Origin of the sequence: Stenotrophomonas sp. SAM-B, assembly GCF_013387485.1 — a bacterium.
GTDB classification, from domain to species: domain Bacteria; phylum Pseudomonadota; class Gammaproteobacteria; order Xanthomonadales; family Xanthomonadaceae; genus Stenotrophomonas; species Stenotrophomonas maltophilia_AA.
This window is the reverse complement of sequence record NZ_JABBXB010000005.1, coordinates 228,733-318,576: the sequence shown is the minus strand read 5'-3', so window position 1 is coordinate 318,576 and position 89,844 is coordinate 228,733. Positions and strand designations below refer to the sequence as shown.

The 89,844-nt window shown below is 66.2% G+C and carries 70 protein-coding genes (1 of these 70 only partly in view); 39 read left to right on the top strand and 31 right to left on the bottom strand.

The annotated features are described in order from the left end of the window. Positions 1–230: 230 nt before the first annotated feature. Together HH110_RS13495 and HH110_RS13490 are read right to left on the bottom strand one after the other, a co-directional pair. The gene (locus HH110_RS13495; RefSeq protein WP_176990125.1) at positions 231–2,990 is read right to left on the bottom strand and encodes a TonB-dependent receptor; all 2,760 of its coding nucleotides are present in this window, start codon (positions 2,988–2,990) and stop codon (positions 231–233) included. A gap of 314 nt (positions 2,991–3,304) precedes the next feature. Then, complete coding sequence (locus HH110_RS13490; protein WP_176990124.1) at positions 3,305–5,371, bottom strand: glycoside hydrolase family 97 protein; 2,067 nt, start codon at positions 5,369–5,371, stop codon at positions 3,305–3,307. Between the two features lie 233 nt (positions 5,372–5,604). On the opposite strand from HH110_RS13490, the gene HH110_RS13485 reads away from it, so the two are divergent. From HH110_RS13485 to HH110_RS13465, 5 genes are all read left to right on the top strand, one after another. After that, positions 5,605–7,806, top strand: coding sequence for a Six-hairpin glycosidase-like protein (locus tag HH110_RS13485; protein WP_176990123.1), 2,202 nt, complete (start codon positions 5,605–5,607; stop codon positions 7,804–7,806). Further along, positions 7,803–9,290 carry an MFS transporter gene (locus HH110_RS13480; RefSeq protein WP_176990122.1) on the top strand — a complete coding sequence of 496 codons (1,488 nt, stop codon included), beginning with the start codon at positions 7,803–7,805 and terminating at the stop codon, positions 9,288–9,290. The genes HH110_RS13485 and HH110_RS13480 overlap by 4 nt, the downstream gene beginning before the upstream one ends. Then, positions 9,290–11,011, top strand: a complete 1,722-nt coding sequence (locus HH110_RS13475) for an alpha-amylase family glycosyl hydrolase (protein ID WP_176990121.1) — start codon at positions 9,290–9,292, stop codon at positions 11,009–11,011. The genes HH110_RS13480 and HH110_RS13475 overlap by 1 nt, the downstream gene beginning before the upstream one ends. Positions 11,012–11,103: 92 nt before the next feature. Next, positions 11,104–11,601: a GNAT family N-acetyltransferase gene (locus tag HH110_RS13470; RefSeq protein WP_176990120.1), complete on the top strand. Its 498-nt coding sequence runs from the start codon at positions 11,104–11,106 to the stop codon at positions 11,599–11,601. Between the two features lie 69 nt (positions 11,602–11,670). Beyond that, positions 11,671–12,063: an SseB family protein gene (locus tag HH110_RS13465; protein ID WP_121043258.1), complete on the top strand. Its 393-nt coding sequence runs from the start codon at positions 11,671–11,673 to the stop codon at positions 12,061–12,063. Positions 12,064–12,072: 9 nt separating this feature from the next. Here the strand turns inward: HH110_RS13465 and HH110_RS13460 are convergent, their stop codons facing one another. The 4 genes from HH110_RS13460 to HH110_RS13445 all read right to left on the bottom strand — a co-directional run bounded on the left by HH110_RS13460 (position 12,073) and on the right by HH110_RS13445 (position 17,642). Further along, positions 12,073–15,657, bottom strand: a complete 3,585-nt coding sequence (locus HH110_RS13460) for a M1 family aminopeptidase (protein WP_176990119.1) — start codon at positions 15,655–15,657, stop codon at positions 12,073–12,075. 13 nt (positions 15,658–15,670) lie between these two features. Beyond that, complete coding sequence (locus tag HH110_RS13455) at positions 15,671–16,564, bottom strand: ABC transporter ATP-binding protein (RefSeq protein ID WP_176990118.1); 894 nt, start codon at positions 16,562–16,564, stop codon at positions 15,671–15,673. Between the two features lie 68 nt (positions 16,565–16,632). Continuing rightward, positions 16,633–17,049: a hypothetical protein gene (locus HH110_RS13450; protein ID WP_176990117.1), complete on the bottom strand. Its 417-nt coding sequence runs from the start codon at positions 17,047–17,049 to the stop codon at positions 16,633–16,635. Beyond that, positions 17,046–17,642 carry an RNA polymerase sigma factor gene (locus tag HH110_RS13445; RefSeq protein ID WP_176990116.1) on the bottom strand — a complete coding sequence of 199 codons (597 nt, stop codon included), beginning with the start codon at positions 17,640–17,642 and terminating at the stop codon, positions 17,046–17,048. The genes HH110_RS13450 and HH110_RS13445 overlap by 4 nt, the downstream gene beginning before the upstream one ends. Positions 17,643–17,755: 113 nt before the next feature. Here HH110_RS13445 and HH110_RS13440 point away from each other — a divergent pair, with 113 nt between their 5' ends. Next, positions 17,756–18,082, top strand: a complete 327-nt coding sequence (locus tag HH110_RS13440) for a hypothetical protein (protein WP_176990115.1) — start codon at positions 17,756–17,758, stop codon at positions 18,080–18,082. 18 nt (positions 18,083–18,100) lie between these two features. On the opposite strand, the gene HH110_RS13435 is transcribed toward HH110_RS13440, so the two are convergent. Then, positions 18,101–19,132, bottom strand: a complete 1,032-nt coding sequence (locus HH110_RS13435; RefSeq protein ID WP_176990114.1) for a LacI family DNA-binding transcriptional regulator — start codon at positions 19,130–19,132, stop codon at positions 18,101–18,103. Between the two features lie 222 nt (positions 19,133–19,354). Here HH110_RS13435 and HH110_RS13430 point away from each other — a divergent pair, with 222 nt between their 5' ends. The 11 genes from HH110_RS13430 to HH110_RS13335 all read left to right on the top strand — a co-directional run bounded on the left by HH110_RS13430 (position 19,355) and on the right by HH110_RS13335 (position 42,002). Further along, entirely contained in the window at positions 19,355–21,538 is a 2,184-nt protein-coding gene (locus tag HH110_RS13430; RefSeq protein WP_244880130.1) for a type I secretion system permease/ATPase, read from the top strand. Between the two features lie 39 nt (positions 21,539–21,577). Next, positions 21,578–22,972 (top strand): HlyD family type I secretion periplasmic adaptor subunit, encoded by a 1,395-nt coding sequence (locus HH110_RS13425; protein ID WP_176990113.1) that lies wholly within the window; start codon positions 21,578–21,580, stop codon positions 22,970–22,972. Further along, complete coding sequence (locus tag HH110_RS13420; protein WP_176990112.1) at positions 22,969–23,541, top strand: hypothetical protein; 573 nt, start codon at positions 22,969–22,971, stop codon at positions 23,539–23,541. The genes HH110_RS13425 and HH110_RS13420 overlap by 4 nt, the downstream gene beginning before the upstream one ends. Before the next feature lie 2 nt (positions 23,542–23,543). Next, positions 23,544–36,059 (top strand): cadherin domain-containing protein, encoded by a 12,516-nt coding sequence (locus tag HH110_RS19455; RefSeq protein ID WP_241696568.1) that lies wholly within the window; start codon positions 23,544–23,546, stop codon positions 36,057–36,059. Beyond that, positions 36,056–36,607, top strand: a complete 552-nt coding sequence (locus tag HH110_RS13365) for a toxin-activating lysine-acyltransferase (protein ID WP_176990111.1) — start codon at positions 36,056–36,058, stop codon at positions 36,605–36,607. The genes HH110_RS19455 and HH110_RS13365 overlap by 4 nt, the downstream gene beginning before the upstream one ends. A 222-nt stretch (positions 36,608–36,829) precedes the next feature. Further along, positions 36,830–37,363, top strand: coding sequence for a single-stranded DNA-binding protein (locus HH110_RS13360; RefSeq protein ID WP_176990110.1), 534 nt, complete (start codon positions 36,830–36,832; stop codon positions 37,361–37,363). Positions 37,364–37,522: 159 nt separating this feature from the next. Then, entirely contained in the window at positions 37,523–37,816 is a 294-nt protein-coding gene (locus HH110_RS13355; RefSeq protein WP_176990109.1) for a hypothetical protein, read from the top strand. A 235-nt stretch (positions 37,817–38,051) separates the two neighbouring features. Continuing rightward, entirely contained in the window at positions 38,052–38,954 is a 903-nt protein-coding gene (locus HH110_RS13350) for a hydroxypyruvate isomerase family protein (RefSeq protein WP_176990108.1), read from the top strand. A 29-nt stretch (positions 38,955–38,983) separates the two neighbouring features. Next, entirely contained in the window at positions 38,984–40,669 is a 1,686-nt protein-coding gene (locus HH110_RS13345) for a GMC oxidoreductase (RefSeq protein ID WP_176990107.1), read from the top strand. Beyond that, positions 40,669–41,244, top strand: a complete 576-nt coding sequence (locus HH110_RS13340; protein ID WP_176990106.1) for a gluconate 2-dehydrogenase subunit 3 family protein — start codon at positions 40,669–40,671, stop codon at positions 41,242–41,244. Before HH110_RS13345 ends, HH110_RS13340 begins: the two co-directional genes overlap by 1 nt. Continuing rightward, on the top strand, positions 41,244–42,002 hold the full coding sequence (locus HH110_RS13335) for a DUF1080 domain-containing protein (RefSeq protein WP_176990105.1): 759 nt from the start codon (positions 41,244–41,246) through the stop codon (positions 42,000–42,002). Before HH110_RS13340 ends, HH110_RS13335 begins: the two co-directional genes overlap by 1 nt. A gap of 39 nt (positions 42,003–42,041) precedes the next feature. Here the strand turns inward: HH110_RS13335 and HH110_RS13330 are convergent, their stop codons facing one another. The 5 genes from HH110_RS13330 to HH110_RS13310 are packed head-to-tail and all read right to left on the bottom strand — an operon-like array spanning position 42,042 to position 46,685. Beyond that, on the bottom strand, positions 42,042–42,320 hold the full coding sequence (locus HH110_RS13330) for a c-type cytochrome (RefSeq protein ID WP_176990144.1): 279 nt from the start codon (positions 42,318–42,320) through the stop codon (positions 42,042–42,044). Between the two features lie 33 nt (positions 42,321–42,353). Continuing rightward, a complete protein-coding gene (locus HH110_RS13325; RefSeq protein ID WP_176990104.1) occupies positions 42,354–43,232 on the bottom strand; it encodes a sugar phosphate isomerase/epimerase in 879 nt (292 codons plus the stop codon). Between the two features lie 19 nt (positions 43,233–43,251). Continuing rightward, positions 43,252–44,376, bottom strand: coding sequence for a Gfo/Idh/MocA family protein (locus HH110_RS13320; RefSeq protein WP_176990103.1), 1,125 nt, complete (start codon positions 44,374–44,376; stop codon positions 43,252–43,254). Between the two features lie 12 nt (positions 44,377–44,388). Beyond that, entirely contained in the window at positions 44,389–45,606 is a 1,218-nt protein-coding gene (locus HH110_RS13315) for a nucleoside permease (RefSeq protein WP_176990102.1), read from the bottom strand. A gap of 26 nt (positions 45,607–45,632) precedes the next feature. Next, positions 45,633–46,685, bottom strand: coding sequence for a sugar phosphate isomerase/epimerase (locus HH110_RS13310; RefSeq protein WP_176990101.1), 1,053 nt, complete (start codon positions 46,683–46,685; stop codon positions 45,633–45,635). A gap of 95 nt (positions 46,686–46,780) precedes the next feature. Between HH110_RS13310 and HH110_RS13305 the strand changes: the two genes are divergently transcribed. From HH110_RS13305 to HH110_RS13295, 3 genes are read left to right on the top strand one after another with little or no spacing between them, the layout of a single operon-like run. After that, complete coding sequence (locus HH110_RS13305) at positions 46,781–47,830, top strand: LacI family DNA-binding transcriptional regulator (protein WP_176990100.1); 1,050 nt, start codon at positions 46,781–46,783, stop codon at positions 47,828–47,830. After that, positions 47,821–48,846, top strand: coding sequence for an AI-2E family transporter (locus HH110_RS13300; RefSeq protein WP_176990099.1), 1,026 nt, complete (start codon positions 47,821–47,823; stop codon positions 48,844–48,846). The genes HH110_RS13305 and HH110_RS13300 overlap by 10 nt, the downstream gene beginning before the upstream one ends. Positions 48,847–48,861: 15 nt before the next feature. Then, positions 48,862–49,380: a GNAT family N-acetyltransferase gene (locus HH110_RS13295; protein ID WP_176990098.1), complete on the top strand. Its 519-nt coding sequence runs from the start codon at positions 48,862–48,864 to the stop codon at positions 49,378–49,380. A gap of 114 nt (positions 49,381–49,494) precedes the next feature. Here HH110_RS13295 and HH110_RS13285 read toward each other — a convergent pair whose 3' ends face one another. Beyond that, the gene (locus HH110_RS13285) at positions 49,495–51,540 is read right to left on the bottom strand and encodes a TonB-dependent receptor (RefSeq protein ID WP_176990097.1); all 2,046 of its coding nucleotides are present in this window, start codon (positions 51,538–51,540) and stop codon (positions 49,495–49,497) included. Positions 51,541–51,767: 227 nt separating this feature from the next. Here HH110_RS13285 and HH110_RS13280 point away from each other — a divergent pair, with 227 nt between their 5' ends. The 3 genes from HH110_RS13280 to HH110_RS13270 all read left to right on the top strand — a co-directional run bounded on the left by HH110_RS13280 (position 51,768) and on the right by HH110_RS13270 (position 54,500). Next, positions 51,768–52,229 (top strand): DUF1801 domain-containing protein, encoded by a 462-nt coding sequence (locus HH110_RS13280; RefSeq protein WP_176990096.1) that lies wholly within the window; start codon positions 51,768–51,770, stop codon positions 52,227–52,229. Between the two features lie 117 nt (positions 52,230–52,346). Further along, positions 52,347–53,540, top strand: coding sequence for a metallophosphoesterase (locus HH110_RS13275; RefSeq protein WP_342589243.1), 1,194 nt, complete (start codon positions 52,347–52,349; stop codon positions 53,538–53,540). Positions 53,541–53,591: 51 nt separating this feature from the next. Next, complete coding sequence (locus HH110_RS13270; protein WP_342589244.1) at positions 53,592–54,500, top strand: alpha/beta hydrolase-fold protein; 909 nt, start codon at positions 53,592–53,594, stop codon at positions 54,498–54,500. A gap of 117 nt (positions 54,501–54,617) precedes the next feature. On the opposite strand, the gene HH110_RS13265 is transcribed toward HH110_RS13270, so the two are convergent. Continuing rightward, positions 54,618–56,009 carry a DUF2867 domain-containing protein gene (locus HH110_RS13265; RefSeq protein ID WP_342589242.1) on the bottom strand — a complete coding sequence of 464 codons (1,392 nt, stop codon included), beginning with the start codon at positions 56,007–56,009 and terminating at the stop codon, positions 54,618–54,620. Positions 56,010–56,057: 48 nt separating this feature from the next. Then, positions 56,058–56,372, bottom strand: a complete 315-nt coding sequence (locus tag HH110_RS13260; RefSeq protein ID WP_176990093.1) for a metalloregulator ArsR/SmtB family transcription factor — start codon at positions 56,370–56,372, stop codon at positions 56,058–56,060. Positions 56,373–56,547: 175 nt separating this feature from the next. On the opposite strand from HH110_RS13260, the gene HH110_RS13255 reads away from it, so the two are divergent. The 5 genes from HH110_RS13255 to HH110_RS13235 all read left to right on the top strand — a co-directional run bounded on the left by HH110_RS13255 (position 56,548) and on the right by HH110_RS13235 (position 60,800). Continuing rightward, a complete protein-coding gene (locus tag HH110_RS13255) occupies positions 56,548–56,982 on the top strand; it encodes a pyridoxamine 5'-phosphate oxidase family protein (protein ID WP_176990092.1) in 435 nt (144 codons plus the stop codon). Between the two features lie 11 nt (positions 56,983–56,993). After that, positions 56,994–57,734 (top strand): DUF72 domain-containing protein, encoded by a 741-nt coding sequence (locus tag HH110_RS13250; protein WP_176990091.1) that lies wholly within the window; start codon positions 56,994–56,996, stop codon positions 57,732–57,734. Beyond that, positions 57,727–58,560 carry a DNA-formamidopyrimidine glycosylase family protein gene (locus HH110_RS13245; protein ID WP_176990090.1) on the top strand — a complete coding sequence of 278 codons (834 nt, stop codon included), beginning with the start codon at positions 57,727–57,729 and terminating at the stop codon, positions 58,558–58,560. The genes HH110_RS13250 and HH110_RS13245 overlap by 8 nt, the downstream gene beginning before the upstream one ends. Positions 58,561–58,680: 120 nt before the next feature. Further along, positions 58,681–59,358, top strand: coding sequence for a methyltransferase (locus HH110_RS13240; RefSeq protein WP_176990089.1), 678 nt, complete (start codon positions 58,681–58,683; stop codon positions 59,356–59,358). Between the two features lie 215 nt (positions 59,359–59,573). After that, entirely contained in the window at positions 59,574–60,800 is a 1,227-nt protein-coding gene (locus tag HH110_RS13235; protein WP_176990143.1) for an MFS transporter, read from the top strand. Between the two features lie 185 nt (positions 60,801–60,985). Here the strand turns inward: HH110_RS13235 and HH110_RS13230 are convergent, their stop codons facing one another. The 4 genes from HH110_RS13230 to HH110_RS13215 all read right to left on the bottom strand — a co-directional run bounded on the left by HH110_RS13230 (position 60,986) and on the right by HH110_RS13215 (position 66,940). Further along, positions 60,986–63,184, bottom strand: coding sequence for a TonB-dependent siderophore receptor (locus tag HH110_RS13230; protein WP_176990088.1), 2,199 nt, complete (start codon positions 63,182–63,184; stop codon positions 60,986–60,988). Between the two features lie 334 nt (positions 63,185–63,518). Continuing rightward, entirely contained in the window at positions 63,519–65,216 is a 1,698-nt protein-coding gene (mqo, locus tag HH110_RS13225) for a malate dehydrogenase (quinone) (RefSeq protein WP_176990087.1), read from the bottom strand. Between the two features lie 152 nt (positions 65,217–65,368). Further along, the gene (locus tag HH110_RS13220) at positions 65,369–65,953 is read right to left on the bottom strand and encodes a hypothetical protein (RefSeq protein ID WP_176990086.1); all 585 of its coding nucleotides are present in this window, start codon (positions 65,951–65,953) and stop codon (positions 65,369–65,371) included. Positions 65,954–66,034: 81 nt separating this feature from the next. Next, the gene (locus HH110_RS13215; protein ID WP_176990085.1) at positions 66,035–66,940 is read right to left on the bottom strand and encodes a LysR family transcriptional regulator ArgP; all 906 of its coding nucleotides are present in this window, start codon (positions 66,938–66,940) and stop codon (positions 66,035–66,037) included. 134 nt (positions 66,941–67,074) lie between these two features. On the opposite strand from HH110_RS13215, the gene HH110_RS13210 reads away from it, so the two are divergent. Then, a complete protein-coding gene (locus tag HH110_RS13210) occupies positions 67,075–67,710 on the top strand; it encodes a LysE/ArgO family amino acid transporter (protein WP_176990084.1) in 636 nt (211 codons plus the stop codon). Between the two features lie 139 nt (positions 67,711–67,849). Next, positions 67,850–69,823, top strand: coding sequence for a S9 family peptidase (locus HH110_RS13205; protein WP_241696566.1), 1,974 nt, complete (start codon positions 67,850–67,852; stop codon positions 69,821–69,823). A gap of 77 nt (positions 69,824–69,900) precedes the next feature. On the opposite strand, the gene HH110_RS13200 is transcribed toward HH110_RS13205, so the two are convergent. Both HH110_RS13200 and HH110_RS13195 read right to left on the bottom strand, forming a co-directional pair. Beyond that, complete coding sequence (locus tag HH110_RS13200) at positions 69,901–71,676, bottom strand: peptide MFS transporter (RefSeq protein ID WP_176990141.1); 1,776 nt, start codon at positions 71,674–71,676, stop codon at positions 69,901–69,903. 79 nt (positions 71,677–71,755) lie between these two features. Beyond that, positions 71,756–72,907 (bottom strand): heparan-alpha-glucosaminide N-acetyltransferase domain-containing protein, encoded by a 1,152-nt coding sequence (locus HH110_RS13195; RefSeq protein ID WP_176990083.1) that lies wholly within the window; start codon positions 72,905–72,907, stop codon positions 71,756–71,758. Positions 72,908–73,130: 223 nt separating this feature from the next. On the opposite strand from HH110_RS13195, the gene HH110_RS13190 reads away from it, so the two are divergent. From HH110_RS13190 to HH110_RS13180, 3 genes are all read left to right on the top strand, one after another. Then, entirely contained in the window at positions 73,131–75,101 is a 1,971-nt protein-coding gene (locus HH110_RS13190) for an OPT family oligopeptide transporter (protein WP_176990082.1), read from the top strand. 148 nt (positions 75,102–75,249) lie between these two features. Beyond that, positions 75,250–77,313, top strand: coding sequence for a S9 family peptidase (locus HH110_RS13185; protein ID WP_176990081.1), 2,064 nt, complete (start codon positions 75,250–75,252; stop codon positions 77,311–77,313). Between the two features lie 135 nt (positions 77,314–77,448). Beyond that, positions 77,449–78,687 (top strand): DUF819 family protein, encoded by a 1,239-nt coding sequence (locus HH110_RS13180; RefSeq protein WP_176990080.1) that lies wholly within the window; start codon positions 77,449–77,451, stop codon positions 78,685–78,687. Positions 78,688–78,786: 99 nt separating this feature from the next. Here HH110_RS13180 and HH110_RS13175 read toward each other — a convergent pair whose 3' ends face one another. The 5 genes from HH110_RS13175 to HH110_RS13155 are packed head-to-tail and all read right to left on the bottom strand — an operon-like array spanning position 78,787 to position 81,837. Next, positions 78,787–79,272 (bottom strand): hypothetical protein, encoded by a 486-nt coding sequence (locus HH110_RS13175; RefSeq protein ID WP_176990079.1) that lies wholly within the window; start codon positions 79,270–79,272, stop codon positions 78,787–78,789. Between the two features lie 47 nt (positions 79,273–79,319). Then, on the bottom strand, positions 79,320–79,580 hold the full coding sequence (gene minE, locus HH110_RS13170; protein ID WP_017355894.1) for a cell division topological specificity factor MinE: 261 nt from the start codon (positions 79,578–79,580) through the stop codon (positions 79,320–79,322). A 2-nt stretch (positions 79,581–79,582) separates the two neighbouring features. Then, positions 79,583–80,392: a septum site-determining protein MinD gene (gene minD / locus HH110_RS13165; RefSeq protein ID WP_088432112.1), complete on the bottom strand. Its 810-nt coding sequence runs from the start codon at positions 80,390–80,392 to the stop codon at positions 79,583–79,585. Between the two features lie 35 nt (positions 80,393–80,427). Then, a complete protein-coding gene (minC, locus tag HH110_RS13160; RefSeq protein ID WP_176990078.1) occupies positions 80,428–81,225 on the bottom strand; it encodes a septum site-determining protein MinC in 798 nt (265 codons plus the stop codon). Between the two features lie 15 nt (positions 81,226–81,240). Then, entirely contained in the window at positions 81,241–81,837 is a 597-nt protein-coding gene (locus HH110_RS13155) for a GNAT family N-acetyltransferase (RefSeq protein ID WP_176990077.1), read from the bottom strand. 138 nt (positions 81,838–81,975) lie between these two features. Between HH110_RS13155 and HH110_RS13150 the strand changes: the two genes are divergently transcribed. The 5 genes from HH110_RS13150 to HH110_RS13130 all read left to right on the top strand — a co-directional run bounded on the left by HH110_RS13150 (position 81,976) and on the right by HH110_RS13130 (position 86,353). Then, positions 81,976–83,172 (top strand): sensor histidine kinase, encoded by a 1,197-nt coding sequence (locus tag HH110_RS13150; RefSeq protein WP_176990076.1) that lies wholly within the window; start codon positions 81,976–81,978, stop codon positions 83,170–83,172. Then, entirely contained in the window at positions 83,172–83,813 is a 642-nt protein-coding gene (locus HH110_RS13145; protein WP_019184539.1) for a response regulator transcription factor, read from the top strand. The genes HH110_RS13150 and HH110_RS13145 overlap by 1 nt, the downstream gene beginning before the upstream one ends. A gap of 312 nt (positions 83,814–84,125) precedes the next feature. Continuing rightward, positions 84,126–85,205: an SRPBCC family protein gene (locus HH110_RS13140; RefSeq protein ID WP_176990075.1), complete on the top strand. Its 1,080-nt coding sequence runs from the start codon at positions 84,126–84,128 to the stop codon at positions 85,203–85,205. A 103-nt stretch (positions 85,206–85,308) separates the two neighbouring features. Then, on the top strand, positions 85,309–85,680 hold the full coding sequence (locus HH110_RS13135) for a DUF423 domain-containing protein (RefSeq protein WP_088432118.1): 372 nt from the start codon (positions 85,309–85,311) through the stop codon (positions 85,678–85,680). Position 85,681: 1 nt separating this feature from the next. Continuing rightward, positions 85,682–86,353, top strand: a complete 672-nt coding sequence (locus HH110_RS13130; RefSeq protein WP_176990074.1) for a DNA-3-methyladenine glycosylase — start codon at positions 85,682–85,684, stop codon at positions 86,351–86,353. Between the two features lie 12 nt (positions 86,354–86,365). On the opposite strand, the gene HH110_RS13125 is transcribed toward HH110_RS13130, so the two are convergent. Genes HH110_RS13125 through HH110_RS13105 form a run of 5 tightly spaced genes read right to left on the bottom strand, consistent with a single transcriptional unit; the run spans position 86,366 to position 89,014 of the window. Continuing rightward, on the bottom strand, positions 86,366–87,175 hold the full coding sequence (locus tag HH110_RS13125) for a M15 family metallopeptidase (RefSeq protein WP_176990073.1): 810 nt from the start codon (positions 87,173–87,175) through the stop codon (positions 86,366–86,368). A gap of 9 nt (positions 87,176–87,184) precedes the next feature. Continuing rightward, on the bottom strand, positions 87,185–87,727 hold the full coding sequence (locus HH110_RS13120; RefSeq protein WP_176990072.1) for a PH domain-containing protein: 543 nt from the start codon (positions 87,725–87,727) through the stop codon (positions 87,185–87,187). A 1-nt stretch (position 87,728) separates the two neighbouring features. Beyond that, on the bottom strand, positions 87,729–87,917 hold the full coding sequence (locus HH110_RS13115; protein ID WP_176990071.1) for a DUF4177 domain-containing protein: 189 nt from the start codon (positions 87,915–87,917) through the stop codon (positions 87,729–87,731). After that, the gene (locus HH110_RS13110; RefSeq protein ID WP_176990070.1) at positions 87,914–88,093 is read right to left on the bottom strand and encodes an Arc family DNA binding domain-containing protein; all 180 of its coding nucleotides are present in this window, start codon (positions 88,091–88,093) and stop codon (positions 87,914–87,916) included. Before HH110_RS13110 ends, HH110_RS13115 begins: the two co-directional genes overlap by 4 nt. Before the next feature lie 51 nt (positions 88,094–88,144). Beyond that, positions 88,145–89,014: an SPFH domain-containing protein gene (locus HH110_RS13105; protein WP_088432124.1), complete on the bottom strand. Its 870-nt coding sequence runs from the start codon at positions 89,012–89,014 to the stop codon at positions 88,145–88,147. A gap of 131 nt (positions 89,015–89,145) precedes the next feature. Here HH110_RS13105 and purT point away from each other — a divergent pair, with 131 nt between their 5' ends. Next, positions 89,146–89,844 carry the 5' portion of a formate-dependent phosphoribosylglycinamide formyltransferase gene (purT, locus tag HH110_RS13100; protein WP_176990069.1) on the top strand. 492 nt of this gene lie beyond the right edge of the window, so 699 of the gene's 1,191 nt are visible here — the first part of the coding sequence; it begins with the start codon at positions 89,146–89,148; its stop codon lies off the right edge, out of view.

Genomic DNA, 89,844 nt, shown 5'->3' with positions numbered 1-89,844 from the left:
GCGGGACCGTTGTGCCGCATGGATGCGGCTCACGAGCCCCCATGGATGGGTTTACGGCGCGTCCCGCGAACCCCCACACCCCCGACCAGCCCACGGACGGCCAGCGCTGCTGCTTCTGCACCCGCACTACAGCTTCTACACTGAGAGAAAAGCCAACAAAAAACCCGCTGCACGCGCAGCGGGTTCCTTGGGTTCTCGATGTTGCCACCAGGCCGCTGATGCGGGCCTAATCAGAACTTGTAGTTCACGCCCAGCATGTACGTGCGGCCCCATTCCACGTATTCCAGCGGGCGGTCCTTCGTGCCGGCGTACGTGCGGTACGGCTCGTTGGTCAGGTTGCTTCCCTGCAGCAACAGCGTCAGCCCATGCAGGCTGCTGCTGTCGGCGAAGGTGTAGCTGACCTGCGCGTCGGTCACGTTCTCACCGACCACATAACGCAGCGTCCGGTTGCCGTTGAAATTGCCGATCTCACCGATGAAGTCCGAACGACGACGCTGGCTCACGCGTGCCTCGAACCCACTGCGCTCGTAGTAGGCCGTGAAGTTGTACACGCGCTCGGACAGGCCCGGCAGGCTGATCGGCTCGCTGCCCACGCTGGACGCGCTCTCCGGGTCGAGGATCTTGATGTCGCTGTCGTTGAAGGTCGCGCTCGCCTGCACGCCGAAACCACGCAGGCTGTCGGTCAGCATGTCCAGCGGGAACGAGGCGGTCAGCTCCAGGCCCTTCAGCTTGCCACCCTGGCCGTTCTGCGGGGCCGAGAAGGTGCCGGTCGGCAGGACCGGGAGGATCATGCCCGGCGGCGGCACGTAGCTGGCCAGCAGGTCGCTGAAATCGTAGTCATCGCGCGACTGCGTGTAGACGTAGGACTTCAGGTCCTTGAAGAACACCGCGGCGGCCACGTAGGCCTTCTCGCCGAAGTACTTCTCGTACGACAGGTCGATCGCGTTGGCGCGCCACGGATCCAGCAGCGGGTTGCCGCCGCTGCCGCCCGGCTTGCCGGTGGCGGTGTCCACGCCGAACTCCAGGCCGGCACGCATCTGGTCCACGCGCGGGCGTGCGACCTGCTTGGCCACGGCGAAGCGCAGCGTCTGCTGGTGCGGGAACATGAAGGCCAGGTTCAAGCTCGGCAGCCAATCGGTGTAGGTCTTGCCGTCATCGATCGGCAGGATGTTCTGGCCCTCGGGACGCGAGCGATCGAAGTAGTTGGACTGCGAACTCTGGTCGGTGCGCACCATCTGCACACCGATGTTGCCGCGCAGGCCGACTTCGCCCAGATCGGTGTTGATGTTGGCGCGGATCCAGGCGGTGCTGGTCTTTTCCTGCACCGTCCACGCCTTGGGAATCAGGTAGGCCAGGTTGGTGACCGGATTGAAGACCATGTAGCGGTCCACCGCGGCCGGGACGTTCCAGGCGGGGATGTAGCCGATGCCGGCGAAGCCGAGGTTGACCGGTGCGTACTGCAGGTCACCGGCGATGTTGGCATCGCCCTGGTCGCCGAGCAGGATGTTGCCCTCGGCCTGGGTCTTGTCCTTGCGGCGGTCGGCGTAGTTCACGCCCACGTCCACGTCGGAGAACCACGGCAGCGAATCCGGCATCGCGAAGGTGGCCTGCAGGCGGGCACCCTTCAGGCGGTCTTCGACCATCGGCACTTTGCCGTAGCCGGAGCCGTAGATGGTGTTGGTCAGGAACAGCGCGTCCGGGTTGGCGTAGTCCAGGCCCGGGCGGATCTGCGAGAACCCGTCCGGCTTGACCACCACGCCGACCGAATCCAGCTGCGGCATCGGGGTGAGCTGCAGGTTGTTCTCCAGATTCAGTTCGTTGCGCGTGGCCTTGGAGTAGTTCACGTCGGCGACGACCTTGACCCGCTCGAAGTTGAACTCGTTGTTCCAGCCGAACGCGTCGATCTTGTCCTTGCGCTTGTTGTACATGCCGCGCACCAGCGGATACACGCCGGTCGCCACGCCGCCGGCGAAGGTGCCATCGGCATTGATCTGCGGGTTGGTGATCAGCAGGCCCGGGGTGTAGCCGCCGTTGTAGTTGCTGAGGTTGACCTCGAACTGGTTGGCGGTGTCGATCTGCTCGGCTTCGGTATGGAACGCATCCAGCGTGCTGGTCCACACATTCGACGGGCGGAACTGCACGGTCGCCATCACGCCGTCGCGCTCGTTGTTGCCGGTGCGGCGCAATGCCTTGATGCCGTCGGAGAACACGGTGCCCGGGGCCAGGCCGGGGCGGTTGCCCTGGTCGGTCTGCTCGGTGGTCCACGGTTCGTACAGGCCGACCTGGTTTTCCTGGATGGGCATGTCGCTGTGCGCGTAGCCGATCGAGATGCCCAGCGTGTTGTCGAGGAACTGGTCGATGTAGCTGGCGCTGAAGCGGTTGCCGTACGGGTCGACATTGGCGGCCTTGCCCAGCGAACTCTTCTGGTAGCGGCCGCTGATCGCGATCACGCGCTCGGCGAAGCTCAGCGGACGCACGGTCTGCATGTCGATGGTGCCGGACAGGCCCTGGCCGACCAGGGCCGCGTCGGGGGTCTTGTACACGGTCACGCCGTTGACCAGTTCCGACGGGTACTGATCGAACTCGACGCTGCGGTTGTCACCGGTGCTGACCACTTCGCGCCCGTTGAGCAGGGTGGTGGCGAAGTCCGGGGACAGGCCGCGCACGCTGATCACCTGGGCACGGCCGGCCACACGCTGGGCGGCCAGGCCGGGCAGGCGGCCCAGCGATTCGGCGATGCTCACGTCGGGCAGTTTGCCGATGTCTTCGGCCGAGATCGCTTCGACCACCGAGGTGGCGTCCTGCTTGATGGCGATCGCGTTCTCGATGCCGCGGCGGATGCCGGTGACCTGGACGGTGTCCAGATTGGTCGCCGTGGTGCCGGTCGGTGCGGTGGTGGTACTGGATTCGGCGGTCTGCGCCGACGCCATCAACGGCGTCAGGGCGACGGCCAGCGCGAGACTCAGCGCGCTGCGCTTGCGGTTCAACATTTTCCCCTCCCAGGCAATGTTGCCAATCGATTTTTTGGTTGCCCGGAGGACCCGGGAGCGTCATGGCGCGGTGGCCGTTGACTGCGTGGCTATGGTAGGCAGCGCGCCCGCCGCGGGAATCACCCTGCATACGTATTCAATGACGTTTGCAGCGTTGGAAGCGATTACAGGTGCGTTATCGCAGCCGCACCGACGCACGCGCGCCCGGTAGGTGCCGACCGTTGGTCGGCATGCCGCATCCACGCACGGATGCGCCGGCGCCGGGTGCGTCGCCCGACCAACGGTCGGGCGCTACCCGGCGCTGGCTGAGCGACTTACAACGGGGTAAAGCGGATCGCCTGCCCGCCACCCGGCGCCAGGGTGAGCACCAGCGCATCGGCGCTGGTGACCTCGCGCGTCTCGCGCACGAAGGCGAACGGGTTGCTGCGGAAATCGGCGCCGTCTCCATCGCGGTAAATCTCCGCGCGGTAACGTACGCCCGGTTCCAGGAAGCCCAGTGACACCGGCAACACGCGGCCATGTTCGTCGGTGATGCTGCCCAGGAACCAGTCGCGGCTGTGGCGGTCCTTGCGCACGATGGTCACGTAGTCGCCCACCTCGCCATTGAGCACGCGGGTATCGTCCCAGTCCACCGCGACGTCCTCGATGAAGCGGAACGCCTCACGGTGTTGTTCGTAATGCTCGGGCAGGTCGGCCGCCATCTGGATCGGGCTGTAGATCGTCACGTACAGGGCGAGTTGGCGGGCCAGCGTGCTGGGAATCGCCTGGCCGCCACGGCCCTTCAGGCTCAGGATGCCGGGGGTGTAGTCCATCGGCCCGGACAGCATCCGGGTGAAGACGAGATTGACCTCGTGCTCGGGCGGATTCGGTGGCTGGCCCCAGGCGTTGTACTCCATGCCACGCGCGCCTTCGCGGCTGATCCAGTTCGGGTAGGTGCGGCGCAGGCCGGTGTCTTTGATCGGCTCGTGCGGGTTCACCGCGATGTGCCGTCTGGCCGCCTCCTGCACGACCTTGAGATGGTGGCGGGCCATGAACTGGCCATCATGCCACTCGCGCCACAACGGCCCACCGGCGGGGTTGCGGCGGTCAACCTGGCCGTCATCGCAGACGTAGCCGCTCTTGAACGAATCCACGCCCAGCCGCGCATACAGGTCCAGCGCCGCGCCAAGCTGATCTTCGTAGTGCTCGATCGCACATCCTGTTTCGTGGTGGCCGATCAGGTGCACGCCCTTCTTCGCGCCGTAGGCGGACAGCGCTTCGATGTCGAAATCGGGCGTGGGCCGGGTGAAGTCGAACGCATAGCCATTGCCCACCCAGTCGCCATCCCAGCCCGGATTCCAGCCTTCCACCAGCACGCCGCGGAATCCATGCCTGGCGGCGTAATCGATCACGCGTTTGGTTTTCGCCGTGGTCGCGGCATGTCGCGGGCCGGTCGCCCAGCTCTCCTCGTCCAGGTGCATCGACCACCACACGCCCAGGTACTTCGAAGGCTTCACCCAGCTGACGTCGCCGAGCAGGTTGGGCTCGTTGAGGTTGAGGATCAGGCTGGATTCGACCAGTCCGCCGGCGGTGTCGCTGATCTGCAGCGTGCGCCACGGGGTGTCGAACGGCAGCCTCCGTCGCACTTTCCAGCCCTCGGCCGAGGGCGACAGCTGCGCGCGCAGGCGCTGGCCCTCGGTGCGACGCAGCCACATGCCGGCGTAGTCCACCAGTGCGGCTTCATGGATGGAAACATGCAGGCCATCATGGCTGCGCAGCGTCATCGGCGTGTGTGCGAGCGGCACCTGGTCCAGCGGCGTGCGCTGGTAGAGATACTCGTAGTGAATCGGCTCGCCGGCCGGAATCCACCACGCGGTGGAAGCCGGGGCGATCGCGAACTCGGTCAGCTCATCGTCGATGATCGCCTCGCGCATGCCCGGCTGTTGCGGGAAGTGGTAACGAAAGCCCAGGCCGTCGTCATAGACCCGGAACACCACATCGATGCGACGCTTGGCGCCGCTGCGTTCGGCCAGCTGCACGACCACTTCGTTGAAATGATTGCGGGTCAGCCGGCGCTCGCCCCACGGCTGCTCCCAGGTCTCATCGACGCGGCGCGACTGCTGGCTGACGATGGCAAGATCACGGTCCAGCCGGCCATCACGCAACTGGAAGCCAAGCCTGGAGGTGTCCACCACGGCCTCGCCGAAGCGTTCGACGCGGTAGCTGGGGGTGCCGCCGTCCAGTTGCAGCGATACGCGCAGCACCTTGCCGGGTGACTCGACGCTGGCCACGGTGACCGGCTCGGCAACCGCGGTGGCGCTGAACGCGCAGAGGATCCAGCCCAGCAGGGACAGGCGACGACGTGCGCAAGGCCCGTCCGTTGGATACGACAGTGACGGCATTTCCCCTCCCAAGGTGGCCGAAAACACACCGGGACTATAGCGACGCCCTCACGCCTGCCGACCGCCGTGCCGATGAATACGTATGCAGGTCGATGCAGGCTGCGGTGCGCCGTCTACCATGGGGCCAAGGCACCCTGGGAGGGGGCCGCGAGCGCATTGCCGCGAGGCGGTGCGGACCTACAACGCGAGCAAAGGGGAGGGAGGCAACAGGCGCGAGCCGGTTCGCCACTTCGATGCTGAAGACGATCTGCCTGACCGCTGCCCTCGGGGCAGCGATGGGGTCCACCGCGGGCGCGGCGGACCTGGAGTTTGATGGCCGCCATGCGCGCGCCGAAACCGCCGCCGCGGGCGGCTATCGTCTGCATGCGCCGCAGGGCGAGGTGCGCGTCAGTGCGCAGCCGATGCGCAGCGAGACCGCGAGCGTGCTGTTCGATGCGCTGTTCGGGCTGGCCCAGCAGGAGATGGCCGACGACCGCGTGGATGCGATCCGCGACCCGGCCTTCAATCACGGCAAGCCGGTTCCCTGCGCGTGTTTCCAGACCGGCGAGCGCTGGCCCTATGTGTGGACGCGCGATGTCAGCTTCGCCGCCGATCTGGCGCTGTCGCGTCTGGATCCCATACGGACGCGGCAGTCGCTGCAGTTCAAGCTGTCCACGGCGCGCGATGGGCACACGCCGGGTCTGTTCGTGGCGCAGGACACCGGCTCCGGTGGCAGCTGGCCGATCAGCAGCGACCGCGTGGTCTGGTTCCTGGCCGCACGTGGGCTGTTGGATGACGCGGCATTCGCCGACCAGGTCTGGCAGGCGCTGCAGGCGACCCTGGCGCAGGATCGCGAGGCGGTGTTCGATGCACGGATCGGCCTGTATCGCGGCGAAACCTCGTTCCTGGATTGGCGCGAGCAGACCTATCCGGACTGGACCCGCGAGGACGTGCGCTTCATCGGCGAATCCTTCGCGCTGTCCACCAATGTGCTGCATTACGAAGCGCTGCGCCTGGCCGAGCGGTTGGCCCGCCAGCACGGCGATGCACGCGCTGCCACGTACGGCCAATGGGCGGATGCGCTGGCCCGCCAGATCGACGCGCGTTTCTGGCGCGAGGATGCGGGACAGTACATGAGCTACATCGGCGAGGCGGCACACCCTGTGCCGTACGCCAAGTACGACCTGCTCGCGCTTTCGTTGGGCGTGCTGGCCGATGTGTTCCCGGCCGATCGCGCACGGCGCGCGCTGGCGAACTACCCGGCCGTGGCCGGTGGCAGCCCGGTCGTCTGGCCGCAGGAAGCGCAGCAGCCCATCTACCACAACCGCGGCATCTGGCCCTTCGTCAGTGCGTACTCGCTGCGGGCAGCGCGGCGGTTGGATGATGCCCCGCGCATCGCCATGGAGATCGAGTCGCTGATGCGCGGCACCGCGCTGGCCGGCTCCAACATGGAGAATTACGAGATGCGCACGCTGGCCGTGCATGTCGATGAAGGCGTGCTCAGCGGTCCAGTGGTCAATTCGCCGCGTCAGCTGTGGTCGGTGGCCGGTTACCTCTCGATGGTGCTGGAAGGTGTGTTCGGCGTGGAAGACGATGGCCGCATCGCGCCGAAGCTGCCGGTGTCACTGGTGCCGAGGTTGTTCGGCGACCGTGACCGCATCCGCCTGGACGATGGCAAGCAGCGTTACGTGCTGGTGCGGCCGAAGCAGCTCGCCGGCGAACTGCTGGTGGCGGGCGCCATCCAGCGTGACGGCAGCACCACCACCGTGCAGCTGGTGCCGTTGGCGGGTCGTGTGGCGATGCCGTCGCCGGCGATTGTCCGCCCGGCAGCCGTCTTCGCCCCGGCCACCCCCGCCGCACCCGTGCCTCGCGAGACCACGGCGGGCTGGCAGATTCCAGTGCCCGCCGATCATGTGCTATGGCGCGACGGCCAGCGGCTGTCACCCGCGCAGGGTATCGCCACGCTTGCAAGGGACGGTGCCAGTCACTGCCTGAGCCTGACCCGCCGTGAGGGCGCGCTGGAATCGCTGCACAGCCCGATGACCTGCGTCGGTCCGCAGCAGGTGCTGGCCGGTGCCACGCACTGGCAGTGGACCGCACCGAGCGCCGGCCGCTGGCGTGCGCGCCTGCGCTATGACAATCCGAACGGCCCGATCAACACCGGCGTCACCGCGGCAGTAAAGACCTTGGTGCTGCAGTGCGAGGGGAAGCCCGACCAGCGCCGTCCGATCGTGATGCCGCACAGCGTGGGCGAGCAGGACTCCACGGCGGTCGAGTTCGAGGCACCGGCGGGTAGCTGCCGCATCGCGCTGGAGGAGGGCTTCAACATGAGCGCGCTCACCCACTTCGCCAAGTACAACGGTGGCAAGGGGGGCAAGGACGGTGTGCTCAACGAGGCGCGCGTGTCCGCGCTGACCCTGATGCCGGTGTCTTTGTCGCTGGAGCCGCGCCGATGAGCCGTACGCCCAAACCGACCCTGTCGTTCTGGCAGATCTGGAACATGTGCTTCGGCTTCCTCGGTATCCAGTTCGGCTTCGCGCTGCAGAACGCCAATGCCAGCCGCATCTTCGAGACGCTTGGCGCACCGATGGACGCGGTGCCCGGGCTGTGGATCGCCGCCCCGCTGACCGGCCTGCTGGTGCAGCCGGTGATCGGCTACCTGTCCGACCGCACCTGGACGCGCTGGGGCCGCCGCCGTCCTTTCTTCATGATCGGTGCGGTGCTGACCACGCTCGCCCTGCTGGTGATGCCGAATTCGCCGACGCTGTGGATCGCCGCTGGCACGCTGTGGGTGCTGGATGCCTCGATCAACGTATCGATGGAGCCGTTCCGCGCGTTTGTCGGCGATCAGCTCGCTCCGCGCCAGCGGCCGACCGGCTTCGCCATGCAGAGCTTCTTCATCGGCATCGGTGCGATCGTCGCCAGCTTCCTGCCGTTCATCCTGGCCCACTTCGGCGTCGCCAACACGGCGGCCGCCGGGCAGGTGCCGGATACCGTGCGCTACGCGTTCTACTTCGGCGCGGCGGTGCTGCTCGCGGCGATCACCTGGACGGTGGTCAGCACCCGGGAATACTCGCCGGCCGAGCTGGCCCGCTTCGATGACGCCGAGCCGGCCGCCGTGCACCAGAGTGCGCGCGTGGCCGGGCCACCTCCGTGGGCGCAGATCGGCGGCTGGGTGGCGGCCGGTATCGCGCTGGCAGCGGCGATCACGTGGTACCAAGGCGACCGCATGCTGTACGTGCTGGCCGGCCTGTGCATCGCCTATGGCGTGCTGCTGGGCATCGCGCGCTGCGTGCCGGGGCCGCACATGCTGGCGACCATCGTCGACGACCTGCGTGCGATGCCACGCACCATGCGCCGCCTGGCCTGGGTGCAGTTCTTCTCCTGGTTCGCGCTGTTCGCGATGTGGATCTACACCACGGCCGCCGTCGCCGGCACCCACTTCGGCTCGACCGATACCGCCTCCGCCGCCTACAACGAAGGCGCCAACTGGGTCGGCGTGCTGTTCGGTGCCTACAACGGGTTCGCTGCGCTGGCGGCGTTGCTGATCCCGCTGATGGTGCGCGCACTGGGCCTGCGCTGGAGCCACCTCGTCAACCTGTGGCTGGGTGGACTGGGCCTGATCTCGATGCTGTTCATCCGCGACCCGCATTGGCTGCTGCTGTCGATGGTCGGCGTCGGCTTCGCCTGGGCCTCCATCCTGTCGCTGCCATATGCGCTGCTGTCCGACAGCGTGCCGGCGGCGAAGATGGGCATCTACATGGGCCTGTTCAATTTCTTCATCGTGATTCCGCAGCTGGTCGCGGCCAGTGCGCTCGGCTTCCTGCTGCGCGCGTGGCTGGGGGGCGATCCGATGCACGTGCTCGCACTCGGGGGCGGCAGCCTGCTGCTGGCCGGCCTGTGCGTGCTGTTCGTGCCATCCCAACAGGAGAGTGTCTGATGTCCCGGTATTCGTCGTTGTCGCTGGCCCTGTCGTTCGCGCTGTCGGCCAGCCCCGCCCTGGCCGTCGAGCGCCCGGACTATGTCGGCACGCGCGAGCCCTTCGCCAGCCAGGCGGTCTACTTCGTGGTGACCGACCGCTTCGTCAACGGTGATCCGTCCAACGACCACCGCGACCAGGGCGGCGCGCATCCCACGTTCGATATCCCGGTGCCGTGCCCGGACAAGGTGGACGGCAACATCGGCTACCTGGGCGGTGACTTCAAGGGCGTGCTGGACAACGCCGCGTACATCCGCAACCTCGGCTTCGGTGCGGTGTGGATCACCCCGATCATCGACAACCCGGACCAGGCCTTCACCGGCAGCAAGCCGATCAGCTGCACCAGCACGCTGACCGACCGCGGCAAGACCGGCTACCACGGTTACTGGGGCGTCAACTTCTACACGCTCGACGAGCATCTGCCGAGCAAGGGCCTGGACTTCGCCGCCTTCACCCGTGGCCTGCACGCCGCCGACCTGAAGGTGGTGCTGGATATCGTCGGCAACCATGGTTCGCCCGCGTGGACGATGCCGGTGGGGCAGCCGCAGTTCGGCCAGATCTTCGACAAGGAGGGCCGGTTGATCGCCGATCACCAGAACCTGCCGCCGCAGCAGCTGGATCCGGCGCATAACCCGCTGCATGCCTTCTACAACAGCATCGGTCCGGTCGACGGCAAGAACGGCTCGATCTTCGATGGCAACCTTGCCGAACTCTCCGACTTCAACGAGCACAACCCGGCGGTGATGGATTACCTGGTCGGCGCGTACCTGCAGTGGACCGCGCAGGGCGTGGATGCGTTGCGCATCGACACCATCGGCTGGCTGCCGCACCCCTGGTGGCATACCTTCGTCAATCGCATCCGCACCGAGCATCCCGGCATGTTCATGTTCGGCGAGGCATTCGACTACGACGCGGGCAAGATCGCCGAGCACACCTGGCCGGCCAACGCGAACGTCAGCGTGCTGGATTTCCCATTGCGCGGCGCATTGTCGTCGGTGTTCGGCAAGGAGCAGAAGGGCTTTGAAACCCTGGCCGAGCCGCTGCACCTGCTCGACGGTCCGTATGCCAATCCGTACGAGCTGATGAGTTTCTACGACAACCACGACATGGCGCGGCTGGATGCCAGCGATGCCGGGTTCATCGATGCCCACAACTGGCTGTTCACCGCGCGCGGCATCCCGGTGATCTACTACGGCTCGGAAACCGGCTTCATGCGCAGCCGCGCCGAGCACGCCGGCAACCGCGCCTACTTCGGGCAGGAGCGCGTCAACGACGCGCCGAAGAGCCCGATCTTCGCGCCGCTGCAGCGTATCGCCAGACTGCGTGAGGCCACGCCGGCCCTGCAGCGCGGCCTGCAGGTCAACGAGCGCCTGCAGGGCGATGAAGCGGTGTTCTTCCGCGTGCTGCAGCAGGGCGATACCGCGCAGACCGCACTGGTGCTGCTCAACAAGGGTGATACGCCGCGCTCCATCGAGGTCCGCCGCTACCTGCAGGCCGGTACCTGGCGCGACGCGCTGGGCGGTGCCAGCCAGACGGTGACGGGATCGCTGAACGCCGAGGTGCCCGCACACGGCGTGCGCGTGTTCGTGCTGGATGCGCAGGTCGAGCAGACGGCGCTGCAGCAGCAGTTGAAGGCGGCGGTGGACGACCAGCGTGCGCGCACCAGGCGCCTGGCGAAGTAGCCCGGGAGCGTGCCCGGCCCGCCGCACTGCGGTGGCCCGGGCACTACAATCGGGTCCGCGACCGCAGTGCGGTCCTTCCGAGTCCGCTGTCCATGTCACGCCTGTCCCTGAACCACGCAACGCCCGATGATGCCGAGCGCCTGTTCCACCTGATGCAGTTCTACTACTTCGAGGCCTCGGCCTGGAGTGGAGAAGCGGTGCGTCCGGACGGCCTCTTCGATTGTGACCGCAGCGATGTCGAGTCGTCCCTGCGCGATGACCCGCAGTGGGCACGGTTGCTGTTCGTCGACGACGCGCTGTCCGGGTTCGTGCTGGTGGATCAGGTGGAGCGGGAAGGGCGCCACTATCCCGAGCTGGCCGACCTCTTCGTGCTGCCCACGTACCGGCGGCAAGGCCTGGCCGCGCATGTGGTCAAGGAACTGGTCCGCCCCGGCGACGGGCAATGGCTGCTCGCGGTGTTCCGCGGCGACGTGACCGCGCATGCCTACTGGCTGCGGACGCTGCCACGGCTCGCGGTGCCGTTCGTCGCCCTCGACGACGAGGACGCCACCTTCCACCTGTTCCTGATCGGCGCCCCCGCGCGCGGGTAGTGCCGGCCGCTGGCCGGCTCCCGGTCACCCCGCGGGTACAATGAGGGATCCCCCGTATCCCTGCATTCCATGAACGACGCCGCCCCCCAGACCCCGATCGAAACGCTGCTCAAGACCGCGATGGACGGTCAGTTGCCGATCGGCCTGTTCATGAAGGCCTTCGTCGCCTCCGAGGTGGTGCTGCTCACCGGCAGCCTGGTGACCCCGGACGGCAGCGGTTTCGATCCGCTGTTGTTCGACAAGCAGGGTGTCCTGCACGTGTCGGTGTTCACCGATATGAGCCGCGTCGGTTTCCACAGCCAGCAGGCCCCGCACACGATCCGCATGCTGATGCTGGAAGTGCTCAAGCGCGTGCCCGGCGGCTACGGTGTGGTGATCAATCCGGGTACCTCGCTGGGCTTTGAGATCTCGCCGTCGGGCGTCGGCGAAATCCTCAAGGACTTCGCCGACGGCCCGCGCTGACGCTGCGTCCTACTGCAGCGTCACCTTGCGCCGGTTGTCCGAGGAGACCCGGTCGATCAGCTTGTTGTACGGATCGAAGCCCGCCTCGTCGGGCTTTCCCTCCACCGTGACGGTGATCGACGGGTTGGCCGCGGTGACGTGGTGGCGCTGCAGGTACAGCACCTTCTGGTCGCGCTCCTTGCCCGAGGGGCCGTTGGCGAACACGCCGATCTCGATCCAGTCGTCCATCCTGCCCGCGGTCTCCTTGCCATCGCCATCGGCGTAGCGCTTCTCGGCGTGCAGCGTCAGGGTGACGTCGTACTTGCCATCGGCCCGCTTGTGCGCGGTCGCGGCCAGCACGCGGTTGTCGTAGAAGCTGATCTTTTCGAACAGGTCGGTCACCAGCTGCTGGCGGTCGGCCGGCGTCTCGCCGCGGATGTACTCCAGCAGTTCGGTGGAGGTGGTGTAGGGCGGCTGCTGGAAACCCTTGTCCTGCAGGAAGCGTTTGAGCGCACGGTTGAGTGCGGCCTCGCCGATCTCCTCGCGCAGGCGGTAGAACGCCAGTGCGCCCTTCTCGTAGTGGATGTACTGCTGGTTCTCCACCCGCGCCAGCGGCAGCTCTTCGATGCCTTCGCTGCCGCGTCCGGACAGGTAGCCATCCAGTTCGGTCTTGAGGAACTGGCGCATCTGCTGCCGCCCGTATTCCTTCTCCATCACCATCAGTGCCGAGTACTGCGACAACGATTCGGAGAGCATCGTCGCGCCCTGCACGTTGGCGCCGATCACCTGGTGTGCCCACCACTGGTGCGCCACCTCGTGGGCGGTCACGTAGAACACGTAGTCCACCTTGTCGCGGTCGCGCAGGTCGGCGATGAAGCCGATCCCTTCGGAGTAGGGAATGGTATTGGCGAAGGACTGGGCGAACCGCGCGTAGCCCGGGAACTCGATGATGCGTACCTGGCGGTGCTGGTAGGGCGTGAAGTTGGCTTCGTAGTAGGCCAGCGACTTCTGCACCGCTTCGATCATGCGGTCCACGTTGTAGCCATGGCGCGCATCGTAGTACACCTCGATCGGGATGCCCTTGTATGCCGCGCGCTTCACGTCCCAGCGGGCCGAGAGGTACGCATAGAAGTTGAGCATCGGCCGGTCCATGGCATAGCTGAAGCAGCGCCGGCCGTTGACGGTGGCTTCGTGCTGCAGGTAGCCGGGCGCCAGCGCGATCTGGTCCGGTGCGGTGCAGATCGTGCTGCGGAACGCCAGCCAGTCGGCATCGTCGGTCACGTAGTTGTTCGCGCGGGCGGCCTGGTCTTCCAGCTTGGGCATGCGGCTCGGCTCGCCCAGGCCGCGCTTGCGGCGTTCGTTGCGGTCGGTGATCTGCACGCCCTGGTCGTAGCCGAAAGAGGGCAGCAGCCTGCTGTTGAAGAAGCTGCCGTTCTCCACCAGGTTGGTCGGTGCCTGATCGGCGGTGATGCCGGTCGGGTGCTGGTTCACGCGGAAGTGGATGCGGCGCTCCTCGCCCGGCTGCAGCGGGGTGGCCAGCTGGTAGATGCGGTAGCCCAGGTCGGCGTCATGCATGGCCAGGGTCTGGCCGCCAAGGTCGACCGCGGTCAGCTGCCGGTCGTCGTTCATCGCCACGTGGAGCTGGGCGATGGGCGCGGTGTAGGTGTTGCGCACGGTCCAGTACGCATCGATCACCACCGACTGGGTTTCCGGATGCAGGTCGATCCGGTTGTCCACGGAGACGATGCGCGGCTGTGGCAGGTCGCGGTAACGCGACAGTTCGCGCTCGTAACGGGCCTGCAGGTCCAGCTGCTGGTCCGGCGAGAGGAACGCATTGCGGATGTTGGTGCTCCAGTACAGCCAGCCACCCAATGCGATGAAGCCCAGCATCGCCACGGCGGCGCCGAGCCCGGCCGGGCCCCGCAGGCGACGGCCGGCCAGCACCAGGCGCTGGCGCAGGCTGGTGCCGACGCCACGCACCCAGAACGCCGAGGCGACGCATAGCAGCGCCAGCAGGAACAGCGCCCAGTAGCCCTGGAAGGCCAGCTGCCCCGGGAGGAAGTGGCCGTAGCCGTTCATGTCCGAGTACGGGGCGATCGGCCAGCTGCCGAAGTTGTAGAGGTTCTGGGTGTAATCGAGCATGCCCAGCACGGCCTGGCCGATCATCACCACGATCAGCAGCGCGTAGCCGACGAACTTGTTGTTGGTCAGTACCTGCAGGACCAGCGCCAGACCGCCCATCAACAGGTAGACCACCGAGTCCAGCGCCAGCGTCTTGAGGTACACCAGCGGCTCGATCTGCGTATAGCCTTTGGCCAGCTGCACCCCGATCGCGGCGAGTGCGCCGATCGCCTGGAAGCAGGCGATCACCGCCACCAGCGTGGCGAACTTGGCCAGCAGCGGCACCCAGTTGGGGACGGGCATCGCATCGGTCACTTCATTGATCCGCGCCGCGCGCTCTTTCCAGACCAGTTCGCCGGCGAAGAACAGCACGATGATGATCAGCAGCCAGCTGAAGGCACCCTGCAGGGCGGTCAGCATCTCCGAGGTGACCGGCCAGATCGGCGTGCCATACAGGGTCTGGCGGAACAGCGCACCGGGCAGGAAGTTGCACAGCCCCAGCACCAGCAGCACCAGGAAGGGCACGCTGCGCAGCACACCGCGGGTGTCGAAGCGCACCTGGTGCAGGAACTGCGCCCAGGCGGTAGCGGTGCTACGGCCTGGCACCACGCGGGGCACCACGACCTGGGCCGGACGCAGTGACGGCGCGGCCGCCGCGACGGTGGTTTTGCGGCCCCAGCGACGACCGCCGCTGCCGCTGCGCTCGGTGCGGAACAGGGCGAACGTCGCGGCATACAGGAGCGCGGCTACGCCCAGCCACAGCGCACGGTTGGCCAGCAGCTGCCCGGCCAGGGCAGGCAACCCGCTGTTGCGCTCGGCCACCGACCAGTAGCGGATGGTCCGCGACAGCGCGCGCAGGCCGAGCGGTTCGCTGAGTACGGCAATCCAGGTGTTGTCGATGTCGCTGAGCAGGGCCGCGCTGACCCCGTACAGCACGAAGTAGCCGATCACGCCGATGTAGACCCACAGGATCGATCGCGTGGCCGCCGCCAGCAACGCCAGCAGGGCCGTGGTGAAGATCAGGTTCGGGATCACGATCACCCCGAATGCCCAGACGTAGCTGTACAGCGAGCCCGGCCCCATGCGTGCAGGATCGACCCAGGGCATGAGCGGGCCGAGCGCGAGGCCGAGCGCGATGATCACGTACACCAGCAGTCCGCTGACCAGGGCCGCGCCGATGCGGCCGGCCAGATAGTCGCGGCGCTTGATCGGGCTGGCGAAGATCAGCTCGGCCGTGCCGAGATCGAAATCGCGCAGCAGCGCATTGCTGACGAACAGCGTGGACACCAGCATGCCGAGCAGGGTGAACACGCCCAGCATCGAGGCGATCACGGTCGGCGCATTGCTGTGCACGTTGCCGGCACCGCCGCCGATCTGTATCGCGTCGGACGACGCGGCACCGAAGGCCATCAGCGCGAACAGGCCCGCCAGCAGCCACAGCAGGGGGGAACGGAGCTGCTCGCGCAGCTCGAAGCGGAAGAAGGCAGCGATCATGGGCGGGCTCCGGTCAGGCGGCCCGCGACTGCAGGCGCAGTCGCTGGAAATAGACGTCTTCCAGATCGGGAGCAACGGCGGCGAAGCCGTCGCCGGGGTCGGTCGCGCTGTGCACGTGGATCACCGGCCGGCCACCGACCAGGCGCGTGGACAGCACCACATGGTTGGCTTCGTAGGCGGGCAGTTCGGCAACGTCCACCTGCTTGCGCCAGACCTGGTGCTGCAGCGCGTCGATCGCATCGCTGGGCTTGCCGGTCAGCAGCACCTGTCCCTTGTTCATGATCGCCATGCTGGGGCACAGGTCGGTGACATCCTCGACGATGTGCGTGGACAGGATCACCGCTACGTTTTCGCCGATCGCCGCGAGCAGGTTGAGGAAGCGGTTGCGCTCTTCCGGGTCGAGCCCGGCGGTGGGCTCATCGACGATCACCAGCCGCGGATCGCCGAGCAGGGCCTGCGCGATGCCGAAGCGCTGGCGCATGCCGCCGGAGTAGGTGCCGAGTTTGCGTTTGCGCGCATCCCACAGATTGACCTGCTGCAGCAGCGCCTCCACCACTTCGCGGCGCTGGGCCTTGTGGGTGAGCCCCTTGAGCACCGCGAAATGGTCGAGCAGGTCCAGTGCGCTGACCTTGGGATACACCCCGAAGTCCTGCGGCAGATAGCCCAACCGCCGACGCACCGCATCCTTGTCACGCAGCACATCGATGCTCGCCTCCCCGGGGATGGACAGGGTGGCGGTGCCGCTGTCCGCTTCCTGCAGCGTGGCCAGCGTCCGCATCAGCGAGGACTTGCCGGCGCCGTTGGGACCGAGCAGGCCGAACATGCCGCGGGGAATATCGAGCGTCACACCCGCAAGGGCATGCACACCATTGGCGTAGGTCTTGGACAGCGCGCGGATCTCAAGCATGCGGACAGCTTCCCCTGGGCGATACCTCGGTTATCCGCCCTATTCAGATAGGCTGCATCCGCCGTAAGTCATGGGTGCCTGCGGCCGCCCGTCCGCCAACGGGCCGCCAGCCACGAGACCGCGACGCATGCGGCGCCAGCGAGCAGCCACCCGGTCGCCGCGCGGCCCGCGGTCTGCTCGATCGCGCTCCACCATGCCGGGCCGAACAGGGTGCCCACTGCCAGGGCAGCGATGGCCAGCACGGCCAGCAGCACCCGCGACACCCAGCGCTCGATGCCGGCGTCATGGCGGGCGATGCGCAGGGCGACCTCGCGGGCGAAGCGCATTGGCGGCCCGCTCTGTGGTGCGGAGGCGATCGCCTCGGCGATGCGCAGGTAGTCGACGTCGTCCGGGCCGGCGCGCTGGCCGCCTAGGGCGGCGCGCAGGCCACGTTCCTGGGCCTGCCATTCCTCGGGGTTGATCCGGGGATCGTCTGCGGTGCTCATGCGGGCACTCCAATACGGGATTCCAGCAGCTCGCGTAGTCGCTTGCGGCTGCGGAACAGGTGGCTCTTGATGGTGCCTTCGGCCAGGTCGGTCAGGGTGGCGATCTCGGCGATGGAGATCTCTTCCAGATGATAGAGCGTGAGCAGGGTGCGCTGCAGCGGCGGCAACGCGTCGATCGCGGCGTGCAGATGGGCGTTGATGTCCTGCTCGCTGGTACGCGCCTCGAGGTCGTGGCCGTCGCCGATCTGGTCGATCAACGCGGCACCGTCTTCGGTCACGCTGTTGTCCACCAGCGGAATACGGCGTCGCTCCAGGTGGCGCTTGGCGATCGAATAGGCGACCTGCGCCACCCAGGATTTCAGTGCGCTCTCGCCGCGGTACTGATGCAGCGTCTGATGGATGCGAAGGAATGCTTCCTGGCACAGCTCGCGGGTGTCGTCCGGATGGCGGACCATGCGGTCGACCACGCGCCAGCACAGTCCTTGATACTCGCGCACCAGCTGCTCGAACGCCCCGGGCTGTCGCGACAGGATGGCGGCGACCAGGGCACGGTCGGCGTCGAGGCAGTCGGCAGGGGTGGGCGGCGTGCACATGTCCCATAGGGATACGTCGAGTGCGCCATCGGTTGCAACCGGGACCCGTGCAACCGATCCCGCCCCGGCCGTATCTCAGTGGACAAGCCCCTTCTCAACGGAACGTACGCACCATGGATTACAACCTGATTCTGCCCGTCGTCCTGATCCTCGGCATCGTGTATGCCATCAAGAGCGTGGTCGACGGCCACACCCGGCGGCGGATCGTCGAAGCCCGCGGCTCGGAAGAGCTGGTGCGCTCGCTGCTGGCCGGCGACACCACCAAGCGGCGGCTGGCCGCGCTGCACTGGGGCTGCGTGATGCTGGCCCTGGCGCTCGGTTTCGGGCTGGTGGATGTCCTCGGCATCGACCGGGTCACGCCCGGGGCGATCGCGCTGCTGCTCGGTGCGACCGGGCTGGGCAATGTCGTGTACTTCGTGCTGGATCGTCGTTTGAAATAAGCCGACAGCGGTGGATGCTCAGCCGCGCAGCGAGGATTCCCGCAGCACCTGCTTCACCGCGATGCTCTGGCCTTCCACCGGCTGGCCTTCGATCAGTGCCAGCAGCTTTTCCACCAGCAGGTGCCCGGCCTGCTTGGTGTCCTGCTGCACGGTGGACAGCGGCGGGGACACCGAGGCGGCCAGCGGGATGTCATCGAAACCGGTGACGGCCACATCCTCGGGGACGCGCAGTCCATGTTCGCGCAGGGCACGCATCGCGCCGATCGCGATCAGGTCGCTGGCCGCGCACAGCCCATCGATACGCTCGCCGCCTGCCAACAGCGCTTGGCAGGCATCGAAGCCGGACTGCTCGGTGGTGATCGCATCGTGCTGCAGTGACGGCTCGGCGGTCAGGCCGCGCACCCGCATCGCCTCGACGTGGCCGCGGTAGCGCTGCTCGAATTCGGGATAGTGGCTGGAGGCGTGGCCGACGAAGGCGATCCGGCGGCGGCCCTGGTCGAGCAGGTGGGCGGTGATGTCGAACCCGCCCTGGAAATTGTCGCTGCCGATCGAGACACCCGGCTGGTCGGGCAGGGACGCCCCCCAGCGCACGAAATGGGTGCCTTGCTCGACCAGCCGCTGCAGGCGCTCGCGCGACTCGTGGTAGTCGCCGTAGCCGAGCAGGATGATGCCGTCGGCCTTGTTGCTGTCCTCGTAATCGGCCTGCCAGTCGGTGGACAGCTGTTGGAAGGAGACCAGCAGGTCGTAGCCGCGCAGCGCGCAGGCGCGCGTGATCGAGCCCAGCATGGCGTGGAAGAACGGGTTGATCAGCGAGTCGTCGTTGGTCGGGTCCTCGAAGAACAGCAGGGCCAGCGTGCCGGCATTGCGCAGGCGCAGGCTGGAGGCGTTCTTGTCGACCTTGTAGTTCAGCTCCCGGGCGATGGCCAGGATCCGCTGCCGGGTCTCGGCATTGACCATCGGGCTGCCGCGCAGTGCCCGCGACACCGTCGGCTGGGAGACGCCGGCCAGGTGGGCGATATCGAGGGAGGTGGCTTTACCGCGGATGGTCATTGCTGGGAACGGCGGGAACGACGACCTGCATGATGCCATGTGGCACGGCACCCGGGCGCTGGCCGGGCGGGTGTCACCGGGCCAGGCAGGGCGGCAGTTGGCCCCGGGGAATGTGAAATCCATCACTCCCGGCGATCCCTCGCCATGAAAACGTTTTCTGCGATAGACAGAATGCACAAGCCGGCTATAGAGTCGCGCCACAGGGGCCAACAGGACAGGGCAGTGGCAAGTGACGGATCAAGGATTGATCTGCAGGATGAACCCTGCGCGGCTGACGAGAATGCGCTGGGGTGCTTTGTCGCGCTGTTGGGGTTTCTCGACCGACCGGCCGAGCCGGACCAGCTGCGTCACCAGCTGGGCAATCCCGGCGGTGCGATAACCCCACAGGATCTGCTCAAACTCGCCAAACGTCTGGACGTGAAGGCGCGCGTGGTCAATGCCGATGCATTCAGCCTGGGCGACTACCCGCTGCCGGCGATGGCCTGCCTGGCCGGGGGGCGGTACACCCTGGTGCTGAAAGCCGACGCTGAGCGCGTGCTGCGTTTCGACGCGGGCGACCACGAACGCCCGGTTACCCAGTCACTGGCCGATTTCGCCCTGGACTACGATGGCCGCCTGCTGCTGATGACCACCCGCGAGGGGGTGGCCGGCGCTGCGCGTGCCTTCGATATCAGCTGGTTCATTCCCGCGCTGGTGAAGTACCGCCGGTTGCTGCGCGATGTACTGCTGGCCTCGTTCTTCCTGCAGTTGATGGCGCTGATCACCCCGCTGTTCTTCCAAGTGGTGATCGACAAGGTGCTGGTCCACAAGGGCATCACCACGCTGGAAGTGCTGGCGATAGGCCTGATGGTGGTGTCGGTGTTTGAAGTCACCATGGGCGGTCTGCGCACCTATCTGTTCTCGCATACCACCAGCCGGGTCGACGCCGAACTGGGGTCGAAGCTGTTCGCGCACCTCACCCACCTGCCGCTGGCCTATTTCCAGGCCCGCCGGGTCGGCGATTCGGTGGCGCGGGTGCGAGAGCTGGAAACCATCCGCGACTTCCTGACCTCCTCGGCGCAGACCGTGGTGCTGGACCTGTTCTTCGCCATCGTCTTCCTGCTGGTGATGTGGCTGTACAGCCCCACGTTGCTGCTGATCGTGTTGATCACCCTGCCGTTGTATGCGGCCGTGGTGATGTTGGTTGGTCCGATGCTGCGCCGCCGGCTGGACGAGAAGTTCATCCGTGGTGCGGAGAACCAGTCGTTCCTGGTGGAAGCGGTGACCGGCGTGGAAACGCTGAAGGCGCTGGCGGTGGAGCCGCAGGCGCAGAATCGCTGGGACAAGCAGCTGGCCGGCTACATCCAGGCCAGTTTCCGCGCCAGCATGCTGGCCAACTGGGGCTCGCAGGCGATCCAGCTGATCCACAAGCTGGCCACCGTCGCGCTACTGTTCTTTGGCGCGCGCCTGGTGATCGATGGCAAGTTGACCGTTGGCGAGCTGGTGGCCTTCAACATGCTGGCCGGCCAGGTGTCCGGCCCGGTACTGCGGCTTGCGCAGCTGGCGCAGGATTTCCAGCAGGCCCGCATTGCCGTGGATCGGCTGGGCGACATCCTCAATTCTCCGACCGAGCCGGCCAGCTCGCCCTCACGCGCCAGTCTGCCCAGCGTGGAGGGACGCATTGCGCTGGAACATGTGGCCTTCCGCTACCGGCCTGACGGGCCGGAAGTGCTGTCGGAGTTGTCGCTGGACATCGCCCCCGGCGAGATCATCGGTGTGGTCGGTCCGTCCGGGTCCGGCAAGTCCACCCTGACCAAGCTCATCCAGCGGCTGCACACGCCCGAACGTGGGCGCATTCTGGTCGATGGCGTGGACCTGTCCATGGTCGACCCTACCTGGCTGCGCCGGCAGGTGGGCGTGGTGCTGCAGGAAAGCCTGCTGTTCAACCGCAGCGTGCGCGAGAACATCGCCATGGCCGACCCGGCGATGCCGATGAGCCGGGTGGTCGAAGTGGCCAAGCTTTCCGGGGCGCATGAGTTCATCCTGGAACTGCCCGAAGCGTATGACACCCGCATCGACGAGCGCGGTGGCAACCTGTCCGGCGGGCAGCGCCAACGTATCGCGATCGCGCGTGCGCTGGCGACCGATCCGAAGATCCTGATCTTCGACGAAGCGACGTCGGCGCTGGACGCCGAAAGCGAAGAGATCATCCAGGACAACCTCAAGCGGATGGCGGCCGACCGCACGGTCATCATCATTGCCCACCGGCTGTCGGCGGTACGCCAGGCCCACCGCATCATCACCCTGGAACGTGGCCGCATCACGGAAACCGGTACGCACGACACTCTGCTCCGCGCCGGTGGCCGCTACTCGATGCTCTACACCAAACAGATGGGGCTGCCTGCAATGGCCGCCCCGGTCAACTGACCCCGCCCCACACTCCCCACACGGCAAGGACGCATCGTGATGTTCAAGGGTCTTCGGCACCATCTTGCGATCCTGCGCGAGAGCCTGCGCGCGGAGCGTGCCGTGGGCGACCGTCCCGTATCGGCCGCCCCGGATTTTCTGCCTGCAGCGCTGGAAATCCTCGAAAAGCCGCCCAATCCACTCGGCCGTGCGGTGTTATGGGTGCTGATCGCGTTCCTGGCCATTGCGTTGGTCTGGTCATGCATTGGCCGCCTTGACATGGTTGCCGTGGCCGAAGGCAAGGTGATCCCGCGTGGCAACGTCAAGATCCTGCAGGCGGCCGATCAGGGCGTGGTACGCGCCATCCATGTAGTCGAAGGCCAGATGGTCAAGGCCGGCGCGCCCCTGCTTGACCTGGATCCCACCGTCAGCCGTGCCGAGGTGGAGCAGGCGCGCCAGGCGTTGTTGAGCGCGCAGATCGATGTGGCCCGTGCTCGTGCCGTCGTGGAGCATATCGAAGGGCGGGAAGGCCGCTTCATCGCGCCCGAAGGCGCTGAACCGTCGACAGTGGCCATCCAGCAATCGCTGCTGATCGCCAAGCACCGCGAATTCGACGCCACAGTGGCCGGGTTGCGCCAGGAGCGCAGTCAGCGCGATGGCGAGCGCGGGATGATCGATGCCGAAGTCGCCAAGCTCGAGGAACAGCTGCCACTTGCGACGGACCAGCTGGCCAAAATGGAAGCTCTCAGTCGTGACAACTACGTGCCGCGACTGCAGGTGGCGGAGATCAAGGAGCGGGTAGTGGGAATGCGCCAGGACCTGGCGATCCGTCGCGAAGAGCGTGGTAAGGCCGGTGCGGCACAGTTGGCGGCCAACCAGCAGTTGGCCAAGAGCCGCAGCGAGTTCGCGCGCGAAGCACTGGATGCACTCACCGAAGCCGAAGCCGCCCGCGCGCTGCGTGCCGAAGAACTCAAGAAGGCCGAGGACAAGGCCAGCCACACGATACTGCGCGCTCCGGTGACTGGCGTGGTGCAGCAGTTGCAGGTGCATACCCTGGGGGGAGTGGTGAAACCTGCCGATCCCCTGATGGTAGTGGTGCCGCATGACGGCGAACTGATGGTGGACGCGATGTTGCCCAACCGAGATGCCGGTTTCGTACGTGAAGGGCAAGCGGTTGAAGTGAAGCTGGAGGCATACCCCTTCACCCGCTACGGCGTGGTCGACGGCGTGATCGAAACCGTCGGCCGGGATGCGGTGCAGACCGAAAAGGAAGGCCTGCGCTATCCCGCGCGCGTGCGCTTGCTTCGTTCCTGGATCGAGATCGACGGCCGGCGCATGGCGCTTGCACCAGGACTGGCCGCCACCGCCGAGATCAAGACCGGGGATCGAAGGATCATCGAATACCTGCTGTCGCCGCTGTCGAGGCGGATGCAGGAAGCGGGGAGGGAACGATGAAAAGTGCCCTCTACATCGCAGGCGAATGCCGCGCTATACCGCTTGCTCTAATTCTTCTCGTTACGTTGACGCTTGTCTGCGGGCCCCTCTACGCGCAAGACGCAGCATCGCTGAGCTCCGCTGAGCTTGAGCGGCGCATCGCTTCAATGCTGTCCCGGCAGGGCGGGACAGGATGGAAGGGCATTCCGCCGCAGAGGGTGGCGCAAGAAATAGGGATCAGGATGGCCCGCGAAGATGACGCTTCTACCTTGAGAAAAGGCGGGGCAAGAACGGCAGAGGGATGGGATTTCTGGGTCTACTCCGAATTTCGAAATGGTGGATATCAAACGCGCTTCGATACGTACATTGACGATCCCGTAAGCGATTGCACATTTCCTGTCGAGCAATTTGCAAGAAAGCTAAAGCTGGTCGGGCTGACGGGCGTCCCCGTTCGGGGAGGCTTGCTACCTGAAACCTGGTACATCAGCGGAAGAAACGTGGAATTGGCGATCAGGACATACACGAGCACCGCCGACGGTCGCCGTCAGCAGTGCGTTGAAACGATAAGTATCGGCCCCCCGGAGTTTTGAAAATGGCATCGATCAATAGAGATCTTGACGCGATTCTGCAAAGCCTTCGCCGCAAAGGGGGGGACTATGCTCGTGCCGAGCAGACCATTCGGCGAACGATTGAAGGCTCTCCCGACCTCTTGCTGCGCCTTAACCTCTCCGCTATTGAAGGAACCTTAAAAGGGATCGATCTTCTTCCATCGGGCGCTAGTGAAGGTGGAAACTACAGTCCCGGTGATGGATTCATTCGCATCAGTCGCGAGCGCTTCGTCAACAGGGGCGAGGCCTCTCTTGATGCAATCGCCTTTGTACTGGGGCACGAAGTCGCACACAGTATATATTCGCGCCAATCCAAGATCGCACTTGAAACATTTCGTGATCAGATTTCAATCATCGCGCGGACGACAGGGGTCAGGGATTACACGCCCGCCTTGGCTGCCTATCTGAAAGCCACCCGTACAGATGAAGCGATCGGAATGATCGGCGGCTGGAATGCCGTGCGGAGCCGCATTGTTGGTGGCTCAGGAACGGTCAACATGCAAGCCGTCCTGGGCAGAATGTTTCAGGCCATGCCGCCGGGATGTGTCATCCAACAGCCCAATGGGCAATACGCACTTGCGCCGGGTATTGTACTGCGCGAGGACTATTCTGTTGATCCCAACCGTAACAAGGAAGCCTTCGGCGTTTGCTACTACGATGCTAGTAGCGGGGGTCTTGGCGCAAGCAGGGGCTTGGACTATCAGAACTACTACCTGCGTTCTCGGCTCGAAGACATCATCAGCGTAGAGCAGTGGATGCAGGAGCGGATACCTGGAGGCAACGAGCCAGGCAGCGTACGTATCGATCTTGAGGGTCTAGGTGGAGACGAGGCAAAGCTGGAGGCTGATGGACTTTACTTCAACGGCAGGGCAAGTGACTTCATCTTCGCTGATGGCAGTGGAAGACTGAGGACGTTCAATCGAAAGGGCACCGCCTCGGAACGACCCACGACGACTCCGTTGATGCCGGTCTACGTGGATGCCGCCACCCTTCAACGGATCGCGATGTCAGGTGGCTTGGGCGGCGCAATAGGAGGTGCAGTTGCCTCCGCACTCAAGATCAATGATCCGCTCTGGCAGGTGCTGGCTTCGGCAACGCTGAAGACTGTCGGCAGAAACCTCGGCGAAATCGCTGCTGCCGGTGGTACGAAGGTGATTACCAGGTCTGGAATCATGGACCTGCTGGCTGACATCCCGGAAGAGTTCCAGACAAGCCTGCGCGGTGCGGCCTCTGGCGCCATCTCTGCGTACCTGACCGCCGAGCTGATCAGTTCTCTGGGCATCAAAGGCACTTTGGCGGAGATCGGGCAGACCGTTGCGTCCACGGCGCTTGGACAGATCATCGAGAATGCAATCAAGATTGCCGATGGCGTGGACATCAGCATTGTGAACGGGTTAGAGCCGGCCCAGATATACACCGCTGTCGGCGGCTACATCGGCGCGCGCCTCGGTGCCAGTCTTGTCAAGTTCGATACGGTTGGCGGTCAGCTTGGCGCCCAGATCGGCTCTGCAGTGGGTGCGTACGTGGGTGCGACCATGGCTCAGACTTGGAGCGCGTTGCTGCAAGCCGTTGGAGCCACATACGCTGGACCAATCGGTGCGGCCATAGGCGCGTTGGTCGGATATGTGTTCGGCGGATTGATCGGAAGTCTGTTCTCCAGTGGGAAGCCCAGGTCTTGGGCGTCGGTCACATGGGACGAATCGAACTCTGCATTCACAGTGACCGGCGCGCACGCCAAATCGGGCGGAACGACCGTGGGTGCCGTTCTCCTGGCCAATCAGGTCGCCGGCACCATGAACGCCGTGCTGGAGGTCTCTGGAAGTCGTTTGGCAATCGGAACGTCGGTCGATGGCGGCACGTACGGCACCTACGGGAAAAACTATCGTTACTGGTCAAACCCATCTATCACAACGTCCAAAGCAGAGGATGTCATCTCTTACGGGACTGTTCGTGGTCTATCCAGCCTGCTCGCAAGGATGGTAGGGGGGGACGTCTATATCAAACGCGCCATCGGCAGGAACCTTGCCAGCTTGGACGTGCCGACCAGTTTCAGTGCGACCAGTCTTTTTGGCGATATCGCTGTTGCGACCGATTACGGCCGATACGTGGCATCCCCATGGGAGATCAACGCGCTGATCGCGGGCGCGCCGGAAAGTGGATTCGCGGCGCAGTGGGCCATCACATTGGTCCGCGTGGAAGAGCTTGGTCTGAATCGGCGTGCAGCGTCGGACTGGACTGGGGGGTTCGCCGCATGGCTTGACCAAGTGGCAGATGGCACGGTTGATGGTGCTGGTCTTGCCGCATCGAACATGATGTTCAAATTTGATATGGATGGCGGACGGGAGCGCGTACTGATTGATTGGGTCGGCAATGAGGTCTTCACTTTCAGTGACTCCATCATTGCCTCCGACAAGGACAAAATCCTAGGCAGCAATGGCAACGACAGCATTCACGTCAACGGTGCGGTACTGTCCAGCACGACCGGCCTGCTGATCAATGGCAACACTTCTCAGACCAGCCACCGCATCGAGATCGCAGCCGTCATCGACGCCGGCGCCGGAGACGACATCGTCCGTGGCGGCGACTTGGGCAATGATCTGCTGGGTGGAAGCGGAAATGACACTCTGGTGGGCGGCCTGCTCGATGACTGGTTGTTCGGCGGCGACGGCAATGACGTCCTGTTCGCGGGCAACGTCGCCAATGTGAACTTCGCCGTCGGCGACACGGCTGCCCAGGCGACAGCCATCGCCGGCAACGGTGGCAACGGCAACTACCTCGACGGTGGCGCTGGCGATGATCGCTTGTACGGCAGCATCGGCTCGGACTGGCTGGAAGGTGGCGCGGGTAACGACCTGCTGGTCGGTGGCGAAGGCGGCGATATTCTCGCCGGTGGTGCGGGCGACGATCGCGGTGCCGGTGGCGAAGCGCGCCTGTTCGGTGGAGGTGGTTCGGACCAGTACCTGTTCCGCCTCGGCGACGGCCGCGACGTGGTGTACGACGAGCAGGGCAGCGGCGGGATCCGTGGCAGCGGCGACAGCCTGAACGACCGCCTGGCGAAGATTGCCAACGGAGAGCTGGCGCGCAACTGGGCCGGCGGTGGTGACTATGAAGTCAACGGGTCGGTAAAGGGGGGCGAGGATGCCATCGTGTTTGGCAGCGGTTTGTCGCTGCAGAATGTCCAGATGCGTCGTTCAGCGGCCAGTGGCGCAGGCAATGATCTGGTCATCGCGCTGCTTGCCTACGATGCGGCGGGCAACGCGATCCTTACCGGCGACGAGCTGATCATCAAGGACTGGTTCGAGTCTTCACACCGCGTGGAGTGGCTGCGTTTTGCCGACGGCGAAGAGATCCGCATCGGGGACATGACCTCCTACATCATCGGCACCGGCGGCTCGGACGTTATTCTTGGCACCTATGGCGCTGACTTCCTGTACGGCGGCGCCGGCAACGACGAGATCCGCGGTCTGGCCGGCAACGACTTCGGCAATGGCGGGTCGGGTGACGACTTCGTCGCCGGTGACGGCGACCAGGACTGGGTGATGGGCGGGTCCGGTAACGACCAGGTGCTGGGCGGCGCGGGTAACGATACGGTATTCGGTGACGATGGCGACGACCGTGTGTACGGCGGCACTGGAGCGGATCTGGTCGTTGGTGGCCGTGGGAACGATGAAGTAGTCGGCGGCGCAGGTGATGATGTCTTCCGCTACCAGCGTGGCGATGGCGATGACACCCTCATGGACGACTATGTCGACAATTGGGATCTGGTCTGGCAGAACGGCGGGTACGTCAACGGCTATGTGCGCAATGCCGATGGAACCGTCAGCAAGGACGGTATCGTCTACTTCGACGGTTCCACCTGGACCAGCCATAACGACTGGAACGACGAGGCCCAGGTGCTGCGCCGCCACCAGGGCGCGATCAACGGCTTGATCGCGCGCGACGCTGGCGTGGATTCGCTGGAGTTCGGTGTCGGGGTCGACATCCAGGACGTGATGCTGCAGCGGGATGGCAATGATCTGCGGCTGGTGATCGGTCGTGATGGCGAGGTTGGCCAGCTGTCCGGTTCCGGTGATCGCATCACCATCAAGGACTGGTATGCCCTGGGTGGCTCCATCGAGAACATGGTCTTTGCCGCAACCGGGCGGCACGCCCTCACCGACATGACCCTCCTGGGTGGGGGCGATGGGAACGACACCATCAACGGAACAGCTGGCAAGGACTGGCTCACTGGTAATGGCGGCGATGACGTGATCGACGGCGGGCAGGGGGTCGACCTGCTGATGGGCAACGACGGCAACGACACGCTGCGTGGCGGCGCCGACAACGACGTTCTCTACGGCGGGCAGGGTGACGACCTGCTGCACGGTGGTGCGGGTGCCGACACGCTGTTTGGCGGTGGCGGTGTGGACATCGCGTCGTATGCGGGCAGCGTCGGCGTACGCGCATATCTGGAAGGTACCTTTGCCAACACGGGTGATGCCAAGGGCGATGTGTACAGCAGCATCGACGGACTGGAGGGTAGCAGCGGCGACGACCGGCTGGGCGGCAGTGTCGGCGCTGATGTCCTGCGTGGTGGCGGCGGCAGCGATGTTCTGTATGGCGGCGAGGGAGACGATACGTACGAATACAACGTGGGTGATGGAAACGACCAGATCTTCGAGGGCGCCTTCGCCCTGGAGGAAGTGGTCACCTCCGCTGGTGACGTAGCGGGCGGCTATTCGGCATCGTGGGAGTTGCTTGGTCAAGGGGCGGGCGGTCTGTATGCCCATCGTCTGACGATCACCAGCCGGGAGACCGGTCAGGTTGTCTACAAGAGCATTGACCGCGTTGACTTCCTGTTTGCCACCGCGCAGGCAACCATGCCGCCTGCGTCGGCATGGCCTTATGGGGTTGGGCGGCTGCTGGGCAATGCATGGCGTAACACCGAAAACGGTTCGCAGATCGCCCGTGAAGCGTTCCAGGATGTTGAGGGGGGCAACGATGTCCTGGCATTCGGCAGCGCCATCAGCCTGTCCAACCTGCGCATGCGGATCGTGAGCGGCGATACCCAGCTTGATGTCATTGCGGCACAGACCGGCTCGGTCAGACTCATTGATGGGGCCAACAGCCAGCGCCGCGTTGATAAGGTCCAGCTCAGCGATGGACTTGTGTTTGACCTTGAAAATCTGCGTCAGCTTGCGCAGGGGGGGACCACCGCTGATGACGTTGTTCTGGGAGGCGCTGCGGCCGACACCATCAACGGCGGCGCCGGGCATGACGTGATCTCTGGCGGGGATGGGGATGACAGGCTGTCCGGCGGCGAGGGTGACGATACCCTGGAAGGCGGTGCGGGTGCGGATGTGCTGGACGGTGGGAGCGACCGCATCAGTCTTGGTCTGCCGTTGGAGGCAGATCGTGGCTACGGGGACACGATCCGCTACGTAAGCTCCGACGCCGCGCTGGTCCTTGATCTGGCGGCTGGCACGCTGTCCGGCGGTCATGCAACGGGCGACACCATCGTGATGAGCGGGGGTGTGAGTTCCATTGAGAATGTGGTCGGAACAGATGGCTTTGCCGATACCTTCAGTGGCGATGCGCGGGCCAACCGCCTGATTGGCCTGGGCGGCAATGACTGGCTGGATGGCCGGGGGGGCGATGACGTCCTCATCGGCGGCGATGGCAACGACACCCTGATGGGCGGGGACGGCAACGACGCGATTTCTGGCGATGCCGGCGACGACCGTCTTGAAGGCGGCGCGGGCAATGACGTGCTCGCCGGTGGCTCGGGTGCCGATGACATCTACGGTGGCGTGGGCGACGACCAGATCAGCGGTGATGTCGGTGACGACAAGGCATGGGGCGGCGAGGGCAATGACACCCTTGGCGGTCAGGAGGGCGCCGACCAACTGTACGGCGACGCCGGCGACGATACCCTGGTGGGGGGCGCCGGTGATGACCTGCTCGATGGTGGTACCGGCAATGACACGCTGGTGGGCGAGGCGGGCAATGACCTGCTGCGCGGGGGCGATGGCAATGATACCTATCTGTTTGATCGCGACGGCGGCAGCGACCGGATCGAAGACGCACAGGGCGTGAACCGCATCGTGCTGCAGAACGCCGCGCCCAACGAAGTCTGGTTGCAGCGCGTTGGCAACGACCTGCTGGTAAGCGTGATCGGTGGCAGCACCCGCATCACCATTGCCGGCTACTACGCCGGAACCAGCCGCATCACCGAGATCACCACCGGCGGCGGGTCGCTGTTCCTGGCGCACGCCGAGCCGTTGCTGGCGGCGATGGCGGCCGATTCGGTCTTGGTACCGGGCAGTATGTCGTCCGCACTCCAGGAACAACTGGCCAGCTACTGGCAGAACTCCAACAAGCCTGCTCCGCTGGTGGCCACCCAGTATCTGGCCACCGACGAAGACCTGCCCCTCACTGGCAACGTCAACGCCGTGGACCATGATGACAACATCACCGGCTATACGCTGCTGACAGCGCCGGGCATGGGTAACTTGACCCTCAATGCAGTCACCGGCGCATGGGTCTATACCCCAGCGGCAGACCGCCACGGCAATGATCGCTTCGTGGTCCGCGTCACCGATGCCGATGGCAACACCGCCGACCAGGTGGTCGAGCTGGCGGTGCGGTCGGTCAACGACGTGCCAAGCGACATCCTTGCCCCGGGCCCGTTGGCCGTCGACGAGAACGCGGCAAACACCCTGTCGCTGGGTCGCTTTGGCCATGTGGACCGCGACGGCCCCGAAGACACCGCCACCTTCACCCTGGTTGACGATGGCGGTGGGCGCTTTGCGATCAGCGCCGATGGCGTGCTGAGCGTACGCGACGGTACCAGGCTCGACTACGAAACCGGCGTGGCACACACGGTCCGGATACGCGTCACCGATGGTGCGGGCGCCTGGTTCGAAAAGAACTTCGTCATCGACGTGCGCAACGTCAACGAAACCCCGTTCACGCCCAGCCGTCCACCCAACATGGCCCCGGTACTGGCGGGTGAGAAGACCGGCGCCGGCACAGTGGTCGGAAGCTTCGTGCTGAGCGATCCGGACAAGACCACGCCAACACTGCAACTGGTGACCAACCCGGGTGGACTGCTAGAGGTGGTGGGCAACCAAGTGCGTGTCCGCGCCGGGGTTGCGATCGATTTCGAGGCGCTGTCCAAAGCGCAGGGCGCCACGCTGGTTGATCTGGACGGCGATGGCGTCAAGGAGGTGTTATTGACTGCCAGCGTGCGCGCGCATGACGGCAGCCTGGCCTCGGACGGGACGCTGAGCTTCACCTATGCAATCGAAGACGAGAACGAGGCGCCGACGGCCGTTGCCTTCGCTGCGAGCACCACCAGCATTACCGAAACCGACCGCGTACCCACCGGGACCGCGCGGCCGGCGATCCTGCTTGGCACGTTGTCGGCGACCGATCCGGACACGACCCCGGGCAGTGATTTCGCCACGATGGCGTACAGCGTGTCCGACAGCCGCTTCGAGATCGTCAACGGCAATCAGCTGCGGTTGAAGGCCGGTGCGATCGTCGACTACGAGGCGGGCGCCACCATCACGGTGACCGTTGTTGCCACCGATCGTGGCGGTGCCGGGCTGAGCGTCAGCAAGCAGCTGGTGTTCACAGTGGTCAACCGCGATGACTACCTGTATGGCACCGCCGCAGGCGAGACCCTGGTGGGGCAGGCCAACCGGGACGTAATCCAAGGCTTGGGCGGCAACGACATCATCAACGGGGGCGGCGGCAACGATGATCTGTACGGTGGTGACGGCGACGACACCCTGCGCGGTGAAGCCGGCGATGACAAGCTGTGGGGCGATCTAGGCCGCGACACCTTGTATGGTGGGGCAGGCGTTGATGAGCTGCGTGGCGGTGACGGCGACGACACGCTCTATGGTGACGACGGTGATGACCGCCTGTACGGCGAAGCCGGCAACGACGTGCTCGACGGCGGTGCCGGTAGCGATCTGCTGGACGGTGGCCTTGGCAACGATACGCTGCTCGGCGGACTGGGCAACGACACGCTGCGTGGCGGTGAGGGCGATGACATCGCTGATGGCGGGGCCGGGGCCGATGTGCTGTCCGGTGGCGCAGGTGTCGATACGCTGACCTACGCCACGGCCACCGCTGGCGTTGTGCTGGACATGGCTACCGGAACGCACGGCGGGGCTGCGCAGGGCGATGTGCTGGAAGACGCGTTTGAGCGCGTGATCGGAAGCAGCTTCGCTGACACGATCACCGGCACCGCCGGTGATGACTACATTGAAGGTGGCGCAGGCAACGACAAGCTCTACGGTGGTGCCGGCAACGACACGCTGTACGGCGGCGATGGCGATGATCTGCTCGACGCGCAGGCCGGCAACGATACGCTCTATGGTGGTGCCGGCAACGACATCCTGATCGGCGGCGACGACAGTGATGTCTATCTGATCGACCGGAGTTCCGGGGCCGACGAGATCCGCAACTATGATTCGAGCGGTGACGACATCGACGTCATCGGCTACCGCGACATCAGCCGCAATGATCTGTGGTTCAGCCGCACCGGGGATGACCTGGTGATCTCGGTCATCGGGACCAGCGTGCAGACCACGATCAAGGGCTGGTACACCACCACCAATGCCAGCGATCGGGCGAGCTACAAGATCGATTTCTTCCTGGCCGGTGAGCACGCAACGAGCACGATCAACGCCGAGGCGCTGGTGGCGCTGATGGCCGGAAAAACCAAGCCTGCAACCTTGGCCGACTACCAGGCCCTGCACGCGGACGCGGCGTTCGAGAACCGGTGGCGCCACCACTGGGATGGCAACGGCCTGCCGACGGTCAGCGTGGTGGCCAACCAGCAGATCAATGAGGACGGCCAGGTGGCCGTGCAGTTCACCGTAGGCGATGACCTGACCCCGGCCAGCGGCGTGAGCGTGCGTGCCGTGGCCGTGGATGCCACAGACCTGAGCACCGTATTGGCGTGGATGAACCCACCGACCATCACCGTGGGCGCCAACGGCTCGCGCACGGTGACGCTGGTTCCCAAGGGCAACGCCAGTGGCCGGGTGGCCATCAAGCTGATCGCCACTGACGCCGGAGGCCTGGTGACCGAGCGTGTCTTCTTCCTGGACGTGGCGCCGGTGGTCGATGCGCCGCTGATCACCCGCGCGGTGCAGGTGGGCACCACGCTGGACGGTGGCACGCTGGCACTGGACGTGCAGGCGGCATTGTCCGACAAGGATGGGTCGGAAACGCTGGAAATCCGTATTTCGAACCTGCCGGCCGGATTGACGCTCAACAAGGGCACACACCTGGGCAATGGCGTCTGGTCGCTGACGCCCGCGCAGCTGGCGGGACTGGCACTGGTGGGGCCGGCGACGTGGTCGGCCGACCTTACCGGCACCGCTGCATTGACGGTGACGGCCATTGCCAAGGAGCTGGCGACCGGCCAGACCAGCAGCAAGACACAGACACTGACGGTGACCATCAACGCTCGCCCGACCGACATTACCGTGGACCGGGCGCTGAGCACTGCCGAGTCCACCAGCGAGGCACCGCTGGCCAACGGGACAGTGCTGGGCAACTTCGCGCGCGTGGATGCGGACAATGATGGGTTCACCTTCAGTCTTGCCGACAATGCAGGCGGTCGCTTCGCAATCTCGGCGGCGGGTGTCCTGACCATCGCCAACGCCAGCCTGCTCGACTACGAAACCAATGCCTCGCACCAGATCGTGGTGCGCGTGACCGACGCCGGCGGCCTGACCCGCGACAAAACCTTCACTGTCGCGGTCACCAACGTTGACGAAGCACCTGGCACGCCCTCGGTGTCCAGCCAGCCGGTCGCGATCGCGGCTGAGAATGCTGCGCTGGGGGGCGTGCTGATCGCCAACCTGTCCTCCAGTGGCGGCAATGGCACCTACAGCTATGTGCTGGAGGGCGATTCCAGGGGGTGGTTCACCCTGGTCGGCAACCAGCTGAAGTTCCGTGCTGGCTTGGTGCTGGACTTCGAGGCGCTGAAAGCTGCCGGCATGACGTTGAGCGATGCGGATGGCGATGGCCGCCAGGAAGCGGTGTACTCGGTGTCGGTGCGCGCCGTATCTGGGGGGCTGTCATCGGTAGGCGTACGCACCATCACGGTGCGGCTGGAAGACGTCAATGATGCGCCGCACGGCATTACCGCGGACCGGACACTGACCATCGCCGAAAACACCGCAAATGGCGCGGCAGTCGGTACGTTCAGCGGCCAGGACCAGGACACCACCGACGGCCTGACGTTCAGCCTTGTCAACAATGCCGGCGGGCGCTTCGCGATCTCGGCCGCCGGCGCATTGACGGTGGCCAATGGCAGCCTGCTCGATTATGAGTCCGCGACCACGCACGCCGTCACGGTACGGGTGACCGATAGCCATGGTGCCACTCGCGACCAGGTGTTCCAGGTCGGCGTATCCAACGTGAACGAGGCACCGCGGACCCCGGATGTCGTCCAGCACATCGTGCTCACCGGCGAGAACACCGGGGTGGCCGGGCAAGTGGTGGCAACCCTGTCGTCGTCCGACCCGGACGGCACCACGCCGTCCTATCAGATCATCAACGATCCCTTCGCCTGGTTCGTCATTTCCGGTAACCAGCTCAAGTACAACGTCAGTAGCTTCGATTTCGAAGCGATTGCACCGTATGTGCAGCTGATCGACGGTGATGGCGACGGCCAGCTGGAGGCGGTCTACAACGTGACCCTGCGGGCCACCGACGGCGCGCTGGTATCGGGCAACCGGGAAGTCACTGTCCGCATCGAAGACGTCAACGAAGCGCCGAGTACCTGGGGCCAGAGCGTTTCGCTGGCGGAGTCAGCGCCCGGCGCCGGTCAGACGGTGTTCCAGTTCACCAACTGGTCCGATCCGGACAGCCAGTGGTACAACCGCGACCACCGCTTTGCCATCACTGGCGGGGCCAGCAATCTGTTCGGGATCAACGCCACCACCGGGCAGATCGCGCTGCATGGCCAATTGGACTACGAGGCCGCGCAAAGCCATCAAATACTGGTCACGGTGACCGACCGGGGCGGCCTTTCGTCCAGTACCTGGGTGACGATCAACGTACAGAATGTCAACGATCGTCCCACCGTCGTACGGGTCGAAGACAATGGTATCCAGGTTATGTGGGGCAGTGACGCCGAAGATGGGATGGCTCTGCTGGTGGTGACAAGTGCAATCGAGTACGTGCATGTCACCGGGCAATACACCGATACCTATAGTGGTGAAGGTTATAGCTATGATCGCGGAATAACGACGCGCGCGGTATCCGGGGACGGCTTCCTCACCGGGTATTATCACAGCGCCAATTATCTTGCCATTCGCGTGAATGCGCGTGGCAGCTGGCGTCAGGAGACGTCTGGCAATTGGGGCGATCCGCGCGGAAGTGGTGCAGGCTACTTCGAAGAAACCAACTACGAAACCTGGTATGAAATTACAGTCGCGTCAGTCGACAGTGGCGGTCTTTGGAGCGACCCCATCAAGTTCGTCGTCAACATGCACGGCGCACGCCTCGGGCCGGTGGTGCTGGATATGGACGGCGACGGCGTTGAAACCGTTGGCTGGGCGCAGAGCGCAACCCGCTTCGACATGAATGGCGACGGCGTGCGCGACCTCACCGGTTGGGTGGGGCCGCATGATGGCCTGCTGGTCCTGGACCGCAATCGCAACGGCGTGATCGATTCCGGCGCCGAAATTTCGTTCACCGCTGACCTCGACGGTGCCCATTCGGACCTGGAGGGCCTGGCGGCCTACGACAGCAATGGCGATCGCCGCTTTGACGCCAACGATGCACGCTTCGGCGAGTTCCAGGTGTGGCGTGACGGCAACCGCGATGGCATCAGCCAGGCCGATGAATTGCTGACCCTCCAGCAGGCGGGCGTGGCGTCGATCAACCTCGATGCGCAGCGCACCGGGCAGATGCCAGGCCAGACGCGAGACAACACCACCTATGCCAACGGCCAGTTCACCCGCACCGATGGCAGCCAGGGGGCACTGGCGGACATGTTCTTCGCCTTCGGCGAACGCAACAATGACGAGGGCGGCAGCGGGCAGAACCTCAATGCCGGCAACGGCAACGGGGGGCGCGATCTGGGCAGTGGCGATGCCACTTCCGGCCGCGTCAACCGTCGCGGTGGGAATCTGAGGGTCGCGGCCAGTGCAGACCTGCCGCAGTCCGGAACACCTCCGGTAGTGGCCGGTGCGCGGGATCGCTTCGGCGGGGTCGAGCAGACAGCGGCCGAACGCAGGCAGGCCCCGTCTGGACAGGATCGTCGACCGGCTGTTGACGACAGCCTCCCGACCAGCCCCCGGACGTCACGCTCGGCCCTGCATGACAATCTGGCACTCGCCCAGAAGAAGCGGTTCCAGATGATCGAAGCGATGTCCACCTTCGATGCCCAACCCTATGCGCAGGGCATCAGCACGGCCGCGCGCAACCCTGCCACCATGGAACTGCTCACTGCCATTCCCGACTACAGGATTTCCCACTCATGATCACGTCCCCGACGTCCGCTTCACCGGCCAGCGATGGCGCCCCCCGCACCGTGGCCGAGGCATTGGGCCAGATCGTCTGGCTGCTTTCTCAGTCTGCGCTGCATCGTGAGCTGAAGTTGAAGGACTTGGAATGGTCCTTTATGCCGCCGGTGCTGAAGGAACAGTTCCGGGTGTTCCGCTTCGGCACCCTGCCGCCGTTGCCCGGGCTGCAGGATGCCTCGCCGGCCTTCAGCGGGCTCACCCAGAAGGCGCTGGAGCAGCTGCCGCTGGGCGTGGCCATCTGGGCGAACTTGTCCGAGGTGGCCGAGCAGAAGCTGGAGCAGGGCCAGCGCCTGGAACTGGAGGAGTGGAGTAGCGGAGACCGGCTGTGGCTGATCGAGTTCGTCACGCCCTTTGCGACCCCCGGCAACGGCCTGGCAGAAGCCATGCTCACCGACCTGCTGACCGGTCCGTTCGCGGGCAAGCTGGTCTCGATGCACCGGACCGACCCGCAGACCGGGCGGCGCGACAAGGTCACCCTGAATGCCCCGGGGGCCGAGGCGGCCTGAGGGCGGGCGCTGAGCCCCGTCGCAATTGACGCCCGCTTGCGTTCTGGTGGGTTTCATCGAACTTTCCGTGGTCGCCCCCAGCGGGCGGCCAGGGGCGGTTCCAGTGGTACCATGGCGGCCAAGTACCCCAACGAATCACCCCCCGCAGGGCCGCCGCATCCCGGCATCGATCCGCTTGTGCGATGACACCAGGCGGCCCTCGGACAACGGAAGAGCAACCCTATGGCGCGCGGCATCAATAAAGTCATCCTGGTCGGCAACCTCGGCAACGACCCGGACGTGAAGTACACCCAGGGCGGTATGGCGATCACCCGCATCAGCCTGGCCACTACCAGCGTCCGCAAGGACAAGGATGGCAACCAGCAGGAGCGCACCGAATGGCACCGCGTGGTGTTCTTCGGCAAGCTCGGCGAAATCGCCGGTGAATACCTGCGCAAGGGCAGCTCTGTCTACGTCGAAGGCAGCCTGCGTTACGACAAGTACACCGGCCAGGACGGCGTGGAGAAGTACTCCACCGACATCATCGCCGATGAGATGCAGATGCTCGGCGGCCGTGAAGGCGGCGGTGGCGGTGCTGGCGGCGAACGTCCGCAGCGCCAGCAGGCCCCGCGCCAGGAGTACGGTGGCGGTGGCGGTGGCGGTGGTCAGCGCGGCGGCGGTGGTGGTGGCTACGGCCAGCAGCGCCCACAGCAGCAGGCCCCGCAGCAGTCGGCGCCGCCGATGGACGACTTCGCTGATGACGACATTCCGTTCTGATTTCTGATTTTTACGGATGCAGATGAAACCCCGGCAAGCCCCTGTGCTTGCTGGGGTTTTTCTTTTCTGCACAGGACGTTCTGCTTCCTGCTGGTTTGACGCGGTCTTCTACTCGTAGGCGTGGCACGATGGGTCCTTGCTCAGGGAAGGAGTGACGGCATGCGACTGACCGACCAGGAACTCAAGCACGTTCTCAATGTCGACTGGGGAATGCGGTTCTGGCGCTGGTTCCGCTGGGTGCTGCTGGTGATCTTGGCAGTGGCCGCGACCGGTGGTTACACCGGCCTGATGAAGCAGGCACCGAATGCGTGGCTGATCGCCGGCGCGGTCTATCTGCTGGTCGCCTGGCCCGGGCTCTGCCGCGCGTATGTCTATCGCTCGCTGCGCCGCATGATCGAGGCTGACCCGGAGGCGCGGGAGCAGCTGCGCCAGGCGATGCATCGCCGGCGATGAGCGGAGGCCTGCTGCGCGGCGGCGCTGTCCTCCCGCAGCCCGGTGAACGCGATTACGTGGCACGCCGCTCTCCCATCGTACGCACGCGGCGAGAGGCCGCACGCGCGTTGTGCCCCGCAGCATGCGTTTTCGTGCACCGCGTCTTGCAAAAAAACGATGTCCTCCTCTATGGTGCAATCGATTGCATTGCAGCGGATCGTCAGCGTTTGATACCGGTTGGGAGGCCGGAAGACGGATGTCCATCCATTCGATCAGACCGGCACCGGCATCGGGGCCGGGGCTCACGCGGCGCGATGCACTGCGCCTGGCGGCCGCCGCGAGCCTGGGGCTGGGTGCTGCGGGCGTGCTGCCGGCGTTTGCCGCGGCCGCGCCGCTCAAGGGCAACCTGAAGCACGCCGTCGCCCGCTGGACCTTTCCGCAGCAGTCGGTCGCCCAGCTGTGCAGGACGGTGCAGGACATCGGGTTCGTCGCCATTGATCTGGTCGGCCCGGAGGACTGGCCCACGCTGAAGGCCCATGGCGTGTACAGCTCGATGTGCAACGGCGCGGAGCTCGGCCTCACCAAGGGCTTTGCCGGCCGCGAGTTCCACGACGCGCTGGTGGAACGCTACACGCGGCACATCGATCTGGTGGCCGATGCCGGCTACCGCAACCTCATCTGCTTCTCCGGCAATCGCAACGGCATGGACCCCGAGGAAGGCATGGCCCATGCCGAAGCGGGGCTCAAGCGCATCCTCCGGCACGCCGAGATACGCAACGTCGTGCTGGTGATGGAGTTGCTGAACTCCAGGGTCGATCATCCCGACTACCTCTGCGACACCTCCGCCTGGGGCGTCGAGCTGTGCCAACGGATCGGCTCGGATCATTTCGGCCTGCTCTACGACATCTACCACATGCAGATCATGGAGGGCGACATCATCGCCACCATCGGCAGGCATCACGCGTACTTCAAGCACTACCACACCGCGGGCGTGCCTGGCCGGCACGAGATCGGGGATCAGCAGGAACTGAACTATCCGGCCATCTGTCGCGCGATCCGCGACACCGGTTTCGATGGGTATCTGGCGCAGGAGTTCATGCCTGCGGCGCCAGATCCCGTCGGCTCGCTGCGCGAGGCGATCCGCCTCTGCGACGTCTGAAACGATATCCACCTAGGTGAAACAAACCCATGGCAGACAATCATTACGACGCCATCGTCGTCGGCTCGGGAATCAGTGGCGGTTGGGCGGCGAAGGAATTGACGGAGAAGGGCCTCAAGGTCCTGATGCTGGAACGAGGCCGCAACATCGAGCACGTGAAGGACTACGTCAACGCGATGAAGGAGCCGTGGGACTTCCCGCATCGTAACCGGCCAACCCAGGCAATGAAGGCCGCGTTCCCGGTACTGATGCGCGACTACGCGCTGGCCGAGAACCTCCAGGGCATGTGGGCCGACGAACAGGAATCGCCCTACATCGAGACCAAACGGTTCGACTGGTTCCGCGGCTACCACGTGGGCGGTCGCTCGCTGATGTGGGGGCGGCAGAGTTATCGCCTGGGCGACCTGGATTTCCAGGCGAACCTCAAGGATGGCATCGCCACTGACTGGCCCATCCGTTATGCCGACATCGCGCCCTGGTACGACTACGTGGAGAAGTTCGCCGGCATCGCCGGCACGCGCGAAGGGCTGGATGTGTTGCCGGACGGCGAGTTCCTGCCGCCGATCCCGTTGAACATCGTCGAGAAGGACGTGGCCGCGCGGATCAAAAAGGCCTTCGGCGGCACCCGGCACATGATCCACTCGCGCACGGCGAACATCACCCAGCCGATGCCCGAGCAGGGCCGCGTCAACTGCCAGTACCGCAACAAGTGCATCCTGGGCTGCCCCTTCGGCGCCTACTTCTCGACCCAGTCGGCGACGCTGCCGGCCGCCATGAAGACCGGCAACCTGACCCTGCGCCCCTTCTCGATCGTCAAGGAAGTGCTCTACGACAAGGACCGCAAGCGTGCGCGCGGCGTGGAAGTCATCGATGCCGAGACCGGGCAGACCTACCAGTACACGGCCAAGGTGATCTTCCTCAACGCATCCTCCTTCAACTCGACCTGGCTGTTGATGAACTCGGCCACCGATGTCTGGGAAGGCGGGTTGGGCTCTGCGTCGGGCGAGCTGGGGCACAACGTGATGGACCACCATTTCGGTGCGGGTGCCTCCGGCCGGGTCGAGGGCTTTGAGGACAAGTACTACTTCGGCCGGCGTCCCTGCGGCTTCTACATTCCCCGTTTCCGCAACGTCGCCGAGGAAAAGCGCGGCTACATGCGGGGATTCGGTTACCAGGGCGGCGCGAGCCGCAACGGGTGGTCGCGCGAGATCGCCGAGCTGAACATCGGTGCCGACCTGAAAGAGGCGCTGACCGTACCTGGCGACTGGCGCATCGGCATGACCGGGTTCGGCGAGATGCTGCCGCACCACGACAATACGATCCGCCTGGATCCGGACCGCAGGGACAAGTGGGGGTTGCCGGTGTTGGCGATGGACGTTTCCATGCGCGCCAACGAAATGGCCATGCGCAAGGACATGGCCGCCGATGCCGCCGAGATGCTGGAGGCCGCCGGGGTCAAGGACGTGGAGATGCACGACAACGACTATGCCCCGGGCAAGGGCATCCATGAAATGGGAACCGCGCGCATGGGGCGTGACCGCAAGAACTCCGTGCTGAACCAGCACAACCAGGTATGGGATGCGCCCAACGTCTATGTGACCGACGGTGCCTGCATGACCTCCAGCGGCTGCGTGAATCCTTCGCTGACCTACATGGCGCTGACGGCCCGGGCCGCCGACCATGCCGTGCGCGAACTGAAAGCGGGGAACCTCTGATGGATCGCCGCGAACTGCTGAAGATGATCGTCGCCGCCACCGGTGCGGCCATGATCGGCCTGCCCGCGCTCGGTCAGGCACAGGCTCCTGCCGCAGGGCCGAAGACGCTCTTCTCCGATGCGGATGTCGGCACGCTGGACGAGATCGCCGAGACCATCCTGCCGCGGACGAAAACGCCGGGGGCGAAAGACGCAGGCGCCGGTGCGTTCATGGCGACGTTCGTCACGGACTGCTACACGCAGAAACAGCAGGCGGCGTTCCGCGCCGGCCTGGCCGATATCGACAAACGCGCCGGGGGCCGCTTCGTTTCACTCGCGCCGCAGGACCGTACCGGACTCCTGCGCGCGCTGGATGCAGAAGCCAGGAAACACGCAGTCGAGGTCACCGAGACCGGCACCGCCGAAGCAGGCGAGGCGATGCCGCACTACTTCACGATGATCAAGCAGCTCGCCATCTTCGGCTTCTTCACGTCGAAGGTCGGCGCGACCGAGGTGCTGAAGTATGTCGCCGTGCCGGGCCGCTACGACGGCGACCTCGCCTATGTTCCCGGTACGCCCGCCTGGGGGACCAGCTGATGGACCGCAGCATCATGACCCGCCCGTTGCTGATGGCGGTGGGCCTGCTGGCCACCGCAGCTGTGTCTGCACAGGCCAACAGTGATCCCGCGCGCGATCCAGCGAAGACCGAGGTGTGGACCCCCGTGCCCGCGAGCGTGGCCACGCCGCCGGGCGGTGCGCCCTCCGACGCGGTCGTGCTGTTCGATGGCAGGGATGTTTCCGCCTGGGAGTCCGAGCAGGGGGGGCGCGTGCCCTGGAGCGTCGCCGACGGTGCGCTGACCGTGGTTCCCGGCAGGAAGGGCATCCGGACCCGGCAGCGCTTCTGCGACATCCAGCTGCACGTCGAATGGCGCTCGCCCATCGCGACAAAGGGCTTCAACGGCCAGGATCGGGGCAACAGCGGCATCTTCCTGCAGGAACTGTATGAGCTGCAGGTGCTCGACAGTTACAACAATCCGACCTATGCCAACGGCCAGGCGGCCTCGCTCTACAAACAGGCCATGCCGCTGGTGAACGCCTCGCGTGCGCCGGGTGAGTGGCAGGCCTACGACATCATCTGGAAGGCACCGCGCTTCTCGCCGGGCGGCGGGCTCACCTCGCCCGCCCGCATCACCGTGCTGCACAACGGCGTGCTGGTGCAGAACGACACTGTCCTGGCGGGAAAGACCGAGTACATCGGCGCGCCTTCGTACTCGCCGCATGCGTGTGCGCCGATCTACCTGCAGGAGCACGATTCCAGGGTCAGCTACCGCAACATCTGGGTGCGCGAGCTGTAGCGCCGACACGAAACGGCTGCCGGCGCCGGCGCGGGCAGCCTAGTGCGCCAGGTAACTGGCGATATCGTCGATCTCCTGGGGCGACAGCTGTGGAAACGGCGGCATCAATCCGCCGCCCTTGCTGATCTTCTCCTTGATCTGCGCCGGCTGCAGCCGCTTGGCGACGTCGGTGAGCGCGGGGAACGTTGGCGGAACACCGGCGCGCTCGGCACCGTGGCAGGCCGTGCAGTGGGTTGCGTAGAGGGTCGCGCCGGCCGCAGGGTCGTCTTTGGACCACGCCTCAGGGGCAAGCAGCGCACTCGATGCCAGTACGGCGATGATCGGGATCAGTCTGAAACGCGTATTCAAGCATTACTCCTTTGCTGGCTGGCGCGGTGCGCTGGCGGGCAGGCGGGCAGTCAGGTGTCTGCGCAGGTAGTCCGCCCCGGCCTGGATGACCTTGGCCGGATCACGCGGCTGGTCGTGCTCGATGATGTACCACCGCACCCCGGCATCGGCCGCGGCCGGCAGGATCGTGTTCCAGTCGAGGACACCCTGGCCGACGGCGGCAAAGCCGCCTTCGTCTTCGGCGTGACCCTTCGGCGCATTGTCCTTGGCGTGTACCGCGAACAGGCGGCCGCGGAATGTCTCCAGCATGGCCGCCGGGTCATGACCCGCACGCGCGACCCAGGCCAGGTCCAGCTCGGTCAGCAGATCGGGTCCGGCGGCCGCGAACAGCAGTTCCAGCCCTGTGCTGCCGTTGAAGTCGACCAGCTCGAAGTCGTGGTTGTGGTAGGCCAGCTGCATGCCCTTGGCCCGTGCCTGCCTCGCGATTCCGCCGAGTTCCCGGCCCAGTGCGGTCCAGCCTGCGGCATCGGTGGGTCGATCCTTTTCGTCCAGGTAGGGCACCACCAGCGTCGTGTTGCCGATCGACCGGTTGAAGGCCACCACGCCGTCCAGGTCCCTGCGCAGCTCGGCCAGTTGCACGTGGGACGAGATCGCCCTGATCGAATGCCTGTCCAGCAGCTGCTTGAGTTCGGCGGCGCTGACGCCCTGCGTGCCCACCGTTTCCACCGCACCCACGCCCGCGTCATGGACGATCTTCAACTGCTGGTCGAGCGAGCCGGCGTTGCGCAGTGTGTACATCTGCACGGCGATGGGCTTCTGCGGGGTGACCATGTCGTGCGCGAAGGCGGGCAGGGCAGCGAGCAGCAGAGCGAGGATTGCAGTTCCGCGAACAGAGGTGTTCATCAAGAGAGTCTCCCGGGATTCAGCCGATGGTGGTCCAGGCACGTGTCCTGGCCGATGCGATGACGCGGTCTACGATCCGCGCCGAGCGCAGTCCGTCTTCGAAGGTGGGCAGGCCCTGCGGCCGCTCGCCTTCGATGGCGCGATAGGTGTCGGCGACGAACGCCTCGAAGCAATGGCCGTACCCCTGCGCGTGCCCGGCTGGCAGGACAGACAGCCGGCGCTGTTCGGCACTGCCGGCCCCCGGCCCACGCACGAAAGTCTCCTCGCGCTGGTCGGGCAGGCCGATCCACAGCCGCTCGGCGTCCTCCTGGTTGAATGCCACGCTGGACCTGGCGCCATCGATCTCGAACCAGAGGCGATTGTGGCGTCCGGCCGAGACCTGGCTGACCGTCAATGACGCCAGCGTACCCGCACCGGTCCTGAACATCGCCGCCGCCACGTCTTCGCTCGCGACCACCTGCATCGCGCCACCGGACACCGGCGCGGTGAAGCTCTGCCCGGTGAGCGTGCCGCGCTCGGCGATCACGGTGGCGAAAGCCGCGCTGACGTCGACGAAACGCTCGCCGCTGACCCATTCCACCAGGTCGCACCAGTGCGAGCCGATGTCGGCGAACACGCGCGACGCGCCGCCCAGCGCCGGGTCCACGCGCCAGTTGTTGCTGGCGGGGTCCAGCAGCCAGTCCTGCAGGTAGCTGCCGTGGATCAGGTGCAGCGGCCCCAGCTCGCCCTGCGCGATGCGTGCGCGTGCCTCGCGGACCACCGGGTGGTAGCGGTAGACGAAGGGCACCGTGGCGACCAGCCCGGTCGAGGTGGCCAATGCCGCCAGGGCCTCGGCGTCTTCCAGCGTCGTCGCCAGCGGCTTCTCGCAGATCACGTGTTTGCCGGCCTCGAGTGCGGCCTGCGCCATCGGGCGGTGCAGGTGATTGGGGGTACAGATGTGCACGACCTGCACCTGGGGATCGGTGACCACCTCTTCGATGTCACGATAGCCGCGCGGAACATTCCACGCCTGCGCCACCTCCTCTGCGCGTTGCGGCGAAGAGGCGGCCACGCCGCGCACCTCGGCACCGGCCAGCAGTGCCGCGCGACGATGCACGGCGCCAATCATCCCCGTGCCCACAATGGCGATTCCAAGCTTGCGCATCGGGTGGGCTCCTCAGTGCGTGGTGGGCGCGGCGGCAAGCGCCGGCCGGTCGCGGAACAGCAGCAGGAAGGCGACCAGCACGACCAGCGCGACACCGGCCGGGAACAGCCAGATCCGTTGCCAGTCAGGGCCCGCGGCGGTGGTGTAGTGCTCCACCACCGCGCCGGACAGGAACGTGCCGATCAGCATGCCCACGCCGTAGGTGGCCAGGGTGATGAAGCCCTGCGCGCTGCTGCGCGCGGCGGGGCCGGCATGCGCATCGGTGTAGATCTGGCCGGTGACGAAGAAGAAGTCGTAGCAGATGCCGTGCAGCACGATGCCGATCACCAGCAGGGAGAAGCCGCCGCCCGCATCGCCAAAGGCGAACATGGCGTAGCGCACCACCCATGCGGCCATGCCGACCGCCAGCATTGTCTTGACCCCCAGCCGCACGAACAGGAACGGCATGGCCAGCATCAGCAGGACTTCGGAGACCTGCCCCAGGGATTGCAGGCCGGCCGCGCCGCGCACGCCCAGGTCGTTGAGGTACGGGTTGGTGAAGTTGTAGTAGAACGACAGCGGGATGCAGATGGCGATGGATGCCAGGAAGAACACCAGGTACGCGCGCGACTTCAGCAGCCGCAGCGAATCCAGGCCCAGGATCTGCCCCAGACCGGCGTCGCGCTGCTGCGCCAGCGGCGGCGTGTGCGGCAGCGTGAACGCATACAGGCCCAGCGCCAGGGACGCCATCGCCGCCATCCGGAACGTCAGCTCCAGCCGATGCGCCTGTTCCCAGCCCAGCCAGCCGATCAGCACGCCCGCCACGATCCAGCCGACGCTGCCGGCCACCCGCACCAGCGGGAAGTGTTTCTCAGGCGAGTGCATGTGCCGCATCGCCACGCTGTTGGCCAGCGCCAGCGTCGGCATGAACAGCAGCATGTACCCCATGACATAGGCGGAGAAGGTGCTGAAGTCCGTCGCCGTGGATGCCAGCCACATCAGCGCCGCGCCGGCGAGGTGCAGCACCGCGAGGATGCGCTGCGCCGCGAAGTAGCGATCCGCGATCAAGCCGACCAGGAAAGGCGCGACGATGGCACCGATCGATTGGCTGAGGAACGCCGTCGCTACCTGGCTCGCGCTGGCCTGCAACGGCCCCTGCACCAGGTACGTTCCCAGGGTGACGAACCATGCCCCCCAGATGAAGAACTGCAGAAACATCATCGCGCCCAAGCGCGACATGGTGTGCGTCATGGCTTGCCCTCCCAGGCAGTGATGGCTCAGATCCCCAGCATGCGGCGCAGGGATCCAGGATCGGTGCCGCTGTCGGCAAAGTCGTCGAAGGCGCGCCCGGTCACTTGGATGATGTGGTCGCGGATGAAGGCGGCGCCCTCCCGTGCGCCGTCTTCCGGGTGCTTCAGGCAGCACTCCCACTCCAGCACCGCCCAGCCGGGGAAGTCGTACTGCGCGAACTTCGAGAAGATCGCCTTGAAGTCGATCTGCCCATCGCCGAGCGAACGGAACCGCCCCGGACGATCGATCCAGTCCTGGTAGCCGCCATAGACGCCACTGCGCGCACTGGTGCGGTACTCCGCGTCCTTGACGTGGAAGATGCCGATACGGTCGTGATAGCGGTCGATGAAGCCCAGGTAGTCCATCTGCTGCAGCAGCAGGTGGCTGGGGTCGTACAGGATCTTGGCGCGGGGGTGGTGGTCCACCAGGTCGAGGAAGCGCTCGAAGGTCGCGCCGTCATGCAGGTCCTCACCCGGGTGGATCTCGAAGCACAGGTCCACGCCGCAGGCGTCGAAGGCATCCAGGATCGGGCGCCAGCGGCGGCCGAGTTCGGCGAAGGCTTCTTCCACCAGTCCCGGCGGACGTTGCGGCCACGGATAGAAATAGGGCCAGGCCAGCGCGCCGGAGAACGTGGCATGCGCTGTCAGTCCCAGGCGCTGGCTGGCCTTGGCGGCCAGCAGCAGCTGCTCCACCGCCCAGGCCTGGCGGGCGGCCGGATCGCCGCGCTTGTCGGGCGGCGCGAATCCATCGAACAGGCTGTCGTAGGCGGGGTGGACGGCGACCAGCTGCCCTTGCAGATGAGTGGACAGCTCGGTGATCTGCAGCCCCTGTCCGGTCAGCATGCCGGCGACGTCGTCGCAGTAGGCCTGGCTCCGGGCCGCCTCGGCCAGGTCGAACAGGTGGGGCGCGCTGGTGGGCACTTGTACGCCAGAATAGCCCAGCCCCGCGGCCCACTTGGCCAGCGTGTCCAGCCGATCGAATGGAGGTGTGTCGCCGATGAACTGCGCCAGGAACAGCGCTGGACCCTTGAGCGTCTTCAACGTGATTCACTCTCGATGCAATCGATTGCATTATCCTAGCAGGGGCTTTCGCAGGACGCGTTGTGCAGTGCACAGCGGACAGAAACACTGACGCCATGGCAACCATCTACGACATCGCAAAGCACGTCGGCGTCTCCGCCGGCACCGTGTCGCGGGCGCTGTCCCGGCCGGAGAAAGTCCTGCCGGCCACGCGTACCCGCATCGAGCAGGCCGCCGCCGCGCTGGGCTATGTGCCCAACACGGTTGCCCGCACGCTCAAGACCCAGCGCAGCGGCAAGATCCTGGTCACCGTCCCGGACATCGCCAATCCGTTCTTCGCCCAGATCCTGCAGGGTGCGGAGGACGCCGCGCAGGCCGTTGGCTACGCCGTCCTGCTGGGCGATACCCAGCATCAACCCGACCGCGAGGAGCGCTACGCGCAGATGCTCCGGCGCAACGAGGCCGACGGTCTGATCGTGCTGGGGCATCGCCTTCCGCCGACGGCGCGCGCGATCGTCCAGCAGCTGGGCGCCGCTGCGCCGGTGGTCAATGGATGCGAGTTCGATCCTGCGGTCGGGATTCCCAGTGTCCATATCGACAACGCGGCCGCCGCGCGCGCCGTGATGGAACACCTGTATGGACTGGGGCACGAACGGATCGCCGTGGTGGGCGGGCCGCCCGACAACCCCCTCCACCAGCAACGGCTCGAAGGGGTTCGCGCTGCCGCCAGGGCGCGTGGCCGCCTGCGCCAGCTGGGCGTGGTGCCGGGCGACTTCTCCGTCGAATCCGGCCACGCGGCCGGGATGGCGCTGTTGGCGCGCGCGCCGGTGCCGACCGCAGTGTTCTGCTTCAGCGACCAGATGGCGCTGGGCGTCCTGGCGGCCTGCCGTGATCTGGGCATCCGGGTGCCGGGTGATCTGTCCGTCGTCGGCTTCGACGACCTGGCGTCGTCCTGCTATCTCACGCCGCCGTTGACGACCATCCGGCAACCGATGCGCGAGATCGGTGCCCGCGCGGTCAACCTGCTGCTCGCCATCATCGAACGTGTCGATGTGCCGCTTCAGCAGACCCTGGATTTCAGCTTGATGCTGCGGGGCTCGACGGCTGCGCCCGCATCACATCCACTACCATGGGCCACCCGTCAGGATGCGCCCGCATGTCCATAGTGATCCCCGCGTTGCCCAAGCCGCCCACCGCCCGCATCGCGGCCTGGGTGCTGATGCTGCTGGGCATGTGGCTGACCTTGAAACTCGGGCTGGTGGTGACCCTGCTGTCTGGCCTGCTGGTGTTCCACCTGACCCACCTGCTGGCCTCCACCGTCGAAGGCAAGCTGCCGCCAGGGCGCGCACGCGCGTACTCGGTGATCGTGTTGTCAGCGCTGATCATCGGCGTACTGACCCTCGCTGCGATCGGCATAGCCTCGTTTTTCCGCAATGAAACCGGTGGGCCGGATGCGCTGCTGATGCGGCTGATGGACATCCTCAATACCTCGCGCCACCAGGTGCCGGACCTGCTGCAGCCGTACATCCCCGAAGACCTGCAGGCGCTGCGCACGGCGATGAACGACTGGGCCGCCACGCACCGCCAGCAGCTGGGCATCGCCGGTACCTCGGCGGTGCAGATCAGCGTGCGGATCCTGATCGGCATGGTGCTGGGCGCGATGATCGCGCTCTACGACGAGCTGCCTCTGCCGAAAATGGGGCCGCTGGCGCGCGAGCTGATCGGCCGCACCAGCCGCCTGGCCACGGCCTTCCGCCAGGTGGTGTTCGCGCAGGTGAAGATCTCCCTGCTCAATACGCTGTTCACCGCCATCTTCCTGCTCGGGGTACTGCCGCTGTTCGGCGTACACCTGCCGCTGTCCAAGACACTGGTGCTGATCACCTTCCTGGCCGGCCTGCTGCCGGTGGTGGGCAACATCATCTCCAACACCATCATCACCATCGTGGCGCTGTCGGTGTCCTTCTACGTCGCCGTGGTCGCACTGCTGTACCTGGTAGTCATCCACAAGCTGGAGTACTTCCTCAACGCGCGCATCGTCGGAGGAGAGATCCAGGCGAGGGCGTGGGAGCTGCTGCTGGCGATGCTGCTGATGGAGGCCGCCTTCGGTCTGCCGGGCCTGGTCGCGGCGCCGGTGTTCTACGCCTACATCAAGCGTGAACTGCTGGACCAGCGCTGGATCTGAGCTGAGCAACGTCCCATGCCGTCGTACGACATCATCACGCTTACCACCGCCCGGTTGACCCTGCGTCCGCAGGTCATGGACGATTTCCCGGCCTATGCGGCCTTCCTGGCCTCACCCCGCGCGGTCGGCGTGGGTGGGCCGATGGACGAACGTTCGGCCTGGGGCCTGTTCTGCCATGACCTGGCGCAGTGGCCGCTGCTGGGGCATGGCGCGTTGATGATCGATCTCAACGCGACCGGTGCATGCATCGGGCAGGTGGGGATCAATCATGGGCCGCTATTCCCGGAGAGGGAACTGGGCTGGTTGCTCTACGCCGGCCATGAAGGCCAGGGATACGCCACTGAGGCCGCTGCAGCGCTGCGTGATTGGGGGTTCTCCGCGTTGGCGTTGTCCACCCTGGTCAGCTACATGACACCGACCAACGCCGCATCGGCCCAGGTCGCGCGACGTCTTGGCGGCGTGTTGGATGCGACGGCGCCCCGGATGGACACCACGGATCGGGTCTACCGCTACCGGCCCCACGCACAACGCTGATCAGCCGCGTGCGGCGCATCGAGGAAGGCGTGCCGCTGGACGAAGCACAGTTCCATGCCTGGGTACAGCAGGCCAGCCGGCTGCCCGGCGAACGGATGTGAGGGGAAGGCTGCCCTAGAGTTTCAGGTTCAATGACACGTAGGCCGCGCGCCCCGGTGCTGGCGAGAACATCGGCTGGTCATCGCCGCCCCAGAAGAAGGTGTCGTACCACGCATAGGCATAGTCGCGGCCGGTCAGGTTCTTGACCTGCACATCGACACTCAGCCGCTCGGACAGCTGGTACGACGCGCTGGCATCGAGCACCGCGAAGGCGCCGAATTTTCCCCGCGTGTTGCGCTCTTCAATGTAGTAGTCGCCCTGCATCCGGCCCTGCAGCCCGAAGCTCCAGCGTTCGTTGCTGCGGTAGTCGAGCCCGAGGTTGCTGATGTAGCGCGGCGTGGCGATGACCTCGTTGCCGGCGAGGGCGGTGCCGTCGGTGGTGAACGCGCGGACCACCTTGGCCTGCTGGATCGCGTGCGAGGCCCACAGCGTCCAGTGATCGCCCAGCCGCGAGCTGAACTGCAGATCGACGCCTTCGCGACGGGTCTGGCCGAGGCCGACCGAGGTGCCGGTGGCCGGCATGTTGGCGACTTCGTCGGTCGCATCCTGGCGCCACACCGCGATGCGCGCGTCGGTGCCGACGGCCGGAGTGAACTTGATACCCACCTCCTTGCCGGTATTGATCGAGGGCCGGAACGTGTCTTGGCCGGCAGTGAGGTAGGCCGGTGCGGTGGAACCGGTCAGCACCTGGAACGTCCTGCCCCAGTTGGCATAGACGTTGAGCGCGGGGGTGATCGCATAGACCACGCTCAGCTTGGGCTGTTCGATGGTGCCGTAGCGCTGCAGCGGGGCGGTGATGCCACCGGGCAGGCGGGTCCTGCCGGAAAAGCGGTCGACGCGGTAGGCCGGCACGATCTTCAACGCAGGCGTGGGCTGGTACACGGCCTGTACGTACGCACCGAAGTTGTCCAGCGTGTAGCGGTCATCGTTCTGGATCCGCGCCGGGGTCGAGAAATCGGTGGGAACGGAATGGGCATAGCGCAGGCGACGGTAGCTGTTGTCCTGGTGCTCGGCATTCAGACCGCCCTCGACCGTCAGCGCAGGCGTGGCTGCCCAGGTCAGCGTGCTGAGCAGGCCGGTCTGTGTCTCATCCCACTGGCGGCGCTGGCGCGGTGCGTTGCCGGGCACGAAACTGGTGAAGGTCACCTGCCGGTCGTCCTCGTAGCGGTTGTAGTACAGCTTGTTGCTGACGTGCACCGTATCGCTGAGTTGCAGATCCAGATGGGTGCTGAGATGGCGCATGTCGCGGTCATCGACGTCGTTGGCATTCTTGAGTGCGGATCCTCGGCGGTCCGTGGCCAACTCATCGGCAGTCATGAAACCGGGTTCGTCCGCCTCGTGGTGGTACACGCGCGCGATCAGGCCGAGGTTGAACAGGTCACCGTCGCCGCTGTAGAACCACTTGCCGCCCAGCGAGTACTTCTTCGAACGGTCGTGGTCGCGGTAGCCGTCGGAGGCCTGCGAGGCCAGGAAGTAGTTCTGCGCGACACCGTTGGCTTCGCGTCCGATCGCGACCTGCGCTTCGCGGGTGTTGTAGCTGCCATACGTGAGCCGCGCATCGGTGTAGGTACCGCCCTGGCGGGTGCCGAGATTGATGTTGCCGCCGATGTTGTGCAGGCCGTAGCGCGGGTCGTTGGTGCCGCGCACGACCTCGATGTAGTCGATGTCCAGCGGAAACACCATGTCGATGAAGCGCTGGTTGCCGCTGTTGACGTTGCTGGGAATGCCGTCGATCAGGATCTTGATGCCGTTGAGGTAGCCCTCGCCATTGAACGCGCGGAAGGTGGCCTTGCCGGACTCCGCGCCCTGGCGGGTTTCGGTCAATTGCATGCCCGGCATCTGACCGACCAGCTCCCAGCTGTTGGAGACGTTCTTCTCATGCACCTGGTCGCCGCCCATCACATCCACCGAGGTCAGCACGCGGTTCGCGGCGAGGGGACGGCGGGAGCCTTCCCGCACGTGCACGCTGCCCAGCGTGATTGCCGCATCGCTGGACTGCGCGCGCGCTTCGCCGGCGCAGAGGGTCGCCAGCACGGCGGACACCATTGCCTTGGTTCTCATCTAGTTGTGCCTTTCAGTAGCCGTGAGGACAGGGGTAGGGCAAGCGGACAGAGTTCGCTCGCTGAGGGGACGGGGTGCCAACAAAGAAATGATATAACATTGCATTAATGTTTGCTTCCCCTGAGTTCTGCCAGGCGCCGCATGCTTGATGGGCCCTTCGATCAGGTCTATAAGGCGCACGAAGGGCGCTGCCGACCGGGCCGCCCATGGCGATCGGTGGTGACCTCATGACCCAGCCCAAAGCCCGTACGACCCCGCGCGCTGCCGTAGCCAGCGAGCCGTCCGCCTCGCAGCAGATCGATGCGCGCATCCAGTCGCTGGATGATTGGCGGGGCGAGACCCTGGCGCGCATCCGCAGCCTGATCCACCAGGTCGATCCGGCGGTGGTGGAAACCTGGAAGTGGCGAGGCGTGCCCGTGTGGGAGCATGACGGCATCCTGTGCACCGGCGAGACCTACAAGGCGGCCGTGAAGCTGACCTTCGCCAAGGGCGCGGCGCTGCCCGATCCGAAGGGGCTGTTCAATGCGAGCCTGGAGGGCAACACCCGCCGCGCCATCGATCTGCACGAGGGCGAAACGATCAGCGCCACCGCGTTCAAGGCATTGATCCGCGCCGCGATCGCGCGCAACCGGGCAGCGAAGCTCCCCGCCGCTGCAGCGCGTGCGAAGGCGAGCCAGCGCTTTGCCTGAATCATCACGACCTCCTGCACTGGAACACGCCGCGCGATTCGGCAACGATGAAGGGCTGGGCGAGGCGGCAGCGATGCGGCCGGCCCATTCCCCCCCCAACGTTTCCAGGATGTGCCTGTGCTGAGTGTGATCGGCTGTTTGCTTGCGTTGTATCTGGTATGGCGGCTGATCTGGCCGTTGCGGTTGCCGCGTCCGGTCCGGCTCGTGCTGGGGCTGCTGGTGGTGGCGCTGGCGCTGCACCACCGGATCGTGGCGCAGTTCGCCGGGACCATGGCCTCGCCCGAGATTCCCAAAGCGTTGATCGCGGTGCTCGCGACCGGGTTCACCACGCTGCTGATCAGTGCGGTGTTCGTGCTTGTGCTGGATGCGCTGCTGCTGATCGCGCGACTGGTGCGGGCGCGGCGCGTGCTGCCGATCCTGCGTGCGCCGTGGCTGCGCCCTGCGGCGGGCACACTGGCGTTGCTGCTCTCCGCCTACGGTATCTGGCAGGGCATGGCGGTCCCCAAGCCGCGCCAGATCGAGGTGGCCATCGACGGGCTGCCGGCCGCGTTCGATGGCTATCGCGTGCTTCAGCTCACCGACATCCACGCCAGCCGCCTGCTCACCGGTGGCTGGGTCGAGAAGGTGGTGGCCGAGAGCAACGCCCTGCATCCTGACCTGGTGGTGATCACCGGTGATCTGATCGACGGCACTGTCAGCGCCCGCGCCAACGACTTCGCGCCTCTGGCCAGACTGCAGGCACCCGATGGTGTCATCGCGATCACCGGCAATCACGAGTACTACGCTCAGTACGCCGAGTGGATGCAGGCGTTCCGGGGGCAGGGCATGCAGGTGCTGGAGAACAGCCACACCGAGGTTCGCCGCGAAGGCGCCGTGCTGACCATCGCCGGCGTCACCGATCCGGTGGCCGCGCGTTACGGCCTGCCCATGCCGGACCTCGCCACCGCGCTGGCCGGGGCAGACCCGCAGGCGCCGGTGATCCTGCTCGACCATCGCCCGGTGGAGGCACGCGCCAATGCCGCGAAGGGTGTGGCGCTGCAGCTTTCCGGCCACACCCATGGCGGCCACATCGTCGGCATGGACCAGCTGGTCAAGCGCGCCAACGGCGGCTTTGTATCCGGCCGCTACGAGGTGGATGGCATGACGTTGTATGTCAGCAACGGTGCCGGGCTGTGGCCGGGCTTCGCGGCACGTATCGGCGTGCCGTCGGAGATCACCCTGATCACGCTGCGCCAAGGCGCGGCCAGCCGCACCGCGGCTGAACGCGCCGGCTTGGCAAGCCCGCAGGGAATTGCGACGCTTGCGCGCTGATAGGGCGGAAGAAGGCGGATGAAAGCAATGCGCAACGTGCTGGGAACGATGATGGTGCTGGCCACCGCCGGTGGCTGTGCGCTGCACGGCGATGCGCTGCGCAGCACGCCTGCGGCGGCGGTGCCGGCGGCAGGCGTGGTCCTGCCCGACACCGAGAGCTGGAGCGTGCATGATCCGGCCGGGCGCGACTATCCGATCTGGGTGGCGCTGCCGGCCAGCTACGCGCAGCACCCGGAGCGGCGCTACCCGGTGCTGTTCGTCACCGACGCGCTGTACAGCTTTCCGCTGGTGCGCAGCGTGCGCAACCTGGTGGGGCAGGGCGGCGCCAACCTGGAAGATTTCATCCTGGTCGGGCTGCCGCCGCAGCAGGGGCTGACCTCCAAGCAGAGCCGCTCGCGCGACTACACGCCCACCCAGCCGCAACGCAGTGCCGACGATGACTACAGCGACGACGTGGTCTACGGCGGTGCCGCGCACTACCGCGATTTCCTGGCCACGCACGTGTTGCCCGCGGTGGACGCGCGCTACCGTACCGATCCGGCGCGGCGCAGTTTCGCCGGGCATTCCTACGGGGGGCTGTTCGGCACCTATGTGCTGCTCACACGCCCGCAGATGTTCCAGACCTACATCCTGTCCAGCCCCTCGCTGTGGTTCGACGGGCACTATATCGACCGCCTTGAACAGGACTACGCGCAGCAGCACCGCGCACTGCCGGCACGGGTACTGCTGGCGATCGGCAGTGAAGAGACGCCCACGCCCGATGCCGTAGACGGCCCGCGCAACGACATGGTGCGCGATACGCAGGCATTCGCCGATCGCCTGCGCCAGCGCGGCTACCAGGGGCTGCAGGTGGACAATCGCGTGGTGCCGGCCGAAGACCACCTCACCGTGTACCCCAGCACGCTCACCCGCGCGCTGCTGCAGGTTTACCCGGGCACCGGACCGTACAACGGGGGCTGAGCATGCAGACGGTGCGCACCGTGCCGTTGTTTGACGCCCGCTTCGGCGAGCGCGCAGCGGGCGACCTGGCGACGCAGGTCGCGCGGCTCGCGGATCACCAGCGCTGCGCCCACCCGATCAGGCCAGGGCAGTGTCCTGCAGCGCTATCGCGGTGGCCAGTTCCGGTGCCAGCGCGTGTGCCACGGCCATGCGCAGCATCGCCGGGCTGAGGTGGCGGCGGTGCACCCGGTTGATCGCCACCATGTAGAGGCGGCCGAACGCGTTGAGCGTGCGCACCCGGGTGCCCAGCCCAATCACCGCCGCACCATCGTCCAGCACCTGCACGCGCACGCACGAGCGGAACTGCAGGTGGCGGTCGTCGGCGCCGAGCAGGACTTCGGCGCTGCGGCCGTCGTCGTCGGTGGCCTGGGCACGCACCGGGAAGCGACCGGCGAACCGCTCGCCGGGCCCGTCAGACAGCAGCGAGGACACCGGGCAGCCCAGCGGCGAGGTGCGCAGCCGCAAGGGGGTCACCAGCACGTTGCGCAGGGCCATCAGCCGGCCCACGCCCGGCGGTGGGTTGCGGACGAATCCCTCCAGCACCGCTTCCAGCAGCGCACGCGCCGAGTGCCCGCCGATGCTGTGGGCGGGCAGGGTGACATAGGTGTAATCCTGATGGTCGAAGCCCTGCGGCAACGCCTGCTGCAGCAGGGAATCGGCGGGCGCTGCGGGTTGCATGCCCAGCGTGCCGCATGCCGCGCGCTGCCCGATGTAGCCATGGGCAGGGCGCAACCGCACCAAGCCGCTGCGCACCCGGCCGACCAGGTCGCGGCTGCCGGCGCACCAGCGGGCCAGCACCGAAGCGGCCGGCGCGCGCAGCGACAGCGTCAGCCGCGGAAGCTGGTCCAGGTCGGTCTGGTCAAGCAGCTGCTGCAACGCCGGCGGCAGGGTCTCGGTCAATGAGGGGATGTCAGCGGCGCCTGCATCGATGCGTGCACGTTGCGCATCGCTCAATGCGCCACTGCGCTCATCGGCATGGCAGGACAGCGCGAACAGCGCCGCGTGCCGGGGATGGCGGGACACGAACTGGTGCCAGGTACCGCTGCCGAAGCGCACGGTGAACAGGCAGTCCGGCGGCACGTCGATGCAGCGCAGGGCGCGCACGAAGGCGGCCGGGTCCTGCTGCAGTTGTGCGTCGGACGCGGTGGAAAAACGCAGCTGTGCGCCGCCGCTGCCGGCAATGGCGGTGAACATGCGCGGGCCGGCATGGCGATGGAACGGATGGCCGGTGCGGCCTACCGAGAACGAATACAGCGACGACGCATCGCCGTGCGCCAAGTGCATGCCCCCCAGCCGCGCGGAGGGTTCGTCCAGTGCATCAACGAAGCGCGGATGCTGCGACTGGCGCAGGCCCGCGTCGCGCAGCAGCGCATCGCCGGCGCCGATCCCGAGCTGGGCGATCAACGCCACCTCGACCGGGCTGCCGTCGCCGCAGGAGGGCAGGCTGATGCTGGGAAACGAACGACTCACGTGTGCGATGTCCTGCATGCCGATCTCCTTGTCGTTGGGTCGCTCAGCTCACGCGGTGGGTTTGCGGCGGGCACGGGCACGGCTTTCACGCTGCAGCGGGCCGCCCACCGGACAGACCTCGGCGGCCCACGCGAACAGGGTATTGGCCAGCGTGTCGGGCACCTGCCGGAAGTACACGAACTGGCCACGCTTCTCGCGCTTGATGAGCCCGGCGTCTTCCAGGATGCGCAGGTGGCTGGACAGCGCCGGCTTGCTGAAATCGAAGCGCTCGCCCAGCTCGCCCGCGCTCAACTCGCCGCCATTGAGGTAGGCCAGGATCTGACGGCGTGCGGTGGAGGCGAGGGCTTCGAAGATGCGGTCCACGGGCGGTAATTAACTAATTCGTTAACTGATGGTGTTCCGTCGGCGGGCGGCTGTCAAGCGCCTGCGCGGTCGGGACGACGCTCCGGCACGGCGTGAAGGCCAGGACAGCGGCCCTCCACGGCACGGTCACTGCCATCGGCCGACGCTGGCAGCCTGTCCCCAACCCGGATCCGCCATGACCACGCTGACCCTGCCCGAACTGGCCAAGAAGATGGCCAACATCGACTTCACCATGCTGCAGACCCATGCCGACAGCGGCGAGATCGCGGCGCGGCCTATGAGCAACAACGGTGATGTGGACTACGACGGCGACAGCTGGTTCTTCACCACCGAAGACACCGACATGGTCCGCGAGATCACGCACGACCCGAAGGTGGCGCTGAGCTTCACCGGCAGCAAGTCGCTGCTGGGCAAGCCGCCGCTGTTCGTGGCGGTGCAGGGCAGGGCGACCCTGATCCGCGACAAGGCGGTGATGCAGCAGCATTGGGTGAAAGATCTGGAGCGCTGGTTCGCGCAGGGGGTGGATAGCCCTGGGCTGGTCCTGATCCAGGTGGCTGCGGCGCGCATCCATTACTGGGATGGGGAAGACCAGGGCGAAATCCTGCGCTGAAGGAGGCACGCATGGCCGCGTCGCGTATGCCGAAGATCGGGTGTGCCGGCTGGTCGATCCCCAGCCGGTACGCCACGCACTTCGGGCCCGGCGACAGCCTGTTGGCGCGCTATGCCACGCGCTTTGACGTGGTGGAGATCAACTCCTCGTTCTACCGGCCGCACCAACGCGCGACCTACGCGCGCTGGGCGGCCACCGTACCGACCAACTTTCGCTTCTCGGTAAAGCTGCCGCGGACCATCTCGCACGATTCCGGACTGGTCGGCGTGGGTCCACTGTTGGACCGCTTCCTGGACGAGGTGGGTGGACTGGGGCGTACGTTGGGCGCCCTGCTGCTGCAGTTGCCGCCATCGCTGGCACTGGATACGCGCCGCGCCGGGAGCTTTTTCCGCGCGCTGCGTCGACGCACCCCGGTGCCTGTGGTCTGCGAGCCCCGCCATGCCAGTTGGTTCAGCACGCAGGCTGATGCGCTGCTGCAGCGCCACGCGATTTCCCGGGCCGCGGTGGATCCGGCGCGCGTTGCCGCCGCCGCGCTGCCGGGCGGCGCGCAGGGCTGGCACTACTGGCGCTGGCACGGTTCGCCGCGCATGTACTACAGCGACTACCCGGATGCAGCATTGGCCTCTCTGGCGACACAGGTCATGCAGCAGCCCGGGCAGGCGCAGGCACCGTGGGTGATCTTCGACAACACCGCCCATGGCTTTGCGATCGCCAATGCCCTGCGCCTGAAGGAGATCACCACGCATGCCTGAAGGTCCTTCCATCGTCATCCTGCGGGAAGCGGCCGCCAAGTTCCGCGGCAAGACTGTGCGGCTGGCCACCGGCAACAGCTCGCTCGACCTCACCCGCATGGAAGGCCGCCGCGTGGTCGCGCTGCGCAGCTGGGGCAAGCACTTCCTGATCGAATTCCGCGGCTTCAGCCTGCGCGTGCACATGCTGATGTTCGGCAGCTACCGCATCGATGAGCGCAAGCCCTCGCCACCGCGGGTGTCGCTGCAGTTCGACAATGGCGAGCTCAACATCTATGCCTCGTCGGTGAAGTACATCGAAGGCGCGCTGGCGGACACCTACGATTGGCGCGGCGATGTGATGGATCCGGCGTGGGATCCGACACTGGCGCGACGTAAACTCAAGCAGCAGCCGGAGACGTTGATCTGCGACGCGCTGCTGGACCAGGACATCTTTGCCGGCGTGGGCAACATCATCAAGAACGAGGTGCTGTTCCGTACGCGTGTGCATCCCGAATCCACGGTCGGCGCGCTGCCACCGCGCAAGCTGGGCGAGGTCATCAAACAGGCGCGGCAGTACAGTTTCGACTTCCTGGACTGGAAACGGCAGTTCGTGCTGCGCCAGCACTGGCTGGTCCACACCAAGCGCACCTGTCCCCACTGCGGTGGCCCGCTCAGCAAGACCTACCCGGGCACGACCCGGCGGCGGACCTTCTTCTGCCCCGTCTGCCAGGTGCGCTATGGCACCGCGCCCGCCGTACGCAAGGCTCCGCCGATGCCACGCAAGGCCCCACCGACGCCACGCAAGGCGGCGCCGAGGCGTTCAGCCAGGTCTGTGCGCATGGCGTAGGATGGGGTCACACGTGCTTGCGCGCGTCCTGCGCGATCGACACCTGATCGCCCCCGCTCCTTTCTCCGAGCCCTTCATGCCGATCCCGGAATGAAGGCTCCCGTGTCCCACGGAGCGCACATGCCGGGCTATACCACCCGCATCCTCACCATTCCGGTCGGCGGCCACGACTTCCGCATCCGCGCGCTCAGCGACCTGCAGCAGTTCTCCGATCCCACCGGGCGCGCCGAGCGCGCCGGTATCCATTCTTCGCTGTGGAGCCTGTTCGGCCAGATCTGGCCGGCCGGCCGCGCGCTGGCCGACACCATGAGCCACTTCGATGTGGCCGGTAAACGCATCCTGGAACTGGGCTGCGGGCTGGGCCTGTCCAGCCTGGTGCTCGCGCATCGGGGTGCCGACGTCGTTGCGACCGATCACCATCCCCTGGCCGAATCGTTCCTCGCCTACAACGCCGGGCTCAACGACCTGCCGGCCGTCAGTTATCGCGACCTTCCCTGGGAAGTCCCCGATGGCTCACTCGGCCGCTTCGACCTGATCATCGGCAGTGACATCCTCTACGAGCGGGGGCATGCCCATCAGGTCGCGGCAATGATGCTGCGGCATGCCAAACCCGTGGCCGAGCTGCTGATCACCGACCCCGGCCGCGGCAACGTCGGGTCGTTCTCGCGTGGCATGGCCCTGCAGGGCTTCGACGTGACCGAAGAACTTGGGCTGTTCGAGGACGAGGGCAATGCGCCGGGCAATGGCCGGTTGCTGAGCTATCGGCGAGGTGCGGTCCGACCCGTGGCCGCGGCCTGAGCGCGGGCGGGGCGCGTTGCGACAACGCCGCGCTCCCGTGACGCGGCGTGCAGATCGGCTGTCGTAGGCTGTCGCCGTCCAGATGCGGCCGAGGCGGCCGGGAGTAGCCCGATGCGATTTCTTCCGCTGTCGATCCGCGACGGCCTGCGCGCCCACAGGAAGCACGCTTGAGCCCGGCGCCCACCGCGCCCGGTACGCGCCCACGTACGCGCTCGATGATCATTGCCGGCCTGTCGACGGTGGTGGAGTGGTACGACTTCACGCTCTACCTGTACCTGGCCACGGTGCTGTCCCGCGTGTTTTTCGGCGGAGGCGAGAATGCACTGCTGGCCACGCTCGCCGGCTTCGCGGTGTCGTACCTGATGCGTCCGTTGGGGGCGCTGGTGTTCGGCCACCTCGGCGACCGCTTTGGTCGACGCTACATGCTGCTGGCCTCGATGCTGCTGATGACCGTGGCGATGCTCGCCACTGCCCTGCTGCCCACCTTCGAGAGCATCGGTGCCGCTGCCGGTGTGCTGTTGCTGCTGCTGCGCTGTCTGATGGCGTTCTCGGTGGGCGGCGAGTACACGGGCGTGGTCGCATATCTGCTGGAAACCGCGCCGGTGCGCCGTCGCGGGCTGGTGACCTCGCTGGCCTCGGCCGCGAGCGAAGTAGGGGCATTGCTCGCGGTCGCGCTGTCGGCGCTGACCGTCGCGCTGCTCAGCACGGCGCAGCTGGATGGCTGGGGCTGGCGCATTCCGTTCTTCGTCGGTGCGGCACTGGCCGGTGCGATCCTGCTGGCACGCTCGACCATGCATGAGTCGCCCGAGTTCGAGCGCCAGCAGGCCGAAGGTACCGTGCCGGTGTCACCGATCCGCGATACCTGGCGCCACCACAAGGCCGCCATTGCACGCACGTTCGCGATCTCCGCGTTGGGCTCGATCACCTATTACGTCGGCATCACCTATGTGCCCGCGTTCCTGGGCTCGGCCGGCAAGGTCGGTGAATCGGAGGCGTTGTGGTTGTCCACGGTCGCAGCGGTGGCGGTGATCGTCGTGACCCCGCTGGCGGGCGCGTTGTCGGACCGGGTCGGGCGCCGTCCGGTGTTGATTGTGTTGGCCGCGCTGTCGGCCCTGCTGCCGCTGACGATGTTCTCGCTGATGGCCGGCGGCAGTACCGTGGCGATCGGCTTGGCGGCGGTGGTGCTGGCCTGCCTCGCGGGCGGCGTGAGCGCGGTGGCGGCCCCCGCCACGGCCGAGCAGTTCCCCGGGGAAGGGCGACTCAGTGGCCTGGCGCTGGGCGTCACCATGGCGACCGCGTTCTTCGGTGGGGCAACGCCGTTGCTGGCCGAGTTGCTGGTGCGGCACACCGGGTGGTCGTCCGCGCCCGGCGCGATGATCGCGGTGGTCGCGGTGCTGGTGCTGCCGGTGATGTGGACGCTGCGCGAGACGCGGCCCCGGTAGTGCCGGCCGCGGCCCCGGCGCCACGCAGGGTGCCGAGAAGGTAGTGCCGGCCGCTGGCCGGCTCTGCACGATGTCGGGTTCTTGAGGAGCCGGCCAGCGGCCGGCACTACCTGTGTGCGGTGGGCGGAAAAAAACGGGCCGCCCGAAGGCGACCCGTGCGTTCAACACAGCGATGTCGCCAGGCCTCAGTACTTCCAGCGCAGGCTCAACGCGACGAAGCGCGGTTCGCCGTAGTTGTTGTAATCCAGGTTCGCCCAGTAGGTCTTGTCCAGCGCGTTGCGCACGCTGAGGGTGGCCGTCCAGCTGTCGCTGATGCGGTAGTTGGCATTGAACTGCACCAGCGCGTAGGCCGGCTGGTTCACCGTCACCGTGCCGCCGAGCGGATAGGGGATGTTGTAGCCCTGCACCTTGCTCTGCCACTGCACGCCCGCGCCCACGCTCAGGCGCTCCAGCGCGCCGCGCAGCCGCACCTGGGTGTTGAACTGCAGCAGATCTTCGGCCGGGTTGGCGTACAGCAGATCGGTGGCCGCGCGGGTCACCTTGACGTGGGTGAAGCCGGCATTGACCGTCCAGCCCGGCAGGATCTCGCCGTTGACGTCCACTTCCCAGCCGCGTGCCTTGGTGCCGTTGATGCCGATGTAGGCCGAGCTGCCATCGCTGAGCGAGCGCTCCGGCACGCTCGTATCGAGTACCGCGTAGTTGTCCTGCTTGGCCTCGAATACCGCCGCGTTGGCGGTCAGGCGACCGTCGAACCACTGCGACTTGATGCCTGCTTCCAGATTCGAACCTTCCACCGGCGCCAGCAGGTTTTCGTTGCGGTCCTTGAAGTTCTGCGGGTTGAAGATCTCGGTGTAGCTGGCATACGCGGCCACCTGCGGGGTGATGTCGTACACCAGGCCTACATAGGGCGTGACTTCATCGGTCACTTTGTAGGCGCCGCTCGTGCCGGTGTACGCACCGGCCGCGTTGTAGGAACGGGTCAGCGTCTCCCAGCGGCTCAGGCGCGCACCGGCGATCAGCGCCAGCGGATCGGCCAGGCGCAGGCGGGTAGCCACGTAGACGCCGCTCTGCGTGGTCTTGGCGACGCGGCGTGCGCCGGTACGCGAGTAGGTCACTTCGGAGATGTCGCCATCCCACGCGCGGATGTCCGGGATGTAGTAGCAGCGCTCGGTTCCGCACCGTGCCCAGTCGGTGGGGTAGCGCAGCGCGATGGTGTTCGTGGTGCCCTCGATATCCGCCCACTGGCCGCCCACGGTCAGGTCGTGTTCGCGGCCGAACAGGGTGAAGGTGCCACTCAGATAGGCATCGACGTTGCGACGGGTGTCTTCCGAATCGCCGGCGGCGGTGCGCAGGAAAATGCCCGCGCCGGTGGCCGGATCGGGGTAGCCGCTGCCGTACACGCGCACGTTCTGCACGTTGCCCTGGGTGTAGGCGGTGTTGATCTTCAGCAGCCAGTCCTCGCCGAAGCGCTGTTCCAGGTTCGCGAACGCGGTGCTGGTCTCGCGCTGCCAGTAGCTCCACTTCGGGGCGACGTTGGTCGAGCGCGGCAGGTGCGCGAAGTTGCCCTGGCTGTCGAAGAAGGGCACGGTGCCCCAGGTCGAACCGACCGGATTGTTGTCCTGGGTCTGGTAGCCCACGGTCAGCGTGGTGCTGTCGGTCAGGTCACCTTCCAGCACGGCCATGCCGGCCATCTTGTTCTCGTGGTAACGGTCGTAATACAGATCACGGTCGGTGTAGGCGGCGACGACGCGGCTGCGGAACCGGCCATCGGCGGTCAGCGGCGCGGTGACGTCGGCTTCCATGCGCTGGTAGTCCCAGCTGCCGGCGCTCACTGCAAAGGAGGCATCGAATTCCTTGCCCGGTCGCTTGCGCAGCAGGTTGACCGTGGCCGACGGCACGCCGGCCCCGCTCAGCAGGCCGTTGGCGCCGCGGATCACTTCAACGCGATCGTAGAAGGCGGTGTCGTATTCCTGGTTGGTCGAGCCGCTGTAGGTGGGGATGCCGTCCACCTGGAAATCGGTGATGGCAAAACCGCGCGCGTAGTACAGCGGGCGCTGGGTGTCGTAGAAGGAGACGCTGACGCCGGTGACGTTGCGCATCACGTCGTTGATGCTGAACAACGATTCGTCCTGCAGCCGCTGCAGGCCGATCGAGGTCGCCGATTGCGGGGTTTCCTGCAGGCTGATCGGCAGACGCGTGGTGCTCGAGGGCATCGCGCGCGCACCGACCACGCTGACTTTGTCCAGCGTCTTGGCATCGGCACTGCCGCTGGCGTCGGCCAGCGCATCGGCGAAGGCCTGCGGAGCGGTCAGCGACAGGGCGGAAAGCAGGGCCAGGGCCAGTGGGGCACGGCGGGAGCGGAGCGGGTGGGCGCGGAGGGACATGGGGGTCTCTGGACGGGCAGTAAGGAATGAGGGCAACAGGCAGGCAACGCCGGCGCGCAGGCGCCAGGCACAGGGCAGATCCATCCTGGGAAAGGCAGGGTGTGGGGCAGCTCCGGGGTGACGGCAGTCCGTTGAGACCGTCAACCGCCCGAAGCGACAACCCTGCGATGCGTAAATGTAAATCGTTCTCAGTCGCTTTACAATTCTTGAACAATCGTCCGCGTCGGCGTAGAGGGGCCGAGCGGCGGCGAGAGACCCAAAAACGCAACCGGCCACCGCGAGGGTGGCCGGAGGGAAACCGTGGCAAGGGCCCGCAGGCCCCGCCGGAGCAGGCTTACAGGGCCTGCAGTTCTTCGTTGGCGTTGCGCTTGGCCTCGGCCGGCTTGGCGGCCGGCGGCGGGGTCAGCATCACCGCCGGGCTGGTCGCGCCTTCCAGCGGCACGTCCAGGTAGGGCAGCTTCAGCGTCTCGCTGGTCAGGCGGCGGATCTCATTGGTCAGCGCGGGACTGTCGTTGAGCTTGCGGCCATACGACGGCACGATTTCCTTCAGGCGTGCTTCCCAGCCCGCGGCCATCTGCTCGGGGAACGCCTTCTTGAGCAGGTCGAGCATGATCGGCGGCGAGGTCGAGGCACCCGGCGAGGCGCCGAGCAGGGCGGCCAGGGTGTGGTCCTGATCGGTCACGATCTCGGTACCGAACTGCAGGATCGGGCCCTTCTCCGGGTCGTTCTTGATGATCTGCACGCGCTGGCCGGCGGTGACCAGCTTCCAGTCCTCACGCTTGGCATTCGGGTAGTACTTGACCAGCTCGGCCTGGCGGTCGTCATCGTTCAGGCGCGCCTGGCCCATCAGGTACTTCACCAGGTCCAGGTTCTCCAGACCCACGTCCATCATGCCGGCCACGTTGTTGTGGTTGACCGAGGAATACAGGTCGAACCACGAGCCATGCTTGAGGAATTTGGTGCTGTACAGCGCGAACGGCCCGAACAGCACCACCGGCTTGCCATCCAGCTTGCGCGCATCCAGATGCGGCACCGACATCGGCGGCGAGCCGGTTTCGGCCATGCCATAGGCCTTCACCGAATGACGCCCGGCGATCGCCGGCGACTGGAAGGCCAGGAACTGGCCCCCCACCGGGAAACCGGCATAGTTCTTCGATTCCGGAATGCCCGACAGCTGCAGCAGCTTGAGCGCGGCGCCACCGGCACCGATGAAGACGAAGCGCGACTTGATCGTCGATTCGGTGTCCGAGGCCAGGTCCTTGACCGTGACGTTCCAGCTCTTGTCGTCGTTCTGGCGCAGGGCGCGCACTTCATGGTTGAGGTGCAGCCTGAAATTCGGGCTGCGTTGCAGGCCGGCGGTGAGCTGGCGGGTGATCACCCCGAAGTTCACGTCGGTGCCCAGCGGCATCCAGGTCGCGGCGACCTTCTGCTTCGGGTCGCGGCCTTCCATCAGCAGCGGTGCCCACTGCTTGATCTGCGCGGCGTCCTCGGAGTACTGCATGCCGTAGAACAGCGGGTTCTTGACCAGCGCCTGCTGGCGCTTGTGCAGGTAGGCGATGTTCTCATCGCCCCAGACGAAGCTCATGTGCGGGGTCGGATTGATGAAATCGCTGGGCTGGCTCAGGCGGCCCTCGCGGACCTGGTGCGACCAGAACTGGCGCGAGATCTCGAACTGCTCGGCGATGCCGACCGCACGTTTGGTCTCGATGCTGCCGTCGGGCAGTTCCGGGGTGTAGTTCAGCTCGGCGAACGCGGAATGGCCGGTACCGGCGTTGTTCCAGCCGTCCGAACTTTCCAGTGCGACCCCGTCCAGGCGCTCATAGACCTGGATGTTCCAGTCCGGTTGCAGCTCCTGCAGGAAGGTGGCGAGCGTGATGCTCATGATGCCGCCGCCGACCAGGACGACGTCGACCGGCTTGTCGTTGCCGGCGGCCGGGACCGAGCGCTGATGCAGCGGCCAGTACAGGAACAGTGCCGCTGCCAACAGCAACACCACGAACAGGCCGAGGACGACCTTCGCTAGTTTTTTCATGGGGATCTCAGGTAGGGAGACATGGGAAGGATGCCGCCGCTGCCGGGAACGCCCGTGAAGACGGGCGTCACAGCGGTACCTTGGAGGCGATTTTAGCCCTTTCCGGTACGGATTTGGTGCAACGCAGCATCCGGTCGGTGTGCCGCGCCCGGTCAGTCGCTGGCCAAAGTGAAGTATTCAAGAAGGAAATAGCTGGCTTGATAGATCAGCGCTATCAGGGCCAGGGCCAGGTGGGCGCGGCGCTGGCGCAGGACGATGCCCAACCCCGCGATCGCCAGCATCACCACCGTGTGGACCCAGTAGGCATCGCCGAGCATCTGCCAGCGGCTGTGGCCCTTGATGGCGGTATCGACCAGATCGAGCAGGGTGACCAGCGCCAGCATCCCGAAGAAGCCGCCGCGCCGCTGCAGCAGGTAATTCTCATAGCTGCCGAACTCGCGCACATCGTCGGGAAACAGCAGGACGCAGAGCATGTACCACGCGGCGCAGTAGGCGATCACGAACAGATACAGCTCGAAGGTCCACTGCCGGACCTGCCCCAGGCGGAACTCCCACCACCAGAACGTCACCACCGAGATCAGCGCCCAGACCACCCAGCACAGGTGGATCCACGACCAGCCGCGGCGCTTGGGGTGTTCGATGATCCCGGCCAGGCCGCGCAGCAGGGTGGTGATGCTCAGGCCGAGGATGATGCTGAGCACCACCCGGATGTGCAGGTAGACCGGATCGCTGTCCATCGAGACCCCCACGGCTGGATGGGCCGATCCTGCACCGGGCCGAGTCGGTGGTCTGTGTAGGGCAGGGCTGGGCCGCCGCTTTTACCGCTTCCGCCGCACCAGCGTCGCCGAGGCCGCCAGTACCGCGCGGGTCAGCAGCGCCATCGTCTGCACGTCGCCCTTCCAGTGCTGCCAGTACAGCGGCACGTCTTCCCAGGCGCGCTGTTTCATGTGCACCAGCCGGCCGGCATCGAGATGGCGCTTGACCAGCGGCAGCGGGTTCATGGTCCAGCCCAGCCCACCGAGGTTGGCCTGGACGAAGGCGCGGGTGGAGGGAATCCACCAGGTCGGCGCGGTCAGCGGCAGGTCGTTGCCGGCCAGGCGGCGGGCGAAGCGGGCCTGCATGTCGTCCTTGCGGTTGAACACCAGCACCGGCGCCTGGGCCAGCGACTGCGCGTTGACGCCCTTGGCGAAGTACTGCTCGTGGAAGGCCGGGGTGCAGGTGGCCGCATAGCGGATGCTGCCCAGCGCGTGGATCTGGCAGCCCTGTACCGGCTCGTCCAGCGTGGTCACCGCGCCCAGCACGGCGCCCTGGCGGAGCAGGGCCACGGTGTGGTCCTGGTCCTCCGAGCGCAGATCCAGCGTGGTGCCGGTCTGCCGCGCGAACTGCAGGGCGGCCTCGGGGAACCAGGTTTCCAGGCTGTCATGGTTCACCGCCACCGGGATGCTGGCGTGGGGCAGGTCTTCATCGGCGATGCCCATCCGGTGCAGGGCATCGTGCTCGAGCAGGGCGGTCTGCTCGGCCAGCTGGACCAGCACCTGGCCCTCGGTGGTGGCCACCGCCGGGGACGAGCGCTTGACCAGCAGGCGACCGACCCGGTCCTCCAGCGCCTTGACCCGCTGGGAGACCGCCGAGGCGGTGACATTGAGCGACTGCGCGGCACGCTCGAAGCTGCCTTCGCGGATCACTGCGGCCAAGGCACGGAGCTGGGCATGGTCGATGCGCATGATCTTAAGTTCTGCTAAAGATGGTTAAGTAAGTTTAGCTCTACTTTTTAATGTTGCGGCGCGACAATATGCGCCATCCGGTGCTGTACGCCTTGGCGAGGCACCGCCCCCCGGCAAGACACAGGTGGTATCCCATGTTTTCGATCCTTTCCGGCGGCGCCGGGCTGAGCGCGTGGCTCAGTGGTGCCGCAACCGGCATCGGCCTGTTCGCGGTGGTCGGCGCGCAGAGCGCGTTCATCCTGCGCCAGGGCATCCTGCGCAGGCACATCATTCCGGTGGTGGCCACGTGTGCCGCCATCGATGGCATCTTCATCTTCGCCAGCGTGGCCGGCCTGCGCACGCTGACCCAGGCGGTGCCGTGGCTCACCACGGTGGTGCTGTGGGGCGGTGTCGCCTTCCTGGCCTGGTATGCCTGGCAGTCGGCGCGACGCGCGCTGGCCGGTGGCGGCGGCATGCATGTGGACGATGGCGACAGCACCTCGCGCCGCGCGGTGCTGATCTCGGCGGTCGGGTTCTCGCTGATCAACCCGCACTTCTGGCTGGACATGATGGTCATCGGTGGCATTGCCGAGAACTTCGGCAACGCACGCATGGCCTTCGCCGCCGGCGTGTTCACCGCCAGCTGCCTGTGGCTCACCGCCCAGGGCCTGGGCGCGCGCCTGCTGGCCCCGTTGTTCACCAAGCCCAAAACCTGGCGCATCCTCGACGGCACCATCGCGGTGATCCTGTCGATCCTGGCGCTCAGCCTCGCGTTCCGCGGCATGCATTGAACTCTCTCCTCGATGCAGGCCCTGGAGATGGCACCGTTCGCGGTGCCATTTTTTTTGGAAAACGCCGCTGGTTGACCCGCCGCGCTTGCGCCTAAAATCGCCCTTCCGGACACGATGTCCAGTGGAGCAGGGGGGAAGGATGAAGCGTGCATGCGTGTGGGGAATGACCGCGCTGTTGGCCATGACGGGCCAGGCCGGTGCGGTGGACCTGGAGCACTATCTGCGCCGGGATACGTTTACGGACATCAAGATCTCGCCGACCGGCGCGTTCTATGCGGCCACCATTCCGATGGAGGACCGCACCGGGCTGGCGATCGTGCGACGCGAGGACGGCAAGCTGATCGGCTCGTTCGTTCCGCCGAAGAACAACCACGCCAATGACTTCGATTGGGTCAACGACAAGCGCGTCCTGATCGGGTTGGCGGAGAAGTTCGGCTCGCTGGACGAGCCGCAGCCGACCGGCGAACTGTTCGGCATCAATGCCGACGGCGGGCGGGGCGAGCTGCTGATCGGCTACCGGGTGCAGAGCCGCGGCCCGGGCACGCGCATCCAGCCGAAGAAGGTCGAAGCGGTGGCTGCCTTCATGATCGATGCGCTGCCCGACCAGGACCGCCGCGTGCTGGTCAAGGTGATGCCGTTCTCGGTCGATCCGTTCACCTCGGCCGAGCGCCTGGACGTCAACAGCGGCCAGCGCACGCCGGTCGCGCGCGCGCCTGTGCAGCGCGCCGACTTCGTCGCCGATGGCAAGGGGGAAGTGCGCTTCGCCGACGGCGCCGCCGGTGACAACGTCAACAAGCTGTACTACCGCGACGGCGCCGGCGCGGCCTGGAAAATGGTCAACGATCAAGGCGTCAGCCAACGGATCGAGCGGGCGCTGGGCTTCTCCGAGGATGGCAGGCTCGCCTACCTGCTGGTCGAGCAGCCCAGTGGCCCCGACACGATCGTGTCGTGGAACCCGGCGACCGACGAGCGCCGCGAACTGCTGCGCGACGAGGTGGTCGACCCGGCCAAGGTGATCTACCGGCGCGGGACCTCGATCCCGATCGGCGCGCTGTACCTGGGCGACACGCCACGCACCCGCTTCTTCGATGAAACCTCGGCCGATGCCCGCCTGCAGCGCAGCCTGGAGCAGGCCTTCGGCGGCCAGGCGGTGTTCATTACCTCGTCCTCGCGCGACGGCAGGCTGGCGATGGTGCAGGTCTGGTCGGGGAGCAATCCCGGCGACTTCTACGTGTTCGATACGCAGGCCAAGAAGGCCGATCTGGTGGTGAGCCGCAGCCAGTGGGTGGATCCGGACACCACGGCCGTGGTGCAGCCGATCGCGCTGAAGGCCCGCGACGGGATGCCGCTGCACGGGTTCGTCACCCGTCCCCGGGGCAGCGAGGGCAAGCGCCTGCCGATGGTCGTCATGCCGCATGGGGGGCCCTTCTTCGTGTACGACGACGGCGCCTATGACATGGAAAGCCAGCTGCTGGCCGCCGCCGGTTATGCGGTGCTGCAGGTCAACTTCCGGGGGTCGTCCAACTTCGGCCGGGCCCATGCCAACGCCGGCAGCCGGGAATGGGGCGGTGCCATGCAGGACGACCTGACCGACGCGACCCGCTGGGCGGTGGCCGAAGGCATCGCCGATGGCGCGAAGGTCTGCATGTACGGTGCGAGCTACGGCGGCTATGCGGCTTTGATGGGCGTGGCCAAGGAGCCGTCGCTGTACGCGTGTGCGGCGGGCTATGTCGGTGTCTATGACCTGCCGATCATGTACACCACCGGCGACATCCAGCGCCGTGGCTCGGGCGAGACCTATCTCAGGGAATGGGTGGGTGACCGCACGGCACTGGCGGCGGTATCGCCGGTGAACCTGGCCGGGCGGATCAAAGTGCCCGTGTTCCTGGCCGCCGGTGGCGAAGATGAGCGCGCTCCGATCCTGCACACCCGGCGGATGGAAGCGGCACTGAAGAAGGCCGGCGTGCCGGTGGATACGCTGTACTACCCCACCGAAGGCCATGGCTTCTACACCGACGCGCATCGCCGCGAGTACTACACCAGGCTGCTGGCCTTCCTGTCCAACAGCCTGGGCGGGCAGACCGCCACGGTGTCCACGCCGGCCCAGCCCTGAGTTCGGCGCGCAGGAAACACCGCTTCAACGACAACGGCACCGGAAGGTGCCGTTGTCGTGTGCGCGGCAGGCAGGACTCACTTCACGCCGTGCATCATCCGCTTCAGCAGCGGCGAGCAGATCAGCGCGACCGCCGCGCAGCCCAGGCCGATCCACATCAGCAGCCAGAACAGGTGCTCGTAGCTGGCGGCGGCGCTGGCGATGTCCATGGTCTGGCCTTCCGGCACTTCGATCGCGGCAAGCTTGCCGAACAGCGCGGCCAGCGTTTCCGAAAACGCGGTGGCCAGGAACCAGGTGCCCATCATCAGGCTGACCACGCGCGGCGCAGCCAGCTGGGTCACCGCCGACAGGCCAACCGGCGACAGGCACATTTCGCCGATCTCCAGGATCAGGTACGCCAGCACCAGCCACCACACGCTGGCCATCTGCCCGGTTGCGCCGACGTGCTGGGCGGCCAGTGCCAGGGGCACGAACGACAGCGCGGCGAAGACCAGGCCGATCGAGGATTTGACCGGCTTGGACGGGTCCATGCGGCGACGGTCCAGCCACGCCCACAGCATCGCGAACAGTGGCGCAAGCACGACCAGGAACAGGCCGCCGAGGTAGGTCAGCGAGCCGGCGGTCTGCGGAATCACCAGGCAGTCGCGGATCAGCATCACCAGCATCGCAGCGACGATGACGATGAACAGCGTGCGGGGTGCGGACGAGCCGGGGCGGCGCTCGGACAGGCGCGCGGCCACCACGAACCCCAGCGGTGCCAGCAGCAGCGAGGCGATCGACCACGGCAGCGGCGTGCCGCCCTGGATTACCAGCGAGGGCACCAGGTCCTTGGTCAGCAGGCGATCGGTGAACGTGACCCACGAGCCGTAGGTCTGCTCGTACAGGGTGAAGAACACCAGCGCCATGAAGATCAGGGCCATCAGCGCGATCATCTGCTGGCGCTGCACCGGCGTGCAGCGGGTGCCGGTGAACCAGGCGAACCAGACCAGCACGCCACCCAGCACGACGATCATCAGCATCAGCGCCAGGCTGATTTCCCCGCCGAGCGCGAACGCGCCGTTGGCGGCCGCCCACATCAGGGCAGCGACCGGCACCACCCCGAGCACGGCCACCGCATAGATCAGCCATTCGCGGCGGATGCCGAGCACGCGCTGGCGCAGTGCCGGCAGGTCGGACGGTTCGGCATGACCCTGCAGGTACTTCTGTCCCCACAGGAACATGCCGAGCCCGATCACCATGCCGATGCCGGCCGCGCCGAAGCCGTATTTCCAGCCGTACGCTTCACCGAGGAAACCGCACACCAGCGACGCGAACAGCGCGCCGAGGTTGATGCCGGCATAGAACAGCGAGAAGCCCGAATCGCGGCGTGGATCGTTTTCCGGGTAGAGCTTGCCGACGATGGTGGAGATGTTGGGCTTGAGGAAGCCCACGCCCATGATGATCAGCGCCAGCGAGAGGTAGGTGATCCCCAGTGCGGCGTCATCGCGCACCACCGCACCATCGATGCGGACCGCGGCATGTCCTTCGAAGGCCATGCCGAGATGGCCGAGCACCAGTAGCACGCCGCCGAACACCACGGCCTTGCGCATGCCCAGCCAGCGGTCGGCGAGCAGGCCACCGAACACCGGAATGCAGTAGACCAGACCACCGTAGGCGCCGAGCAGGTCCAGGCCGGCCTTGTCGCCGAACAGGTGGTATTTGGTGAGGTACAGCAGCAGCAGCGCCTTCATCCCGTAGAACGAGAACCGCTCCCACATCTCGGTGAAGAAGCAGATGTAAACGCCCTTGGGATGGCCGAGGAAGTCGTCGGTCGCGGTGGAGGTCGAGGCGGCGGGCAGGGCGGCTGCGGTCATCGAGGGATAGGGCAGGGCGGACAAGGGGGCGAGTATAGGCCCGGGGCGAAGGGTCGGCCGTGCCGGGTCTGGCCGCTACCTACAGATAGCGAAGCCAGGCCAAATCCCGCCGCCGTGCCTTGAATCGCGCGAACGCTCTGGTCGGCCAGTACAGCGCCAACGCCAGCCCGGCGGTCACCAGCCACAGCGTCGCCACGTGGTCGACCGCAAAGTACCCGCCGTGGGTCTGGCCCCAGCGCGCCTCGGCCAGCACGTAGAGCAGCTTCAGCACGTACAGGTGCAGCAGGTAGAAGAACATCGGTGCCGCGCCGATGTCGGCCAGCGGCGTCAGCGCCCGGGCCACGCGCGGCTGCTCGTACAGGCGCAGCAACAGCAGGCCGATGCCCAGGGTCAGCAGCAGGAACAGCAGCGAAGGCGGGTACTTGGTGACGTTGAAGAAGCTCATCACCGTGCCGGCGGCGCTGGCGAACGACTGCCACGGGCTGTCGCCGTAGAGGTTCACCGCCCGCAGCATGACGAACGCCAGCAGCGCACCGGCGCCGGCCATCCACAGGCGGCGCTGGCGCAGGAGGGCATCGCCGCCGCGCGCGAACCACGGGCCGATCACCCAGCCCAGCGCAATGACGGCGATCCACGGCAGCACCGGGTAGGAGGTGCGCAGGCGCAGCCCGTCGGTCACGGCGATCCAGTCGCGCTGGTGCAGCACCTTCCAGAGCACGGCCAGTGCACCGTCGCCCTGCACGCGGATGCCATCGAGCAGGTTGTGCCCGGCGATCACGGCCAGTGCCAGCACCGCCAGCGCGCCGCGTGGCAACCACAGCAGCCCGGCCAGCGCGATCATGCTGATCCCGATTGCCCAGATCACCTGCAGGTACACCACGCTGGGCGGGAACTGCAGGGTCCAGGCGAAGTTGACCACCAGCAGCTCCAGCACGACCAGGAACAGGCCGCGCTTGAGCAGGAAGGCCGACGCGGCCCGCCGCCCGTCCGGCTTGCCGCTGGCGTACAGCCAGGCCGACAGACCGGTCAGCAGCACGAACACCGGGGCGCACAGGTGGGCCAGCAGCCGGCTGACGAACAGCGCCGGCTCGACCTGATCGACCGCCATCGGGTCGCCGACCTGCTGGTGCATATAGAAGGTTTCGCGCACGTGGTCGAGCAGCATCAGCACGATCACGGTGCCGCGCAGCTGGTCGATGGAGGTCAGGCGGGAGGTGGGGGAAGACGTCACAGCAGCGCCGGGTGTTCGGTGCGATAGGATATAACATAACTAAAATCGATGGGCCTGGCCTTGGACCTTGCCGAGTCCGGCGTGTCGCGGCTGCGTCGGCACGCTTAGCTCAACAGGGGCCTCGATCAGCTGGTGCAGGGTTGCCGCCCAGCGGCCGGCACTACTGGACTTGCCCGTACATGAACGCTAGCGTGGCAGGGATTTTTTGCCAGCAGGGGCTTCCATGAACAACGACGCTGCGCCACGCCAGCTCACTTTCCGCGCGGTGGTGCTTGCCATCGTGCTGGCGGTGATTCTGTCGGCCGCCAACGCCTACCTCGGTCTGTTCGCAGGCCTGACCATCGCCACCGCCATTCCCGCCGCGGTCATTTCCATGGGGGTGCTGCGCCTGCTCGGCGGTGGCACGATCCTGGAAAACAACATCGTCCAGACCGGCGCCTCGGCCGGTTCGTCGATCGCCGCCGGCGTGATCTTCACGATCCCCGCGCTGGTGATCATGGGCTACTGGCCGGACTTCAAGTACTGGTGGGTGCTGGGCATCGCCGGCCTGGGTGGCCTGCTGGGCGTGCTGTTCTCGGTGCCGCTGCGCCGTTCGATGATCGTGGAAGATCCGCTTCCGTTCCCCGAAGGCAAGGCCGCCGCCGAAGTGCTCAAGGCCGGTGAAAACCCGGGACCGGGCCTGAAGATCCTGGCGGTGTCGGCGGTGATCGGCGCCTTCGTCAAGCTGGCGGCCGAAAGCGGCCTGCGCCTGATTCCGGATGCCTGGGCCACCTCGGCCTACGTGGGCGGCTCGAAGATCACGGCCTTCATCGGCACCAACCTGTCCCCGGCGCTGCTGGGCGTAGGCTACATCGTCGGCCTGAATGTCGGCATCGTGGTGGTGTCCGGCTCGATCCTGACCTGGCATATCGCCATTCCGCTGTACCAGGCGTTCTTCATGAACACCGATCCGGCGCTGGCGGCCTCGCTCGCCACGGCCTCCTCCACCGAGGCGGCCTTCGCCATCTGGGGCGCGAAGATGCGTTACCTGGGCGTGGGCGCGATGCTCATCGGTGGCGTCTGGACCCTGATCTCGCTGCGCAAGTCGCTGCTCAATGGCGTCAAGAGTGGCTTTGCCGCGGCCCGCAAGAGCGGTGGCCCGGCGCTGGCGCACACCGAGCGCGACCTGCCGATGAAGTGGATGCTGGTGGCCCTGGTGGTGTTCACCCTGCCGCTGCTGGCGCTGTACCAGGCCATCGTGGGCCAGTGGCACGTCTCGATCCCGATGACGCTCATCATGATCGTGGCCGGCTTCCTGTTCGTGTCGGTCTCGGCCTACCTGGCCGGTCTGATCGGTTCGTCCAACAATCCGGTCTCGGGCATCACCATCTCCACCATTCTGTTCGCCTCGGCGGTGCTGGTGGTGCTGCTCGGCGCCGACGGCCTCAAGCCGGTGGGCGTTGGCGGCGCACCGCTGGGTGCGGTGGCCGCGATCATGATCGGTGCGGTGGTGTGCTGTGCGGCCGCGGTCGGCGGTGACAATCTGCAGGACCTCAAGGCCGGCTACATCGTCGGCGCCACCCCGTGGAAGCAGCAGCTGATGCTGGGCATCGGTGCGTTCTCGTGCGCGCTGATCATGGCCCCGGTGCTGAACCTGCTGGCCACCGCCTACGGCATCGGCGTCAAGTCCGAGCTGCATCCCAACGCGTTGGCCGCGCCGCAGGCGAACCTGATGGCCTCGGTGGCCAAGGGTCTGTTCGGGGGCGAGCTGCCGTGGACCTTCATCGGCATCGGCGCGGTGATCGGCGCGGCGATCATCGCCTTCGACAGCTGGCTGAAGTCGCGCAACGCACGCTTCCGCGTGCCGGTGCTGGCGGCCGCCATCGGTATCTACCTGCCGCTGGAGCTGATGGTGCCGATCTTCCTGGGTGGCCTGATCGCCTATCTGGTGGAGCGTTTCCACAAGATCCGTGGCGACGACGAAGAAGGCCGCGACCGCGTGCACAAGCCGGGCGTGCTGTTCGCCGCCGGCCTGATCACCGGTGAAGCCCTGATGGGTATCGCCATCGCGGTTCCGATCGTGATCAGCAGCCGTGCCGACGTGCTGGCGCTGCCGTTCCACCTGCCGGGCGCGCAGTGGATCGGTCTGGCCGTGCTGTTCCTGGTCGGCTGGCTGATCTACCGCACCGGCAAGCGCGCGGTCGGTTCGGTCTAAAAAGCCCGGGTCTGCGTCACGACAAGCCCCGCTCCGGCGGGGTTTGTCGTTTCTGCCCCCAGGCAAGGCACCGGCATGACCGATGGCCTTTGCATGTGCGGCCCCTGCGGCCCTACCATCGGCGCTTTGCCGTTCCGCGGAGACCCCGATGAAATTTCGTTACGCCCTGCTGCCGTTGTGCCTGCTGACCGCGATGCCTTCGCTGGCGGCCACGCGTGGCCTGGATGTGCGCGACATGATCGCGCTGGATCGGGTCTCCAGCCCGCTGCTCACCGCCGATGGCGGCAACGTGATCTTCGCCAAGCGCGTCGTCGGCACCGACAGCAAGGCCAGCACCGGCCTGTACATCCGCAATCTGCGTACCCGTGACCTGGCCCCGCCCAAGCCGCTGACCCCGGCCGGCTGGAACGTCAATTCCGCCGCGCTGTCGGCCGATGGCCAGACCGTGTATTTCCTGAGCGCCAAGAACGGCAGCCAGCAGCTGTACGCGCAGCCGACCACCGGCGGCACGCCGCGCCAGCTCACTGATTTCCCGGTCGATGTGGACAGCTTCCACGTCTCGCCGCAGGGCGACCGCGTTGCCTTCAGCAGTGGTGTGTTCCAGGACTGCGGTTCGGACCTGGCCTGCACCAGCAAGAAGCTGGACGCGCACAAGGCGCGCAAGAACACCGGTGAGGTGTTCGACACTCTGTTCGTGCGCCATTGGGACACCTGGGCCGATGGCCGCCGCAACACGCTGTTCGTGGCGCCGCTGCCGGCCGCGAAGGCCGCCGCGGTGAAGGGCGCCTCGGCGATCAGCGCGACGCTGGCCGGCGATGCGCCGTCCAAGCCGTTCGGCGGCAATGACGACTTCACCTGGTCGCCGGACGGCAAGACCGTGGTCGCTGCGATCCGCGTGGCTGGCAAGCAGGAGCCGTGGTCGACCAACTTCGACCTGTACCGCCTGGATGCCGAGGGCAAGCAGGCGCCGGTCAACCTGACCGCGTCCAATCCGGCCTGGGATGCCGGCCCGGTCTTCAGCGCCGACGGCAAGACCCTGTACTACCGCGCCATGAAGCGCCCGGGCTTCGAAGCGGACCGCTTCGGCCTGATGGCGATGGACGTGGCCACCGGCAAGACCCGTGAGATCGCGCCGAAGTGGGACCGCTCGGCTGGCGAGATCGTGCTGTCCGGTGACGGCACCCTGATCTACACCAGCGCCGACGACATGGGCGAGCACCGCCTGTTCGGCGTCGACATCGCCACCGGTGAGGCCGAGGTCGTGGTCGACGGCGGCAGCATCGGCTCGCCGGTGATCGCCGGCACCACCCTGGCATACACGAAGAACAGCCTGAAGAGCGGCGACCAGATCGTCGTGGCCGCCTTCGATGGTGCGAACCCGCGCGAGATCACCCCGAGCGCCGGCGAGATGCTGCCCGATGTCGCCTTCGGCGATTACGAGCAGTTCCAGTTCAAGGGCTGGAACAACGAGACCGTGCACGGTTACGTGGTCAAGCCGTACAACTACCAGGAAGGCAAACGCTACCCGGTCGCGTTCCTGATCCACGGCGGCCCGCAGGGCAGCTTCGGCAACGGCTGGAGCTACCGCTGGAATCCGCAGACCTACGCCGGCCAGGGCTACGCGGTGGTCATGATCGACTTCCACGGCTCAACCGGTTACGGCCAGGCCTTCACCGATGCGATCAGCCAGCACTGGGGCGACCGCCCGCTGGAAGATCTGCAGAAGGGCTGGGCCGCGGCACAGGCGCAGTACCCGTTCCTCAACGGCGACAAGGCGTGTGCGCTGGGCGCCAGCTACGGCGGCTTCATGGTCAACTGGATCGCCGGCAACTGGAACGAGCCGTGGAAGTGCCTCGTCAACCATGACGGCGTGTTCGACCAGCGCATGATGGGCTACGCCACCGAAGAGCTGTGGTTCACCGAGTGGGAGCAGGGCGGCACGCCGTACGAGAAGGCCGCCAGCTACGAGAAGTTCAACCCGGTCAACCACGTGTCGGACTGGAAGAAGCCGATCCTGATCGTGCACGGCCAGCTCGACTACCGCATTCCGGTGGAACAGGGCCTGGCAGCGTTCACCGCCGCACAGCGCCAGGGCATCGAGTCCAAGTTCCTGTACTTCCCGGACGAGAACCACTGGGTGCTCAAGCCGCAGAACAGCGTGCAGTGGCACGACACCGTCAACGGCTGGTTGAAGCAGCACATCGGCGAATAAGCCGGTTTGAAGCGCCGCCCCAGGGGCGGCGCTTTTTCATCGGTAGTGCCGGCCGCTGGCCGGCATCTGCTCCGCGCTTTCAGTATCCATCAGGTTGCCGGCCAGCGCCCGGCACAACCCAGGCAACCCCTCTCCGTGAAAGCACCTGCCCTGATCCAGAACGACATCGTCGTCTTCGGCCTGATCGCCGCCACCCTTGGTGCCGTGTTCTGGACCGCCTCGCGCGAGCAGGGGCTGTGGAAGCGCTTCTACACCTACGTGCCCGCATTGTTGCTGTGTTACCTGATTCCCGGTGTGTACAACACCGTTGGCCTGATCGATGGCCAGAACACCCATCTCTACAACCCGGTCGCGCGCGACATCCTGCTGCCCGCCGCGCTGGTGCTGCTCACGCTGGCCGTGGACATCAAGGGCATCCTGCGGCTGGGCCCGAAACTGATCGTGATGTACCTGGGTGCCTCGCTGAGCATCATGATCGGCGCAGTGGTGGCCTTCCAGCTGATGAAGTGGCTGCACCCGGCGACCGTCGCCGGCGACACCTGGGCCGGCATGGCGGCGCTGGCAGGCAGCTGGATCGGCGGCGGCGCCAACATGCTCGCCATGCGCGAAGTGTTCGACGTCGATGCGACCACCTTCGGACAGTTCGCGGTGGTCGATGTCGGCGTCGGCTACGTGTGGATGGCCGTGCTGATCTTCATGGCCGGGCGTTCGGCGAAGATCGATGCGCGCAGCGGTGCCGACACCTCCGGCATCGACGCGCTCAAGCTGCGCATCCAGGCTTTCCAGGCGCAGCACGAGCGCGTGGCCAGCCTGACCGACCTGATGCTGATCGTGGCCGTGGCGTTCGGCGTGGTGGGGCTGTCGCATGCGATCGCCGGGCCGGTCTCGGCCTGGTTCAAGGGGCATGTGGCCTGGGCGTCGCAGTTCAGCCTGGACGCGCCGTTCGTCTGGGTAGTGGTGATCTCCACCACCTGCGGCCTGGCGCTGAGCTTCACCCGTGCGCGCAACCTCGAGGGTGCGGGCGCCTCCAAGCTGGGCTCGCTGCTGCTGTATTTCCTGATCGCCTGCATCGGTATGCAGATGGACCTGCTCGCGCTGCTCAACCGCCCGTGGCTGTTCCTGCTCGGCCTGATCTGGATCGCGGTGCACATCGTGCTGCTGTGGGCACTGGCGCGCGCGCTGAAGGTGCCGTTCTTCTACTTCGCGATCGGCTCGCAATCCAATATCGGTGGGCCAGCCTCGGCCCCGGTGGTGGCGGCGGCGTTCCATCCTTCGCTCGCGCCGGTTGGCGTGCTGCTGGGCACGATGGGCTACGCGACGGGCACGTATCTGGCCTACATCGTGGGCATTACCCTGCGCGCGATGGCCGGGTAAGGCGGTAGATCCACGCCATGCGTGGATGCATGTCCTGGGTAGATCCACGTCATGCGTGGATGCATTTCGCGGAAGGCTTCAGCCACGCATGGCGTGGCTCTACGCGGGAAGAAGACCGCGTTCGACCAACCACGCCTTTGCATCTTCCGCATCCTGCTCGAACCAGGCTCTCGTAGACCCCAACCGATACGTATACCCCCACGCATCCATGTCGGCCATCAACTGCGCGCTGCCGACACCGGCCAGTTTGCCGGCCAGCACGATCTGCAGGTAACAGGTGGCGTCTTCTTCAGGCACCGAATCGGTGGCATCGGTATGCACCAGCGCACGCCGCTCCGGCGGCAGCACGATCAGGTGGCAGGCTTCGTGCAGCATCGAGTGCACGGGCGTGTCATCGCGGACATACACGTCGCTGCCGATGATGCCGGCCTCGGGTTCGCCCCAATAGCTGCCCGGGATCGGCGCGCCCTCGGCCACACGATGCAGGTGCAGATCGTGGGCGGCGAGCAGGGCATGGGCATCGTCGAAACGGATATCGCCGACGCGGGTGACCTGCGGTTCGGCGGTGGGGGCAGCGTCGTTCATGGGTTGCCGCTCAACCGCCCCTTCCGGTCCGGAAGGGGCGATGTCGATCAGGGCTGCTGCGGGCCTTCCGGCAAGGCGACGGAGATATCGAGCACGTCGTGCTCACCGTCCTTGACCAGATCGACCTTGACCGCATCAGCGTCGATGTTGACGTATTTCTTGATCACTTCCAGCAGCTCGCGCTGCAGCAGGGGCAGGTAGTCCGGGCCGCCGCGGTGGCTGCGTTCCTGCGCGATGATGATCTGCAGGCGGTTCTTGGCCGTTTCGGCAGTGGTCTTCTTTCGGTTCAGGAAATCGAACAGTCCCATGCTTACCCTCCGAACAGCTTGCTGAAGAAGCCTTTCTTCTCCACGGTGGTGAAGCGCATCGGACGCTCTTCGCCAAGGATGCGGCCCACCGCATCTTCGTATGCCTGGCCCGCCGCCGATTCGGGGTCCAGAATGACCGGTTCACCCTTGTTGGACGCATTGAGCACGTCGCCCGACTCGGGCACCACGCCAATGGCCTTCAGGCCCAGCACTTCTTCCACGTCGGTGATGCTGAGCATCTCGCCGCTTTCCACCCGTACCGGGCTGTAGCGCGTGAGCAGCAGGAAGGCCGGCACGTTCTTGCCGGATTCGGCCTTGTGGGTCTTCGAGTCGAGCAGGCCGATGATGCGGTCCGAGTCGCGCACCGAGGACACTTCCGGATTCACCACCACGACCGCACGGTCGGCGTAGTACATCGCCAGGAATGCCCCCTTCTCGATGCCGGCCGGGGAGTCGCAGATGACGTATTCAAAGCCGTCGGCGATGAGATCGTCGAGCACTTTGCGCACGCCTTCCTGGGTCAGCGCGTCCTTGTCGCGGGTCTGCGAGGCAGCCAGCACGTACAGGTTGTCGAAACGCTTGTCCTTGATCAGGGCCTGCTTGAGGGTGGCTTCGCCGTGCACGACATTGACGAAGTCGTACACCACGCGGCGCTCGCAGCCCATGATCAGGTCCAGGTTGCGCAGGCCGACGTCGAAGTCGATCACCGCCACCTTTTTTCCACGACGCGCCAACCCGCAGGCCAGACTGGCGCTGCTGGTGGTTTTGCCGACGCCGCCCTTGCCGGAGGTGACTACGATGATTTCAGCCAAAGGATTTCTCCTGATTCTTCTGTTTGGGGGCTGCGTCAATCCAGCGCAGCGATCTTGATCTGGTCCTGTTCCAGCCACACCTGAACGGCTTTGCCGCGCAGGGAGTCCGGGACATCGTCCAGTACCTTGTAATGGCCGGCAATGGCGACCAGTTCAGCGTGGAATTCACGGCAGAAAATACGCGCCGTGGTGTTGCCTTGGGCACCTGCCAGGGCACGGCCCCGCAACGTACCGTAGATGTGGATGCTGCCGTCGGCGATCACTTCAGCGCCCGCGCCGACGGTGGCCATGACGGTCAGGTCGCAGTTTTCCGCATACAGCTGCTGCCCCGAACGGACGTTGCTGGTCTGCATGCGGCCGGGCTTGGGCGCGCCACCGGTGGCGACGGCACTGGGCGCGGGCGCTGCCGGTACCGCGGCAGCGGCGCGCGCGCGGCGCGGCGGCTCGGCCGCGGGTGCGGGTGCGGGGGCGCGGGCAGGCGCAGGGGCCGGTTCGGCCTCGGCGCGCTCGTACTGCGCGCGGAACTTGGCCAGCAGCGGCAGGCCGAGCTGCTGGGAGAGCAGGTCGGTTTCGGTGGTGCCGTAGGCCAGCGCCACCGGCAGCACGCCGGCCTTGCGCAGGCCGTCCAGCAGCGCCTGGGCGGTGGCCACATCGGGCATCCTGCTGAGCCCGCCGAAATCCAGGATGACCGCAGCCCGCCCGAACAACTTCGGGGCACGGGCGACGCGTTCCTGCATTTCACGGGTGAGGCGTTCGACGTCGAGGGTGCGGATACGCAGGTTGGCGATGCCGACCTGGCCGATCTTCAGTTCACCGGCCTGTTCAAAATCCATGTTCGCTGCCACCGATCAGGTCCCCGTCTGCTGCTGGACGCGCAGCGGCTCGCGGCGATGGCCCACCCAGGGCACATCCGGCAACTGGTCGCCGTAGGTGTCGTGCACCCACTGGTAACTGCACAGGTCCTTGAGCAGCATGCTGGCGCGCACATCGACGTGGGCCATGTTGTTCTGGCCGACCTCGCGGAAGCCGAAGCTGCCATGGAAGAGCAGGGCGGCATCGGCGCCGTGGTCCAGGAAAACCTCGCAGGTCAGCTGCGGGTAGCGCAACTCGGCGTAACTCTGTGCATCGGCATAGAACGCACGGCCGACGCCACCGCCGCGACGGCGGCTGGCGACCACGATGCGGTCGATGTAGAAGAATTTGGTATCCAGCTGCTGCTTGAACCAGGCGAAGTTGCTGCTGTCGTGCTGGCTGTCGCTGCCGAAGCCGATCAGGAAACCGGCCAGGTTGCCGTCGCGCTCGGCGACGCGGAAATACTCAGCGCTTTCATAGAACAGACGCAGGCGGGCGGCATCCAATGGCAGGATGGCCAGGCCGGCATTGTTGTTCAGGGCCAGGACGGAATCGAGCTCGTGCTCGCGCACGTCGCGGATGACAATCGACATTGTGACTCCGTGGGGTAACGCGGTTGGCCCATCAAGGGGCCCTCGGTCCGATTATTGCATGGGTGGCTTCCCCCCGCGAGCCGACAGGCATGACTTCTGTGGGAGTGCAGGGGAACAGGTTCAGCCTACTATGCGTCCATGTTGGGATACCTCAGTCACACCCGAGTACTGCGACTGGCCGGCCTGTTCACCTGGGTCATGGTCGGCCTTCCTCTGGTTTACTCACAGTACGAAGCGCTGCTGCGCCGCGGCGGTGGCGTCGATGCCTGGGCGCTGTGGCTGTTCGCCGCCTACCTGGCCTTCGGCGCCGGCTACTTCTGGCTGACCCGCGGGCTGCGCAACGGCGGCCACTCGCGCTGGTACGACCGGGTGATGCTGGTGCTGCTCACGACCTCGGCGCTGGGCGTCAGCTACCTGAGCGGATCGGGCCTGGGCAGCATCCTGATGATGGTCGCCGCCGGCGTCATCCCGTGGATGCTGCCGGTGCGCGGCGGCGTGATCTGGCTGCTGCTCAGCCAGCTGGCGGTGCTGCCGGTCTACTACCTGATCCTGAACTTCTCGCTGTTCGAGGCGGTGATGCAGTCGCTGCTGTATGGCGGCTTCTCCATGTTCATCTTCGTGACCAGCCTGGTCGCGCGGCAGCAGACCGATGCCCGGGAGGAACAGCGCCGGCTCAACACGGAGCTGCGCGCCACCCGTGTGCTGCTGGCCGAGAGCGCCCGGGTCAACGAACGCACGCGCATCTCCCGCGAGCTGCACGATCTGCTGGGGCACCACCTGACCGCCCTCAGCCTGAACCTGGAAGTGGCCGGTCACATCACCGAGGGCCAAGCCCAGGAGCATGTCCACCAGGCCCACACCTTGGCCAAGCTGCTGCTGACCGACGTGCGCGAGGCGGTCAGCCAGCTGCGCGACAGCGGTGCGATCGACCTGGCCGCCGCCCTGCGGCCGCTGACCGAGCAGGTGCCCTCGCTGGAAATCCACCTGGACATCGACGAGCCGCTGAGCGTGGAAGACCCCGAGCGCGCCCACGTGCTGCTGCGCTGCACCCAGGAAATCATCACCAATGCGGTGCGCCATGCCGGCGCGCGCAACCTGTGGATCAAGGTCCGGCGCGAGTCGCCGGGCGTCGTAGTGCTGGAAGCGCATGATGACGGGGTGGGCGCCGACGGGATCGTGGTCGGCAACGGGTTGCGCGGGATGCGCGAGCGCCTGCAACAATGCGGTGGTGAGCTGCAGATCGAAACCCGCCGGGGACAGGGCTTCCGCCTTCGTGCCTCGGTACCCGGCGTGCCAGTATTGATGCTGACCGCTGTCATTGAAGGAGTGCGTTGATGATTCGCGTCTGCCTGGTCGACGACCAAACCCTGGTGCGGCAGGGAATCCGCTCGCTGCTGGCGCTGGATGACGGCATCGAGGTGGTCGCCGAGGCCGCCGATGGCCGCCAGGCAGTCGAGGTGGTTCCGCAGGTCCGCCCGGACGTGGTGCTGATGGACATGCGCATGCCGGTCATGTCCGGCCTGGAAGCGCTGCAGATGCTGTCGCGGCTGAACCAGCTGCCGCCGACCATCATCCTGACCACCTTCGATGACGACCAGCTGGTGCTGGCCGGGCTCAAGGCCGGCGCCAAGGGCTACCTCCTCAAGGATGTGACCCTGGATCAGCTGGTGGGCGCGATCCGGACCGTGGCCGACGGCGGCTCGCTGGTGCAGCCGGCGGTCACCCAGCGCTTGCTCTCGGGCCTGGAGCACATGCGCAACGAGTTCGTGAGCCTGGACCGGCCGGATCCGCTGACCGACCGTGAGACCGAGATCCTGCGGCTGATGGCCAGCGGCTTCTCCAACAAGGAGATCGCCAATTCACTGGGCGTGGCCGAGGGCACCATCAAGAACCACGTGTCCAACATCCTCTCCAAGCTGGGCGTGCGCGACCGCACGCGGGCGGTGCTCAAGGCCTTCGAGCTGCAGCTGGTCTGACCCAGCCGGGCCGGCGGAGACCTTCGGGCGGCTGCCGGTACCGGGTATTGGCTGAAATCCGTGAAACCCTTGCAGCGCAAGCGTTGCAGGGATTTTTTCGAGCCCAGCGGCCGAATCCGGCAAAGAAATATTCTCCATCCGCTACGTGCTGACACGCGCGATGCGTTATCTTTCCGCTCCTTGTCTATGCAAAACCGCTGCCGACATGGAAACCGGTGTGCCAACCCTGATCAACAACACCGGCGAAGCCTGCTAGGATTGGCGCTTCGCTTCAATCAACCCGGCCGTGGGATCGGCCCCGGAGACTCCTGAATGACCCGTATTATCGAGTTCCTGATCGCCTTGGGGATCGTGGCTGGCCTGTTCGTCATCATTGGCGTATGTCTGCCGGGCGAGCGCCATATTTCCGAAAGCATCGAGACCAACCGCAAGATGACGATCGTGTTCGACACGGTCAACAGCCTGCGCCGCTTCAAGGACTGGAACCCGCTCTTGCTGCGCGATCCCGCCGTTGAACTGAAGCACTCCGGCCCGGCTGCCGGCGTCGGCGCACGCCTGGACTACACCTCCAAGGAAGGTTCCTTGGGCCAGGGTAGCTGGGTGATCACCGAGTCCGAGCAGAACAAGCACGTTGCGATCGCCATCGAAGACGAGAGCAAGGGTCACGACAAGGTGACCAACTTCACCCTGGAGCCGACCGGCAAGGGTGGCCGCAACGTCAAGATCACGCAGGATTACAACGTCAAGTACGGTTTCAACCTGTTCGGTCGTTACGCGGGCCTGTACGTCAGCCGTCACGCCGGTGACGACCTGAAGCTGGGTCTGTCGCGCATGGCCAACATGCTGGCCACCGTGCCGAACGTGGACTACCGCACCGCCGAAGCCCCGCTGACCGATCTGGCCATCGTGGACGTCCCGGCCGAGGACCTGCTGGTCGTCACCGCCGGCAACGTGGATCGCGGCCAGGAGACCATCACCAAGTCCATCAAGGACAACCAGGAGTGGATCAAGCGCGTCATGGAGGCCAACAACCTCGAAGCCGCCGGTCCGTTCCGCATCATCACCACCGATTTCGGCGCCGAGAAGTACGCCTTCGACGTGGCCCAGCCGGTCAAGAAGAAGGGTGCTGAAGGCGCGACTGCCGAAGCCCTGACGGTGAAGATCGACGGTGGTGCACCGGTCAAGTACGTGCATGTTGCTCCGCACCGTTCGGCCCACGCGGCCTACACCGGCCACATGGCCGGCCTGGACATCGCCCGCAACGCCCTGCGTGCGTGGTCGGTGACCGGCGGCAACGAAGTGATCGACCGTCCGTACGAGTCCTGGAAGGACGGCGTGGAAAAGTCGTTCACTCCGGAAGGCACGTACGACATCTACTGGGCCGTCAAGTAATCCGACGGTTGCCGTGATGTAACGCACGACCTGAAACGCGCCGCTTCCTGCGGCGCGTTTTTTTTTGGCTCCGGCAGCGGGGCACTGTCTGAAGGACGCAAGCATGCTCAACCTGGAACGACGCACGCGCAAACCCTCCCTGCTGGCCGGCCTGGGCGGCCTGCTGGCAGCCACCGCGGTCGGCCTGTCCGCTTACGCCTCGCATGGCATCGCCGATCCACAGGCGCAGTCGCATGTGACCACCGCGGCGCTGTATGCGTTCGGGCATGGCGTGGCGCTGGCGGTGCTTGGTCCCACCCAGCAGAACACCCTTGGCCGGCTGGCCCTGTATGTCCTGCTGATCGGCACGTTGCTGTTCTCCGGCAGCCTGGTGGCTGGCGCGCTGTGGAAGCTCAGCACCCAGCTGGCGCCGGTCGGTGGCACCGCCCTTATGGTGGGCTGGCTGGCCTACGGCCTGAATGCCCTGAGGCGCTGACATGCCCCGTTACCGCCGCGGCTTCGATGTCGATGAAGCCCACTGGCTGAGCCGGCGCGACCGCCGGCTGGGCACGTGGATGAAGCGGCTCGGCCCGATCCAGGCACAGCCGGGCTGGGCGAAGAGCTTCGATCCTGTCGATGCGCTGGCGCGGGCGATCCTGTTCCAGCAGCTCAGTGGCAAGGCCGCCTCGACCATCGTGGGGCGGGTGGAAACCGCGATCGGGAGCAGCCGGCTGCATGCCGATACGCTGTCGCGCATCGACGATCCGGGGCTGCGGGTGTGCGGCGTCTCGGCCAACAAGGCGCTGGCGCTGCGCGACCTCGCGCGGCGCGAGGCGGCCGGCGAGATCCCCGACCTGCGCCGGATGTCGGTGATGGACCACGACGCGATCATCGACGCCCTGGTGCCGATCCGCGGTATCGGCCGCTGGACGGTGGAGATGATGCTGATGTTCCGGCTCGGCCGCCCGGACATCCTGCCGGTCGACGACCTGGGCGTCCGCAAGGGCGCGCAGCGCGTGGACAAGGCCGAGCGGATGCCGAGCCCGAAGGAGCTGCTTGCCCGCGGCGAGAAGTGGGGTCCGTTCCGGACCTACGCCAGCCTGTACCTGTGGCGGATCGCCGATTTCACCGTGGATCCGAAGGCGACGACCAACCGCTCGCAGGACTGAGGCAGCACGGAGTCACCAGCGGGGCTGCCGCCAGCACCAGTGCCACGGTTCGTAGACGATGCCGTGCGGGTTGTCGCGCGGGTAGCTCAGCTGGAACCCGAAGCGCCCTGCATGCTCGCCCAGCCAGGCGAAGGCCGCCGTGGATTCGAACGATTCTTCGGCCGGCGGTTCGCCCGGCGTGCCGATATCCAGCGCGTAACCGCTGTGGTGCTCGCTGTAGCCCGGCGCGGCATTGACCTTCAGGATGTCCTCCACGCCCAGCCCGCGGTCGCGTTTGCGCGCGAAGATGCCGAGCTGGTAATCGTGGCTGCGGTAGCCGGAGATCGCATCCAGGGCGATGCCATCGCTGGCGGCCTGCTGGCGCAGGCGTTGCCAACCTCGGGCAGCGTCGCGGTGCAGCCACAGGGGGCGCCGGTAGCGGTCGAAACCGGCCAGGTGCAGCTGGGTCGGTTCGGCTTCCAGCGCCAGACCGGTCGCGGCTTCGTAGGCATCGGCATCAATCCCGAGGGTCTCGAGGCGATCCTGCAGGCCGCTCAGGGGCAGCACCGCGTCGGGCGCGCTGCCGCGGCGGCGGTCCACCAGCTGGCGGTCGAGTGCGTCCAGTGCCGCTTCAATCCCCGGCTCGCGCATCAGGCGTGGCACCAGGGGCAGGACGCCCTGCGATGTGGCGACGGCGAGGTAGCGGCCATCGCGCTTGCGCCGCAGCACCCACTGCGCACGGGCCAAGGCGCGCGCGTCGGCGGAGCTGCGCGCACGCAGCAGGCCGCCGGGCCAGAGTTCGATCTCGGCGGTGTTGATCAGCAGGGCAGGGGATCTACGCATGCCACCAGCTTAGTGCGCGCCCGGCGGTCCGGCCAGCGCCTGCAGCGCCTCCAGCAGGACGCGGGGACGCTCCGGGCTGATCACCAGGGCGCTGCCATCGCGCAACGGCAGGTACAGCACCCGGCTGCTGTCGGTGATCAGGCAGAACGCCTTGCTGCGGTCCGCCATCCGGTAATGCCCGGACTGGAAGCCGGGCACGCCGTAGCCGTTGGTCTTGATCGAGGGCTTGTAACGGCCGTGCTCGGCGAGATCGACGATGCGCGCCTCGTCCAGCCGCATGTCACGGACCGGCACGCGCTTGCGGTAGAAGGTCGACTGCACCTCCAGCGTGTCCTCGTGCAGCACGATGCGGCGGCGGGTGTACGCCCAGGTCAGCGCGGCCGCCAGCACCGCCAGGAATGGCAGGGTGATGAACAGTTCGGTGTGTGAGCGCTCCGGCGCGTCCAGCGCGGTGCCCACCATCAGGCCGGCGACGAGCAGCAGCGGAACCCACAGCCACAGCAGTCGCCAGGCCGGTGCCGGGGCAACCTCGAAGGGGTGAGGTGCACTCACGTCATGCCTCCTTCTTGAAGATCAGCACCGACGTCGTGAAGGGAGGTGCCGACACCAGGCTGATCGCGTTGACCAGCTCCCAGCCCAGCTGGCCCTGCTTGGTCAGTTCATCCTGGATCTGCTCGGCTTTGACGATCCCCATCAGGTTGGGCTTCACTTCAACGGTGAGATAGCTCCAGCGCCTGCTCATGACTTGCTCTCCTTGTCGGTGGTGGGTTTGGGAAGGCGTCCGGCCTTGCGCAGCGCATCGCGCAGCACGTATTCGATCTGCGCATTGAGGCTGCGCAGCTCGTCGTCGGCCCAGCGCTGCGCTGCCGCCAGGACATCGGCATTGATACGCAGCGGGTACGCTTTCTTTTCGGTCATGCGGGGTCCTTTATCAACAGCGCGTGCCGTCCCCTCGGCGCCGCGGGTGCATCAATACAGCGAGCCGGCGTTGACCACCGGCTGGGTGCCACGGTCCGAACACAGCACGGTCAACAGGTTGCTCACCATGTGCGCCTTGCGCTCCTCGTCGAGCTGGACCACGCCGTTCTTCTGCAGTTCGGCCAGGGCCATCTCAACCATGCCGACCGCACCAGCGACGATACGCGTGCGTGCAGCGATGACGGCGTTCGCCTGCTGGCGCTGCAGCATGGCCTGGGCAATTTCCGGCGCATAGGCGAGGTGGCTGATGCGCGCATCGATCACCTGCACGCCGGCATCGGCCAGGCGCTCGGCCAGCTCGTCCTTGAGGTGCTGGGAGATCTCGGCCGCATGGCTGCGCAGCGACAGCTGGCCTTCCTCGTGCTGGTCGTAGGGGTAGCTGGTGGCCATCGCGCGCAGCGCCGATTCGGACTGGATGTGCACGAAGCTCTCGTAATCGTCCACGTTGTAGACGGCCTCGGACGCATCCACCACCTGCCACACGATCACTGCGGCGATCTCGATCGGACTGCCATCGAGTTCGTTGACCTTGAGCTTGCCGCTTTCGAAGTTGCGCACGCGCTGGCTCACCTTGACCTTGGTGAAGAACGGGTTGTTCCAGCGCAGGCCGTTCTCCTTCACGGTGCCGACGTACTTGCCGAACAGGCTGACGACCACGGCCTGGTTGGGCTGCACTGTGTACAGGCCGACCAGGCTGAGCAGGGCGGTGGTGGCCAGCACCAGGCTGCCGACGATCAGTGCCGGATTGCGGTTTCCCTTGTCCACACCCACCACGAACATCCACACGGCCACGGCGGTCAAGGCCAGTACCAGCAGCAGGAAGGGCAGGCCGGACAGCGAGCGGATCGACTTCTCTTTCATGGCAGGGCGTCCTTGGGTGATTGAGTTGAAGATATCAAATTGATATCAACCTGCAAGTGCCCGGCCGGTCGGCCATGGGGCCGCCGCAGCGGCTAGAATGCCCTCCCGCCCCTGTTGCCCGGAACACCGCCATGTCCACGCTCGGTACGCCGCTGTCTCCTTCCGCCACCCGTGTGCTGCTGTTGGGATCCGGCGAACTCGGCAAGGAAGTCGCCATCGAGCTGCAGCGCCTGGGGGTGGAGGTGATCGCTGCCGACCGCTATGCCAATGCACCGGCGATGCAGGTGGCACACCGTTCGCACGTGATCGACATGCTCGACGCGATGGCGCTGCGCGCGTTGATCGCGCTGGAGAAGCCGCACCTGGTGGTGCCGGAGATCGAGGCGATCCATACCGAAACGCTGGTCCAGCTGGAACAGGAGCAGGGCCTGCGGGTGGTGCCGACCGCACGTGCGGCACGCCTGACCATGGACCGCGAGGGTATCCGCCGGCTTGCCGCCGAGACCCTGGGCCTGCCGACCTCGCCCTACCGCTTCGTCGATACCGACGCCGAGTACCGTGCAGCCGTGGCGGCGATCGGGCTGCCGTGCGTGGTCAAGCCGGTGATGTCCTCCTCGGGCAAAGGCCAGAGCACGTTGCGCCAGGACGCGGACATCGCGCCCGCGTGGGAGTACGCGCAGACCGGTGGCCGTGCGGGCGCCGGGCGCTGCATCGTCGAGGGCTTCATCGATTTCGAGTACGAAATCACCCTGCTGACCGTTCGCCACGCGGGCGGGACGTCGTTCTGTGCGCCGATCGGGCATTGGCAGAAGGACGGGGATTACCGCGAG

Bases quoted from the DNA above. Each gene is read 5' to 3' on its own strand.
- HH110_RS13320 (WP_176990103.1), bottom strand. From the start codon at position 44,376: ATGCGCAAGCTTGGAATCGCCATTGTGGGCACGGGGATGATTGGCGCC.
- HH110_RS13245 (WP_176990090.1), top strand. From the start codon at position 57,727: ATGCCTGAAGGTCCTTCCATCGTCATCCTGCGGGAAGCGGCCGCCAAG.
- HH110_RS13465 (WP_121043258.1), top strand. From the start codon at position 11,671: ATGAACGACGCCGCCCCCCAGACCCCGATCGAAACGCTGCTCAAGACC.
- HH110_RS13215 (WP_176990085.1), bottom strand. From the start codon at position 66,940: ATGCGCATCGACCATGCCCAGCTCCGTGCCTTGGCCGCAGTGATCCGC.
- HH110_RS13280 (WP_176990096.1), top strand. From the start codon at position 51,768: ATGACCCAGCCCAAAGCCCGTACGACCCCGCGCGCTGCCGTAGCCAGC.
- HH110_RS13255 (WP_176990092.1), top strand. From the start codon at position 56,548: ATGACCACGCTGACCCTGCCCGAACTGGCCAAGAAGATGGCCAACATC.
- HH110_RS13435 (WP_176990114.1), bottom strand. From the start codon at position 19,132: ATGACCATCCGCGGTAAAGCCACCTCCCTCGATATCGCCCACCTGGCC.
- HH110_RS13440 (WP_176990115.1), top strand. From the start codon at position 17,756: ATGGATTACAACCTGATTCTGCCCGTCGTCCTGATCCTCGGCATCGTG.
- HH110_RS13485 (WP_176990123.1), top strand. From the start codon at position 5,605: ATGCTGAAGACGATCTGCCTGACCGCTGCCCTCGGGGCAGCGATGGGG.
- HH110_RS13285 (WP_176990097.1), bottom strand. From the start codon at position 51,540: ATGAGAACCAAGGCAATGGTGTCCGCCGTGCTGGCGACCCTCTGCGCC.
- HH110_RS13155 (WP_176990077.1), bottom strand. From the start codon at position 81,837: ATGTCGATTGTCATCCGCGACGTGCGCGAGCACGAGCTCGATTCCGTC.
- HH110_RS13125 (WP_176990073.1), bottom strand. From the start codon at position 87,175: ATGCGTAGATCCCCTGCCCTGCTGATCAACACCGCCGAGATCGAACTC.
- HH110_RS13340 (WP_176990106.1), top strand. From the start codon at position 40,669: ATGGATCGCCGCGAACTGCTGAAGATGATCGTCGCCGCCACCGGTGCG.
- HH110_RS13480 (WP_176990122.1), top strand. From the start codon at position 7,803: ATGAGCCGTACGCCCAAACCGACCCTGTCGTTCTGGCAGATCTGGAAC.
- HH110_RS13200 (WP_176990141.1), bottom strand. From the start codon at position 71,676: ATGACCGCAGCCGCCCTGCCCGCCGCCTCGACCTCCACCGCGACCGAC.
- HH110_RS13470 (WP_176990120.1), top strand. From the start codon at position 11,104: ATGTCACGCCTGTCCCTGAACCACGCAACGCCCGATGATGCCGAGCGC.
- HH110_RS13190 (WP_176990082.1), top strand. From the start codon at position 73,131: ATGAACAACGACGCTGCGCCACGCCAGCTCACTTTCCGCGCGGTGGTG.
- HH110_RS13345 (WP_176990107.1), top strand. From the start codon at position 38,984: ATGGCAGACAATCATTACGACGCCATCGTCGTCGGCTCGGGAATCAGT.
- HH110_RS13350 (WP_176990108.1), top strand. From the start codon at position 38,052: ATGTCCATCCATTCGATCAGACCGGCACCGGCATCGGGGCCGGGGCTC.
- HH110_RS13365 (WP_176990111.1), top strand. From the start codon at position 36,056: ATGATCACGTCCCCGACGTCCGCTTCACCGGCCAGCGATGGCGCCCCC.
- HH110_RS13115 (WP_176990071.1), bottom strand. From the start codon at position 87,917: ATGAGCAGGCGCTGGAGCTATCTCACCGTTGAAGTGAAGCCCAACCTG.
- HH110_RS13150 (WP_176990076.1), top strand. From the start codon at position 81,976: ATGTTGGGATACCTCAGTCACACCCGAGTACTGCGACTGGCCGGCCTG.
- HH110_RS13230 (WP_176990088.1), bottom strand. From the start codon at position 63,184: ATGTCCCTCCGCGCCCACCCGCTCCGCTCCCGCCGTGCCCCACTGGCC.
- HH110_RS13250 (WP_176990091.1), top strand. From the start codon at position 56,994: ATGGCCGCGTCGCGTATGCCGAAGATCGGGTGTGCCGGCTGGTCGATC.
- HH110_RS13210 (WP_176990084.1), top strand. From the start codon at position 67,075: ATGTTTTCGATCCTTTCCGGCGGCGCCGGGCTGAGCGCGTGGCTCAGT.
- HH110_RS13220 (WP_176990086.1), bottom strand. From the start codon at position 65,953: ATGGACAGCGATCCGGTCTACCTGCACATCCGGGTGGTGCTCAGCATC.
- HH110_RS13240 (WP_176990089.1), top strand. From the start codon at position 58,681: ATGCCGGGCTATACCACCCGCATCCTCACCATTCCGGTCGGCGGCCAC.
- HH110_RS19455 (WP_241696568.1), top strand. From the start codon at position 23,544: ATGGCATCGATCAATAGAGATCTTGACGCGATTCTGCAAAGCCTTCGC.
- HH110_RS13140 (WP_176990075.1), top strand. From the start codon at position 84,126: ATGACCCGTATTATCGAGTTCCTGATCGCCTTGGGGATCGTGGCTGGC.
- HH110_RS13175 (WP_176990079.1), bottom strand. From the start codon at position 79,272: ATGAACGACGCTGCCCCCACCGCCGAACCGCAGGTCACCCGCGTCGGC.
- HH110_RS13460 (WP_176990119.1), bottom strand. From the start codon at position 15,657: ATGATCGCTGCCTTCTTCCGCTTCGAGCTGCGCGAGCAGCTCCGTTCC.
- HH110_RS13475 (WP_176990121.1), top strand. From the start codon at position 9,290: ATGTCCCGGTATTCGTCGTTGTCGCTGGCCCTGTCGTTCGCGCTGTCG.
- HH110_RS13335 (WP_176990105.1), top strand. From the start codon at position 41,244: ATGGACCGCAGCATCATGACCCGCCCGTTGCTGATGGCGGTGGGCCTG.
- HH110_RS13130 (WP_176990074.1), top strand. From the start codon at position 85,682: ATGCCCCGTTACCGCCGCGGCTTCGATGTCGATGAAGCCCACTGGCTG.
- HH110_RS13425 (WP_176990113.1), top strand. From the start codon at position 21,578: ATGTTCAAGGGTCTTCGGCACCATCTTGCGATCCTGCGCGAGAGCCTG.
- HH110_RS13305 (WP_176990100.1), top strand. From the start codon at position 46,781: ATGGCAACCATCTACGACATCGCAAAGCACGTCGGCGTCTCCGCCGGC.
- HH110_RS13145 (WP_019184539.1), top strand. From the start codon at position 83,172: ATGATTCGCGTCTGCCTGGTCGACGACCAAACCCTGGTGCGGCAGGGA.
- HH110_RS13185 (WP_176990081.1), top strand. From the start codon at position 75,250: ATGAAATTTCGTTACGCCCTGCTGCCGTTGTGCCTGCTGACCGCGATG.
- HH110_RS13235 (WP_176990143.1), top strand. From the start codon at position 59,574: ATGATCATTGCCGGCCTGTCGACGGTGGTGGAGTGGTACGACTTCACG.
- HH110_RS13135 (WP_088432118.1), top strand. From the start codon at position 85,309: ATGCTCAACCTGGAACGACGCACGCGCAAACCCTCCCTGCTGGCCGGC.
- HH110_RS13490 (WP_176990124.1), bottom strand. From the start codon at position 5,371: ATGCCGTCACTGTCGTATCCAACGGACGGGCCTTGCGCACGTCGTCGC.
- HH110_RS13360 (WP_176990110.1), top strand. From the start codon at position 36,830: ATGGCGCGCGGCATCAATAAAGTCATCCTGGTCGGCAACCTCGGCAAC.
- HH110_RS13445 (WP_176990116.1), bottom strand. From the start codon at position 17,642: ATGTGCACGCCGCCCACCCCTGCCGACTGCCTCGACGCCGACCGTGCC.
- HH110_RS13325 (WP_176990104.1), bottom strand. From the start codon at position 43,232: ATGAACACCTCTGTTCGCGGAACTGCAATCCTCGCTCTGCTGCTCGCT.
- HH110_RS13455 (WP_176990118.1), bottom strand. From the start codon at position 16,564: ATGCTTGAGATCCGCGCGCTGTCCAAGACCTACGCCAATGGTGTGCAT.
- HH110_RS13300 (WP_176990099.1), top strand. From the start codon at position 47,821: ATGTCCATAGTGATCCCCGCGTTGCCCAAGCCGCCCACCGCCCGCATC.
- HH110_RS13355 (WP_176990109.1), top strand. From the start codon at position 37,523: ATGCGACTGACCGACCAGGAACTCAAGCACGTTCTCAATGTCGACTGG.
- HH110_RS13105 (WP_088432124.1), bottom strand. From the start codon at position 89,014: ATGAAAGAGAAGTCGATCCGCTCGCTGTCCGGCCTGCCCTTCCTGCTG.
- minC (WP_176990078.1), bottom strand. From the start codon at position 81,225: ATGGATTTTGAACAGGCCGGTGAACTGAAGATCGGCCAGGTCGGCATC.
- minE (WP_017355894.1), bottom strand. From the start codon at position 79,580: ATGGGACTGTTCGATTTCCTGAACCGAAAGAAGACCACTGCCGAAACG.
- HH110_RS13450 (WP_176990117.1), bottom strand. From the start codon at position 17,049: ATGAGCACCGCAGACGATCCCCGGATCAACCCCGAGGAATGGCAGGCC.
- HH110_RS13315 (WP_176990102.1), bottom strand. From the start codon at position 45,606: ATGACGCACACCATGTCGCGCTTGGGCGCGATGATGTTTCTGCAGTTC.
- HH110_RS13495 (WP_176990125.1), bottom strand. From the start codon at position 2,990: ATGTTGAACCGCAAGCGCAGCGCGCTGAGTCTCGCGCTGGCCGTCGCC.
- HH110_RS13205 (WP_241696566.1), top strand. From the start codon at position 67,850: ATGAAGCGTGCATGCGTGTGGGGAATGACCGCGCTGTTGGCCATGACG.
- HH110_RS13110 (WP_176990070.1), bottom strand. From the start codon at position 88,093: ATGACCGAAAAGAAAGCGTACCCGCTGCGTATCAATGCCGATGTCCTG.
- HH110_RS13420 (WP_176990112.1), top strand. From the start codon at position 22,969: ATGAAAAGTGCCCTCTACATCGCAGGCGAATGCCGCGCTATACCGCTT.
- mqo (WP_176990087.1), bottom strand. From the start codon at position 65,216: ATGAAAAAACTAGCGAAGGTCGTCCTCGGCCTGTTCGTGGTGTTGCTG.
- HH110_RS13270 (WP_342589244.1), top strand. From the start codon at position 53,592: ATGGTGCTGGCCACCGCCGGTGGCTGTGCGCTGCACGGCGATGCGCTG.
- HH110_RS13295 (WP_176990098.1), top strand. From the start codon at position 48,862: ATGCCGTCGTACGACATCATCACGCTTACCACCGCCCGGTTGACCCTG.